Genomic DNA, 111,792 nt, shown 5'->3' with positions numbered 1-111,792 from the left:
TGCATGGCGATTTCGCTGGGAATGCCGAACAGACTGCATGCCAGCGGAATCAATAGCAACGAACCACCTGCCACACCCGAAGCGCCGCAAGCGCAAATCGCCGCGACCACGCTGAGCAGCACTGCTGTCGGAATGTCCACGGCAATCCCGAGCGTGTGCACGGCCGCCAGAGTCAGCACGGTGATGGTGATTGCCGCGCCGGCCATGTTGATGGTGGCACCCAGCGGAATCGATACGGAGTAGGTGTCTTCGTGCAGGCCCAGACGCTTGCTCAACTCCAGATTGACAGGAATGTTCGCCGCCGAACTACGGGTGAAGAACGCGGTAATGCCGCTTTCACGCAGGCAGGTGAAGACCAGTGGATAAGGGTTGCGACGCAGCTTCCAGAACACAATGACCGGGTTGACCGCCAAGGCTACGAACAGCATGCAACCGATCAGCACGGCCAGCAGGTGCATATAGCCAAGCAGGGCACCGAAACCGGAAGTGGCAAGGGTTGACGCGACCAGACCAAAAATTCCCAGAGGTGCGAAGCGGATCACCATGCGCACAATCAGCGTCACGCCATTGGAGAGATCGTCGAGCACCGTGCGGGTGGTTTCACCGGCATGGCGAATAGCAATACCCATGCCGATCGCCCACGCCAGAATGCCGATGAAATTGGCATTCATCAGGGCGCTGACCGGATTGTCGACCACGCTGAGCAGAAGACTTTGCAGCACTTCACTGATCCCGCCGGGTGCGCTCACGGCCACATCCTGAGTGGCCAATACCAGGCTGGACGGGAATAGCATGCTCGCAACTACCGCGACGGCGGCGGCGGCAAAAGTCCCGAGTAGGTACAAAAACAGAATGGGCCGAATATGAGTTTCCTGGCCATGTTTATGGCTTGCGATAGAGGCCATGACCAGAATGAACACCAGAATCGGCGCGACGGCTTTCAGTGCCGAGACAAAGACCTTGCCGATGACCGCCACGGATCGCGCTACGTCGGGCAGCAGCCACGCCAGCAAAATACCGGCGAGCAAACCGATGATGATTTGCGTGACCAGGTGGGTTCCGAGAAGTTTTTGCATAAGAGAAGGGGGAGAAGCGGTCATTGCGGTATCTCTGATTATTTTGTGTGCGGTTCGATACGCTCTGGCAGCAACAAACGGGCAGGCTGGACGAACGGAACCAAGGATCTATCGCGACATCAGTACCAGCACGTCGCCGTGCATGACCGATTTGGGCAGGGCGCGGACTTTATCACACGTAGGACGATTCCTTCGGACCTGTGACGATCTGCCACCCGGGTGTTAGTCAGGTTCGCGTAACTGCTGCCAGACGCACTCTGTTAACATCCGCCATCCTCTTTTTTCATATCCAGTGAGCCCTTGGGCTATCGCTGGCGTTGTCGTTTCTGGAGTTATGCATGTTGTTGCCCATCCTTCTGTTGTCCGCCGCCGGTTTTACCGTGCTGACCACGGAATTCATCATCGTCGGCCTGTTGCCCTCTATCGCCCGCGACCTGGATGTCAGCGTCTCCCAGGCCGGTTTGCTGGTGACCTTGTTCGCCTTTACCGTGGCTGCCTTCGGGCCGTTCCTGACCGCATATTTCGCGCGCTTCGAGCGCAGACGGCTGTTTATCAGCGTGCTGATCATGTTTGGGCTGGCCAATACCCTGGCGGCCATGGCGCCGAATATAGGCGTAATGGCGCTGGCGCGATTGATTCCGGCGCTGGGTTTGCCGGTGTTCTGGGCCCTGGCCAGCGAGACGGCTGTAGACATCGTCGGGCCGGACTACGCGGGACGCGCGATTGCGAAAATCGGTTTCGGGATTGTCTGCGCAACTGTGTTCGGGATTCCCGTGGGGACGCTGATTTCCGATGCCTTCGGCTGGCGCAGTGCCTTCGGCATTCTGGCACTGATCGCTTTTGCCAAAGCGTTGCTGCTGTTCATCTATTTACCGAAAACCAACTTGCACAAACAGCAGGTGAGCTTACGTTCGCAGTTCAAGATCCTGCGCAGTCCGTTGATGCAGGGCCATGTGCTGTTGTCGATCCTGGTCTTCAGCGGCATGTTCACCGCATACACCTACCTGGCCGACATTCTGGAGCGGCTTGCCGGTTTCAACGGCACCGTGGTCGGTTGGTGTTTGATGGGGTTCGGTGCGGTGGGGCTGATCGGTAACTCGTTGGGTGGCCGTATGGTCGATCGCCATCCACTGATTGCCTCGATGGTGTTCTGCGTCTTCATGATCGGCGGCATGGTGACGCTGGTGCCGAGCATTCATTCGCCACTGGGGCTGGCGGCTGCCATGGGCCTATGGGGTGTCACCCAGGCGGCGTTGTTTCTGGTCAGCCATGTGCGCTTGATGAAGGTCGCACCGCAGGCACCGGCGTTTGCCGCGTCGCTGAATATTGCCGGGGCCAACCTGGGCATCGGACTGGGAGCGATGGTTGGCGGCCGAGTGATCGATACGTTGGGGCTGGGCAGTCTTGGCTTCGCGGCGGCGGGCTTCATTGTGCTGTCGATCTTGCTGGCGCTGCTGTTGATGACCGCCAAATCCCGGACGGTCTGCGCCTGAGTCCTCACCTGTTGATCGCGGTAAACAGCTCGCGTCGGGCACCTTCGGTAATGGCAACAATGCCGGGGTGCTTGACCTTGCGCTCCACCGAAATGGCGTAGAACGACTCAGTCACCGCATCGGTCTGGCCAATCAACTCCACGCCATACTGGCGTTTCACTTCGTCGGCAATCACGCTCGGGCCAATGAATATCCCGCTGCCGGATTGGCCGAAGGCCTGCATCAAGGCACTGTCATCAAACTCACCGACAATGCGCGGCTGAATCTGCTGTTCGGCGAGCCAGCGCAGCAATCGACTGCGCACTACGGTTTCCTGTCCGGGAATCAATAGCGGGGCACCCTGCAGGCTGTGGGGAAAATCCCTCCCGTAACTTTCGGCTAGCGCGCGGGTGGCAAAAAAGCTGATGCCGCATTCACCGAGCTTCTGGCTGTAGCCCTTGATGTCCAGATGCGACGGCATCGGGCTGTCGGAGATCACCAGGTCCAGGCGCTGGATGGCCAGGTCGGCCAGCAGCCGCTCGAGTTTGTCCTCGCGGCAGGTGATGCGCAGTGGTTCGCTCAGCTCCATGGTGGGGGCGATGAGGCGATAGACGATCGACTTGGGGACCACGTCGGCGACTCCGACCCGGAACAGAATCTGTTGCTCATTGGGTTGCGCCCGTAGCATCGCCTCCAGTTCACCACCGAGCTGGAACATCTGTTCCGCGTACGGCAAGGTCTGGCGCCCGGCTTCAGTCAGTTCAAGCTGTCGCCCGACCCGGCGAAACAGCTCGATCCCGTAGGTCTGTTCGAGCAGGCTGATTTGCCCGCTGATGGTCTGCGGCGTCAGGTTCAGCTGCTCGCAAGCCCGAACGATGCTGCCAGTCTTGGCCACAACCCAGAAGTAATGCAGTTGCCGATAATTGAGCATAAGTGCTTACAGTTCGTAAAAACCGAAGTATAACTGCTAAAAATACGAATTTTCCTGAAGTGCTTGCCTCCTTAGAATGCAACGCTATTGACGGGCCATCACGTAGAGGCCGTACGTTCTATCGAGGGAAGCATGATGAAACTCAAATCCATAGGCGCCGCTTCGCTGCTGGCGTTCTCAGTGTTTGCACTCAGTGGCTGCGATCAGGTCGAAAAAAGCGCCCAGCAATTGATGGGCAAAGCGGCCGAAACAGCCAAGCAGGCGATAGACGACACTCATAAAGCGGCGGAGCAGGCATTGGACGACGCGACTCAGGGCTTGATCAGTAACAAGGACAAGACCGCGGACGACAGTGAGCAACCCGAAAAGTCGTCACAGGCCATCTAACCCGTCTTACACCGAGTCAGGACTGACCCATGGATTACCTTTTACAACTCACCGCCAGCCCCACCGCCTGGGTGGCTTTGGCCACCTTGATCGTCATGGAAATCGTGCTTGGCATCGACAACCTGATTTTCATCTCGATCCTGACCAACAAACTGCCTGTGCAGCACCGTGCCAAGGCGCGACGTATCGGCATCAGCATGGCGTTGATTCTGCGTCTGGGTCTGCTCAGCACCATTGCGTTCATCGTGCAGTTGACTGCGCCGGTCATCGATGTGTTTGGCCAGGTGTTCTCCTGGAAAGACATGATCCTGATTGCCGGTGGTCTGTTCCTGCTCTGGAAAGCCACTACGGAAATCCATCACAGCATGGACCCTGAGCCGCAGGAGACGGCATCCGCGACCTCGGGCGTGTCGATTGGCTTTGCCGCGGCGATCGGTCAGATCCTGATGCTGGACATGGTCTTCTCGATCGATAGCATCATTACCGCCGTTGGCATGACCGAGCACTTGCCAATCATGATCATCGCGGTGGTGGTCTCGGTACTGGTGATGTTGCTGGCGGCCGAGCCTCTGGCGAAGTTCATCAACGACAACCCGACTGTGGTGATGCTGGCCCTGGGCTTCCTGATCATGATCGGCATGACCCTGATCGCCGAAGGCTTTGGCGCCCACGTACCGAAAGGCTACGTCTACGCAGCCATGACGTTCTCGGCGACGATTGAAGGCTTGAACATGCTGTCGCGTCGCGCTCGGCAGAAGCGGGAGGTTGTTGAAGCTTAAGCTGTTGAAACAAAAGTAGCGGACACACCGAACGCTCGCCTGTACTCGAAAGAGTTCAGGCGAGCGTTTTTTTTCTTTATGTAAAAAGAGCTGTAAAAAGGGCTGAAAAAAGGGCCCGTCAGTGCGCGTTCGCGGTGCGGCCGGCAGGTTTTTCGGTTTTCGCTGGGGTTGTTGGCTGGATGCGTGGGTGATGGTGTCTGCGAGTAATACGCAGCAAGCCCCAAAGCATCGCGGCGGCAACGGCCAGCCAGCCACAGACCAGCATGATGATTGTCGTTGTCAGGCTCATAAGTGCCTCCTCTTTGCCCTGCCTGGGGTACACACTCCTGTAATGGACAGTCTAGTCGCTGATGTGTTTCAGGCTGTTGACCAAAGGTCGAGAGCCTCCAAATAGTTCGATCTATCGGGTGCAACTAACTGCCGTTCAAGGCTATACCGTCGCTCAAGACGGCCCTATGATCGAGGGCCAAGCCGGCAGTGTGTTTGCCTGCGTCTGAACAAGAGAGTGATGATGTTGCGGGTATTTCCTCGATTTCGATCTGCGCTGCTCGCCGGCGCTTGTGTTCTGAGCCTGGCCGGTTGCGCCGGCAACGTACAGCCGGAGATCCAGCGCTTGCCGGAGCGCGTCGAGCTCAACGGTGTGCCGTTTTTCCGCAGCGAGCTCTATCAGAGCGGGCCCAGCGCCCTGGCAAGTATGCTGTCCCAGCAAGGCATCGTGATTACCCCGGGTTTACTGGATAAGCCGCTGCATTTGCCGGGCGCCGAAGACCGGTTGCAGCAGAATATGCAGACCCTGGCGCGTGAGTACGGCATGGTGGTCTATCCACTCGACAATAATCTTCCCGCGTTGTTGACCCAGGTGGCGGCAGGTTATCCGGTGCTGGTGCGTTTCACCGAGGGCTCGGCGTTCTGGTCCGGACCGAGGTACGCCGTGCTTGCGGGCTACAACCGTCATAAACAGACCGTCTTGCTCCGTGCAGGGATGGATCGCCGTTTGCTGATGAGCTTCAAGTCGTTTGAATCTTCCTGGGAAAACGCTGGCAGTTGGGCTGTCCTGATCCAGGGTCCGACGCAAATACCCGCCAGGGTTGACCAGCAGCGCTGGTTGAAAGCCGCCAATGAGCTGGCTCAGGCCGGCCAGGAACGGGCCGCGGCGAGAGCGACCAAAGCACTTGGCGTACGTTGATTCAGCGGATAAAAAAAACGGCGCTTTTGAGCGCCGTTATTGTGAATGCCCTGACATGACGTTCAGGGTTTTTTTTGCGTTTCAGTCGCCTGAGCTACGCCATTTGGACGATTTTTGAGGTTCTTGTCGGCCTTGTAGCGCAGCGCGACATTGGGTGCCGAACCGCTGGTCCCGGTTTCGACCCACTTGCGGATACGGCTGGCGTCGGCGAAATGGGTGTATTTGCCAAAGGCATCGAGAATCACCAGGGCGACCGGGCGATTGCCCATGCTGGTCACCAGGACCAGGCAGTGACCCGCCTCATCAGTGAAGCCGGTCTTGGTCACCGAGATGTCCCAGCTGGCCTTGTGGATCAAGTGATTGGTGTTGCGAAAGCCCAAGGCGTACTTCGGCTTGCGGAAAACCACGGTCTTTGCCTTGGTGGTACTCAGCTCGCTCAGCATCGGGTATTTGCGCGCGGCCTGCAGCAGCTTGGTCAAGTCGCGGGCGGTGGAGACGTTGTGGATGGACAGGCCGGTAGGCTCGACGAAACGGGTGCTGGTCATGCCCAGTGCTTTGGCTTTGGCATTCATTGCCGCGATAAACGCGACGTAACCCCCTGGATAGTGATGAGCCAGGCTGGCGGCTGCACGGTTTTCCGAAGACATCAGTGCGATCAGCAGCATGTCCTTGCGGCTCAGTTCGCTCTTGAGTTTGACGCGGGAGAACACGCCTTTCATTTCCGGTGTGTCGCTGATCGACACGGAAATGATCTCGTCCATCGATTGCCTGGCTTCCAGTACGATCAGGCCGGTCATCAGTTTGGTGACCGAAGCGATCGGCCTGATGACGTCTGGATTGCTCGAATAGATGACTTTGTCGGTTTGCAGGTCGAGCAGCATCGCGCTACTGGAAGCGACTTTTAGCCTGGAAGTGTCTCGGGGCGCCGCGATGGTCTCGCCAGCATTGACGCTCTGCGTGGTGAAAGTGCCTGCCAGTGCAAAAAACAGACTGAGGATGGAGATACGGATTTTCACGCGGGCGGACTCGCTCAAAGATGGATATGCCGTTGTGCAACGGGCTTTTTCGACAAAACGTAACATTTTATGAGTATGTGCCAGGAAAGCGCTACACGCCCTCTGCGCCGGGGCTTTAAATGAAATATTTTTAATGCGGTACCCATTTTGAATCAGCTGAACGGAGCTTTGCGGCGCTAAACAAAGAACCCCGCCAATGGCGGGGTTCCTTGTTCAAGTCGTTACGCTCAGCTGTGCAGCGTTTCTGCCGCGTACAGGGTGTTTTCCAGCAGGCAGGCACGCGTCATCGGGCCAACGCCGCCAGGAACTGGAGTGATCCAGCCAGCACGGGGCAGGGCGGTTTCATAAACCACATCGCCCACCAGCTTGCCGTCTTCCTGGCGGTTGATGCCGACGTCGATGACGATCGCACCTTCCTTGATCCACTCACCTTTGACCAGCCCCGGCTTGCCGGCGGCCACCACCACCAGATCGGCGCGGCCAACGTGCCCGGCCAGATCCTTGGTGAAGCGGTGGGTGACGGTGACGGTGCAGCCAGCCAATAGCAATTCCATCGCCATCGGACGCCCGACGATATTGGACGCGCCAACCACAACTGCATCCATCCCATAAAGGTCGGCGCCAGTGCTTTCCAGCAAGGTAATGATGCCTTTCGGGGTGCAAGGGCGAAGCAGCGGGATGCGTTGCGCCAGGCGGCCGACGTTATAAGGATGGAAACCATCCACGTCTTTGTCCGGGCGGATGCGTTCCAGCAGTCTGGAGGCATCCAGCTGTTCAGGAAGCGGTAGCTGAAGCAGGACGCCGTCGATGTTCGGGTCATCGTTCAGACGATCGATCAGATCGGTCAGTGCTTCCTGAGTGGTGTCGGAAGGCAAGTCATAGGCTTGCGAAAGGAAGCCGACCTCTTCGCAGTCTTTACGCTTGTGCGAGACATAAACTTGAGAGGCGGGGTCGCTGCCGACCAGGATCACCGCGAGGCCGGGAGTGCGCAGACCTTGCTGGCGACGCTCGGCGACACGTTTGGCGATCTGCTGGCGCAGGCTAGCGGCGATCGCTTTGCCGTCGATTAGTTGTGCAGTCATGACGCGTGATTAACCATCGAGAGGGGAAAAAAAGAGAACGCATTCTCGCATGTCGTGACGTGAGGGCAAAGGCGCTTGGTCTGCAAATTCCCCTAACCCCTTTAATTAAATGAATTTTTTTTAAAAAAGAGTTGACGACCCAGGCGCTCGCCTATAACATTCGTCGCACTTGTCGGGCACAGCCTAGCACTGGTTAAGAAGGTTGAGCAGAGTTGATGTTTGATTCGGCGAGACTGAAAGCACTTAGTTTGTAATCGTCCAAGAATACAGATTAACAAGGCGCCCGTAGCTCAGCTGGATAGAGCATCCGCCTTCTAAGCGGATGGTCGCAGGTTCGAGTCCTGCCGGGTGCGCCATTAGGCAGCTTTGGCACAAGTAACGCAACAAGGCAATATGGTGGGCGTAGCTCAGTTGGTAGAGCACGGGATTGTGACTCCCGTTGTCGAGGGTTCGATCCCCTTCGTCCACCCCATATTTAGAAAGGCGCCAGATTAATAATCTGGCGCCTTTGCTTTAAAAGCTTGATACGCGGACGTGGTGGAATTGGTAGACACACTGGATTTAGGTTCCAGCGCCGCAAGGTGTAAGAGTTCGAGTCTCTTCGTCCGCACCAATTAAGTAGCTATTTAATAGCAGATATCGGCGCAGCACCTGAAAAGGGCTGCGCCGTTTTGGTTTCAGAAGCATGGGTTTCAGAAGCATGCGTTTTCAGTGCGGCCGCAGGCATTGGGCTGAAAGGGTGGCGAGTCGTCGCTATTTTGTTACTGGATGGTGCTGTGTTTTTCTGCCGGTCTGCTCGCAGGTCCGGCTGTCAGGGCCACGGCTGCCAGCTCCTTCTATATATAGAAGGGTTGGTGTAGAGGCTCTGGCTCGATTTGCTGTATTTGCTCTCAGGGTGAGGCACAACCGTTTGTCCCCGCCTTTAAATTGCCTGCTGTTTTTTTACCCGTTTTCAGTAGGGTGACTTCTTGAGTTTGACCCACTAGAATGCATGCCCTTGATTCTGGGGTCGGAAACGGCCGGCTAACGTCTGTGCAACGAGGAATATCCATGCAAGTTTCTGTTGAAAATACTTCTGCTCTTGAGCGCCGCATGAGCATCACCGTGCCAGCTGAGCGCATCGAGACCCAAGTCAACAAGCGTCTGCAGCAGACTGCCCAAAAGGCCAAGATTGCAGGCTTCCGTCCTGGCAAAGTGCCAATGAGCGAAATCAAGCGCCGTTTCGGTGCTGATGCGCGTCAGGAAGCTGTAGGCGATGTGATCCAGTCTTCTTTCTACGAAGCTGTTGTTGAGCAGAAGCTGAACCCGGCTGGTGCTCCTTCGATCGAGCCTAAATCGATCGAAGCCGGCAAGGATCTGGAATACGTCGCAGTTTTCGAAGTGTTCCCTGAGTTCACCGTTGCCGGTTTCGAAGGTATCACCGTAGAGCGCCTGAGCGCTGACGTGGCGGACGCCGATCTGGACAAAATGCTGGAAGTCCTGCGCAAGCAGAACATCCGTTTTGAGCTGGCCGAGCGTGCCGCCCAGAACGAAGACCAGCTGAACATCGATTTCGTTGGCAAGGTCGACGGTGAAGTGTTCGCGGGCGGCTCTGCCAAAGGTACTCAGCTGGTTCTGGGTTCCGGCCGCATGATCCCGGGCTTCGAAGATGGTCTGGTCGGCGCGAAAGCTGGCGAAGAGCGTGTTCTGAACCTGACCTTCCCTGAGGACTATCAGAACCTCGACCTGGCAGGCAAAACCGCTGAGTTCACCGTGACCGTGAACACCGTTTCCGAGCCTAAGCTGCCAGAGCTGAACGAAGAATTCTTCGCTCAGTTCGGTATCAAGGAAACCGGTATCGAAGGTTTCCGCGCCGAAGTTCGCAAGAACATGGAGCGTGAGCTGCGTCAGGCGATCAAATCCAAGGTCAAGAATCAGGTAATGGACGGTCTGCTGACCACCAACCCGATCGAAGTGCCAAAGGCCCTGCTGTCCAACGAAGTCGACCGTCTGCGCGTGCAGGCTGTTCAGCAGTTCGGTGGCAACATCAAGCCTGATCAACTGCCGGTCGAGCTGTTCGAAGAGCAAGCCAAGCGCCGCGTTGTACTGGGTCTGATCGTTGCTGAAGTGGTCAAGCAGTTCGACCTCAAGCCTGACGAAGCTCGCGTTCGCGAAATGATTCAGGAAATGGCTTCGGCTTACCAAGAGCCTGAGCAGGTCGTGTCCTGGTACTACAAGAACGACCAGCAACTGAACGAAGTTCGTTCGGTTGTGCTGGAAGAACAAGTTGTGGATACTGTTCTGCAGAAAGCTAGCGTGACCGACAAATCGGTCTCTTACGAAGAAGCGGTCAAGGCGGTAGAAGCTCCACAAGCCGACTGATTTTTCTTTGTTTGAAAAATACACACATAAGCCAGCCTTCGCGCTGGCTTATGCGTATTCAAGACATAACTATTTGGGAGTGACTGCCGGACATGTCCCGCAATTCTTATTATCAGCAGAGCTCTGACATCCAGGCCGCAGGCGGCCTGGTCCCGATGGTTATCGAGCAGTCCGCCCGTGGCGAGCGTGCCTACGACATCTACTCGCGCCTCCTCAAGGAGCGAGTGATCTTCCTGATTGGCCCGGTAGAAGACTACATGGCCAACCTGGTCGCGGCGCAACTGCTGTTCCTTGAAGCGGAAAATCCGGACAAGGACATCCATCTTTACATCAACTCACCAGGCGGTTCGGTGACTGCGGGTATGTCGATCTACGACACCATGCAATTCATCAAACCTGACGTTTCGACCATCTGCATCGGCCAGGCCTGCAGCATGGGGGCTTTCCTGCTCGCCGGTGGCGCTGCGGGCAAGCGTCACTGCCTGCCTAACTCGCGCATGATGATTCACCAGCCGTTGGGTGGCTTCCAGGGGCAGGCGTCGGATATCGACATTCATGCCAAGGAAATTCTCGCCATTCGTCATCGCCTGAACTCGTTGCTGGCCCATCACACCGGGCAAAGCCTCGAAACCGTCGAGCGTGATACCGAGCGTGATAACTTCATGAGCGCAGAGCGTGCGGCCGAATATGGCCTGATCGACACTGTGATCACGAAGCGTCAAATGCCTGCCTAAGCAGCCCAAATGTAGGTGGTTGGTTTAACTGGCCACCTGCGGGCTTGAAAAAGCCCGCAATTGCCTTCATCTTGTGTTGCAAGCCTATCGGATTTGGATCGATCGAATGACTGACACCCGCAACGGCGAGGACAACGGCAAATTGCTCTATTGCTCCTTCTGTGGCAAAAGCCAGCATGAAGTACGCAAATTGATTGCCGGCCCCTCGGTCTTTATCTGCGACGAGTGCGTCGACCTGTGCAATGACATCATCCGTGAGGAGGTGCAGGAAGCCCAGGCCGAAAGCAGCGCGCATAAATTGCCTTCGCCTAAAGAAATCAGCGGCATCCTTGATCAGTACGTGATTGGTCAGGAACGTGCGAAAAAGGTTCTGGCCGTAGCGGTATACAACCACTACAAACGCCTGAACCAGCGCGACAAAAAGAATGACGATGTCGAGCTCGGCAAAAGCAACATCTTGCTGATCGGCCCTACAGGCTCGGGTAAAACCCTGCTTGCAGAAACACTGGCTCGTTTGCTGAATGTGCCTTTCACCATCGCTGACGCGACCACCCTCACCGAGGCGGGTTATGTTGGTGAAGATGTTGAGAACATCATTCAGAAACTGCTGCAGAAGTGCGATTACGACGTAGAGAAAGCCCAGATGGGCATTGTCTATATCGATGAGATCGACAAGATCTCGCGTAAATCTGATAACCCTTCGATTACCCGGGACGTTTCCGGCGAAGGCGTGCAGCAAGCGTTGCTTAAACTGATCGAAGGCACTGTCGCTTCCGTTCCGCCTCAAGGTGGTCGCAAGCATCCGCAGCAAGAGTTCCTTCAGGTCGATACGCGTAACATCCTGTTCATTTGCGGTGGTGCGTTCTCCGGGCTGGAAAAGGTCATTCAAAGCCGTTCTACCCGTGGTGGCATCGGCTTCAACGCTGAAGTCCGTAGCAAGGAAGAGGGCAAGAAGGTGGGTGAATCCCTGCGTGAAGTCGAGCCTGACGATCTGGTCAAGTTCGGTCTGATCCCGGAATTCGTTGGTCGTCTGCCGGTTCTCGCTACCCTGGACGAGCTCGACGAGGCTGCTTTGATGCAGATTCTCACCGAGCCGAAAAATGCCCTGACCAAACAGTACGCCAAGTTGTTCGAGATGGAAGGCGTCGATCTGGAGTTCCGTACCGACGCTCTCAAGTCGGTGGCCAAGCGTGCGCTTGAGCGCAAGACCGGTGCTCGTGGATTGCGTTCGATCCTCGAAGGTGTATTGCTCGACACTATGTACGAGATCCCCTCGCAGTCCGAGGTGAGTAAAGTAGTGATCGATGAAAGCGTTATAGAAGGCAAGTCCAAGCCACTGTATATCTACGAAAACAGTGAGCCGACAGCCAAGGCAGTGCCAGACGCATAAGCGTCGCGCAGCTGGATTAAAGAGGGGGCCTTCGGGCCCCTTTGCTTTTATATTCTTTAAGTCATGTCTTTGAGCTTGAAGTGCCGTCTTTGAGCTTGTTTTTTTTCAAGACAGCCCCCATCTTGGTTTCAGGCTTACTCCCATCTGTTTACGGCCTTATGGCCGCCGAAGAGGCGAAATCATGAAGACAACCATCGAATTGCCTCTCCTGCCATTGCGTGATGTTGTGGTTTATCCGCACATGGTTATCCCGCTGTTCGTGGGGCGTGAGAAATCTATCGAAGCCCTCGAGGCCGCGATGACGGGCGACAAGCAGATTCTTCTGCTGGCTCAGAGAAACCCTGCTGACGACGATCCCGGTGAAGATGCACTTTATCGCGTAGGTACTATCGCGACGGTCCTGCAGCTGCTCAAACTGCCTGACGGCACAGTCAAAGTGCTGGTCGAGGGTGAGCAGCGCGGCGCGATCGAGCGTTTCATCGAAGTGGACGGCCATTGCCGCGCTGAAGTCTCGCTGATTGACGAAAGTGACGCGCCTGAGCGCGAGTCGGAAGTATTTGTTCGCAGCTTGCTCGCTCAGTTCGAGCAATATGTGCAATTGGGCAAAAAGGTACCTGCCGAGGTGCTGTCGTCGCTCAACAGCATCGATGAGCCAGGTCGTCTGGTCGATACCATGGCGGCGCACATGGCGCTGAAGATCGAGCAGAAGCAGGAAATACTCGAAATCATCGATTTGTCGGCCCGGGTCGAGCACGTTCTGGCGTTGCTGGATGCCGAGATCGACCTGCTGCAAGTTGAAAAACGCATTCGTGGTCGCGTCAAAAAGCAAATGGAGCGCAGCCAGCGCGAGTACTACCTGAATGAGCAGATGAAGGCCATTCAGAAAGAGCTGGGTGATAGCGACGAAGGCCATAACGAAGTCGAAGAGCTGAAAAAGCGCATCGATGCCGCCGGTTTGCCGAAAGATGCCCTGACCAAGGCTCAAGCCGAGCTGAACAAACTCAAACAAATGTCGCCAATGTCTGCGGAAGCGACGGTGGTGCGTTCTTACCTCGACTGGCTGGTTCAGGTGCCGTGGAAGGCCCAGAGCAAGGTGCGTCTGGATCTGGTGCGGGCTGAAGATATTCTCGATGCCGACCATTACGGTCTGGAAGAAGTCAAAGAACGGATCCTCGAATACCTCGCCGTGCAAAAACGCGTGAAGAAAATTCGTGGTCCGGTGCTGTGCCTGGTCGGTCCTCCTGGGGTGGGTAAAACCTCGCTGGCTGAATCGATTGCCCATGCAACCAACCGCAAATTCGTGCGCATGGCGCTCGGCGGCGTGCGTGACGAAGCGGAAATTCGTGGTCATCGGCGGACTTACATCGGTTCGATGCCAGGAAGATTGATTCAAAAGATGACAAAAGTTGGCGTGCGCAACCCGCTGTTCCTGCTCGATGAAATCGACAAGATGGGTAGCGACATGCGCGGCGATCCGGCTTCGGCGTTGCTCGAGGTGCTCGATCCCGAGCAGAATCACAATTTCAACGACCATTACCTGGAAGTCGATTACGACCTTTCCGATGTAATGTTCCTCTGCACCGCCAACTCGATGAATATCCCGGCGGCGCTGCTCGATCGGATGGAAGTGATTCGTCTCCCGGGTTACACCGAAGACGAGAAGATCAACATCGCCGTCAAATACCTTTCGCCCAAACAGATTCAGGCTAACGGCTTGAAGAAAGGCGAGCTGGAATTCGACGCCGAAGCGATCCGCGACATCATTCGCTATTACACCCGCGAAGCCGGTGTGCGTGGGCTTGAGCGTCAGATTGCCAAGGTGTGCCGCAAGGCGGTCAAAGAGCACTCTCTGGAAAAACGCTTCTCGGTAAAAGTGACGGCCGAGTTGTTGGAGCACTTTCTGGGCGTGCGTAAATTCCGCTACGGTCTGGCTGAACAGCAGGATCAGATCGGCCAGGTGACAGGTCTGGCCTGGACTCAGGTGGGTGGTGAGTTGCTGACCATCGAAGCAGCCGTGGTTCCTGGTAAGGGTCAACTGATCAAGACCGGTTCCCTGGGTGACGTGATGGTCGAATCGATCACCGCGGCGCTGACGGTTGTTCGCAGCCGTGCGAAAAGCCTGGGGATCCCTCTGGACTTCCACGAGAAGCGTGACACCCATATCCACATGCCGGAAGGGGCGACGCCTAAAGACGGCCCTAGCGCTGGTGTAGGCATGTGCACGGCCTTGGTATCGGCCCTGACCGGGATTCCGGTGCGTGCAGATGTCGCCATGACCGGCGAAATTACGTTGCGTGGCCAGGTTCTGGCGATTGGTGGCCTCAAGGAAAAACTCTTGGCGGCACACCGTGGCGGGATCAAAACCGTGATCATTCCTGAAGAGAATGTCCGCGATTTGAAGGAAATTCCCGACAATATCAAGCAAGATCTTCAGATTAAACCAGTTAAATGGATTGACGAGGTCCTGCAAATTGCGCTGCAATACGCGCCGGAGCCCTTGCCGGATGTGGCTCCCGAGATAGTTGCAAAGGATGAAAAACGCGAGTCTGACTCTAAGGAAAGAATTAGCACGCATTAGAACGCATTTGCCTGGGGGGCTTCCTTGACAGCTTTTTAGAGCCCTTGTTATAAAGCGGCTCTTAAAGTGTCTGTAGGCCATTCAGCACTCGTTTTTGCTTTCACCAAAAAACTTAGAATCATACTCAAATAGATATAAGGGGACTTAGAGTGAACAAGTCGGAACTGATTGATGCTATCGCTGCATCCGCTGATATCCCGAAAGCTGCTGCTGGCCGTGCGCTGGACGCTGTAATCGAATCCGTCACTGGCGCTCTCAAGGCTGGCGACTCCGTTGTACTGGTTGGTTTCGGCACCTTCTCCGTTACCGATCGTCCAGCTCGCATTGGCCGTAACCCACAGACCGGTAAGACGCTGGAAATCGCCGCAGCCAAAAAACCAGGTTTCAAAGCCGGTAAAGCACTGAAAGAAGCTGTTAACTAAGTCTCTTTCAAGTCTTTACCCATCCGGGTCGGGGTCATTCCTGACTTGGCAGCGGAGCGGTAGTTCAGTCGGTTAGAATACCGGCCTGTCACGCCGGGGGTCGCGGGTTCGAGTCCCGTCCGCTCCGCCAGTTACGAGAAGGCGCATCCTCGGATGCGCCTTTCTTCTATCCGGATTCTACCCACGCTCCACGGTTGCCTAATTTGAAGTACAACCGTTTCTGGGGGACGCATGCTGCAGAATATCAGGGACAATTCACAAGGCTGGATTGCCAAGACCATTATCGGAATCATCGTTGTATTGATGGCTTTCACCGGTATCGAGGCCATTTTCCAGGCCACGACCAACAGCCAGGACGCGGCCAAGGTCAATGGTGAAGAAATCAGTCAGAACGAGCTGAGTCAGGCGGTCGATATGCAACGCCGTCAGCTCATGCAACAGCTGGGCAAGGATTTCGATGCTTCCTTGCTCGACGAAAAAATGCTGCGTGAAGCCGCTCTGAAAGGGCTGATCGATCGCAAGCTGTTGCTGCAAGGCGCAGAAGATTCGAAATTTGCCTTCTCCGAAGCTGCATTGGATCAAGTGCTCCTGCAAACGCCCGAGTTTTTGGTCGACGGCAAGTTCAGTCCTGAGCGTTTCGATCAGGTGATCCGTCAAATGGGCTACAGCCGTCTGCAATTCCGTCAGCTGCTGGCACAGGAGATGCTGATTGGTCAGCTGCGTGCCGGTCTGGCAGGTAGCGGTTTCGTGACCGATGCACAGGTTCTGGCGTTTGCCCGTCTGGAAAAACAGACCCGCGATTTCGCCTCTCTGAACATCAAGCTCGATCCGGCTGCGGTCAAACTGACCGATGATGAGGTCAAGGCCTACTACGACGAGCACGCCAAGGAGTTCATGACTCCTGATCAGGTGGTGATCGATTACCTCGAGTTGAAGAAAGCTTCTTTCTTCGATCAGGTCAGCGTCAAGGACGAAGACCTGCAGGCGGCGTATCAGAAAGAAACGGCGAACCTCTCCGAGCAACGCCGGGCTGCGCACATTCTGATCGAAGTGAACGACAAGGTGAACGAGGCGCAAGCCAAGGCCAAAATCGACGAAGTTCAGCAACGTCTGGCCAAGGGTGAAAGCTTCGAAGCGCTGGCCAGGGAGTTCTCGCAGGACCCGGGTTCTGCGGCTAACGGTGGTGACCTCGGTTACGCCGGTCCAGGTGTCTACGACCCAACCTTTGAAAAGGCCTTGTACGCCTTGAACAAGGATCAGGTGTCGGCACCGGTTCGCACTGATTTCGGTTTGCACCTGATCAAGCTGTTGGGTGTCGAGGCACCTGAAGTGCCGAGCTTTGCCAGCCTGAAAGACAAGTTGACCAAAGAGCTGAAAGCCCAGCAGGTCGAGCAGCGTTTTGTCGAGGCGACCAAGCAATTGGAAGACTCCTCGTTCGAAGCTTCCGATCTGGCTCAGCCGGCTCAAGAGTTGAAACTGACCGTTCACACTTCCGCACCATTCGGTCGTGAGGGTGGCGAGGGTGTTGCTGCCAACCGTGGCGTTGTGCAAGCTGCGTTCAGTCCTGAAGTGCTGGATGAGGGTGGCAACAGCACCGCCATCGAGCTGGACCCGGAAACGGTTGTGGTGCTGCGCGCCAAAGAGCATCGCAAGCCGCAACAGCTGCCGCTGGAAAGCGTCGCCGCGAGCATCCGTACGCAATTGACCAAGGAGCATGCAAGTGCTGACGCCAAGACCAAGGCTGAGGCATTGATCGCAAGCTTGCGTGATGGCAAGGCGCCGCTGGACAAAGCAGTAGACGGTCAGAACTGGACAGTCAGCAAAGCAGCGACCCGTGGCCAGGAAGGGGTTGACCCTGCCGTGCTGCAAGCGCTGTTCCGCATGCCCAAGCCTGCGGCCAAGGACAAGCCGACCTTCAACAGCGTGACCCTGGCCGATGGTAGCCTGGTGATCGTGCGTCTGGACGGTGTGAACGAAGCGGCTGCCCCTTCCGAAGAAGAGAAAGCCCAGTATCGTCGCTTCCTTGCTTCGCGCATTGGCCAGCAAGATTTTGCGGCTTATCGCAAGCAACTGGAAAGTCAGGCGGACATCGAGCGTTTCTGATGCCTGATTGAGTCAACGAGCTGTAAACAAAGACCCCGGCCGAAAGGCTGGGGTCTTTGTTTATGGCGGGTTTTTATCATCGCCGGATAAGTACCTGCACACCCGTAGCAGCAGCCTCGCAGGCTCGACAGCTGCTACGGGCATAGTCTTTCACCGTGCAGCTTTTTCCTGAAAAGATCACTCAGTAAGGTTGTAAGTCTTTTAAGACACTAAACGGTACGCCCTTGGGCGTCGATCTGTTGCACAATACGTCCCGAACCGTTTTGCTCAGGATTTTCAATGTTTAATTCATTCCACTTGCGTGCCACTGTTCTGGCGCTTGTGATGGCTGGCGCGGCAGGTTGCTCGTCGGATAAAGCCGCCATTTATGAGCATGAAAATTTCTCTGATTCCGGGACCTTTTCGCGAAGCTACCCGGTCACTGATGTCGCGTCCTGCGAGGCTGCGCGTCGTGCCTTGCTTAGCCAGGGCTATATCATCACCAGCGCCGACCCCAAGCTGATCAGCGGGAAAAAAAGCTTTCAGCAGACCGGTGAAACGCATCTGGAGATCAGCTTCAACGTCGTCTGTGCTGAAGATGGCAGTGCCAGTCACCATGCCACGATGTTCGCCAATGCCTTGCAGGATCGCTATGCGCTGAAGAAGACCAATAACTCCGCCAGCCTTGGGGTCGGTGTGCTGGGTTCGGTGTCGATGCCAATCGGCTCCTCCGATGATTCGATGGTCAAGGTCGCCAGCGAAACAGTGTCTTCGGCCAAGTTCTATGAACGTTTCTTTGCGCTGGTTGAGCTGTACCTGCCGACTGAGGCCAAGAAAGCCGCGCATATCATCGAGAAGCCGAAGACCGATCTGGGTGTGCCTGAACCCACGGCTGCACCTGCCTCCCTGGCGCCGACACCGACGCCTGCTGCGCCCGAGCCTGCCATCGCACCCGCCGCAGAAGCTGCGCCCGCCGAAAGCTCGCCGGCCGCCTCAGAGCCGATGGCGCCACCCGCTGAAAACACACCCATTACCCCAGACGACGCCACGGCGCCGGACTCGTCGACTGAAACCGTAACACCCCCCGCGAATTCGAGTTCGCTGCCGCCGCCGACAGAGCCGATTTCCGCTCTGCCAGCTTCGAACTCCTGAGACCGTCTCAGACTGCTGCAGGATTGGCGTTGCCAACATCAATCCTGCAGCGGCTGATCGCTTGAGTGACTTCAGGTAGTCGGCCGGTCATTTCCTGGCGCCTTCAGCGCGGCCAGTACCATCAATGCCAAGACAATCGTTGCTTAACGGATTGCGGTAAATCGTAGGGATCTGCTACGTTTTATTTTTATGAGCCTTGATGTCATGAAGAAGTACTTTTTCTGTCATGAAGGCACTTTATGCTGAGAGCGAAGGTCATTTAAGCAATCGGTTTTTCACCGCAACCAAAAGGATTTTGCAATGGACGATTATCAAGAAGAGCTTCTCGAGTATCAGGCGTTTGAACTGGATCCGCTGGAACCTGCTGAAGACGCTACCGAGCTGTGATGGCGCTAGCGTGCTTCAGGCGGATTGGCGATGACTGCGGCGAAACTCGCCAGGGGTCTGGCCGTTCCAGCGTTTGAAGGCGCGTTGAAAGGCTTCGGCTGAAGCAAAGCCCAGTAAGTAAGCGATCTCCCCGAACGCCAGTTCGGTGTCGCGAATATAGGTCATGGCCAGATCACGACGGGTGTCGTTGAGAATGGCGCGAAATTGCGTACCTTCTTCGGCGAGCTTGCGGCGCAAGGTCCAGGTTGGCAGCTTCAGGCGTGCCGCCACTTCTTCCAGGTCGGGCTCCCGACCACCATTGAGCAATGGTCCCAGCAACTGAATGATGCGTTCACGCAGGCTGCGGGTTCGGGTCAGTTGTTCCAGTTCCCTTTCACACAACTTGATCAGAAGACGCCAGGTGCTGGGGCAATGTTCGCGATTGCGCAGCGCCAGACTGGCCAGGCTCAGACGCAGCTGATTGTGCTCGGCGCCAAAATGGATCGGACAATCACCCAGTACCCCATAACGTTCGCGGTAATCCGGTTCGGCGAACTCGATGTCGATGCGCTCGGCGTGCAGCGGTTCCGGGCTCAGGCTGGATAGTTGCTGTAGCCAGCTGGCAATGATCGAGTCCACTACAAAACGGTTGTAAGCGTTGTAGGGGTTGATGGAATAGAACCGCAGCCAGGCGCCCTGGGCGTCTTCATGGAAACTCGATTGGCCGCGATAGTTGGAGCCGTACAAGGCTTCGAAGCGGATCAGGCAGCGCGCAGCTTCTCTTACCGTCGGTGCCTGAGCGGCCGTGACCCCGGCCAGGCCGACCTGGCTGAGGCGACTGAGCTGGCCCATGCGCAAGCCCAATGCCGGGTCGCCGGTTAGTTGAATGGCGGCATGGCCCAGGCGCATGTAACGCGGAATCGACAACCTGGCGCCGGCTTCGGCCAGACGTGCCGGGTCGAGGCCGTATTGATCGAGCAAGTCCTGCGGGTCCAGGCCATGGCTGCGCACTGCGTCGGCAAGGCTATGGACAAAACCTACCGACAGATCCCCGAGGCGCATCGGCTGCGGTTTCATCGGTTACAACCAGATATTCAGCAAGCGGGCGCCGCGGGCATTGCCGCCGGCGATGGTTTGGCCGTCGCTGCTGATGAATCTCTGGCCGTCGCTGCCTTGATCCCAGAACTGGCCGCGCAAGAACACGCTTATACCGGTCAAGGCCTGGCTGTCCGGAAGCTGGCGGGTCAATGTCAGGCGATGCCAGGCGTCGCCTTCACTGAGTTCTCCAGGCTTGAGGCCGATTTCGCCGGGCGTCGACAGGCTTTTGTATCCGCGCCAGGGTTTGTCCCACGCGCCGCGGCCGACGACGAAGGCCGGAACCGCGACTAGTTGCGCACCCTGAGCCTTGAGTTTGCGGTAGTTGTCGGGGTACCAGCTGTCGCTGCCGATCAGCACGCCAAGGCGTCCGGCCGGGGTATCGATGACGTTGACCGTCTGATCGAGACTGGGCTGGACATAACCACGCTGATCCAGGGTTGGCGACAGCTGGCGTTGGGGTTGGCCGATTGGCAAGCCATCACTGCCGAACACCAGCGTGCTGTTGTATAACGCACCGCGACTGATTTTCAGCTGACCGTCGCTGACGGTTGGCTCAGGCAGCACGATGGAGCCGGCCACCAGTGTCACGCCAAATTCCCTGGCCAGTCCGCCGAACAGCGCCTGGTAATCCCGGGCCATGGTTTTGGCTTTCATGCGCAGGTGCGCATCGTCCAGACGACTCTCGCCTGTGGCGCTGATCAGGGCACGGGCGAACTTCAGCGGGTTGCTGACGGCCAGCCAGTTCATGGCTTCTTCAAGGCTGGTGGCCTGGTACAACTCATCCTTTTCGCCGCTGAGCATCAGCCAGGTGCCGACATGCTCGGGCAACACGACGATGGTCTTGTCGTTCAACAAGCCTTGATCCCGGGCGTGCTGCAAATACGCCGCGAGCTTGCGATGCAAGCGCTGGGGGCTTTGATAATCGGTGGGGAACAACTCTGGCTGGATGCCCAGAAGATTGCCGCGATCGGCGCGAATGCCTTGATCCACGGCGAGCTTGATTCGCAGGTCCGACAAGTAATGGCCGACAGGGCGGTCGACGGTCCACATCACATAGGTAGTGATGGTGGCGATCAAGGCCATGGAAAAGGCGAAGCGGAGAAGTTTGCGCATGGGAAAACAATCAGCGGCCGTGTGCAGGCCACTAGAGTAGGGCCCATGCAGGTGATTGCCAAGGGGGCGCTGTGCATTTGGATCAATAAGTTGTCAGTTACGGTCATTGAGCGGTGAGTGGAGTGCTCTTAGTCTGTCGAACATGACTGATGGGAGCCAAAGAGCTCCTACACTTTTTCGTGATTGCTCGTTGTGGAGTTACCGATGGCCGCCGCTCATTACCCGCACCTGTTAGCCCCTCTGGATCTGGGTTTTACCACGCTGCGCAACCGTACCCTGATGGGCTCGATGCACACCGGCCTGGAAGAAAAGCCCGGCGGTTTCGAGCGCATGGCGGCTTACTTCGCCGAGCGCGCCCGTGGCGGTGTTGGCCTGATGGTCACCGGTGGCATTGGTCCGAACGACGAAGGTGGGGTGTACTCGGGCGCGGCCAAGCTGACCACTGAAGAAGAGGCATTGCAGCACCGGATCGTGACCCGCGCGGTACATGAAGCGGGCGGCAAGATCTGCATGCAGATCCTCCACGCCGGGCGTTATGCCTACAGCCCGAAACAGGTAGCGCCAAGCGCCATCCAGGCGCCGATCAACCCGTTCAAGCCCAAAGAGCTGGACGAGGAAGGCATCGAGAAGCAAATCAGCGACTTCGTCACCTGCTCGACGCTCGCGCAAAAAGCCGAGTACGACGGCGTCGAAATCATGGGCTCGGAAGGTTACTTCATCAACCAGTTCCTGGCAGCGCACACCAACCATCGCACCGACCGCTGGGGTGGCAGCTATGAAAACCGCATGCGCCTGCCGGTAGAAATCGTCCGCCGTGTGCGCGAAGCCACAGGGCCGAACTTCATCATTATTTTTCGCCTGTCGATGCTCGATCTGGTGGAAGGCGGCAGCGTCTGGGAAGAAATCGTCCAGTTGGCCAAGGCCATCGAGCAGGCCGGTGCGACCATCATCAACACCGGGATCGGCTGGCACGAAGCGCGGATTCCGACCATCGCCACCAAGGTCCCGCGCGCTGCGTTCAGCAAGGTCACTGCCAAGTTGCGCGGTGAAGTAGCGATCCCGCTGATCACCACCAATCGCATCAACACCCCGGAAGTCGCCGAGCAGATCCTCGCCGAAGGCGACGCCGACATGGTCTCGATGGCCCGGCCATTCCTCGCCGACCCGGACTTCGTCAACAAGGCCGCTGCCGGGCGTGGCGATGAAATCAACACCTGTATCGGTTGCAACCAGGCCTGCCTGGATCACACCTTCGGCGGCAAGTTGACCAGTTGCCTGGTGAACCCGCGGGCCTGCCATGAAACCGAACTCAATTACCTGCCGGTGCAGCAGCTCAAGAAAATTGCCGTGGTGGGCGCCGGGCCCGCGGGTTTGTCGGCAGCCACTGTCGCGGCCGAGCGTGGGCATCAGGTTACGCTGTTCGATTCCGCCAGCGAGATCGGTGGCCAATTCAACGTCGCCAAGCGTGTGCCGGGCAAGGAAGAGTTTTTTGAAACCCTGCGTTACTTCAATCGCAAGTTGCAGACCACCCATGTCGAGCTGTGCCTGAACACCCGGGTCGACGTCGCACAGCTGGTAGCGGGTGGTTTCGACGAGATTATTCTGGCCACCGGCATCGCGCCACGCTTGCCGGCGATTCCCGGCATCGAGAACGCCAAGGTACTGAGCTACCTGGATGTGATTCTTGAGCGCAAACCTGTTGGCAAAAACGTGGCGGTGATCGGTGCGGGCGGTATCGGTTTCGACGTGTCGGAATTTCTCGTCCATCAAGGCGTGTCCACCAGCCAGGACCGCGAGGCGTTCTGGAAGGAGTGGGGCATCGATACCCACCTCGAGGCGCGTGGCGGTGTCGCCGGTATCAAGGCCGAGCCCCATGCACCGGCGCGTCAGGTATTCCTGCTGCAACGCAAGACGTCCAAGGTCGGCGACGGCCTGGGCAAGACCACCGGCTGGATTCATCGCACGGGCCTGAAGAACAAGCAGGTGCAGATGCTTAACAGCGTCGAATACCTGAAAATCGACGATGCCGGTTTGCACATTCGCCTGGGTGAAGCGGGGGAGCCACAGGTATTGGCGGTGGACAACATCGTGATCTGCGCAGGGCAAGACCCGTTGCGCGAATTGCAGGAAGGCCTGGTTGCGGCCGGACAGAACGTGCACCTGATCGGCGGCGCGGACGTGGCTGCTGAACTGGACGCCAAACGGGCGATCAATCAGGGTTCGCGGTTGGCTGCTGAGCTGTAGTTTTTCTGCAGGTTCAGCGTGCCAATGGCATTCGCGGGCAAGCCCGCTCCCACAGGAATCGAGTCGTTCACATAATGTGGGCCCAACTCAGATCAAATGTGGGAGCGGGCTTGCCCGCGAAGGCGGCATGACAGCTGCTAGAATGTTGGCTCTTCCACCCAGAGTCAGGCGCTGATGCTCTTTTTCCATTCTCCTGACAAGGCTCAGCTATGGGCCTGACTCCTTTCGACTGGCAGCCCCACGCCCCCCTCGAACACCTTCACCTGGACTGGCTCACCCAAGCCAACATCCAGGTCGCCGTCCTGCGCCTGGACCTCATCGATCCACTGATCTCCGGCAACAAGTGGTTCAAGCTGATCGAACATCTGGCAATGGCCGATCAAGTCGGGGCCAAGGGCGTCATCAGTCTGGGCGGTGCTCACTCCAATCATTTGCACGCGCTGGCAGCGGCGGGCAAGCGCTTCGGTTTTGCTACCGTCGGCCTGTTGCGCGGTCATCCACAAGAAACCCCGACCGTACTGGATTTACAGGCCTATGGCATGCAGCTGCATTGGCTGGGGTATGGCGGTTATCGAGCGCGGCATGCGCCTGACTTCTGGCTGCCGTGGCAGGCGCAATACCCGCATTTGCAACCAGTGCCCGAAGGCGGCGGCGGTTTACGCGGCGCGCAAGGCTGCGCTGGATTACTGGCCATGGCGCGCGATCAACTGAGTGCAATTGGCTGGAGCGATTATGACGCCTGGTGGCTGGCTGCCGGCACCGGTACCACGCTGGCCGGGCTGGTGCTGGCCGAGGCAGGTGTGCATCCGGTCTATGGCGCGTTGGCGGTGCCTGATGATCACGGGGTCGCTCGACAGGTCGAGGCGATTGCTCTGGAAGCAGGACTGCGTGATCCGGCGTATGAGCTGTTCGATGCCAGTCGCGGCGGCTTCGCCAAGGTCGATCCGGCGTTGCTTGAATTCATCGAGTTCACCGAAAAGCGCAGCGGCATGCCGCTTGAACCGCTGTACACCGGCAAAGCACTGTTGGCGCTCAAGCAACAGGTCGAAGCGGGGCGCTTCGCCCGAGGTACGCGATTGATCTTTGTGCACACCGGCGGCTTGCAGGGTCGTCGGGGTTTTGCGATGACGGGCGGCAACTAGCCGTCATCCGACACAAAAAAAGCGGCAGCCCCGATCAAGGGCTGCCGCTTTTTTTGTGTCGCATGTCGGGGATCAGTTGGCTTGAGGCATCTCACCGTTGGCCAGACGTTTGTTGATATCGGCAATCACCTGCGGCAAGTCGGTGATGGTGTCGATCATGTAGTGCGGGCGGGAACCCTCGAACATCCCGTGAATGCGCTTGCGTTCGCTGGCCAGTTCTTCGCTGCCCAGGGCGCGGTAGCCCTCGTAGGTCAGACCCAGCGCATTGCCCGAGCAGATCAACGCCACGGTCCACATGCCGGCGCGGCGGCCTTCGAGAATCCCGGGGACGGTGTCGTCGATCTTGACGCAGGCGCCGACGTCGTCGATGCCCAATGCGATCACGTTGGCCAGTGCCTGAGCCGGCCATGGGCGACCGTTCGGGACTTCATCGGTAGCGACCACATGGTCGGCGATGTAGCCATTGGTGGCTGCCAGCTCGACGACCTTGTCCATGACCTGCTTGGGATAACCGGAGCAGGAGCCGATCTTGATACCTTGCTGGCGCAGGTTGGCGATAGTGTCCAGGGCGCCGGGGATCAGTGCCGAGTGCTCGGCGATCTTCTCGATCTGCAGCGGCATGAAGCGCTGGTAGATGGCGGTGACATCGTCGTCGGTCGGTGCGCGACCGAACACCTTGCGATAACGCTCGGCGACTTGCGGCTGGTCGCACAGGGTGCGGATGTGGTCCCACTTGCCCATGCCCATTGGGCCACGGGCCTCTTCGATGGAGACCTGAACGTCAAACTCGGCGAAGGCTTCGACAAAAATCTGGGTAGGCGCGAAGGAGCCGAAGTCGACGACAGTGCCGGCCCAGTCGAGGATGGCGGCTTGAAGCTTGGTTGGGTTGGTGTAGTTCATGGTGATCAAGTCCTGTGAGGAGAGCAGCTTTTGTGGGAGCGAGCTTGCTCGCGATGAGGCCCTGTCAGCCGACGTCGATGTTGAATGACAGTCCGCTATCGTCGGAACGCCGCCCGGAGCAAGCTCGCTCCCACAGGGGTCAGTGGTGTAATCAGATTTCTTGCACTTCCATTTCCCGCAACACTTCAGCCACGGCTGCCACGGCCGCGTGCATCTGGGCTTCATTGACGTGGCCGATGCAGCCGACACGGAAGGTTTCGACCTGGGTCAGCTTGCCGGGGTACAGAATGAAACCCTTGGCCTTGACCCGTTCGTAGAACTCCTTGAACTGGTAGCGCGGATCTTTTGGTGCGTGAAAGGTGATGATGATCGGCGCCTGGATCGCCGCCGGCAGGAAGCTGCGCAAGCCCAGCCTGGCCATTTCGTCGAGCAGGACTTTGCAGTTATTGGCGTAACGCTGATGCCGCACCGGCAGACCGCCTTCTTCGTTGTATTGCCGCAGGGCTTCGTGCAGCGCCGCGACCACGTGGGTCGGCGGAGTGAAGCGCCACTGGCCGGTCTTGGCCATATAGGTGTGTTGATCAAACAGGTCCATCGCCAGCGAGTGGGAATTACCTGCTGATGCCGCCAGTGCTTCCTTTTGGGCAAAGACGAAGCCCATCCCCGGCACGCCTTCCAGGCATTTACCGGACGCGGCGATCAGCGCATCGAACGGCACTTGCCGGGCATCGATCGGCAGCGCGCCGAAGGAGCTCATGGCGTCGATGATCAGCCGTTTGCCATGGCGGGCGATCACTTGAGCGATTTCCGGCAGCGGATTGAGGATCCCGGTACTGGTTTCGCAGTGGATCAGCGCGACGTGGGTAATGCTGGCGTCGGCCAGTAGCAGGCGGTCGACATCGGCGGCGGTGGTCGGTTCGTCTTCGGCAGTTTCGAAGGTGCTACACGCGCGGCCGAGCACTTCGCAGATCTTCGCCAGACGTTTGCCATAGGCGCCGTTGATCAGCACCAGCACGTTGCCGTCGCGGGGCACCAGGGTGCCGATGGCCGCTTCTACCGAGAAGGTGCCGCTGCCCTGCAACGGCACGCAGTGGTGGCTGTCGGCGCCGTTGATGATCGCCAGCAGTTGCTCGCACAGGCTGGCGGTCAGTTGATTGAAACGGTCATCCCATGAACCCCAGTCGACCATCATCGCCTGACGGGTGCGGGCCGACGTGGTCAATGGGCCAGGGGTGAGCAGGATTGGCTCGGCAGTACTCATGCGGATGTCCTCGCGAATTGCTTGGGGATGAAGGTACGGGACATAAATTGCGGTTTGGCTTGTCATCAATCAAATTGTTTGTTGTTATGCCAGCCATCAGTGAGGCCGATAGATATGAACCTGTTCCAGCTCAGAGCGTTTGATGCGGTGGCCCGTGAAGGCAGCTTCACCCGGGCGGCTGCGCGGTTGTTCATCAGCCAGCCGGCGGTCACCGGGCATATCAAGGCGCTGGAGGAGCACTACCAGATCACCTTGTTGCGGCGCACCGCGCGACGGGTGGAGCTGACGGCGGAGGGGACCAAACTGGCGGCAATCACCCGTGCCATGTTTGGCCTGGCCGAAGAAGCCCAGGCGATGCTTGAAGCCAACCGGCAGTTGCTCACCGGGCGTCTGGAAGTGGCGGCGGACGGCCCGCACATGGTCATGCCGATGCTTGCCAGCCTGCGGGCGAGGTACCCGGGGATCACCGTGAATTTACGTCTGGGCAATGCCCAGGAAACCCTCGCAGCGTTGCTCTCCGAACATGCGGATGTGGCAGTGCTGACGGAAGTGGAGCCGCGCAAGGGACTGCATTTACAACGAATGAGCGAGTCGAGGATTTGCGCGCTGGTGCCGGCCAATCACCGGTGGCTGGCGACGCCTGCGGGGATCGGCATCGAACAGCTGGATCAGGTGATCATGGTGCTGCGTGAGCCGAGTTCGATTACCCGTCGCACCTTTGACGACGCCTGTGGCTTGGCCAGCGTCAATCCACGGGTGCTGCTGGAGCTGGACAGTCGCGAGGCGGTGACCGAGGCCGTGGCCGCCGAATTGGGTGTGGGCATCGTCTCTTCGGTGGAGGTCAGCCATGATCCGCGGGTGGCTGCGGTGCCGATCATTGGCGAAGGGCTGGTCAATCGACACATGATCGGCTGTATGGAGCGGCGTCGGGATTTGCGCTTGATTCAGGCGTTTTTCGAGTTGGCGCCGGGGGGCGAGTCCGTCAGATAGACCGAGGTGCGGCCATCGCGAGCAGGTCGGATCGCCGCACCGTCGCTCCCACATTGGATTTTCGCCAGCAGCATGATTTGTGGAGATCTATTGTGGGAGCAGCCGGTCGACGCTCGATTGCTCGCGATGAGGTCAGTGTGACCTGCACAAGACTCTCGCGAACCCTCTCCGGAAAGGTCGCCACTAGCCGCTGTGAACTTTGTTTGCGCAGTGTTTCAGCGTCAGGTGTCTGGTCTGCTCACCAGCCAGTCGAACAGCAGGTTTGACCCGTTTGGCTCGGGCTGAGCCATGGTTGCCTCGCCGGTGCCCATGAACGCCAGCCGTTGCTCGGTGCTCCAGTGTTGCTGGAAGTACTCGGCCAGCGCCACGCATTGCCCGAGGTAAAGCAGGCAGAGTTGATCCGGGGTACGGACAAACTCCAGGGCCAATTGACGCTTTTCTTCCGGGCTCAGGTCCAGGCTACCCGAAGGCTGGCTTTTGCCCTCCATGAGGATATTGTCCCGACTGAGGCTGGCCAGCTCCTGTAGCCCCGGCCGCGGCATGCGCACGATGTACCAGTGGGTCTGCGGCAAACGATGAGTCGGGATGGGGGGATGCTCGAACAGGCAGATGTCGCCGTTCCAGAGTTCGGGGAGAGAGTCGCCGGTCGCAACTAGCTGGTTTTCATGTGCCGGGCTTTGCGCCACTTCAGGGGTTGATCCGAGCATCACTCCCGACAGCGTCAGGCGGTCTGGGCTGAGGTGGATTCGGTTGCCGTTGGCGGTCAATGTCAGCGCCTGGTTTTCCTGTACCAACAGCGTTTGCCCTGGTTCGACATGTAACCGGCGGGTGTTTTCTGCAAGTCTCTGTCCATTGAGGTAAAGACCGGTCGCTGAGTGCGGGGAGGACGGCAGGTTGGCAATCTTGCCTGCGGCTGACCACACGACTGGGCGGTCCGGGTCGCTGTCGATAAAACTGACCAGCAGTTCGCTGCCTGCCAATGGCCGTGTATTGCGATCGATACGGCCATCGATCTCAGGGTGAACGATCGGCAACCAGACACCGGTGTGCTCATTGTGGGCATCTTGCCGATCCCATGCCAGACGAACCTTGATCCGCCCCTGCTCATCCTGCGTTGCCGATTGCCCGTTGGGCCCGGCCGCGTAGGCGATCTGGTAACCGGAAACGCTGGGTCTGGGGTGCTTGAGCGCCGGCCGGAATGCCATGGCCCAGGGAATGGCCTTGAATTGATTGCGATAGCCTTGGCGCAGCGACGCAGTCATTGCGTTGGTACCGCTGTCTTCTCTCAGCTGCTCGACTACTTCCCACCAATGTTGCCGTGAGGAGGAGGGCTTGAGTGCGTGTTGCCACTGGTGTTGAACCTCGGTGAGCAGCCATTGATCGTTGAGCCGTGACAGCGGATGGCTCAGCACCTGCAGGATCTGGCCGCTGTGCAGCCGGGGTTGATCGCTATGGCCGACGATATGCCGTTGCAGGCTGCGCAGGCGCTCCAGAGCGCGACGACTCAGCTGGTTCTGGTAGGCCTGAGGGGATCCGGGTCGGCTATCGGAACTGATGTAAGTCGGGCCGTGGGCCTGATTGGCTGCGTCTTCGTCCGTGCACGGTGTGTGGATCGGGTCATGAGCGCGCATCGGTTGTGCAAAATGTGCAAGGTGGCATTCGGACAGATCGCTGATCGTGGGTGAGCCACATTCCTGTTCCGCCGGTTGACGGTAGGGCGTGATGACCGGCAACAGTCCAAACCCCTCGCTGTCATCGGCGAACACCATGACATGCCGGTCGGGTTGGTGTTCGAAGTGGTAATGGATACCTTCCTCCTCGCACAGACGTTGCAGGAAATACAGATCGCTTTCGTCGTACTGAATGCACAACGATCGCAGCGGATATTGGCCAATGAGCAGTTCGAAGCGATAGCTGTCGACCTCAATCCCATGCTCTTCGAGCAGCTGGCGCAGAATGCCCGGCACGCTCAGGTCATGGAACACCCGGCGACAGGTGCGCTGCTCCAGCGCTTGCAGATGCGGCACGAGGCTGAGGCGGTAACCGCTCTGGAACGGGCTTTCATAGTGTTCGCTGATGCAGTGAATGATGCCGTGGATGCCGCTGTCGTCCCCCAGATGCAGGAACGCCGGCTGTTGCAGCAGCATGCCGGGGTTGGTTGCACGGTTGCAGTGGCTCAGGTCGATGTCGAAACGATAAGGCTCGTTGAGTGCTTCGCGACCTGTGAATCGGTTCACCGGCAGGCTCGCGGAGTCTTCGGTGAGTGTCAGGGTAAAGGGGTTTTGCCGATCCTTGTGCATTTCATACGCTCTTGTCTTCGTTTAGGGGCAGAGGTTACGAAACCACAGCGATGAATGGGCGGCGTAAACGGCTTTTAGGAAAACCCCTACGACACGTTGTGGAGAAGTCGATCAGTCACTCCACTTTTTGGTCGATTGGTAACTTTATGCCGTATAAACTTGCGCAAAGCGTCGGCCAATAGATGTTTCGGCGCCACAGATCGAGAGAGTGAGTAATGGGCGCACAGTGGAAGGTTAAACACAAAGAAGCGGCATCCAATGCCAAGGGCAAGATCTTCGGCAAACTGGTGAAAGAAATCACCATTGCCGCGCGCAACGGCGCGGATACCGCCACTAACGCGCATTTGCGGCTGGTGGTAGAGCAGGCGAAAAAAGCCTCGATGCCACGCGAAACCCTGGAGCGCGCGATCAAGAAAGGCTCGGGCCAGCTGGGCGAAACCGTTCAGTATCATCGCGTCACGTATGAAGGCTTCGCGCCTCATCAGGTCCCGCTCATCGTTGAGTGTGTTACCGACAATATCAACCGCACCGTCGCTGAAATTCGTGTGGCGTTCCGCAAGGGTCAGTTGGGTGCTTCGGGTTCGGTTGCCTGGGATTTCAACCATGTCGGCATGATTGAAGCGTCCCCTGACAGCCCGGACGCTGATCCGGAGCTGGCGGCTATCGAGGCCGGTGCTCAGGACTTCGAGCCAGGTGAAGAAGAGGGTACGACGCTGTTCCTGACCGAACCTGCCGATCTGGACGCGGTACAAAAAGCATTGCCTGAGCAGGGCTTTACCGTGTTGTCGGCGAAATTGGGCTACCAGCCTAAAAACCCGGTTAGCGGTTTGAGCGATGCGCAAATGGAAGAAGTCGAAGCCTTCCTCGAAGGGCTCGACAACCATGATGACGTGCAAGACATGTTTGTCGGTTTGGCGGGTTAAAGGGTTCGGTCTTTGACGGCCGTGTTGTCAGACCTGTGGGAGCGAGCTTGCTCGCGATGGACGTTAACGATAACGCGTGTTTTCTGAATAAACGCGCCGCCCTTGAGTCCATCGCGAGCAAGCTCGCTCCCACAGGGGCGCAGCGTTCGCTTAACTGACGGGCTACAACTCCATCCCCTGCAACTCCCGCCCGATTTCGGCAAACCCCGGCCGCGCCAGCACCTCTGGCTGACAGCAGCGGCTCTGCAAGTCCTGCAGCATCTCACGGCTCTCGGCGCTCAACCTCGAGTCGATCCGCTCCAGCAATTCCCCCAACAAAATCCCGAACGCCCGGACTTCTATGCGTTGCAGTGCGCGCGTCTCGAAACTGTCTGACGTAGCGTGAAACGACGCCGCGCCGAAATCGCCCAACAGGCAGTCGCCTTGTGCGTTCCACAAAATATTGTGGCCGTAGAGGTCGCCATGGGTGATGCCCTGCCGGTGCAAGTGCGCGGCAGCCGAAGCGATGCCGCTGGCGATCCGCAGCGCGACCTTGGCGCTGAACCTTGTGCTGTCATCGTAGACATCCCGAGTGCAGGAAGCGAGGCTCGGCAGTCCGGCCAGATTGCGGTAGCTGGGAGCGATCAAGTGCATCACCAGCCCGGCTTGCGCCTGCGGGTGGTCGACGATTCTGCCTTCGACCTTGATCAGGTTGGCGTGTTGGCCCGCGGTGATGCAGGCATTCATCTCGTGCAGCGGTGAACCGTCACTGGTCATGCTGCCCTTGTAGAGCTTCACCGCAACGTTTCGCGCAACCTGCGAGGGTTGTTCCCACAGCGCCTGATGAATCACCCCGGAAGCGCCTTCGCCCAGTTGCTGTTGCAGACGCAGCTGCGGCCATGGAATGTTCGGGGTGGCGTCCAGCGCGCAAGCATCGGCCTCGGATTCCAGCGGATTGCCCGCGTAAGCCAGCCAGCTCAGGCGTGGCAGCGATAACAGCCACTGCGGCAGCTCGGTCAGGCGGTTGGCGGCGATCCGGATCAACTCCAGCCGATGACATTGGCTCAGGCTCACCGGTAGCTGTTGCAAGCGATTACCGGCCAGCATCAGCTTTTGCAAATGCGGTCTTTCGCCAAGCTGCGCAGGTAGCTCGCTGATGCAGTTGTCGGTCAGGATCAGCCAGCGCAACAAGGGTGGCAGCGCGGCACCGGGGACGTGTTCAATGCGATTGGCCTTGAAGCCGATCATGCTCAGGCGAGCGCATTGGCCGAGGCACGCCGGGAGTTCGGTGAATGCATTGTCCGAACAGAACAGCACCCGTAACTGCGTCAGCCGATGCAGGTCGTCTGGCAGCTGGCTCAAGGCATTGCCACTCAGGTTCAGCACCTCGAGGGAGTCCGCCAGATCGAAGATCTCCCGGGGAAACTCGCTCAGCCCGCAGGACAGATCCAGACGTTTGATACCCGCTAAATGGCCGGCCCGCAGATGTGCAAGAGTATCCATGAACAGATTCAACACTCGAAAAGAGAGGGGCGCAGAGCCCCGGAAATGGGCGCCATGATAGTGGCAAAGGGCGGTGAAGTCTGTGGCCCGATCTCAATCAGCCGCCAATCGACTGCGAGTTCGCGCAAGGCACCGCAACGACTGTCAGGACCGTTGCATAAGGAACCATTGGCGTGCCGCAATCCATACACCATGGCTTACGAATGGATCGGTGACGAGGAACTCAGTTGACCGCGTTGAAGTTCCGGTTAAATACCACCACGTCGGCGTGGGAAGGATTCTTGGCGAAGAGCTCAGGTAAACGAGCATTAAACTCCTCTCGTTTCTGCGCTGCGGCTCCCTTGACTGCGGCGGCCAGCGCCGGACGCATTTGATCAGCGGTGTAATCGCAGCAGTACGCTGGGGTGCATGGCTGTTGCCGCCACGAATCCTCGAGGCTTGCGCTGTCGACCGGATCGAAGCCAACGTCATCGACGAGCTTCATCACGAGAGTTTTCTGACTGACATCGTCGCCAGCGACGGCGACGCCTAGACGGCCTTCCGCCCCTTTCGGCTGACCCAGATTTTCCAGCGAGTAAGCCAGGAGATTGTTGAATGCCTTGATAACCGGTCGGCCGAGCTGCTCGCTGACCCAGACGCTCTCCGTTTGACCAGATTCCAATGCGGGGATCTGCGCGTCTCTCAGGCCTGGGTAGTAGTTGCTGGTGTCGACCACCGGAACCGAGGAGGGTAGTTCGGCCAGTAGGCCTTCTGGAAGCGTTGCCATTGCTGGCAGTGGGATGGCAAGTATCACAGCATCGGCGCCGTCTATCGCATCTTTGAGGTCGGCAGGGGTGACGCCGGCCTCTTTAGCAAAGCTACTCACAGCCGCTTTTCCGCGGGAATTGGCCACGCGGACCTCATGGCCAGCAGCGGCGAGTCGATGGGCAAGGTTCCCGCCGATAGATCCGATTTCAACGATAGCGATTTTCATAGTCCCTCCAAGGATTCAAAGTCCGGATACGGTATTATCGATGCTGCAAAATTCGCAAGAACCGACGTTTTTGTCTGTAACGCACCAAAAGGTAAGTATTGATGGGTCGTGAGTGGGAATGTGAGAACCCATTACGGCGTCAGGCCTGGTCTGCCGCCATCAACGCCACACTTCGCGTACTGGAGGGGAAGTGGAAGATCGTCATCATCAATGAGCTGATGGCCGCCAAAGGCCGGCCGCTTCGATTCTCTGAGCTGGAGAAGCTCATTCCCGATGTCACGCAGAAGATGCTTATCCAGCAGTTGAAGGGGCTCCAACAAGACGACATCGTCCACCGAACCGTTTACCCAGAGGTGCCTCCGCGGGTGGAGTACGCCCTGACAGAGCTTGGTCATGCACTTGCCCCTACCATGACAGCGCTTATCGACTGGGCCGAACTCCGTCACCAGCACGATGCAAAGCGCGTCGAGACCACTTAGCGACGATGAGTCTTCGGGCTGAGAGGAGACACTCGCCGATAAAACCCAAAAAAACGGCCGGTTAAGGCCGTAAAGAGGGATGAAACAGGTGTGTAACGTTCTAAGGTCTTACAGTGCCTTTGAGACAACACGAGCATTTGAGTCGTCTCGCTGCCAGCCGCCTCCCAATGCTTTGAATGTGGCCACTGCAGCGCGAGCCGATTCAGTTTGTGCCTGGGCTCTACCATCAGATGCCGCTAAAAGTTGTTCATCTGCATCCAGTACTTCGATCAGGCTGACTACGCCTTTTTCATACGCGGCAAATGACATAGCTCGGGCTTTCGTATAAGCAGACTCACCTTGGCCTAGCTTTATCGATTGCTGCTCGCGGTTGATCAGCGCCGAAAAAGCGCTTTCGACATCTTCGCAGGCCCGAAGAACTGACTGGCGGTAAGCGGCTAAGGCTTCAGCTTCTTGGCCTTTCGCCAAGTCAATCTGGGCGTTGATGCGGCCAAAATCGAACAGCCTCCAGCGTAATCCCAGCACCGCCGAAGCCTGACTGGCGCCGTTGCTGAACAGGTTTGCGCTGGATACCGATGTAGCGCTGCCGAGCAGCGCACCCACAGAAAGTTTGGGGTAGTACTCGGAAATGGCTTCGCCGATGCGCGCGCTGGATGCCGCAAGGCGGCGCTCAGCTACGATCAAGTCTGGACGCCGACGCAGCAGGTCGGCCGGAGAGCCCATGTCGGCGAGGCTTGGCACCTCAGGGATGCGCGCCGGCTTAGTCAACTGCGCGTTATAAGTGCCCGGCGCTTTGCCCAGCAATACATCCAGGGCGTTCATCGCCGCGTCAAGGCCGGCTTGCAGTACCGGCACGGTTGCCTGAGCTTGACTCAACGATCCTTGGGTCTGGTTCAATTGCAGTTCAGCCGCCAGTCCTTTTGCATAGAGGTGTTCGATGGTGATGAGCAGCTGTTGTCGCGTATCTATTTGCTGTCGGGCAATTTCTAAGCGCGCTTGCAGGCCGCGGATGCTGATGTAAAGGTCTGCCGCCTGCGCGACCACCGCTAGACGTGTGGCAATTGCTCCGGCTTGCGAGGCCTGATAGTCGGCGAAGGCGGCCTCTTTACCTCGGCGCAGCCCGCCAAACACATCCAGCTCCCAGCCGGCATTCAAATTCGCCTCATAGGCACTGCCGTAGCGATTATAGGAAGGGTCTGAATTCAGCACTTGGCCCAACGGAGTTTCCAATGACTGTCGGGCTCGGGCCGCTTGACCGTTGACGGTAGCCGACGGCAGGAGAGCTGCGTTAGCTGCGCCCAAACCGGCGCGAGCCTGCTCGATCCTTGCTCTTGCCTGGGCTAAATCGAGACTCTGTTCAAGTGCTCGATTTATCAGCTGACTGAGTACTGGATCATTGAATGCGTCCCACCAAGCGGCGAGATCGGTAGTTGCGGCGCCAACTTGTTGTGCTTTAGACGTTTTCGCCGAGAAATGCTCGGGCAATTCCACACTGGGTTTTGAGTAGTCGGGGCCCACTGCGCAACCTGCAACCATACCCAAACACAGTAAGACGGCGAAACGAGGAGGAGGGTGCATGCGATACCTGCGAAAGGGTCGGTTTGTGACGATATTACAATTTGGTCACAAGTTGTCAACCACCTTTGGGATGAGTAAGCTGCTCGCATGAATCAGCCATCCGTTTCTTCGCCCAGCGCCCGTGGCCCAGCCGATCACGACATCCGAGACCAGATTGTCGCGGCGGCCAACGAGCATTTCAGTCAGTACGGTTACGGCAAAACAACGGTTTCTGACCTAGCCAAGGCCATCGGTTTTTCCAAGGCTTACATCTACAAGTTCTTTGAATCCAAGCAGGCGATTGGTAACGCTATCTGTACCAATTGCCTGACGGAAATCGTTGCAGCTGTGGAGCAGGCCATCAATGCAGACGGCATCTCGCCGACTGAGCGTTTTCGGCGATTGGTCAAAACCCTAATCGCTACGGGTGTGAGCCTGTTCTTTAACGACCGTAAACTCTATGACATCGCGGCGTTCTCCGCGTCGGAGCGCTGGTCGAGCTCGCAAGTCTATGACGCTCAGATCAAGAACTTCGTGTTGCAAATCGTGCGTGAGGGGCGAGAACTCGGCGAGTTTGAACGCAAGACACCGTTGGACGAGACAGTAGAAGCGATTCATCTTGCTCTGCGGCCCTTCATCAATCCTTTGCTCTTGCAGCACAACCTCGATTTTGTTGAAGAAGCCCCTTCGCTCATCTCCAATCTTGTTCTGCGCAGCCTAATGCCTTAAGCCGCAGCTGACGGATGCGCTGCCATCCGTATCAACGTGCGCGCCTGAAAAACTGGATCTCTAACCTTTCTGCGTTGCTCTGATCAACAGGGCGACGTTCATTTACTTAGATTGTGACTATTGACAGAAATGGTCACTTGAATAAGCATGGGGCATCCGCTACTGAGAGGTCTCTATGATCCAGCGCCCCCACCTGTCATTCATTTTCATTGGCTTGTTGCCGTTTTCCCTGACGGCCTGCAACGAGGCCACGCCTGCAGATCCTCGTCTCCAGATGCCCTTGGTGCGCATTGGTGTGGTTCAACCCTCAGCACCTGCGGCACGGGTATTCACCGGTATCGTCGCGGCTCGAGTTCAGAGCGATCTCGGTTTTCGGGTACCTGGGAAAGTCTTGGAGCGCTTGGTGGACTCTGGGCAGAGTGTCAAGCGCGGGCAGCCCCTCATGCGCATCGATGCCAACGACCTGACGCTGACCGCTAGGGCGCAGCAGGAAGCGGTACTGGCTGCCATGGCCCGAGCCCGGCAGGCCTCCGATGACGAGCTTCGCTACCGTGATCTGGTGTCCGTCGGAGCGGTATCTGCTTCAGCTTACGCAGGGTTCAAAGCGGCTGCCGACTCGGCGAAAGCCCAACTCAACGCTGCCCAAGCCCAGGCTGATGTGGCGAAAAACGCGACCGGTTATTCGACGTTACTGGCTGATGCTGATGGGGTTGTGGTGGACACCTTGGCTGAGCCGGGGCAGGTGATTGGCGCAGGTCAGGTGGTGGTGCGTGTTGCCCACTCAGGGCAGCGCGAGGCGGTGATCCAGTTGCCCGAGACGTTACGCCCTGCTTTGGGATCTTCGGGGACGGTTGAGCTATACGGCCAGCACCAGACTGCAGGTAAAGCGCGTTTACGCCAGTTGTCCGACTCTGCCGACCGACAGACCCGAACGTTTGAAGCGCGTTATGTGCTGGAGGGGGCGCTCTCCAACGCCACCCTGGGTTCGACGATCTCAGTGGTTATCGCTGACACGGAGGTTGCTGATGCCAAGGAATTACAGGTGCCCATGGGGGCCCTCTACGACGCGGGTAAAGGCCCGGGTGTTTGGGTGGTTGGGGGAGAACCGGAGCATGTGGTATGGCGCCCGATCAAGGTTCGCAGCTTGAATAACGAGGCCAGCGTGCGCGTGACGGGTGATCTCCAGGTGGGTGATCGTGTCGTCGCATTGGGTGCGCACCTATTGAATGAGGGAGAGAAAGTCAGGACTGAACTTGCCGGTGTCACGCAAAAAACGGTGGTTGAGGTGAGTCGATGAGCGGCTTCAATCTTTCGACGCTGGCAGTTCGCGAGCGCTCAATCACCCTGTTTTTGATCCTGCTGATTTCTGTGGGTGGGTTGTACGCCTTCTTCAAACTGGGGCGTGCGGAAGACCCCGCATTCACCATTAAACAAATGACGGTGGTCACCGCCTGGCCTGGGGCGACGGCCCAGGAGATGCAAGACCAGGTGGTAGAAAAGCTGGAAAAACGCATGCAGGAACTGCGTTGGTACGATCGGACCGAGACCTTTACCCGGCCCGGCTTAGCATTCACTACGGTGTACCTGCTCGACAGCACGCCGCCTTCAGCCGTCCAGGAGGAGTTTTACCAGGCGCGCAAGAAAATTCTGGATGAGCAGAAGGGGTTACCGCCTGGGGTGATCGGCCCGATGGTCAATGATGAGTATTCCGATGTCACCTTCGCGCTCTATGCGCTCAAGGCCAAGGGCGAGCCGCAACGTCTGTTGGTGCGCGAAGCCGAGAGCTTGCGCCAGCGTCTGCTGCATGTGGCGGGTGTGAAGAAGGTCAACATCATCGGTGAACAGGCCGAGCGCATTTTTGTCGAGCTGTCCTACGAGCGTCTGGCGACACTGGGCATTTCCGCACGAGACATCTTCAGTGCGTTGAACACGCAGAACATGATAACGCCGGCCGGCTCAGTTGAAGCGAAGGGCCCACAGGTTTTCATCCGCCTGGATGGCGCGTTTGATGACCTGCAGAAGATTCGTAATACCCCACTGACGGTGCAGGGCAGAACCCTCAAGTTGTCCGATGTGGCTGAGGTCAAGCGCGGTTATGAGGACCCCGCGACGTTCCTGGTACGCAACAACGGCGAGCCGGCACTGTTGCTCGGCGTGGTCATGCGCGACGGCTGGAACGGCCTGGATTTGGGGAAGTCGCTGGACGCTGAGGCCACAGCGATCAACGAGCAGATGCCTTTGGGCATGAGCCTGACCAAGGTCACGGATCAGGCGGTGAATATTGGCGCCTCCGTCAACGAGTTCATGGTGAAATTTTTTGCTGCCTTGGGCGTGGTGCTGCTGGTGTGTTTTCTCAGCATGGGCTGGCGTGTCGGCGTTGTGGTTGCCGCGGCGGTGCCGCTGACCCTGGCGGCCGTGTTCATTGTCATGGCGGCCACGGGCAAGGACTTCGATCGAATTACCCTGGGCTCGTTGATTCTGGCGCTGGGGCTGCTGGTGGACGATGCAATCATTGCCATTGAAATGATGGTGGTGAAGATGGAGGAGGGCTACGACCGAATCAAGGCCTCCGCTTATGCCTGGAGCCACACGGCCGCGCCGATGTTGTCGGGGACGTTGGTGACGGCGATCGGCTTTATGCCCAACGGTTTTGCCAAGTCGACCGCTGGTGAGTACACCGCGAACATGTTCTGGATCGTTGGCATTGCGCTGATCACTTCCTGGGTGGTGGCCGTGGTGTTTACCCCTTACCTGGGTGTCAAACTGCTGCCGCAGATCAAGGTGCCTGAAGGCGGGCATACGGCGATTTACGGTACACCGAACTACCAGCGTTTCAGGCGCCTGCTGGGCAGTGTGATCCGCCGCAAAGGCCTGGTGGCGACATCCGTCGTGGGCTTGTTTGTTGTTGCGATTCTGGGCATGGGCGTGGTCAAGAAGCAGTTCTTTCCAACATCCGACCGACCTGAGGTGCTGGTTGAGGTGCAGATGCCTTACGGCACCTCTATCGAACAGACTGATGTGGCGGCGGCCAAGGTCGAGGCGTGGTTGGCTCAGCAGCCGGAAGCCAAGATCGTCACCGCTTACATTGGCCAGGGCGCGCCGCGCTTCTATTTGGCGATGGCCCCTGAGCTACCCGATCCATCCTTCGCAAAAATCGTCGTCCTGACGGCGAATCAACAAGAGCGTGAGGCGCTCAAGATTCGGCTCAGGCAAGCCACGGCCGATGGTTTGGCGCCTGAAGCCCGCGTGCGGGTGACGCAGTTGGTATTTGGTCCTTACTCACCGTATCCGGTGGCCTTTCGGGTGATGGGCGCCGACCCCGCAGTGTTGCGGGATATCGCCGCTCAGGTGCGTGAGGTCATGACCGCCAGCCCCATGATGAGGACCGTCAACACCGACTTGGGCGAGCGCACACCGGCGCTTCATCTCACGCTGGATCAGGATCGCCTGCAAGCATTCGGCTTGACCTCGACCGATGTCGCGCAACAGTTGCAATTCCTGCTCACGGGGGTGCCTGTCACCGAGGTGCGCGAGGACATTCGTTCGGTTCAGGTGGTCGCTCGCTCGGCGGGAGAGACGCGTCTGGATCCGTCGAAAATTGCCGCCTTCACGCTGACCGGCGCCCAAGGGCAGCGCGTTTCGCTGTCCCAGGTAGGGGCGGTGGATGTGCGCATGGAGGAGCCCATTCTGCGACGTCGTGATCGTACGCCGACGATAACCGTGCGCGGTGACGTGGCTGAAGGTCTTCAGCCTCCCGATGTCTCCAACGCCTTGATAACGCAGTTGCAGCCCATCATCGAAAAACTGCCGGCTGGCTACCGGATTGAGTTTGCCGGCTCGATCGAGGAGTCGGGTAAAGCGAACAAGGCATTGCTACCGTTGTTCCCGATCATGATTGCGCTGATGTTGCTGACCATCATCATTCAGGTGCGCTCGATGTCGGCAATGATGATGGTGTTCGCCACCGCGCCTTTGGGCCTGATTGGTGTGGTGCCAATTCTGCTGCTGTTCCAGCAGCCGTTCGGGATCAACGCCTTGGTGGGATTGATTGCCTTGTCAGGGATTCTGATGCGCAACACGCTGATCCTCATTGGCCAGATTCACTCCAATGAGCAAGCCGGCCTGTCGCCTTACAACGCCGTGGTCGAAGCTACTGTGCAGCGCGCGAGGCCCGTGATTCTCACGGCGCTGGCGGCAATGCTGGCGTTCATTCCGCTGACTCATTCGGTGTTCTGGGGAACGCTGGCCTACACCCTGATTGGCGGTACGTTTGCCGGCACCGTGCTGACCCTGGTGTTCCTGCCAGCGATGTACGCCCTCTGGTTCAAGATCAAGCCTGAGCCCGCGCATGAGCTTGCAGCGAACACTCATGTTGCTTGATACCGGAAAAGGGTACGCCTTCCAACGCTGGTCGCGTGTCGGGTATTTCCCAGACGCCACGTTTGAGGTCGAACTCGCTCCAGCGGGCGAAGCGCAGCTCGCTGGAGCGTACAAACACGTGCAGCGACAGCAAGACTGTCAGCCGGGTAAGTGCGCGGCCTTTATAGGTGTCGATCCGTTCCTGCAATTAAGGCAAGCGCGATAAGGATAACGCGGGGCGGTAGACGACTCGCGAGGCTTTGATCGAGCCTTCGAGGTCGTAAGCAGGGTTTACGGTGATAAACCGGAGGCGCTTTGCCTCGCGCATGATGCTCTGCAGATAGTTTTGTACCCTTAAAGCAACGTCTATCGTTCCGCGCTTCCACCGGAATCCGACGGAACGCCAAAACGAAAAAACCCGCCATAAGGCGGGTTTTTCGGGGGGTTCAGAGATTTTTGAAGCCTTCTCTGGAACCTTGTCTGGCTCCACGACCTGGACTCGAACCAGGGACCCAGTGATTAACAGTCACTTGCTCTACCAACTGAGCTATCGCGGAATGCGGCGTATGTTACTGATTGAAAAGGAGAAGTCAAGCAGCAAATAGATTTTTGCGAACACTATCAGCATAGTCCGCTAGCGCAGCATGGGCAATGCGTGGTTTATCGATGACTGCCGGTTACCAGAACCTCGGTACAGGTCTACCATGCCCCCCCGGAAGTGGTTTCACGCGCTGCCGGCCTTCAGCCGCAAAGGTAGGTGCCATGACCCTGTATTCAGCCGTACAACCCCTCGCCACTCCACGACAGTTTGAGGTGGCCCCATGAGCATCGATCAGATCAGTCTGCCCAAAGGCGTTGGCCCTCAAGCCGCAAAGCTGTGGGACGCGATTACCCAGGCGGGTACAGCCGATGACCTGAACCGCGCAGGCGGTAAGGCTGAAGGTTTTGTTTTGGGGCTGGAGAGCGCTAAAGCAATCAAGAGCCAGGTCGCGGAATCGCTTTATGTAGCCTTTGACGACGCTGCCAGCCAGCGTTCGAGCGAACTGGCAGGCTAGCCGAACGTCAGCGTGCCGAGCATGAGCTTCGCCGCTAACGCAGTGGCGGCAAGTTGCACCAGCCACAGCGCCATGCCGCCCAGGAACACCCCCGTGGCTATTTGCCAGACCAGTCCGCTGCTGCGTTTGGCCTGTTTGCGGGGGATGAAACTGTCCAGTTCGTCGCGGTCAGCGCGCAAGTTATCGTTTTTCATGTGATCTCTAGTCAGGGAAGAGGCGCTTGGCGCTCCGAATTCACAGGCGGGCATAAATCCCGTAGCTGCCAAAGGCTGCGATCTTTTCGGGAACTCCATGCTTGACTGACTGGCATTGGAGTCGCCCCGCACAGGGTGGCATAGTGCACATCCCCTGAGAAGTACCTGCTTACAGGGTGATTGAGTATTTGGAGGGGTGGGGTTTGCGTAAGTGGCCAATGCAGGTTCTCGGTCTTTTGCTGGTGGTCGGCGCACTGTCAGGCTGCGGCAATGGTGACTCGCTGGAAACTTTCGGTGGTCCGACCATGGGTAGCACCTATTCAATCAAGTACGTGCGCCACAACGGCATTCCCGGGCCGGCCGAGGTCCGGCAGCAGGTCGAGAAGATCCTCGCCGAGGTCGATCAACAGATGTCGACCTACCGCAGCGACTCGGACATCGAGCGCTTCAACGATTTACCGGCGAACAGTTGCCAGCCAATGCCCGCGTCGATCCTGCAGTTGGTGCGTGTCGGCGAACAACTGTCGATCGACAGCGACGGTTCGTTCGATCTGACCGTGGAACCGCTGCTGAACCTGTGGGGTTTCGGTCCGCAGGCCCGCAATGAGAAAGTCCCGAGCACCGAGGCGCTGGCGCAGGTCCGGCAACGGGTAGGTCATGGGCATTTGCGAATCGAGGGTGACCGGCTGTGCAAGGATGCGCCGGTCGGAGTCGACTTCAATAGCGTCGCTGCTGGTTACGCCGTGGACCGAATCGCTGCGCAGCTGACCGCCATGGGCATCGACAGCTACCTTGCTGAAGTCACCGGCGAACTCAAGGCTGCCGGTAAAAAACTCGATGGCTCGCCCTGGCGGGTCGCTCTGGAAGAGCCCAGGGACGATCAGCAGGTGGCCGAGCGGGTGATCGCGGTGGACGGTTACGGTGTTTCCACGTCTGGCGACTATCGTAATTATTTCGAGCAGGATGGACGGCGTTATTCCCACACCTTCGATGCCCGCACCGGTGCACCGGTCGAACATGCTCTGGCGTCAGTGACAGTGATTCATCCTTCGGCACTGATGGCCGATGGCTTATCGACGCTGCTGCTGATCCTTGGCCCGCAACGGGGTTGGGATTACGCAGAAAAACATAATGTCGGTGCATTTTTTGTGATTCGTGCCGACACAGGTTTCGTCACACGCACCAGCCAGGCTTTTGATCGTCTGGTCGCCGAAACAACCGAGTAATGACGCGAGTGTCGGTGTTTCACGATAACGATGTAGTGCAGGCAGAAGTAGCCTACGACGCGGCCAAGGGGTAATGTGCGCGGCGTTGAAGCTTCTATAGACTGTGTCCCGATTCGTGACTGACCCAAATTGTTCCTTCATGCCGCCGGCCGCGGCATGATTTAGCCGGAGACGCCAGAGTGGTGTCTCGGCCTGTTCTGAGGAGTACGCATGGCTGTCTACAACTACGACGTGGTGGTGCTGGGTTCCGGCCCCGCAGGAGAAGGTGCGGCAATGAACGCCGCCAAAGCGGGGCGCAAGGTGGCGATGGTCGATAGCCGTCGTCAGGTCGGCGGCAACTGCACCCACCTGGGGACCATCCCGTCCAAGGCCTTGCGTCACTCGGTACGGCAGATCATGCAATTCAACACCAACCCGATGTTCCGGGCCATTGGTGAGCCGCGTTGGTTCTCTTTCCCTGACGTACTCAAGAGTGCGGAAAAGGTCATCTCCAAGCAGGTCGCCTCGCGCACCGGTTATTACGCGCGCAACCGGGTTGACTTGTTCTTCGGCACCGGCAGCTTCGCCGACGAGCAGACTGTCGAAGTGGTGTGCGCCAACGGCGTGGTCGAGAAGCTGGTAGCCAAGCAGATCATCATTGCCACCGGTTCGCGCCCGTATCGCCCGGCCGACATCGATTTCCACCACCCGCGTATCTACGATAGCGACACCATCCTGAGCCTGGGCCACACGCCACGTAAACTCATCGTTTACGGCGCCGGGGTCATCGGTTGCGAATACGCCTCGATCTTCAGTGGTCTGGGCGTGCTGGTGGAGCTGGTGGATAACCGCGGCCAGTTGCTGAGCTTCCTCGACTCCGAGATTTCCCAGGCGCTGAGCTACCACTTCAGCAACAACAACATCACGGTGCGCCACAACGAAGATTACGACCGGGTCGAAGGCGTGGACAACGGTGTGATCCTGCACCTCAAGTCCGGCAAGAAGATCAAGGCCGATGCCTTGCTCTGGTGCAACGGTCGCACCGGCAACACCGATCAGCTAGGCCTGGAAAACATCGGGGTCAAGGTCAACAGCCGTGGCCAGATCGAAGTGGACGAGGCCTATCGCACTTGTGTGCCGAACATCTACGCGGCTGGCGACGTGATCGGCTGGCCGAGCCTGGCCAGTGCCGCCCATGACCAGGGTCGTTCGGCAGCCGGCAGCATCATCGACAATGGCAGCTGGCGCTTCGTCAACGACGTGCCGACCGGCATCTACACGATTCCGGAGATCAGCTCGATCGGCAAGAACGAGCAAGAGTTGACTCAGGCCAAGGTGCCTTACGAAGTCGGCAAGGCGTTCTTCAAGGGCATGGCGCGCGCGCAAATTGCCGGCGAACCCCAGGGCATGCTGAAGATCCTGTTCCATCGTGAAACCCTGGAAGTCCTGGGCGTTCACTGCTTCGGCTACCAGGCGTCGGAGATCGTGCACATCGGTCAGGCGATCATGAACCAGCCGGGCGAGCACAATACCCTGAAGTACTTCGTCAACACCACGTTCAACTACCCGACCATGGCCGAAGCCTATCGGGTCGCGGCTTACGACGGCCTCAACCGGCTTTTTTGAGCGGCTCCGGCCGGTGGCCTGAGCCGGCCGGGGAGACCGATTTCAGCAATTCTCGAGAGTGGCGCTGGCCAAACCGGGAAAGTCTGTAATCAGGCTATCTACGCCGAAGTCGGCGAGCCTGCGCATCAGCGCGGGTTCGTTGACTGTCCATACCGACACATGCAGGCCCTGGCGCTGGGCTTTTTCCAGGCGCTCGGGAGTGCACAGCGTCCAGTTCAGCGCCAGAATCTCACAGCCATAACTCTGCGCGACCTTCAACGGGTCGAGCCAGGCGTATTCGGCGACCAGCCCACGCGACACGTCCGGTGTCAGTTCCAGCGCGGCTTTCAGCACTTCCCTTGAACTCGATGTGATGGTGATCTTGTCCCGCAGTCCGAAGCGCTGGGCCATTTCCCGAATCGCCAGCACCGTTGTCACGGCGCGAGTGCGCGAAGCACTCTTGACCTCCAGCTGCCAGTGCTCGAAATCGCATTTTTCGAACAGCTCTTCCAGACGGGGGATCGGGCACGGTTTGATCCAGCCCGGGCCCCCCGTACGCGCATCGTAGGTCACCAGTTCCGCGGCGGAACGCTCGACCACCTTGCCGCGCCGGTCAGTGGTGCGCTTGAGCGTCGGGTCGTGAATCACCATCAACTCGCCGTCCATGGACAAATGCAGGTCCAGCTCGCAGCGACGTACCCCGTGTTTGAGGCATTGCTGAAAGCTGGTCAGGGTGTTTTCCGGTGCTTCGCCTTTGGCGCCGCGGTGGCCGTAGATAAGGGTCACGGTTCTTCCTTAATTAATTGCCTGGCGATTCGTTCTGTTCGCGTGCAAGGCGTCGCTCTTGCGCCTGTTTCTGCAAGATATGGCGGGCCAGCAACTGGCGTTGCGCATCGGTCAGGGACTCGAACTCGGTGCCGAGCTTGAACGTGCCGAAGCCCTCCGGTTCACAGTGAGTGACCTTGGCTCGCAACAGCAAGCCCAATGCTTGCGGCATCAGCAATAGCTTGATCGCCAGATGGCTGTCGGGCGGGTAGGCGAGGTGATGCTCGAACTCCATGCCGCCTTCCGACAGCACCACATGCTGTGGCTCGTCGAACTTGTCGAGCACGGTTTGCGCCACCACCTGGCCAAGCAGGTCGATACGCTTGTTCAGCACCTTCAGGTAAGCGGCCATGGCTCGATCGCGCTCGCTGATCTGCCTGAGCAGGTGCTGTGACTCGAATTCGCTCAGGTGCAGTTCGCTGAGCAGATTGAACAGCGGTGACTCATCCTGCAACACTTCCTGGTCTGCGGCTTCGTGGGCAGACAGGGGCCTAATTTCCAGTGCGATCGTGTCCTCGATACGGTAGTATTCGCGGCGATCTTCTTCATCTAATGTCGACATGGCGAACCCATGGTAGCGGCGGTGGTCTGAGTGTAAAGCTGGTTGTCGACCCCCGCCACAAGGACGTTCCTTTTCCCTCCGAACAAGCCCCGACATGTTCAGACCTCTCTTCGTATTTATTGGCACGCGTTATACCCGTGCAAAGCGTCGCAATCATTTTGTGTCATTCATTTCCCTGACCTCGATGATCGGGCTCGCTCTCGGCGTCGTCGTGATGATCGTCGTGTTATCGGTGATGAACGGCTTCGATCATGAGATGCGCACCCGCGTGTTGGGCATGGTGCCCCACGCGACCATCGAGTCCGGTGAAGCCATCGATGACTGGCAAAGCCTGGCCGCCAGGGTCAAGCAAAACCCGCAGGTGGTGGCCGTTGCGCCGTTCACCCAGATGCAGGGTTTGCTGACCAACAACGGCAAGGTTTCCAAGGTGCTGCTCAATGCCATCGATCCTGCGCAAGAGCGCCAGGTTTCGATCATCGATAACTTCATGCAGCAGGGCAAACTGGACGACCTGTCGCCCGGCAGCTTTGGCATTGTTATCGGCGATAAGGCAGCGGCCAAGCTCGGCGCAGGCATTGGCGACAAACTGACCTTCGTTGCCCCGGAAGTGACTGTCACCCCGGCCGGGATGTTCCCGCGCATGAAACGCTTTACCGTGGTCGGCATCTTCCATGTCGGCGCCGGAGAGATCGACGGTTACCTGGGCGTCACCAACCTGCAGGATCTGGCGCGATTGCATCGCTGGAAACCGGATCAGGTCCAGGGCCTGCGGCTGAAGTTCGACGACCTGTTCCAGGCGCCACGCACGGCGTGGAACATCGCTCAGCAGTTCGGTGAAGATCGTTACTACGCCCGCGACTGGACCCGCACCCACGGCAACCTGTATCAGGCCATCCGCATGGAAAAAGCCATGATCGGCCTGCTGTTGCTGCTGATCGTTGCCGTGGCTGCCTTCAACATCATCTCCACGCTGGTGATGGTGGTGAATGACAAGAAAGGCGACATCGCGATTCTGCGCACCCTCGGCTCTACGCCGGGGCAGATCATGGCGATCTTCATGGTCCAGGGCACGGTGATCGGTGTGGTGGGTACGTTGATCGGCGCGGTGGTGGGGATCTTTGCCGCGCTGAATGTCAGTGCGGCGATCTCCGGTCTGGAAGGCTTGATCGGACACAAATTCCTGAACGCCGACGTTTACTTCATCGACTACTTGCCGTCGCAACTGATGGCCGAAGATGTGTTGATGGTCTGCGCCGCCGCGTTGGTCCTGAGTTTCCTCGCCACCCTGTATCCAGCCTGGCGTGCTGCGCGCACCCAGCCTGCGGAGGCGCTACGTTATGAGTGAGTCGGGCATGAGTGATAAAGCAATCTTGAGCTGCCGCAACCTGGGCAAATCCTACGAGGAAGGCCCGGAATCGGTAGAGGTTCTGGCCGGTCTGCAACTGGAACTGCATCCGGGTGAGCGCGTGGCGATTGTCGGTACCTCGGGTTCGGGCAAAAGTACCTTGCTCAACCTGCTGGGCGGCCTCGATACGCCCACCAAGGGCAGTGTCTGGCTGGCCGGTGAAGAGCTGTCGGCGCTGAATGAAAAGGCTCGCGGTCTGCTGCGCAATCGGTCGCTGGGTTTCGTTTACCAGTTCCACCACTTGCTGCCTGAGTTCACCGCGCTGGAAAACGTCTGCATGCCGCTGCTGATCGGTCGCACGGCAATCCCGCAGGCCCGTCAACGCGCGACGGCCTTGCTGGAGCGGGTAGGGCTGGGTCATCGCCTGGAGCACAAACCGGCGGAGCTGTCCGGTGGCGAGCGCCAGCGTGTGGCCATCGCCCGTGCATTGGTCAACAATCCAGGCCTGGTGATGCTCGACGAGCCGACCGGCAACCTCGATTCGCACACCGCCCAGGGCATTCAGGATTTGATGCTGGAGCTCAGCACCTCGATGCGCACTGCGTTCCTGGTGGTGACTCACGACATGAACCTGGCTCGCCAGATGGATCGCGTCCTGCATTTGCAGGAAGGTTGCCTGACGCCCATCTGATTGGCCGAAACCCGGCGTGGCGGAAAAGCGCGTCGGGTCTTTTATTTTCATACGGTGCCCCAGCGAATGTTCAGACCGTTATCGATTTTTATCGGCACGCGCTATACCCGCGCCAAGCGCCGCAATCGCTTTGTTTCCTTCATCTCGATGACCTCGATGATCGGTCTCGCCCTCGGCGTGCTGGCGATGATCGTGGTGCTGTCGGTGATGAACGGCTTTCAGCGCGAAATGAGCTCGCGCATCCTCGGCATGGTGCCCCACGCGACCATCGTCGGCGTCAATCCGATCGATGATTGGCAACCGGTGGCGGCGGCCGCCATGAAGAATCCCGAAGTGACGGCTGCGGTGCCGTTCACCGAGATGGAGGGCATGCTGTCCTACAAGGGCTCGATGCAGCCGATCCAGATCAGCGGCATCGACCCGGCTCAGGAGGGCAAAGTCTCCATCGTCACCCAGCACATTGTGCAGGGCCGTCTGGATGCCCTTAAGCCGGGCGAGTTTGGCGTGGTGCTCGGCGAAATCACCGCGCGCCGCTTCCGGTTGAATGTCGGCGACAAACTGACCCTGATTGTCCCGGAAATCAGCTCCGCGCCGGGGGGCATCACCCCGCGCATGCAGCGTCTGAATGTGGTCGGGGTGTTCAAGGTCGGTGCCGAGCTGGATGGCTCCATGGCGTTGATTCACGTCGCCGATGCCGCGCAAATGCAGCATTGGCAGCCGAATCAGGTACAAAGCGTTCGTCTGGCGGTGAAGGATCTCTATGCCGCGCCACAGGTGTCGACGGCTATCGCCAATGGCTTGGGTGCCGATTTCAAGGCCGATGACTGGACTCACACGCAAGGCAGCCTGTTCAGTGCGATGAAGATGGAAAAGACCATGATCGGTCTGCTGTTGCTGATGATCGTCGCCGTGGCTGCGTTCAACATCATCGCGACCTTGATCATGGTGGTGAACGACAAGGGCGCGGATATTGCGATCCTGCGGACCATCGGCGCCACACCGCGGCAGATCATGGCGATCTTCATGGTTCAGGGCACCGTGATCGGGATCGTCGGCACCTTGATCGGCGGTATTCTCGGCGTGATCGCGGCGCTGAACGTGAGCGAGCTGGTGGGGTGGCTGGAGCGGGTCAGCGGGCAGCACATCTTCAGTTCCGACGTGTACTTCGTCAGCAACCTGCCGTCTGAACTGCAAGGCGTGGATGTGGCGCTGATCTGCGGTGCGGGTTTTGTGCTGAGCTTCCTGGCCACGGTTTACCCGGCCTGGCGCGCGTCGAAGATTCAGCCGGCGGATGCGTTGAGATATTCGTAAGCCGTAACGCCGCTTTCGCGGGCAAGCCCGCTCCCACAAGGGCTATATACATCCTGTGGGAGCGGGCTTGCCCGCGAAGAGGCCAGACCTGCTGACATCAATCCACCTTTGGCAACTCAATCACAAACCGCGTCCACCCCTTATCCGACTCACAACGAATCTGCCCGCCATGGGCGCGGATGATCGACTGGGTGATCGCCAATCCCAATCCCGCATGTTCACTGCTGCCTTCGCGGCGCGCCGGGTCCGCCCGGTAAAAACGATCGAACAAACGCGGCAATAACGCTTGGTCAATCGCGTTTGCGCTGTTCTCGATACTCAGGCTCAGGCCTTTGGCGATATCGACAATCCGCACCCTCACTTCACCCGCTGGCGGGGTAAACCGCAGCGCATTGTCCAGCAGATTGGAGAGCGCGCGACGCAGCATGCTGCGGTCCCCGGCAAAACGCGCGTGGCCTTCACGGGTCAGGCTGATCTGTGTTTCCTCCGCCAGCGGTGCGAAAAACTCCAGCAACAGGTCCACCTCGTCCCCGAGCTCCAAAGGTTCGCGCTTGGGGATGAGCAACCCGTGATCGGCTTTGGCCAGGTACAGCATGTCGTTGACCAGTTGCGCCATCCATTGCAGCTCTTCGAGGTTGCTGTGCAGCGCCTCGCGATAATCTTCCAGCGGACGTGGGCGGGTGAGGGTGACCTGGGTGTGGGTCAGCAGGTTCGACAGCGGTGTGCGCAGTTCATGGGCGATGTCGGCGGAAAACGCCGACAGCCGCTGGAACGAATCGTCGAGACGCTCGAGCATGGCGTTGAAGGTGTGGGCCAGTTCGGCGAGTTCGGCCGGCATCTGATCGTGGGGCAGGCGTTTGGTCAGCGAACTGGCGGATACGCTGGCAGCGACCTCACTCATGCGTCGCAGTGGACGCAAACCGCTGCGTGCCGCCCAGGCACCCAGTAACGCGGTGACGAGCGCTGAGAGGCCAACCGTCAGCCAGATCAAGTGCTGCATGCGTTGCAGGAAGTGCTGGTGGTGCGTGATGTCGAGCAGCAGGGTCAGTTGCGGGGAGTCCGGCTTGTCCGGCGCAAGCGCAGCGCTGTAGACCCGGTAAGTGCTGTCGGCGCTTTGCCGGCTGTGCAAGCCGGGCTCGGACGGCAAGTCAGCGGGCAGGGCGCTTGAGCTGGTGAACCAGACGCTGCCATCTGCGGCACTGACCCGCAGCGACAGGTCCGGTTGATGGTTGAGTTCATCCTGCAGCCGGGCTTTGCGTTCGGCAAAGCGCGCCGGATCATCGGCGCCCTGCAAGGCGCTGCGCAGGGCGATCAGTTTGCCGTCGAGCAGTTGCTGGTCGAGTTCGATGAAGTGCCCTTCGCTGGCGCGGCTGAAAAGCACGCCGGCCAACAACGAAACCACCGCAGTGCAGGCGGCAAACAACAACGCCAGGCGGCTGCTCAGGGAAAGCCGGCGCATCAGGCCGGGCGCTCTTCAAGGACGTAACCCATGCCACGCACGGTATGAATCAATTTGTTCGGGTAGTCATCGTCGATTTTCAGGCGCAAGCGTCGAATAGCGACCTCAATGACATTGGTGTCGCTGTCGAAATTCATGTCCCAGACCTGCGAGGCGATCAAGGATTTGGGCAGCACTTCGCCCTGACGCCGCAACAGCATCTCCAGCAAGGCGAACTCCTTGGCGGTGAGGTCGATGCGCTGACCATTGCGTTCGACCCGCCGACGAATCAGGTCCAGGCGCAAATCGGCCAGTTGCAGGCTGGTTTCTTGAGGTGTGGCGCTGCCTCGGCGCAACAGACTTCGCACGCGGGCGAGGAGTTCGGAGAACGCGAAGGGCTTGACCAGATAGTCATCGGCGCCCAGTTCGAGGCCATGCACGCGGTCCTCCACGGCGTCGCGGGCGGTCAGAAACAGCACCGGCATGTCCAGGCCTGCGCTGCGCACCGCTTGCAGAATCTGCCAGCCGTCGCGACCGGGTAGCATCACATCCAGGATCAACAGCGCGTAATCGCCGCTCAGCGCCAGGTGCTGGCCGGTGGTGCCATCGGCCACCAGTTCGGCGTTGAAGCCGGCTTCACTCAGTCCCTGGCGCAGGTATTGCCCGGTTTTCGGTTGGTCTTCGACGATCAGCAGTTTCATGGGCGACTCATGGCAAACGGACAGGAGCTTTATACCGTGGGCGGCTGCGATGTGGCGCAACCTGACAAAGTTGTAATCCAGCAGTCAGTTGGCTGGCCGCGGCGCGCTATTAGAGTATCCCAAAGCTTACCGTCAGCCAGTAAGCGCTTCGCACTCAAAGACGGGAGCAAAGGCTGATAGACTTGTCGGGTTTATTTAGTCAGGTTTCCGCCATGCATCCCGCAGCCGAACACTCGCCGCTGGGCAAGTCCAGTGAATACATCTCCACGTACACCCCGTCTTTGCTGTTCCCGATCCCGCGCGCGGCGAAATGGGCCGAGCTCGGCTTGAGCGCCGACACCCTGCCTTATAAGGGTGTGGACTTCTGGAACTGCTTCGAGCTGTCCTGGTTGCTGCCGTCCGGCAAGCCGGTGGTGGCCATCGGCGAATTCAGCATTCCGGCCGATTCGCCGAACATCATCGAGTCGAAGTCCTTCAAGCTGTACCTCAATTCGCTGAACCAGACGCCGTTCGCTGATCGCCAAAGCCTTGAAGCAACCTTGCAGGCAGATTTGTCGGCTGCGGCCGGCAAGCCGGTGGGCGTGCGGATTCGCAGCCTGGGTGAAGTCCAGGCCGAAGGTGTGGCCGGGTTGCCGGGTGTCTGTATCGACGAGCTGGATGTCAGCGTCAGCGACTACGAGCAGCCGCGTCCGCAATTGCTGCGTTGCGATGATTCGCGGGTGATCGAGGAGAGCGTGCACAGCCATCTGCTCAAATCCAATTGCCCGGTGACTGGCCAGCCGGATTGGGGCAGCGTTGCGGTGGAATATCGTGGCGCAGCGCTGGATCACGCCAGCCTGTTGGCCTATCTGGTGAGCTTCCGTCAGCACGCGGACTTCCACGAGCAATGCGTGGAGCGGATCTTCCTCGACCTGCAACGCCTGCTCAAGCCGGAGAAACTCACGGTCTATGCGCGTTACGTGCGCCGTGGCGGTCTGGATATCAATCCGTACCGCAGCACTGAAGTGGTGGAGTTGCCGAACCTCAGATTGGTCCGCCAATGAAGATCTAATGTGGGAGCGAGCTTGCTCGCGATGAACGATGACGCGGTTTTCCTGATGAACCGCGGTGTCCGCATAGCGAGCAAGTCGGATCGCCGCACCGCCGCTCCCACATTGGGTTGGCGGTGATCGCCAGGTTGCGTTCAATACCGCAAAAACGAAAAAGCCCCGCTTTAACGAGCGGGGCTTTTGTATGGGGGGTGTTTTAGATTCCCATATTACCGAGCGCTAGCACGATATTGCGCAAGGTGCCGGCAATCGCGGGATGATCAACTTCGAAGCGTTCTACGGCGAGATTGACGCCATCGGCCAGGCTGGTGTCCTGGGTTTTTCTCTCAAGTTCGATCTCGAGTTCGATCTGTTGCATCAGCAATTGCAGATCGGCGCGTTCTGCTTCCGAAAGCGGTGGGTTCTGCTCCAATTGCTCGCGCAGGGTCTCGAGCTGTTTTTGCAGGTCGCGGGCAGGCATGGCGTTCTCCCTTTATTGATAGGCACAGGGATGGACCGCTACAGCAGACTAAAGGTCCATACCCTGACCTTAGAGTAATCCACTCCATCGCAGCGTGCATGATCTCGATCAACATCAGCCGATCAGGGCTTTTCACCCTTGAGTCGCCGCAGGCCGATATCTGCCAGGCAGGTGCCGAGTTCGCCCAAATGGTCGATCACCGAGTGCACGCCGAGGCCGAACAGTTGCAGCGTCGCCTTGCCGCGTTTGTGCTCGCGCTCTTGCTGGCTCAACGCTTGCCATTCGCTGGGCGCTAACCCGCACAGCGAGCCGCATGAGGCCAGGCCAATGGTCCAGAGCCCGGCGTTAAGGCCCGACTGCAGCAAGCGCGGTTCACCGCTGACCAGCACGCAGCCGTCCAGGCGACTGACATTCAGTGCCATCAACGCCTGCCAGCAGGCGTTCGGAGCAGGCCATTGACTGGCGATTGCGGCGCTATCGGTGGGTTTGATCCAGTCCGGCAGCGATGCCGAGAGCGAGTGACTGACCGCCTGCGGCAGCTCATCGAGCCAGGCGCAGGGGATGCCCTGGCGTTGCAAGCTATGCAGGATGTCCAGCGCGCCAGGGGTGGCCCTGGCTGGGTCGTGGGGAGGCTGATCGGCGCTGTGCTGGCGGGTCCGGGCACCAAAATCGACCAGGCAGCCACTGAGGCCAAAGAGCACAGCGGTCAGGGCAGGTGCGGCTACGGGTAAGGCTTGAGCGTGCGGCATATCGACGTCCCTGAAATAGCCTCTCAGGCTAGTCGTTGCCGATGACAGTTGAGTGACATCTGTATGAATGGGGCAGAGCGAAGCCGAGTCTGCCGTAAGGCATCTCTCGGGATGCTGCGTAATAGAGCTGATCCGTCTTATACTAGCGCGCTTATTGCCAGGGCAAAGTCCCCGGGACAGAAATATCCAAGGAGTTTTTGCTATGCGCTGGAGCAATCGTCTAGCTCGACTATGTGTGTGTGCCAGCGTCATGCTGGTGCCGTTTATTGCTCAGGCAGCAACGGAAGAAGATCCTTGGGAGAGCATCAATCGGCCGATTTTCCGGTTCAACGACCTGCTTGATACCTATGCACTGAAACCCCTGGCGCAGGGCTATCAGGCGGTCACGCCGCAGTTCCTTGAAGACGGCATCCACAACATGTACCGCAACATCGGTGACGTCGGCAACCTGGCCAACGATGTGTTGCAGGTCAAGCCCCAGGCTGCGGGTGTCGACACCGCGCGACTGATGTTCAACACCACGTTCGGTGTGCTCGGCTTCTTCGACGTCGGGACCAAAATGGGTCTGCAACGCAACGACGAAGACTTCGGTCAGACCCTTGGTTACTGGGGTGTGGGCAGCGGTCCGTATGTGATGCTGCCGTTCTTTGGCCCGAGTACTCTGCGTGACGCTCCCTCCAAATACGTGGACGGCTACACCGAACCCTACCGTTACATGAATGACATTCCGGCGCGCAATATGGCAATCGGCATGGATGTGATCGATACCCGCGCCAGTCTGTTGTCGACCGAGAAGCTGATCAGCGGCGACAAATACGTGTTCATCCGCAACGCCTATCTGCAGAACCGCGAATTCAAAGTCAAAGACGGCCAGGTCGAAGACGACTTTTAAGCCTGACCCTGCAAGCAACGAAGGCGGCCAGTTGGCCGCCTTCTGCGTTTCGTGCGGTTTGTCTTCTCGCCGACAACGAAAAGGGGAAGCCGACAGGCTTCCCCTTTTGTGTTGTCGCGTGTGACTTAGATCACCTGAACGATGGCCTTGGTCACCACGTCGATGTTGCTCTGGTTCAGCGCGGCGACGCAGATGCGGCCGGTGTCCAGGGCGTAGATGCCGAACTCGGTGCGCAGGCGGGTGACTTGCTCAACGGTCAGGCCGGAGTAGGAAAACATCCCACGCTGACGACCGACGAAGCTGAAGTCACGGCCAGGCGCTTTTTCCGCCAGCAGGTCGACCATTTGCGTGCGCATGCCACGAATGCGCAGGCGCATTTCGGCCAGTTCCTGCTCCCACTGGGCGCGCAGTACCGGGCTGTTCAGCACGGCGGCAACGATGGTTGCACCATGGGTTGGCGGGTTGGAGTAGTTGGTGCGGATCACGCGTTTGACTTGCGACAGTACGCGCGCGCTTTCGTCTTTCGATTCGCTGACGATCGACAGCGCGCCAACGCGCTCGCCGTACAGCGAGAAGGATTTGGAGAACGAGCTGGAGACGAAGAAGGTCAGACCCGATTCGGCGAACAGACGCACAGCTGCAGCGTCCTCATCAATGCCGTCGCCAAAGCCCTGATAGGCCATGTCGAGGAACGGCACGTGGTTTTTCGCCTTGACCACATCCAGAACATTTTTCCAGTCGGCCGGGCTCAAGTCGACGCCAGTCGGGTTGTGGCAGCAAGCGTGCAGCACAACGATCGAGCGCTCAGGCAGAGCGTTGAGGTCTTCCAGCAGGCCGGCGCGGTTCACGTCGTGAGTCGCGGCGTCGTAGTAGCGGTAGTTCTGCACCGGGAAACCGGCGGTTTCGAACAGTGCGCGGTGGTTTTCCCAGCTTGGGTCGCTGATGGCGACGACGGCGTCAGGCAGCAGTTTCTTGAGGAAGTCGGCACCGGTTTTCAGTGCGCCGGTACCGCCAACGGCTTGGGTGGTGATGACCCGGCCGGCGGCGATCAGCGGTGAATCAGCGCCGAACAGCAGCTTTTGCACCGCCTGATCGTAGGCGGCAATACCGTCGATCGGCAGGTAGCCGCGGGAAGCGTGTTGAGCTACGCGAATCGTCTCGGCTTCGTCAACGGCACGCATGAGTGGGATTTTTCCCTCTTCGTTGCAGTAAACACCGACCCCCAGGTTGACCTTGTTGGTACGGGTATCGGCATTGAATGCTTCGTTGAGGCCCAGGATTGGATCGCGTGGTGCCATTTCGACAGCGGAGAACAGGCTCATTATTGCGTGGCTCTGAATGGAGAGTGGAGGGAGGTGTAGCGCTCCAGCCGAATGCACTAGAGCGGTGCACAAACGGGGAGCTAGTATAGAGGCCATCACCGATCGCTGCGACAGGCGATTGGGCTTTTCGGGCAAGTTTTTCGGATTTTTTCTCGGCCGTTTGTCATGTTACAACGTCAAAGGGCTTAGGGGGATGTAGGACGTTTAGCTTGAAACCCGTGGCATTTGGCTCCACATCTAGCACAATCCAGTTTTTTCCCGGCGACATCTGTCGTTTGCGGTCTTTCTCGTTGCTGTTCGGTTTTACCGTGCAGGCCTTCACCAGAGGTACATTATGTCTGACTTCCAGCTAGTCACCCGCTTCGAGCCCGCTGGCGATCAGCCGGAAGCCATCCGCTTGATGGTCGAGGGCATCGAGGCCGGACTGGCGCACCAGACGTTGCTCGGTGTGACCGGCTCGGGCAAGACCTTCAGCATCGCCAACGTGATCGCGCAGATCAACCGCCCGACGCTGGTGCTGGCGCCGAACAAGACTCTGGCGGCGCAGTTGTACGGGGAGTTCAAGGGGTTCTTCCCGAATAACGCGGTGGAGTACTTCGTTTCCTACTACGACTACTACCAGCCTGAAGCGTACGTGCCGTCCTCCGACACCTTTATCGAGAAAGATGCGTCGATCAACGACCATATCGAACAGATGCGGTTGTCCGCGACCAAGGCCTTGCTGGAGCGCAAGGACGCGATCATCGTCACCACGGTCTCGTGCATCTACGGCCTGGGCAGCCCGGAAACCTATCTGAAGATGGTGCTGCACGTGGATCGCGGCGACAAGCTCGATCAGCGCGCCTTGCTGCGCCGGCTCGCCGACCTGCAATACACCCGCAATGACATGGACTTCGCCCGTGCGACCTTTCGTGTGCGCGGCGATGTGATCGATATCCATCCGGCGGAATCCGATTTTGAAGCGATCCGCATTGAACTCTTCGATGATGAAGTGGAGAAGATTTCCGCCTTCGATCCGCTGACCGGCGAAGTGATCCGCCAGCTGCCGCGTTTCACTTTCTATCCGAAAAGCCACTACGTGACGCCGCGAGAAACCCTGCTGGGGGCCATCGAAGGGATCAAGGTCGAGCTTCAGGAGCGTCTGGAGTATCTGCGTTCCAATAACAAGCTGGTGGAAGCGCAACGTCTGGAGCAGCGCACCCGTTTTGACCTGGAGATGATTCTCGAGCTGGGTTACTGCAACGGCATCGAAAACTACTCGCGCTACCTGTCGGGCCGCGAGTCCGGTCAGGCGCCACCGACCTTGTTTGACTACTTGCCCGCCGATGCCTTGCTGGTGATCGACGAGTCCCACGTCAGCGTGCCGCAGGTCGGCGCCATGTACAAAGGCGACCGTTCGCGCAAGGAAACCCTGGTGGAATACGGTTTCCGCCTGCCGTCGGCGCTGGACAACCGGCCGATGCGTTTCGACGAGTTTGAAAGCATCAGCCCGCAGACCATTTTCGTTTCGGCAACGCCTGGTAACTATGAGGCCGAGCATGCCGGTCGAGTGGTCGAGCAACTGGTGCGGCCGACCGGTCTGGTGGACCCGCAGATCGAGATCCGTCCGGCGCTGACTCAGGTCGATGATTTGCTCTCGGAAATCAGCAAGCGCGTGGCACTGGAAGAGCGGGTGCTGGTGACTACGCTGACCAAGCGTATGTCCGAAGACCTCACCGATTACCTGGCTGATCATGGCGTGCGGGTACGCTATCTGCACTCGGACATCGACACGGTGGAGCGGGTGGAGATCATTCGTGATCTGCGCCTTGGCACTTTCGACGTGCTGGTGGGGATCAACCTGCTGCGTGAAGGTCTGGACATGCCCGAGGTGTCGCTGGTGGCGATTCTCGACGCGGACAAGGAAGGCTTCCTGCGGTCCGAGCGTTCACTGATTCAGACCATTGGCCGTGCGGCGCGTAACCTCAATGGCCGGGCGATTCTCTACGCTGACCGGATCACCGGGTCGATGGAGCGGGCGATTGGCGAGACCGATCGTCGCCGCGAGAAGCAGATCGCCTTCAACCTGGCCAACGGCATTACCCCTAAAGGTGTGTTCAAGGACGTTGCCGACATTATGGAGGGCGCTGTCGTACCGGGTTCGCGCAGTAAAAAGCGCAAAGGCATGGCCAAGGCCGCCGAGGAAAGCGCCCGCTACGAAAACGAACTGCGCTCGCCGAGCGAGATCTCCAAGCGTATTCGTCAGCTCGAAGAGAAAATGTACCAGTTGGCGCGGGATCTGGAGTTCGAGGCCGCCGCGCAGATGCGCGACGAGATCGGCAAGCTGCGGGAGCGGTTGATGGTGGTTTGATCTGTTTGGAGGTCAGTCAATATTGATGTGACCTCCCGATTATTCGCGGGCAAGCCCGCTCCCACAGGTTCTGCGCGATCCTTGTGGGAGCGGGCTTGCCCGCGAAGGCGTCCTGGAGGGCAGCGCAGAAGCCTTCATTGAGCGGTGTTAGAGCGGTTTGCAGTCTCAACCCCGGCTTAAATACCCTGCTCACTGGAGCCGGGTCGGTCCCGCCTGTTACCATTCGCCCCCTGTTTCATCTCCGCTTTTCATATTCTTTTCGAGACATGCCATGACCACCGTCCGCACTCGCATCGCGCCATCGCCTACCGGCGATCCCCACGTCGGCACCGCTTACATCGCTTTGTTCAACTATTGCTTTGCCAAGCAGCATGGCGGTGAGTTCATCCTGCGGATCGAAGACACCGATCAATTGCGCTCGACTCGCGAGTCCGAACAGCAGATTTTCGATGCCTTGCGCTGGTTGGGCATCACCTGGAGCGAAGGTCCGGATGTCGGCGGCCCGAATGGCCCGTACCGCCAGAGCGAGCGCGGCGATATCTATCAGCAGTATTGCCAGCAGCTTGTAGAGCTTGGCCATGCCTTCCCGTGCTTCTGCACTGCGGAAGAACTGGACCAGATGCGCGCCGAGCAAATGGCCCGCGGCGAAACCCCGCGTTACGACGGCCGTGCGCTGTTGCTCTCCAACGAAGAAGTCGCGCGCCGCCTGGCCGCTGGCGAGCCGCACGTGATCCGCATGAAAGTGCCGACCGAAGGCACCTGCGTGGTACCGGACATGCTCCGTGGCGACGTCGAGATCCCGTGGGATCGCATGGACATGCAAGTGCTGATGAAGACCGACGGCTTGCCGACGTACTTCCTCGCCAACGTGGTCGACGATCACCTGATGGGCATTACCCACGTTCTGCGTGGCGAAGAGTGGCTGCCATCGGCGCCGAAACTGATCCTGCTCTATGAATACTTCGGCTGGGAACAACCGCAGCTGTGCTACATGCCGCTGCTGCGTAACCCGGACAAGAGCAAGCTGTCCAAGCGCAAGAACCCGACCTCGGTGACCTTCTACGAGCGTATGGGCTTCATGCCGGAAGCGATGCTCAACTACCTGGGTCGCATGGGCTGGTCGATGCCCGACGAGCGCGAGAAGTTCTCGCTGCAGGAAATGGTCGACAATTTCGATCTGTCGCGGGTTTCCCTGGGCGGGCCGATTTTCGATGTCGAGAAGCTCTCCTGGCTCAACGGCCAGTGGCTGCGTGACCTGCCGGTGGAAGAGTTCGCTGCTCGCGTGCAGAAGTGGGCACTGAACCCTGAATACATGATGAAGATCGCCCCGCACGTGCAGGGCCGGGTTGAAACCTTCAGCCAGGTCGCACCGCTGGCCGGTTTCTTCTTCGCCGGTGGTGTGAACCCGGACGCCAAGCTGTTCGAGTCCAAGAAGCTCTCGGGTGATCAGGTGCGTCAGTTGATGCAGTTGATCCTGTGGAAGCTGGAAAGCCTGCGTCAGTGGGAGAAAGACAGCATCACCGCGACCATTCAGGCGGTGGTCGAATCCCTCGAGCTGAAGCTGCGGGACGCCATGCCGCTGATGTTTGCCGCAATTACCGGTCAGGCCAGCTCGGTGTCGGTGCTCGATGCGATGGAAATCCTCGGCCCGGACCTGACGCGTTTCCGTCTGCGCCAGGCCATCGACTTGCTCGGTGGCGTGTCGAAGAAGGAAAACAAGGAGTGGGAAAAACTCCTGGGCGCTATTGCCTGAGAGGCTGCGTAAGGGATTGATGGCCATTGCGTCCGGGCGCGTAGTGGCCATTGTGCCCCCGGAATTCCGGGGGTTGGACGGTAAGTGATTGTTATGCCGACGAAAAATTTTGAAATTTGTTGAAAATTTATTTGACAGGTTCCCGTCTCGCGCTTAACATGCGCCCCGTCCACAACGTGGGGCTATAGCTCAGCTGGGAGAGCGCTTGCATGGCATGCAAGAGGTCAACGGTTCGATCCCGTTTAGCTCCACCAAATTGTACAGTTCAAGGTCTGGCCACACCGGCCTTGAATCGATCAGGCTCAGTCTGATCAGTTGTATAGAAGGGTTACGTCCCCTTCGTCTAGTGGCCTAGGACACCGCCCTTTCACGGCGGTAACAGGGGTTCGAGTCCCCTAGGGGACGCCAGTTTTACAGAAGCAGTATTGAAAGATGCTGCTCCGCCGCGAGGCGAAAAATCCGGGGCTATAGCTCAGCTGGGAGAGCGCTTGCATGGCATGCAAGAGGTCGACGGTTCGATCCCGTCTAGCTCCACCAATTTTACAGTTCAAGGTCTGGCCACACCGGCCTTGAATCGATCAGTTCTCAGCACTGATCAGTTGTATAGAAGGTTTTGCGTCCCCTTCGTCTAGTGGCCTAGGACACCGCCCTTTCACGGCGGTAACAGGGGTTCGAGTCCCCTAGGGGACGCCACGATTACCCGCTTTGCGGGATTTATAGGGGTCATTCAATTATTGAATGGCCCTTTTGTTTGTCTGGCGTTCGCCAATTCTTCTTTTCTTCAGCTCTGATCTCAACTCTCTGTTCTCAGCTTTTTTTTAAATGAAGTGACTCTTCTGACCAACGGGCACATCAAAGGCTTGCGAAAATTTATTATGAGAATAATATTTCAATCGTAATATTCGGAGGCAACGATGAACGACAAGAAAGCACAAACCCGCGAACGAATCCTCAAGGCCGCAAGTTCTGCGCTGATCCAGCGTGGTCCGGCCGAACCGAGCGTGGGAGAAGTGATGGGCGCCGCCGGGCTTACGGTGGGCGGCTTCTATGCGCACTTCGAAAGCAAGGATGCGCTGATGCTGGAGGCGTTCAAGCAACTGCTCGCTCAGCGCCGCGACTTGATAGCGCAAATGGATTCCGAGTTGACCGGCGAAGAGCGTCGCGCCTTGGTCGCCGCGTTCTACCTGTCGCGCAAGCACCGTGATTCAACGGACCATGCCTGCCCGATCCCGGCTTCGATCGGGGAGCTGGGCCGGCTGCCGGACGACTTTCGTCAGGCGTTGAATGAGCACATGGAGCTGATGGTCGCGCAACTGGCGGCCAGCCCGGAAGACATCGATAAAGTCCTGGCCGACATCGCCTTGATGGTGGGTGGTCTGGCGCTGGCGCGTGCTCTGGGTGCCGGAGAGTTATCCGATCGACTGTTACGTGCCGCCAAGTCGGCGGTGCTTTGACCTGAAGCGTTAGCCTGAGGAGATGAGCGATGAGCACTTTAAGCTGGGTTCGTGGCATTAATGGCACCTTGGGCTGGTTTGCACCGCGATTGGTAGCGCGCAAGATGCGTCTGGCATTCATGACGCCGCGCGAGCTGCCGCCACGGGATTGGGAATTGCCGCTGCTGGCGAAGTCCGAGCGGATCACTTTGCGGTTCGGGCTTTCGGCGTTGCGCTGGGGTCAAGGTCCGACCGTTTTGTTGATGCACGGTTGGGAAGGGCGGCCGACGCAGTTTGCCAGCCTGATCACCGCGCTGGTCGACGCCGGTTACACCGTGGTCGCGCTGGATGGCCCGGCCCATGGTCGATCTCCTGGTCATGAGGCGAATGTGGTGTTGTTTGCCCGCGCCATGCTCGAGGCCGCAGCGGAATTACCACCGCTGCAAGCCGTCATCGGTCACTCCATGGGTGGCGCCAGCGCGATGCTGGCGGTCCAGTTGGGCTTGCGCACCGAAACCCTGGTCAGCATCGCCGCGCCGGCCCGCATATTGGCTGTGCTGCGTGGATTTGCCCGCTATGTACGCTTGCCGCCGAAAGCGCGTTCGGCGTTTATCCGGCAAGTTGAGCAGGAGGTCGGCATGCAGGCGTCCCGGCTCGATGTGGCCCACTATCAATTGGATATGCCAGGGCTGATCGTGCATGCCGAGGATGACTGCTTTGTCCCGGTCAAGGAATCGCAGTTGATTCATGAGGCCTGGTTTGACAGCCGTTTGCTGCGTCTGGAAGCGGGGGGGCATCAGCGTGTACTGGCTGACCCGCGTCTGATCGACGGTGTGCTGGCTTTGCTGGCCGGGCGCAGTCTGCAATCGCGCCAAACCGCTTGAGCATCCGTTACACTGCCCCGGTCGAATTTATCTGACCGGGGAGTGGGGCATGGGCTGGGATCTGGCAACGCCATTTATCATTGATCTGCAGGTGGATGCCGAGGACATCGACGGGCTCGGGCATGCCAACAACGCGGTGTATGTCACCTGGCTCGAACGCTGCGCCTGGCGTCATTCACAGCGTCTGGGGCTGGACCTGACCGAGTATCGGCGACTGGACCGGGCGATGGCTGTGGTGCGCCACGAGATCGATTACCTGGTTGCCGCCTACGAAGGCGATGAATTGCAGCTGGCGACCTGGATCGTCGATTGGGATCAGCGTTTGAAAATGACCCGACGCTTTCAGTTGGTCCGCCCAAGCGATAACACCACCGTGCTCCGCGCCCAGACCACGTTCGTCTGCATCGAACTGTCCAGCGGCAAGCCCAAGCGTATGCCGGCGGAGTTTATCGAGGGTTATGGCCCTGCGTTGCAAGTCACGGCTTAGCACCGACCCCTGTGGCGAGGGAGCTTGCTCCCGCTCGGCTGCGCAGCAGTCGCAAAACCAGCGCCTGCGTTCTTTCAGAAGAAACTCGGCGTCTGATTTTAGGGCCGCTGCGCGCCCCAGCGGGAGCAAGCTCCCTCGCCACAAATGCGAGGCATACCTCTTTCACCTGTAAACCCAGTAAACTGCCGCACGTTTTTCGTTGAGTGTTATCCATGCAAATTGCTTTGGCGCCCATGGAGGGGTTGGTCGACAACATCCTGCGGGACGTGTTGACCCAGGTTGGCGGTATTGATTGGTGTGTGACCGAATTCATCCGCGTCAACGATCGTCTGCTGACCCCGGCTTACTTCCACAAGCTGGCTCCTGAATTGCTCCACGGTGCGAAGACCGCTGCCGGTGTGCCGCTGCGCGTGCAATTGCTCGGCTCTGACCCGGTATGTCTGGCCGAAAACGCCGCACTGGCCTGCGAGCTGGGCTCGCAAGTCATCGACCTGAACTTCGGCTGCCCGGCCAAGACCGTCAACAAGTCTCGCGGTGGCGCGGTGTTGCTCAAAGAGCCGGAACTGCTGAATGCGATCGTCGCCGAAGTCCGCCGCGCGGTGCCGGCGCATATCCCGGTGACGGCCAAGATGCGCCTGGGCTTCGATAGCCCGGACGGCGCGTTGGTGTGTGCCACGGCCCTGGCCGAGGGCGGCGCCGCGCACATCGTCGTGCATGCCCGGACCAAGACCGACGGTTACAAGCCGCCTGCCCATTGGGAGTGGATTCCGCGAGTCCAGGAAGTGGTCAAGGTGCCGGTGTTCGCCAATGGCGATATCTGGAGCGTCGAAGACTGGCGCCGCTGCCGCGAGATCAGCGGTGTCGAAGACATCATGCTCGGTCGAGGTCTGGTGTCGCGTCCGGATCTGGCGCGGCAGATTGCAGCGGCGCGGGCCGGCGAAGAGGTTGTCGAGATGTCCTGGGCCGATCTGCAACCGATGCTTCAGGAGTTCTGGGCGCAAGCCGTCGCACAACTGACGCCACGTTCGGCGCCGGGCCGTTTGAAGCAATGGCTGGCAATGCTGACTCGTAATTATCCTGAGGCGGTTGAGCTGTTCACGGCAATGCGCCGGGAAACCGATCTGGATCAGGTCGGGCGTTTACTGGGCGTTCGGCGCACCGAAGCGGCCTGAAATTTCATAAAAAGGTCTCTTGAAAACGGTGGGTCAATCCTTATCTCTTTTGTACGCGATGCCGAATCCGGGTCGCGGAGATAACCACTTGCTGAATTTTCAGGAGATTGATCATGAATACTGCATTTTCCTGGGCTCCACTGTTCCGTTCGTCGGTTGGCTTCGATCGTTTCAACGATCTGTTCGAGTCGGCGCTACGCAATGAGCCAGGTAGCACCTATCCACCCTACAACGTCGAAAAACACGCGGAAGATCACTACCGCATCGTGATTGCCGCGGCCGGTTTTCAGGAAGAAGACCTGGAGCTGCAAGTCGAAAAAGGTGTATTGACCATCAGTGGCGGCAAGCGTGATGCCAACGAAGACGTCACTTACCTGTATCAAGGTATCGCTCAGCGGGCCTTCAAACTGTCCTTCCGCCTGGCTGACCATATCGAGGTCAAGGCTGCGGGCCTGAGCAATGGGCTGTTGAGTATCGACCTGTTGCGTGTCGTGCCGGAAGAGGAAAAAGCCCGGGTCATCCCGATCAGCGGGACGGATAAACCGGCGCTGGAGCATTGATTTTTTGTGGCGAGGGGGCTTGCCCCCTCGCCACAAGTTTTGCGTTCGGCACCCGTTATTTAAGCAACTTCCTGAACTCCTTCAGCGGCAACGGCCGGCTATGCAGGTAGCCTTGATACAAATGACAGCCCAGGCCTTGCAGGAATTCAAGCTGCTCAGGGGTTTCCACCCCTTCGGCAATCACCGCCAGCCCAAGGCTGAGGGCCATGGCGACGATGGCGCGGATGATTTCCGCGTCGTTCGGGTCGCTGGTGGCGTCGCGGACGAAGGACTTGTCGATTTTCAGTGCGTCCACTGGCAGGCGCTTGAGATAAGTCAGTGAGGAATAACCAGTACCGAAATCGTCCATGGCAAAGCTCACGCCGAGTTTCTTCAAACGACGCATTTTGGTGACGGTGTCATCGAGGTTCTGGATCACGATACCTTCGGTGATCTCCAGCCTCAGTAGCGAGCAGGGCAGTTGATGGTTGCTCAGGCTGCGTTCGACTCGTTCGACAAAGTCGTTCTGGCGAAACTGCCGTGGGCTGATATTGACGCAGAGGCTGAAGTTGAGCGGGTCGATCCGGCCTTTGTCGATCAGTTGGCGGAAGGCCTGGCAGGCCTCATCGAGTATCCAGGTGCCGACCTCCAGGATCAGCCCGCTGTCTTCCAGTACCTTGATGAACTCTGTGGGTGATTGCGCGCCCAGTTCGGGGTGTTGCCAGCGAACCAGTGCTTCGGCGCCCACTATGCGGTTGTCGCGGGCGTCGACTTGTGGCTGGAAGTGCAGGCTGAACTCGCCTCGCGTGAGGGCCAGGCGCAGGTCGGTTTCCATGCGCAATCGCTCGCTGGCGGCTTTTTGCATGCTGCCATGGAACATTTGCGTGGTATTGCGCCCTGAATCTTTGGCGCGGTAGAGCGCGATGTCCGCGCGCTTGAGCAGGTCGGCCGGGGTCGAGCCGTGATCGGGAATCAAGGCGATGCCGATGCTCGGTGTGACTTGCAGTCGTTGACCGTCGAGGAACATCGGTTCGGACAGCAGTTCGCGCAAGGTGTCGGCCAGCGCCCGTACTTGATCGCTGACTTCGCTGCGCGTGCCTTCCAGGCCGCTGAGCAGTACCACGAACTCGTCGCCGCCCAGACGCGCGACGGTGTCCTCCATGCGCACGCTGGCTTCGAGCCGGGCGGTGATGATCTTCAACACCGTATCGCCCACCGGGTGGCCGAGGGAATCGTTGATGTGTTTGAAGTGATCGAGGTCGAGGAACAGCAGGGCGCCACGCAGGTTGTGGCGTTTGAGCAGCGCGATCTGCTGGCTCAGACGGTCCATCAGCAATGCACGGTTGGGCAGATTGGTCAGTGGGTCGTGGTAAGCCAGATGGCGGATCTGCGCCTCGGCATTCTTCAGCAGGCTGACATCCCGCGCCGTCAGCAGCAGGCAGGGGGTTTCATTCAGGGTGATGGGCTCGACCGAGACCTCGACCGTGAGAATGTCCCCGCGCTTGTTACGGCCGAGCATTTCCAGGTGATGAACCCGGCCTTTTATCCGCAATTCAGCGAGCAGGGCCGAGCGCTGTTGCTCTTCGGCCCAGATACCAACCTGATACACCGTGCGTCCAAGCACTTCGTCCGCGCGGTAGCCGGTCAACCGGCAGAAACCGTCATTGACCTCCAGGTAGCGCCCGGTGTCGCGTTCGGTGATGGTAATGGCGTCGGGGCTTGAGTGGAATGCCTTGGCGAACTTCTCTTCGCTGGCCTTGAGTGCGGCCTCGGAGCGTTGCTGTTGGGTGATGTCGCGCAGCGTGGTGACGATGCAAGGCTGGTCGCCGACGCTGATCTGGCGACTCGAGATCACACAGGTCAAGGCGTGCCCGTCTTTGTGATGAACAATCACCGCGACATTGTTCAGTGCCTGCTCGCGGATGACTTGCTCGATACGCTGCCGGCGCTTCGCCGAGTCGTCCCAAAGCCCGATCTCGTCGGCGCTGCGGTCCATGACGTCGGCGGCGGTCCAGCCAAATGTCTGGGTGAAACTGGAATTGATCTCGATGAATTGACCGGTGTCCTGACGCGTCACGCAAATCGGGTCCGGGCTGACCTGGAACAGGCTGGCGAACTTCTCTTCGGAGGTGATCAGGCGTTGCTCGCGCTCAACCTGGTCGGTGATGTCGAGCAAAGTGCCGGCCATGCGTAACGGATTTCCGTCTTCGTCGCGGTAGAGCCGGGCGCGGCTTTCCAGGTAGCGCGAGCTGCCGTCTTCCATCTGCACGCGATAGGTCAGCTGATAGTTGCCGGCCGGTCCCTCGCGCAGGCTGCGGTAGGCGTCGCGCATGCTATCGCGCTCCTCACCGGGGACGCCTTCGAAAAATGCATCGAAGGACTCGTGAAAAGGCTTGGGTTCCAGGCCATGCAGCTGAGCGGCGCGGGCCGAGCCATACAGCATGCCGCTGGGGATGTGCCAGTCCCAGGTGCCCAGTTGGGCGGAGTCCAGTGCCAGGTCGAGGCGCTCCTGGCTGTCCTTCAGGGCTTGCTCGGCGTTTTTGCGTTCGCTGGTGTCGAGGAAGGTGCTGAGCAGATAGGGCTGACCTTCCAGTTCGACTTTTTGGGCGCTGAGAATACCGTCGAGGATTTGCCCGTTGCTGGCACGGAACTGCACTTCCATGTTGATCAGTTCGCCTTTGGCCTTGGTGGCTTTGATCAGCTCGGCGCGCTGCTCCGGATGGACCCAGAGCCCCAGCTCCAGGGTCGTGCGGCCGATCGCGTCTTGCACCGGCCAGCCGAACAGGCTTTCAAAGTATTGATTGGCCTCGCTGATCAGGCCGTCTTCCTGACGGGTCAGCAGCACCATGTTCGGACACAGATGAAACAGCGTGGCGAAGCGTTTTTCCGAGCTGCTCAAGGCTTGTTCGCGCTGGCGTTGATGGGTGATTTCGCGGATCACGCCGATCATTCGCGGTTTGCCATTCTTGTCCGGCAGCAGACTGCCATTGATCTCCAGCCAATGCAGGCTGCCGTCCGGCCAGCGGATCCGGTGGTGCAGCGCCTGCTCCAGTGGCGCGCCGGCGACCACCGCCTTGAAGGCGCGCAAGGCTTTGGCCCGATCCTCGATGGGCAGCAGGTCGAGATATTCCAGGTCGGCCGGCAGCGGTTGCCGCGGATCGAAGCCAAACAACGCCTGAGTGCCGCGTGACCAACTGATTTGCCCGCGTTCTATGTCCCAATACCAGGCGCCCAGATGTGCACCGTTCAGCGCGGCGAGCAATTGCGGGGCGCTTTCCCAGCTCTGTTCCGAGGTTTTCGGGTCGAGCGCCTGAATACGCGGCATCGGGGGCGTGGGACGAGTGCGGTCAGCAGGTTTGTGCATTGGCAGCAGGCCTTGGGCTGAATAGAACGTTTAGCGCGAGGACTTCAGGTGATAAAGGATTAGCACAACTTAGCCTTGAGTCCCTGGCAAATCGATTTGTGCATCCAGTAAGGCCATGAAAGCCCGCGCAGCATTCGACAGTGTCCGTTCGGTGTGCAGGATATAGCCTAGCTGGCGAGTGAGTTGTATGCCCGGTAAAGGAATGCGCGCGACCTGCTCATCGAGCATGGTGCGCGGCAAAACGCTCCAGGCCAGGCCGATCGAGACCATCATCTTGATGGTTTCCAGATAGTTGGTGCTCATGGCGATATTCGGCGTCAACCCCTGAGCTTCGAACAGGCGCTGGACAATATGGTGGGTAAAGGTATTGCCGCCAGGGAATACCGCTGGATGCAGGGCAATGTCCGCCAGACTGACCGGGCCATTGCTGACCAGCGGATGTTCCGGTGCGGCGACGAAGTCCAGCGGGTCATCCCAGACCGGCGTCGCCCGCACCAGCGCATGGGGCTCCGGTGCAAGGGTGATCACCGCCAGTTCGGCGCGGCCATGGAGGATTTCTTCGTAGGCGACTTCCGAATCGAGGAACTGAATGTCCAGCGCCACCTCTGGATAGCGCCGGGTAAAGGCCCGCAACAGCGGCGGCAAGCGGTGCAGGCCGATATGGTGACTGGTCGCCAGGGTCAGACGGCCGGTGACCTTGCCGGTCAGATTGGTCAGCGCGCGACGGGTGTCATCCAGCACATTGAGGATCTGATAGGCCCGGGGCAGCAGGGCGCGTCCGGCTTCGGTCAGGCTGACTTCACGGCCGAGCCGGTCGAACAGGCGCACCTTGAGTTGCTGCTCCAGCCCGGCAATCCGTTTGCTGATGGCTGGCTGCGTCAGGTGCAGGCGTTCACCGGCACCGGAGAAACTGCCGGTCTCGGCGATCGCGATAAAGGCATTGAGGTTGGCCAGATCCATGGTTGTATTCCAGGTGGTTATCCAAAGCATGAAAAATATGAATTTGAGTTATTTAATGTAACGCCATAGGATCGACCTCACAAGCCAAGGGGTTATTGAGATGCATCAAAACCCACGGCATAGAAACAAGCTGATGAGGACCGTCTGATGGCCGGCAAAACGCTGTACGACAAGCTCTGGGATTCGCATTTGGTCAAACAGCGCGACGATGGCTCGGCGCTGATTTATATCGATCGTCACATCATTCATGAAGTGACCTCGCCGCAAGCCTTCGAAGGCCTGCGTCTGGCCGGGCGCAAGCCTTGGCGCATCGATACCAACATTGCGACCCCGGACCACAACGTACCGACCACCCCGGAGCGTAAAGGCGGCATCGAAGCCATCGTCGACCAGGTCTCGCGGTTGCAGGTTCAGACCCTCGACGACAACTGTGACGAGTACGGCATCGTCGAATTCAAGATGAACGACGTCCGTCAGGGCATCGTTCACGTCATTGGCCCGGAGCAGGGTGCAACCTTGCCGGGCATGACCGTGGTCTGCGGCGACTCCCACACCTCGACCCACGGCGCCTTTGGTGCCCTGGCTCACGGGATCGGCACTTCCGAGGTCGAGCATGTGCTCGCCACTCAGTGCCTGGTCGCGAAAAAAATGAAGAACATGCAGGTTGTAGTTGAAGGGCAATTGCCGTTCGGCGTGACCGCCAAGGACATCGTTCTCGCGGTGATCGGCAAGATCGGCACTGCCGGCGGCAACGGCCATGCCATCGAGTTCGCCGGTAGCGCGATTCGTGATTTGTCGGTCGAAGGCCGCATGACCATCTGCAACATGTCCATCGAAGCCGGTGCACGGGTGGGGCTGGTTGCGGCGGACGAAAAGACTGTCGCTTACGTCAAGGGCCGTCCGTTTGCTCCGAAAGGCGCGGAATGGGATTTGGCGGTCGAAGCCTGGAAAGATCTGGTGTCCGACGCGGATGCGAAGTTCGACACCATCGTTGAGCTCGACGCTACTCAGATCAAACCGCAAGTCAGCTGGGGCACATCTCCGGAAATGGTCCTCGCGGTCGACCAGAACGTGCCGGACCCGGCGCAAGAGCCTGATCTGGTGAAGCGCGATTCCATCGAGCGTGCCTTGAAGTACATGGGTTTGACCGCCAACCAGGCGATTACTGACATTCAACTGGACCGTGTGTTCATCGGTTCCTGCACCAACTCGCGGATCGAAGATTTGCGCGCTGCTGCGGTGATCGCCAAGGGCCGTAAAGTGGCCTCGACCATCAAGCAGGCGATCGTGGTCCCGGGCTCGGGTCTGGTGAAGGCGCAGGCTGAACTGGAAGGTCTGGACAAGATTTTCCTCGAAGCCGGTTTCGAGTGGCGTGAACCAGGTTGCTCGATGTGCCTGGCGATGAACCCGGACCGCCTGGAGTCTGGCGAGCATTGCGCGTCGACTTCCAACCGTAACTTCGAAGGCCGTCAGGGTGCCGGTGGTCGTACGCACCTGGTCAGCCCGGCCATGGCCGCCGCCGCCGCCGTCAACGGTCGTTTCATCGACGTCCGCGAATTGATCCAGGGAGCGCAGTAATCATGAGAGCATTTACCCAGCACACTGGTCTTGTCGCGCCTCTGGATCGTGCCAACGTCGATACCGACCAGATCATTCCCAAGCAGTTTCTCAAGTCGATCAAGCGCACCGGCTTCGGCCCGAACCTGTTCGATGAGTGGCGTTACCTGGATGTGGGGCAGCCCTATCAGGACAACTCCAAGCGCCCGTTGAACAAGGATTTCGTGCTCAACGCCGAGCGCTATCAAGGCGCCAGCGTATTGCTCGCCCGGGAGAACTTCGGTTGCGGCTCGAGCCGTGAGCACGCACCGTGGGCACTGGAAGAGTACGGCTTTCGCAGCATCATCGCGCCGAGCTATGCCGACATCTTCTTCAACAACAGTTTCAAGAACGGCTTGCTGCCGATCATCTTGAGCGATGCTGAAGTCGACGAGCTGTTCCAGCAGGTTGAAGCGAATCCTGGCTATCAGTTGCAGGTCGATCTGCAAGCCCAGACGGTCACCCGTCCGGATGGCAAGGTGTTGAGCTTCGAGATCGATGCGTTCCGCAAACATTGCCTGCTCAACGGTCTGGACGATATCGGTCTGACCCTGCAGGACCATGAAGCGATTGCCACCTTCGAAGCCAAGCACCGTGCGAGCCAGCCTTGGTTGTTTCGCGACGTGTGATTGATCCGCAATTGATGTCGGCAGTGCTGGCCTCATCGCGAGCAAGCTCGCTCCCACACTGACCGCGTGAACACAGTAGATCAAATGTGGGAGCGAGCTTGCTCGCGAAGACGGCAGCCCAGACAACACAAATATCAGGACTTCACTATGACCGGCACCTCCAAGCACACACAGGTAGTACAAAAGCAATTCGGTGAACAGGCCGCGGCCTATCTGAGCAGCGCCGTGCACGCTCAAGGCACCGAGTTCGCGCTGCTACAGGCCGAGCTGGCTGACCGCTCCGATGCCAGGGTTCTGGATCTGGGGTGTGGCGCCGGTCATGTCAGCTTCCATGTCGCTTCGTTGGTGAACGAGGTCGTGGCTTACGACCTGTCCCAGCAGATGCTCGACGTGGTGGCGGACGCGGCGGTCGATCGTGGCCTGAGTAATGTCAGCACAGTGCTGGGCGCTGCCGAGCGTTTACCGTTCGCCGATGGCGAGTTCGATTTCGTCTTCAGCCGTTATTCGGCGCACCATTGGAGCGATCTCGGTCTGGCCCTGCGTGAAGTGCGGCGGGTGCTCAAGCCGGGTGGGGTAGCGGCCTTTATCGATGTGATGTCGCCGGGTAGTCCATTGTTCGACACTTACCTGCAAAGTGTCGAAGTGCTGCGCGACACCAGCCACGTGCGCGATTATTCTGCCGGTGAGTGGTTGCGTCAGGTCAGCGAAGCGGGTTTGCATACCCGTAGCACCACACGCCAGCGTCTGCGTCTGGAGTACACCTCCTGGGTCGAGCGTATGCGTACGCCTGAAGCGCTGCGGGTGGCGATCCGTGAATTGCAGCAGGCCATGGGCAACGAAGTGCGCGAGTATTTCGAGATTGAGGCCGATGGTTCGTTTAGTACCGATGTGCTGGTGCTGATGGCTGAACGATAAGCGCCGAACGATAGAATTTTTTCCGGGTATGCCCGCGGGCACGCCGACAGATGACATGAGGAAAGCATGAGCAAGCAGATTCTGATTCTCCCAGGTGACGGTATTGGCCCGGAAATCATGGCCGAAGCAGTCAAAGTGCTGGAGCTGGCGAACGAAAAGTACAGCCTGGGCTTCGAACTGAGTCATGACGTGATCGGTGGCGCGGCCATCGACAAGCACGGCGTGCCTTTGGCGGATGAAACCCTGGAGCGCGCTCGCGCTGCCGATGCGGTGCTGCTCGGCGCTGTGGGCGGTCCGAAGTGGGACAAGATCGAACGTGACATCCGTCCTGAGCGCGGCTTGCTGAAGATTCGTGCGCAACTGGGACTGTTCGGCAATCTGCGCCCGGCGATCCTTTACCCGCAACTGGCTGATGCATCGAGCCTGAAACCGGAAATCGTCGCTGGTCTGGACATCCTGATCGTCCGTGAACTGACCGGCGGTATCTATTTCGGCGCGCCGCGTGGCGTGCGCGAGCTGGAAAATGGCGAGCGTCAGGCCTACGACACGCTGCCTTACAGCGAAAGCGAAATCCGTCGCATCGCCCGTGTCGGTTTCGACATGGCCATGGTGCGCGGCAAGAAGCTCTGCTCGGTCGACAAAGCCAACGTACTAGCCTCCAGCCAGCTGTGGCGTGAAATCGTCGAGGAAGTGGCCAAGGATTACCCTGAAGTCGAACTGAGCCACATGTACGTCGACAACGCCGCGATGCAGCTGGTGCGCGCACCGAAGCAGTTCGACGTGATCGTCACCGACAACCTGTTCGGCGACATCCTTTCCGACGAAGCGTCGATGCTCACCGGTTCCATCGGCATGCTGCCGTCGGCGTCGCTGGATGCCAACAACAAGGGCATGTACGAGCCGTGCCACGGTTCGGCGCCGGACATCGCCGGGCAAGGCATTGCCAACCCGTTGGCGACCATTTTGTCGGTCTCGATGATGCTGCGTTACAGCTTCAATCTGCTGGATGCCGCTGATGCCATCGAGAAAGCCGTGAGCCTGGTGCTGGATCAAGGTTTACGTACTGGCGACATCTGGTCGGTGGGTTGTGCCAAAGTCGGTACGCAGGAAATGGGCGATGCAGTAGTCGCCGCGCTGCGGAATCTGTAATCTCTTGGGCCCGCTGCAACTTTCAACCTTGAAAGCAGCGGCCCACTTTTTCAAGAAGGTGTAGTTGCGATGAAACGTGTAGGTCTGATCGGTTGGCGCGGTATGGTCGGTTCCGTGCTCATGCAGCGGATGCTGGAAGAGCAGGATTTCGATCTAATCGAGCCGGTGTTTTTCACCACTTCCAATGTCGGTGGCCAAGGCCCGTCCGTGGGCAAGGACATTGCTCCGCTCAAGGACGCTTACAGCATTGAAGAGCTGAAAACCCTCGACGTGATTCTGACCTGCCAGGGTGGCGACTACACCAGCGAAGTCTTCCCGAAGCTGCGCGAAGCCGGCTGGCAGGGTTACTGGATCGACGCCGCTTCCAGCCTGCGCATGCAGGATGATGCGGTGATCGTGCTGGATCCGGTGAACCGCAAGGTCATCGACCAGCAGCTCGACGCGGGCACCAAGAACTACATCGGTGGCAACTGCACCGTCAGCCTGATGCTGATGGGCCTGGGCGGCCTGTTCGAAGCCGGTCTGGTGGAGTGGATGAGTGCCATGACTTATCAGGCGGCCTCCGGTGCCGGCGCGCAGAACATGCGTGAACTGATCAAGCAAATGGGCGCGACCCACGCCGCTGTCGCCGATCAACTGGCCGATCCGGCCAGCGCCATCCTCGACATCGACCGTAGAGTCGCCGAAGCCATGCGCAGCGACGCGTACCCGACCGAAAACTTTGGCGTACCGCTGGCCGGCAGCCTGATCCCGTGGATCGACAAGGAACTGCCGAACGGTCAGAGCCGTGAAGAGTGGAAGGCTCAGGCCGAGACCAACAAGATCCTCGGTCGCTTCAAGAGCCCGATCCCGGTCGACGGTATCTGCGTGCGGATCGGCGCCATGCGCTGCCACAGCCAGGCGCTGACCATCAAGTTGAACAAAGACGTGCCGATCGCCGATATCGAAGGGCTGATCAGCCAGCACAACCCTTGGGTCAAACTGGTGCCGAACCAGCGTGAGATCAGCATGCAGGAGCTGAGCCCGACCAAGGTCACCGGCACCCTGAATGTCCCGGTGGGCCGTCTGCGCAAGCTGAACATGGGTTCGCAGTTCGTCGGCGCCTTCACCGTCGGCGACCAACTGCTGTGGGGCGCGGCCGAACCGCTGCGTCGCATGTTGCGGATTCTGCTTGAGCGTTGATTGATTGATGTAATGAAGAACCCGCGCCTTGAAGGAGGCGCGGGTTTTTTTATGTTGTCAGTCTGAGGGGGCGTTGGTGCCTGTCAGGCCGTCATCGCGAGCAAGCTCGCTCCCACAGGGACCGTGTGAACACTGGAGATCCAATGTGGGAGCGAGCTTGCTCGCGATAGGGCCGGCACAGGCGCCACAAAACCCCCGGTGAATTGCCTGCATGCCAACCACCCGGTAAAGTGCCGCTCCCCCGTTTCGCCTGAGGTAGCAACATGAGCCAGTCCTTTGATATCGCCGTGATCGGCGCCACCGGTACTGTCGGCGAAACCCTCGTCCAGATTCTCGAAGAACGTGATTTCCCGGTTGCCGATTTGCACTTGCTGGCCAGCAGCGAGTCGGCCGGGCATTCAGTGCCGTACCGCGGCAAGAACGTGCGGGTGCGTGAAGTCGATGAATTCGACTTCAGCAAGGTTCAACTGGTGTTCTTCGCGGCAGGCCCTGCGGTGACGCTGAGTTTTGCGCCGCGCGCTACCGCTGCCGGTTGTGCGGTGATCGATTTGTCCGGAGCATTGCCTGCCGCGCAAGCCCCACAAGTCGTTCCTGAAGCCAATGGCCAGGTACTGGCGGGGTTGAAAAAGCCCGTACAACTGAGCAGCCCCAGCGCATCGGCCACGGCGCTGGCAGTAGTGCTGGCACCGTTGCGTGGTTTGCTCGATATCCAGCGGGTTAGTCTGACCGCCTGCCTGGCAGTCTCCTCCCAGGGTCGCGAAGCCGTTAAAGAGCTGGCGCGACAAACCGCTGAACTGCTCAACGTTCGCCCGTTGGAGCCGCGATTCTTTGATCGGCAGATGGCCTTTAACCTGTTGGCTCAAGTCGGTAAGCCTGATGCTCAGGGCCATACCGCGCTGGAAAAACGCCTGGTCACAGAGCTGCGCGAGGTTCTGGCAGCGCCTTTGTTGAAGATTTCTGTCACTTGCGTTCAAGCCCCGGTGTTTTTTGGCGATAGCTTTACCGTGACCTTGCAATCAGCGACCGCTATCGACCTGGCAAAGGTCAACGCGGCACTGGACGCAGCTCCAGGCGTCGAGCTGGTCGAAGCGGGTGATTACCCGACGGCAGTGGGGGATGCGGTGGGGCAGGATGTGGTTTATGTCGGACGGGTTCGGAGCGGTGTCGACGACCCGGCGGAACTTAATCTGTGGCTGACGTCAGATAACGTACGCAAAGGCGCCGCGCTGAACGCGGTGCAGTTGGCTGAGTTGTTGATAAAAGACCTTCTGTAAAAGATACTTGGCAACAATTTGCAGACTGATTCTGGCCGGGCGTAATGCCTGGCTGGCTGTTGTTGGAGGCGAGCCATTGTTTGGGGCCTCCAGGGGCATGATTGAAATAATCGCGTGCAGGTGACGTTCAACACTGTGCGCAATGCCTTATGGCAGCGGCTACTACACCTTCTCGCAGGCCGGGGAGTGTTTAAACAAAGGATAAGGCTATGGTTCAAGTTCGCAAACTGGTGTTGGCAATTGCGGCCGCCTCGGCGCTGTCCTCCGGTGTGGCGCAGGCTCTTGGACTCGGGGAATTGACCCTGAAGTCAACTGCGAACCAGCCGCTGGTGGCGGAAATCGAACTGCTTGATGTCAAGGATCTCAGCGCTGGCGAAGTGGTGCCGAGCCTCGCGTCGCCGCAAGAGTTCGCCAAGGCGGGTGTCGATCGTCAGGCGTTCCTCAACGACCTGACCTTCACCACGGTGCTCAATGCCAGTGGCAAAAGTGTTTTGCGCGTGACGTCGAGCAAGCCGCTTTCCGAACCGATGGTCAAATTCCTGGTGCAGGTGATGTGGCCTAATGGCCGTCTGCTGCGCGACTACAGTGTGTTGCTTGATCCCTCGAAGTTCTCTCCACAAACCGCCAAAGCCGCCGCTCAGCCTGCGTCGGGTCAATCCGCTGCGGTCACGGCTCCCGTCACCGGGGCAAGCAAGCCTGCGCAATACACCACTACGCGGCGCGACACCCTGTGGGAGATCGCCGCGAAAAACCGTAACGGCGCTTCGGTCCAGCAGACCATGCTGGCGATTCAGGCGTTGAACCCGGATGCCTTTATCGACGGCAACATCAATCGGCTGAAAACCGGTCAGGTGCTGCGTTTGCCGGACGCGGTGCAAAGCACCAGCCTGGAGCAACCTCAGGCCATTGCCGAAGTGGCTGCGCAGAACACTGCCTGGCGCCAGGGCCGTCGTTCGGTCGCACGACCCGCGCAACTGGATGCCACCAAACGCGCGCGTGGCGATGCCGCGCCGTCGCAAACGCCAGCCAAGGATAAATTGAGTCTGGTTTCCGCCGAGTCCAGCAACGCCCGTGGCAAAGGTGCGGCTGGCGACAGCACGGCGCTGAGCAACAAGCTCGCCGTCACCCAGGAAAGCCTCGATTCGACCCGGCGTGACAATGCCGAGTTGCAAAGCCGCATGACGGATCTGCAAAGCCAGCTGGACAAGCTCCAGCGCTTGATCGAATTGAAGAACAATCAGTTGGCCAAACTGCAAGCCGAAGGCGCGGGCGCTGCTCAGCCTTCAGCGCCGATGTCGGCCGAGTTGGCCGCTGATCCTCAGGCTGCCCAACCTGCCGTGACGCCACCGGGAGCAGCGCTGGCACCTGATGCTGCCACACCTGCTGCCGTACCTGCTGCCGTGCCTGGCGAGCCGCCGATTGAAGCGGCGACCCCAGCTGTCGATGAGCCGAAATACAACGATCTGCTGACCAATCCAGTCCTGATGGGATTGGTCGGTGGTGGTGCGGTAGCGGTGCTGCTGTTGCTGCTGTTGTTGGTGCGTCGTCGCAAAGCCCGGCAAGAGGCCGAGAAGCACCTGCGCATGGCGCGAGCCTTGTCGGAGGAACCGGAGTTTTCCATCGATCTGGATCTGCCGGAAAGCAGCTTCGAAGGCCTTGAAGTTCCTCCGCCGAGCTTGAAACTCGCTCCAGCTCCAGCTCCAGCTCCAGCTCCAGCTCCAGCTCCAGCTCCTGTCGTCGAACCTGTTGTGGTTGTAGCGCCCATCGCCGCACCGCTGGTTGCGCCTGCGGCCGAGCGTTCGGATGACGTTCTGCTGCAAGCGCAATCGCATATCGAGCGCGGCGCTCTGAATCAGGCCGCCGACATTCTGGAAGCAGCCATCAAGCAGGAGCCGCAACGCAGCGAGCTGCGCTTGAAGCTGATGGAAGTCTATGGCGGGCAGGGCGATCGTGACGCATTTGTCGCTCAAGAGCGCCAGTTGGTTGCCAATGGCAAGAATTACGCTGAAGTCGAACGACTGAAAAGCCGTTTCCCGGCGATGGTCGTCGTAGCGGCCGCAGCAGGTCTCGGCGCGGCGGCGGTGGCGGCCGAGCTGGACGCTCAATATGTCAAGGATCTGCTGCTCGATGAGCCTGAGGCGCCAGCCCCGGCTCCGGTTGCAGCGGATGATGAATTCGATACGGATTTTGATCTGAGCCTGGATGATCTGGAAACGGCTGCTCCCGCTCCAGTTCCCGCTCCAGCGCCTGCGGTGGTCACCCCTGCGCCGGAGCTTGACGACTTTCCACTGGATGACGACTTGAGCTTCGAATCGGTTTTGCAGCAGCAGACTGAAGCGAAGGAGAGCCTGGACGATCTGGAGGATTTCGACCTTGATCTCGGTGGCGATGTGCCGGCCCAAACGCTGGCTGACGACGAGTTTCTGCTGAGTCTTGACGATGATCTCAAAGATCTGCCGGCAACCGAGGCGCCAGTGGTTGCCGAGGCATTGCTCGATGATCTGGACCTGCCAGCTGATTTCGACCTGTCTCTGGCTGATGAATTTGATGTGCAGGCCGAGCCGGATGCGTTCACTTGCGAGCTGGATGACGTCAACGCCGAGCTCGATCGTCTGGCGCAAAGCCTGGAACAACCGCCTATCGCAGAACCGTTCGCCGAGCCACGCTTCGCGGCCGAGGATGCAGCAACGGACATTGACGAGCTCGAGTTCGACTTCCTCTCGGGTACCGACGAGGTCGCGACCAAGCTGGACCTGGCTCAGGCTTACATCGACATGGGCGACAGCGATGGTGCACGGGATATCCTCGGTGAAGTGATCACTGAGGGCGATGAAGGCCAGAAGAGCGAAGCCAAGGAAATGCTGACGCGTTTGGTCGGATAGAGCACCCGGTATAACGATAACGGCAGCCATCGAGGCTGCCGTTGTTGTTTAAAATCCGGGGGCATTGTTGCCTGGGATGCCGTCTTCGCGAGCAAGCTCGCTCCCACAGGTTTGCACACGCCTGATAATAGATGGCGTCTCGGTCTCGTGGCCTTATAATGGCCGCCTTTGCGTAAATCAGCAGGCTGTACGTCCTTGGCAAATATAGATAGCGCGGCCGCCGAAATGGCGGCCGCAGGTTTTTCCAGAATCGCTCTGGGTGTTGAATACAAGGGTTCGCGTTATTGCGGCTGGCAGCGTCAGGCTTCCGGCGTTTTGACGGTGCAGGAAACCCTTGAAAATGCCTTGTCCAAAGTCGCCGACTCTCCGGTATCGCTGATGTGTGCCGGGCGCACCGACGCCGGTGTGCATGCCTGCGGGCAAGTGGTGCATTTCGATACTCAGGCCGAGCGCTCGATGAAGGCCTGGGTCATGGGCGCCAATATCAATCTGCCCCACGACATCAGCGTGAGCTGGGCCAAGGTCATGCCGGCGGATTTTCATGCGCGCTTCAAGGCGATCGCCCGGCGTTACCGTTACGTGATTTACAACGATCAGATTCGTCCGGCGCATTTGAATCAGGAAATCACCTGGAACCATCGCCCGCTGGACGTACAGCGTATGGCGCAAGCCGCCGAGTATCTGGTCGGGACTCACGATTTCAGCGCGTTTCGTGCGGGTCAGTGCCAGGCCAAGTCGCCGGTCAAGAAGCTCCACCATCTGCGGGTGACTCAACACGGCAAGATGATTGTGCTGGATATCCGCGCCGGTTCATTTCTGCATCATATGGTGCGCAACATCGCCGGGGTGCTGATGACCATCGGTGCGGGCGAGCGGCCGGTGGAGTGGGCCAGGGAAGTGCTCGAAAGCCGTATCCGCCGAACCGGCGGTGTGACAGCCCATCCGTACGGGCTGTATCTGGTACAGGTCGAGTACCACGACGAGTTCGAATTGCCCGAGCGTTTCATCGGTCCACATTTCCTGACCGGTTTCTCGGAACTTGACGGCTGACGCCCGGAAAAGCATTTGCTACCATCCGGGACTTTCCCGGATAAGTCCTGAGGTTCCAACGATATGTCGGCCGTTCGCAGCAAAATTTGTGGGATTACCCGCATAGAAGATGCGTTGGCGGCGGTTGATGCCGGGGCGGATGCGATTGGTCTGGTGTTCTATGCCAAAAGCCCGCGGGCGGTGAATGTGCAGCAGGCGCGGGCGATCATCGCCGCGTTGCCGCCGTTCGTGACCACCGTTGGCCTGTTCGTCAACGCCAGCCGTTGCGAGCTCGGTGAGATTCTCGATGCGGTGCCGCTGGACCTGTTGCAGTTTCACGGCGATGAAACCCCGGCCGATTGCGAAGGCTATCACCGGCCCTGGATCAAGGCGCTGCGGGTCAAGGCCGGCGATGACATCGCCGCCAGTTGCAAGGCTTATGCGGGCGCCAGCGGTATTTTGCTCGATACCTATGTCGAAGGCGTTCCTGGTGGTACCGGTGAAGCCTTCGACTGGTCATTGGTGCCCAAGGACCTGGGCAAGCCGATCATCCTCGCGGGTGGTCTGTCGGCGACGAACGTGGCGCAGGCCATTGCGCAGGTCCATCCGTATGCGGTGGACGTCAGTGGCGGGGTGGAGCAGAGCAAGGGCATCAAGGATCACGCGAAGATTCGGGCGTTCATACAGGCTGTACGTAACAGCAAGTAGTCGATGTGACGGCTGGCAGTCTGCCGCCGTCCATAACACCACTGTACAAAACAGGCTGGCACCGTCGCTGGACGGGCCGAAACCGAAGTGGCAACCGCTCTGCAGCGGTGGCCGGGATGGCTGAGGATTCGTTGGGTTGCATGCAGGTCAAGCCTCGCGCTGACCGCGGTAACCAACGGGTCATCGCCGCACACATGAATTTAGCTCAAGGGCATACTCGGGGCTTCGAACGTCAGGCGTTCGGGCCGCCGGTACTGGAGAAAGAAAGCATGAGCAACTGGTTAGTAGACAAACTGATCCCTTCGATCATGCGTTCCGAGGTGAAGAAAAGCTCGGTGCCTGAAGGCCTATGGCACAAATGCCCTTCCTGCGACGCCGTGCTCTATCGTCCGGAGCTGGAAAAGACCCTGGACGTTTGCCCCAAGTGCAATCACCACATGCGTATCGGCGCACGTGCGCGAATCGACATCTTCCTCGACGCTGAAGGCCGTGCCGAACTGGGCGCTGACCTGGAGCCAGTGGATCGCCTGAAGTTCCGCGACGGCAAAAAGTACAAAGACCGTCTGACCGCTGCCCAGAAGCAGACCGGTGAGAAGGACGCGTTGATCTCCATGAGCGGTACCCTGTTGGGTATGCCGGTGGTGGTCTCGGCGTTCGAGTTCTCCTTCATGGGTGGCTCGATGGGCGCCATCGTTGGCGAGCGTTTTGTTCGCGCTGCCAACTACGCGCTGGAAAACCGCTGCCCGATGATCTGCTTCGCTGCCTCCGGCGGTGCGCGGATGCAGGAAGCGCTGATCTCTCTGATGCAAATGGCCAAGACCTCGGCGGTTCTGGCGCGTCTGCGTGAAGAAGGCCTTCCGTTCATCTCCGTGCTGACCGACCCGGTTTACGGCGGTGTTTCTGCCAGTCTGGCGATGCTCGGCGATGTGATCGTCGCTGAGCCTAAAGCGCTGATCGGCTTCGCCGGCCCGCGCGTGATCGAGCAGACCGTGCGTGAAAAACTGCCGGAAGGCTTCCAGCGCAGCGAATTCCTGCTGGAGCACGGCGCCATCGACATGATCATCGCCCGTCAGGAACTGCGCCCGCGTCTGGGTAACCTGCTGGCGCAAATGATGGGCCTGCCGACGCCGGAATTCGTCGCTGCTCCTATCGTGCCAATCGTGATTCCTCCGGTGCCTGCAAACCTATGACCGAACGTACCCTTGGCGACTGGCTCGCCTACCTTGAGCAGTTGCATCCGTCGGCCATCGACATGGGGCTGGAGCGCTCGCGAGAGGTAGCGTCCCGGATGGGGCTGGGCAAGCCGGCGCCTCGGGTGATCACGGTCACGGGTACCAACGGCAAAGGCTCGACCTGTGCGTTCGTGGCGTCCTTGTTGCGCGCGCAGGGGCTCAAGGTCGGTGTCTACAACTCGCCGCATCTGCTGCGTTACAACGAGCGGGTGCAGGTCAATGGTCTCCAGGCTACTGACGCTGAGTTGTGCGAGGCTTTCGTAGCGGTCGAGGCCGGTCGCGGCGAAACTTCCCTGACGTATTTCGAGATGGGCACCCTGGCGGCATTCTGGCTGTTCCAGCGTGCCGGTCTCGATGCAGTGGTGCTGGAAGTCGGTCTGGGCGGGCGCCTCGATGCGGTCAACCTGATCGATGCCGACCTGGCGCTGGTCACCAGTATTGGCGTCGATCACTCCGACTGGCTGGGTGATACCCGTGAGTCGGTGGCTTTCGAAAAGGCCGGCATCTTCCGTCAGGGCGTGCCTGCACTCTGCGGCGATCTCAATCCTCCTCAACCCTTGCTGGACAAGGCGCGCGAGCTCAACTGCGGGTTTTTCCTGCGCGGTCGCGATTTCGATCTGGGTCTCACCGAGCACAACTGGCAATGGCGCGGCCTTGACGCGCAAGGCCATGCGGTTGAACTGCATGATTTGCCGCTGCTCGATCTGCCGATGGAAAACGCTGCGCTGGCGTTGCAGGCTTACCTGTTGCTCGGGTTGCCCTGGCAGGCGGAGCAGATTGTCGAGGCATTGAAAAACACCCGGGTAGTCGGACGCCTCGATCGGCGTCAGTTCGACTGGCACGGCAAGCGTCTGAATCTGCTGCTGGATGTGGGGCATAACCCGCACGCGGCGGAATATCTGGCGCATCTCCTGGCTCTGCGCCCATTGGCTGGCAAGCGTCTGGCGGTGTTTGGTCTGCTGGCGGACAAGGATCTTGATGGAGTTCTCGCCGAGTTGAATGGTAGTGTCCAGCAGTGGGCTGTTGCCCCGCTGGATTCTGCACGCAGTCGCCCGGTGGCGGATCTGCAAACAGCCTTGCAGAACCTTGGCGCGTCAGTGACGTCCTATGAAAGTGTCGCTGCCGCGTTGGAAGGGCAGTGTGACCAGGCGACGGCCGAGGATGAAATTCTGCTGTTCGGATCATTTTATTGTGTTGCCGAGGCTCTCGAATGGTTAGCCCGGCACTCCACGGAGGAGAGTGCAAATGGCTTTGCTGGATAACGCTTACAAGCAGCGTATGGTCGGGGCGCTGGTTCTGGTGGCCTTGGCGGTGATTTTCTTGCCGATGCTGTTTTCCCGTCAGGATGAGCAGCGCCAGGTCAGCGTTGAAGCCCCGGCCGCACCTCAAGCGCCTGCCGTGCCGCAGGTGCAGGTTGAGCCGGTGGCCGTGCCTGAGCCGCAAAGCCTGCCGCAGGAACCGGTTCCGAGCGATGAAGAAATTGCTCAGCAGCAAACGCCGTCGATGCCCATTGCGCCGAGCGTGCCGGCCACCCCGGCAGCGCCGCCGGTCGTCGCCAGCAAGCCTGTGACAGCGCCTGTGGCACCCAAGCCGGCCACTGCACCACCGGCCGCGCCCGCAACGGCCAGGCCCGATGTCAGCCAAAGCCGTGTCGATGCCAATGGCCTGTCAGTCAGTTGGTCGGTTCAGCTGGCCAGTCTGACCAGCCGTCAAAGCGCCGAGAGTTTGCAGAAATCCCTGCGCAGTCAGGGCTATAACGCATACATCCGTACCGCTGAGGGCAAAAATCGGGTGTTCGTCGGGCCGCTGATCGAGCGCGCTGAAGCCGATCGCCTGCGGGACTTGCTGAGTCGTCAGCAGAATCTCAAGGGTTTTGTGGTGCGTTTCCAGCCGGAACGCGGCTAAAGGATTGGAGTGCGCCACGTTACTCGTAGCAGCTGGCGCAGCCTTCGGCAGCTCGCAGATTGTGTTATCGTCTAATGCTATCGCATTGATTTGAAATGCGCTGACAATCGCCGCTTACCGACAGGCATGCGCTTCTGCTAAAATGCGCCGCCTTATCCGTCTGTAGGCTGCACTGTGCCATTTACCTGGGTTGACTGGGCGATCGTTGCAATAATCGCCATCTCCGCTTTGATCAGTTTGAGTCGCGGCTTCGTCAAAGAAGCACTGTCGCTGCTCACCTGGATCATCGCAGGAGCCGTAGCCTGGATGTTCGGTGGCTCATTGTCCCAGTACCTCGCCGGATACATCGAAACACCTTCGGCTCGCGTGATCGCGGGTTGTGCCATCATGTTTGTCGCCACCTTATTGGTAGGCGCGATGATCAATTATCTTATCGGCGAACTGGTTCGCGTCACCGGCCTGTCCGGGACCGACCGGTTTCTCGGCACAGCCTTCGGCGCAGCGCGTGGCGCGTTGCTGGTGGTCGTGGCGGTCGGGCTGTTGAGCCTGGGGCCGGTACAGCAGGACGGGTGGTGGCAACAGTCACAACTCGTGCCAAAATTTCTATTGGTTGCAGACTGGTCCAAAAACCTGATTCTTGGGTGGAGCAGTCAGTGGCTTGCCAGCGGTATCAGCGTACCCGCTGAAATACCGTTCAAGGAGCACCTCTTGCCGACGGCCAAAACGCCTCAGTGAGTTGTGTTCAGTTCAGATTCATTAAGTAGGGGTTGCGTCGCATGTGTGGCATCGTCGGTATCGTCGGTAAGTCGAACGTCAATCAGGCGCTGTATGACGCGCTAACCGTCCTCCAGCACCGCGGCCAGGACGCTGCCGGTATCGTGACCAGCCATGATGGCCGGTTATTCCTGCGCAAGGACAACGGCCTGGTCCGTGATGTATTTCATCAACGGCATATGCAGCGCCTGGTCGGGCACATGGGCATTGGCCATGTGCGTTACCCGACCGCGGGCAGCTCGACTTCGGCCGAAGCTCAACCGTTTTACGTCAACTCGCCTTATGGCATCACCTTGGCGCATAACGGCAACCTGACCAACGTTGAACAGCTGGCCAAGGAGATTTACGAATCTGACCTGCGCCACGTCAACACCAACTCCGATTCGGAAGTGCTGCTCAACGTGTTCGCGCACGAGCTGGCCCAGCGCGGCAAGTTGCAGCCAACCGAAGAAGACGTATTTGCTGCCGTGACTGACGTGCACAACCGTTGCGTCGGTGGTTACGCCGTCGTGGCGATGATCACCGGTTATGGCATCGTCGGTTTCCGCGACCCGCACGGTATCCGCCCGATCGTCTTCGGCCAGCGTCACACCGACGAAGGCGTCGAGTACATGATCGCCTCCGAAAGCGTTTCCCTGGACGTGCTCGGTTTCACCCTGATTCGCGACCTGGCACCGGGCGAAGCGGTCTACATCACTGAAGACGGCAAGCTGCACACCCGTCAGTGCGCTACCAACCCGTCCCTGACTCCGTGCATCTTCGAACACGTCTACCTGGCGCGTCCGGACTCGATCATCGACGGCGTGTCGGTCTACAAGGCTCGCCTGCGCATGGGCGAGAAACTCGCCGAGAAGATCCTGCGCGAGCGTCCAGAGCACGACATCGACGTGGTCATCCCGATTCCGGACACCAGCCGCACCGCGGCCCTGGAGCTGGCGAACCACCTGGGCGTCAAGTTTCGCGAAGGCTTCGTGAAGAACCGCTACATCGGCCGGACCTTCATCATGCCGGGCCAGGCTGCACGGAAAAAATCCGTACGCCAGAAGCTCAACGCCATCGAGCTGGAATTCCGCGGCAAGAACGTGATGCTGGTGGACGACTCGATCGTTCGAGGCACCACTTGCAAGCAGATCATCCAGATGGCTCGCGAAGCCGGCGCCAAAAACGTCTACTTCTGCTCCGCGGCACCGGCCGTTCGCTACCCGAACGTCTACGGCATCGATATGCCGAGCGCTCACGAGTTGATCGCCCACAACCGTTCGACCCAGGACGTAGCCGACCTGATCGGCGCTGACTGGTTGATCTATCAGGACCTGCCTGACTTGATCGAAGCGGTCGGTGGCGGCAAGATCAAGATCGAGAAATTCGATTGTGCGGTGTTCGACGGCCAGTACGTGACCGGCGACGTTGACGAGGCTTACCTGAACAAGATCGAGCAGGCTCGTAACGATGCCTCCAAGGTCAAGACGCAGGCCGTCAGTGCGATCATCGATCTGTACAACAACTGAGTAACTACCGGCCCTGAGGGGCCGGTTTTGTATCTACTGATTAGAGCAAAGCAAGGAGTGACAGCATGAGTCAGGATTGGGATGCCGGTCGGCTGGACAGCGACCTCGAAGGCGTAGCGTTCGATACCCTGGCCGTTCGCGCCGGTCAGCACCGCACGCCGGAAGGCGAACACGGTGATCCGATGTTCTTCACCTCCAGCTACGTCTTCCGTACCGCTGCCGACGCGGCGGCACGCTTTGCCGGGGAAGTGCCGGGCAACGTTTACTCGCGCTACACCAACCCGACCGTGCGCGCGTTCGAAGAGCGCATTGCCGCGCTGGAAAGCGCCGAGCAAGCGGTGGCCACGGCGACCGGCATGGCCGCGATCATGGCCGTGGTAATGAGCCTGTGCAGCGCCGGCGATCACGTATTGGTATCGCGTAGCGTGTTTGGCTCGACCATCAGCCTGTTCGAAAAGTACTTCAAGCGCTTCGGTATCGAAGTCGATTACGTGCCTCTGGCGGACTTGTCCGGCTGGGATGCGGCGATCAAGGCCAACACCAAATTGCTGTTCGTCGAATCGCCGTCCAACCCGTTGGCCGAATTGGTGGACATCACCGCGCTGTCGGAAATTGCTCACGCCAAAGGCGCGATGCTGGTGGTCGACAACTGCTTCTGCACCCCTGCTTTGCAGCAGCCGCTGAAGATGGGCGCGGACATCGTCGTGCACTCGGCGACCAAGTTCATCGACGGCCAGGGCCGTTGCATGGGGGGTGTGGTGGCCGGTCGCAGCGAGCAGATGAAAGAAGTCGTCGGTTTCTTGCGTACCGCCGGGCCAACGCTGAGCCCGTTCAACGCCTGGATCTTCCTCAAGGGCCTGGAAACGCTGAGCCTGCGCATGAAGGCGCATTGCGCCAACGCGCAGCAACTGGCCGAATGGCTGGAGCAGCAGGACGGCATCGAGAAAGTCCATTACGCCGGCCTCAAGAGCCATCCGCAGCATGAGTTGGCCCAGCGTCAGCAGAAAGGCTTTGGCGCGGTCGTGAGTTTTGAGGTCAAGGGCGGAAAAGAGGGTGCCTGGCGCTTTATCGATGCGACCCGTCTGATTTCCATCACCGCCAATCTGGGCGACAGCAAGACCACCATCACCCATCCGAGCACCACTTCTCACGGCCGTCTGGCGCCGCAAGAGCGTGAAGCGGCGGGGATTCGTGACAGCCTGATCCGCATCGCAGTCGGTCTGGAAGATGTCGCTGACCTGCAGGCGGATCTGGCGCGTGGGCTGGCTGCCTTGTGATCGAGATGTCCATGGCGGCGGGCAGCACCCATGGTCGTGTCGCTCTGGTTACCGGCGCGGCGCGTGGCATTGGTCTGGGGATCGCGGCCTGGCTGATCAGCGAAGGCTGGCAGGTGGTGCTGACAGACCTCGATCGCGTGCGCGGTTCAAAGGTTGCCAAGGTCCTTGGTGACAGTGCCTGGTTCATCTCCATGGACGTCGCGGATGAGCAGCAGGTTGCCTTGGGCGTTGCCGAGGTGCTCGGTCAGTTCGGGCGCCTCGATGCGCTGGTCTGCAATGCGGCGGTGGCCGATCCGCGCAATATCACCCTGGAAAGTCTTGATCTGGCGTATTGGAATCGCGTTCTTGCGGTGAACCTCAGTGGGCCGATGCTGCTGGCCAAGCACTGCGCGCCTTATCTGCGTGCTCACGCCGGTGCCATCGTCAATCTGGCCTCGACCCGGGCCGGGCAGTCGGAGCCGGATACCGAGGCTTACGCGGCGAGCAAGGGTGGTCTGCTGGCGCTGACCCATGCGCTGGCAATCAGTCTTGGTCCGGAGATTCGGGTCAATGCGGTCAGTCCTGGCTGGATCGATGCCCGAGACCCGGCTGCGCGCCGTGCCGAGCCACTGACGGACGCCGATCATGCTCAGCACCCGGCGGGCAGGGTAGGGACCGTGGAGGACGTGGCGGCGATGGTGGCCTGGCTGCTGTCGAAGAATGCCGGTTTTGTCACGGGCCAGGAGTTTGTGGTCGACGGCGGCATGACCAAGAAAATGATTTACCGCGAGTAATCCTGACAGATGTAGCCAGCATTGATGTTGAATGTGCTGCCGTCTTCGCGAGCAAGCCCGTTCCCACAAGGGTTCTGCGGTGAACATCAGTTCTGTGCTCGACGAAAATCAACTGTGGGAGCGAGCTTGCTCGCGAAAGCGGTCTGACTGCGTATGACACGATTTTGTCTTTTTCAGAAAAACTTCAAGCAGGGTATTGACTTAGCTTCGGTATCTGCGTAAATTTCGCGGCCTCAACGAAGCAAAGGGTGATTAGCTCAGCTGGGAGAGCATCTGCCTTACAAGCAGAGGGTCGGCGGTTCGATCCCGTCATCACCCACCACTTCTTGAGAGTTTTGCGAAAGCAAGACGGAAGCTGTCAAAAGCCTCCACCGACGCGCAGCGGTAGTTCAGTCGGTTAGAATACCGGCCTGTCACGCCGGGGGTCGCGGGTTCGAGTCCCGTCCGCTGCGCCATATTTTCCAGATCGGGTTTACCCGGTTTGAGATTGAAAAGCCTCGAAGCTTTCCAGTCAGACGATTTCAAAGGTTCAAATGGACGCAAGTCCAAGCGATACGCAGCGGTAGTTCAGTCGGTTAGAATACCGGCCTGTCACGCCGGGGGTCGCGGGTTCGAGTCCCGTCCGCTGCGCCATATCTGCCTCAAGGCCCACTGAACGCCTTGAAGCTACGAAGAAAGCCACTGGCTTCTTCTGATTGATAGCAAAGACCCTGGTCGAAAGACCGGGGTTTTTTGTGTCTGGGATTTGAGCTCAAATCCGCGCCAGCGCCTGGGCCAGGTCGGCGCGCAGGTCTTCGACATCCTCGACACCCACTGACAAACGCACCAGCGCATCGCCGATGCCGAGCTGCGCGCGGGTGCCGGCGGGGATGCTGGCGTGGGTCATGATCGCCGGGTGCTCGATCAGGCTTTCCACCCCGCCCAGGCTCTCGGCCAAGGCGAAGATCCGCACACTCTCGAGGAAGCGCTTGGTGCCGGCCAGGTCGCTGTTCAGGTCGACGGAAATCATCCCGCCGAAACCGCGCATCTGCCGCAGCGCCAGTTCGTGCTGCGGGTGCGACGGCAGGCCCGGATAATAGACGCGCGCCACCTGCGGCTGATGCGCAAGCCATCGCGCCAGCTCCAGCGCGTTGCTGCAGTGGCGTTCCATGCGCAGCGCCAGGGTCTTCACGCCGCGCAGGGTGAGGAAAGCGTCGAACGGCCCGGCGATAGCCCCCACCGCGTTCTGCAAAAAGCCAAGGCGCTCGGCCAGATCGAAGTTTTGCCCGACCACCGCGATGCCGCCGATCACGTCGGAATGGCCATTCAGGTACTTGGTCGTCGAGTGCAGCACGATATCGAAGCCCAGTTCCAGCGGGCGCTGTATCCATGGACTGGCAAAGGTGTTGTCGGCCACACAGATGATGCCTCGCTCGCGACAGGTGCGCGCGACGGCGACGAGGTCAGTGAGGCTTAGCAAAGGATTGCTCGGCGTCTCGACCCAGACCATCCGCGTGTCGTCCTGCAGCGCCGCTTCGAAGGTCGCCAGATCAGTCAGATCGACGAAGCTGAAGCGATGCCCGGCGCTGCGCCGGCGCACCTTGTCGAACAGGCGGAAAGTACCGCCGTACAGGTCATTGCCGGAGACGATGTGCGCGCCAGCGTCGAGCAGTTCGAGGACGGTGGAGATCGCCGCCAGCCCGGAGGCGAAGGCGAAGGCCTGGGTACCGCCCTCGAGGTCCGCCACGCAACGCTCCAGGGCAAAACGCGTCGGGTTGTGCGAGCGCCCGTAGTCAAAGCCCTTATGCACGCCGGGGCTCTGTTGCAGATAGGTGGAGTTGGCGTAAATCGGCGGCATCAGCGCCCCGGTGGAAGGGTCCGGCACCTGGCCGGCATGGATCACGCGGGTGGCGAAGGCGCGTGGGGCGGCGGTTTCATCGTGCTGGCTCATGAGAGGGATCTGCGCAAGTGATTGAGCATGTCGACGCGGGTAATCAGGCCGTGGAAGCCCGAGGCGTCGGCGATGACCGCCACCAGCCCACGGTCGAGTTCCGCCTCCAGTTCAGCCAAGCTGGCGCCGGGAGGCAGGGTTTCCACTTTGTCGGTCATCGCGCTGGCCACGGTCATGCGGAAGTGCGAAGCGTCTTCGTGCACGCCAAGCAGAATGTCGGACTCGTCGATCACGCCGACCAGCCGCTTTCCGTCCACCAGCACCGGCAGTTGCGACACATCCGCCAGGCGCATGCGCTGGAAGGCGGTGAGCAGCGTGTCGTCCGGGCCCACGCTGATCACCCGGCCATCCTCGAAGCGCCGCGCGATCAGGTCGCGCAGATCGCCGTAGCGCTTGCGCGCAAGCAGTCCCTGATCGGTCATCCACTGGTCGTTGTAGATCTTCGACAGGTAGCGGGTGCCGGTGTCGCAGACGAAGCTGACCACCCGCTTCGGCTCGGTTTGCTCGCGACAGTAGCGCAGTGCCGCCGCCAGCAATGTGCCGGTCGAAGAGCCGCCGAGAATGCCTTCGGCGCGCAGCAGTTGGCGGGCATGATCGAAGCTTTCCTCGTCGCTGATCGAATAGGCCTGGCGCACGCTGGAAAGGTCGGCAATCGACGGAATGAAGTCTTCGCCGATGCCCTCCACCGCCCAGGAGCCTGGGGTGGGAAGGGTGCCGCTGCGGCTGTATTCGGCCATCACCGAGCCGACCGGATCGGCCAGCACCATTTCCAGGTTCGGCTGCACGCGGCGAAAGAAGCGGGTCAGCCCGGTCAGGGTGCCGGCCGAACCGACGCCGACGACGATGGCATCCAGATCATGCTGAGTCTGCGCCCAGATCTCCGGAGCGGTGCTGCACTCGTGGGCCAGTGGGTTGGCCGGGTTGTTGAACTGATCGGCGAAGAAGGCCTCGGGAATTTCCTGCGCCAGCCGCGCAGCGACGTCCTGGTAGTAGTCGGGATGGCCCTTGCCGACGTCGGAGCGGGTGATGTGCACCTCGGCGCCCATCGCCTTGAGGTGCAGGACCTTCTCGGTGGACATCTTGTCCGGCACCACCAACACCACCCGGTAACCCTTGGCGCGGCCGACCAGGGCCAGGCCCAGGCCGGTGTTGCCGGCGGTGGCCTCGACTATGGTGCCGCCGGGTCGCAGGCGGCCATCGCGCTCGGCGGTGTCGATCATCGCCAGGCCGATGCGATCCTTGATCGAACCGCCGGGGTTCTGCGATTCGAGCTTGAGGAATAGCGTGCACGGGCCGGTATCGAAGCGGCTGACACGCACTAGTGGCGTATTGCCAATCAGTTCGAGTACGGCGGGGCGGGAGTCGTTCGGCATTTTGTCACCTCGCTGCGGTAATCCGCACTGGATGGACAGCAGCCAGCGGCCAGTCAGCGCGCCAGTCGCAGACAAAGTCTCGCTTGGAACATAGACCGGGATTGCGCCACCCGCAAACGTCCGCAGCCAGCCGGTAGCGTCGTCGCCTGAACGACAAAGCCCGCCGGTCAGTTAAGGATTTTGAGATGAGCATCGCACCCTGTGGCGAGGGAGCTTGCTCCCGCTGGGGCGCGCAGCGGCCCTAAAACCTGCGATCGCATTTTGTCTGGTGCACCGAATCAACTGGCTTTACGACTGCTGCGCAGCCGAACGGGAGCAAGCTCCCTCGCCACAAATGCTCATCAGACCAAAGATTTACGTTAACTGCCTGGCATTGCCGATTGGCGGGGTTTTGTTGTGCTCGCTTGTTCAGAAGTCGAACTTGTCCCGCAGACCGTAATACCAGGCGCCCAATGCGGCGAAGGGTGTGCGTAGCACCTGTCCGCCAGGGAAAGGGTAGTGCGGCAGGTCGGCAAAGGCGTCAAAACGCTCCGCCTGGCCGCGCAGGGCCTCGGCCAGGACTTTGCCGGCCAGATGGGTGTACGTCACGCCATGACCGCTACAGCCTTGTGAGTAATAGATGTTGTCGCCCAGACGTCCGACTTGCGGAAGGCGCGACAGGGTCAGCAGGAAGTTGCCGGTCCATGCGTAGTCGATCTTCACATCCTTGAGCTGCGGGAAGGCCTTGAGCATCTTCGGTCGGATGATCGCTTCGATATTCGCTGGATCCCGTGCGCCATAGACCACGCCGCCGCCGAAGATCAGGCGCTTGTCGCCCGAGAGGCGGTAGTAGTCAAGCAGGTAGTTGCAGTCTTCGACACAGTAATCCTGCGGCAGCAGGCTTTTCGCCAACTCATCACCCAGGGGTTCGGTGGTAATGACCTGGGTGCCGCAGGGCATCGACTTGGCTGCCAGCTCCGGAACCAGATTGCCCAGGTAGGCATTGCCGGCAACGATGATGAATTTGGCCCTGACTTTACCTTGCGGTGTATGCACGACCGGATTGGGGCCGCGCTCGATGCGCACGGCCGGCGACTGTTCATAAATGCTGCCGCCCAGTGACTCCACTGCAGCGGCTTCGCCAAGGACAAGGTTGAGCGGGTGGATATGCCCGCCACTCATGTCGAGCATGCCGCCCACGTACTGATCGCAGGCCACCACTTCGCGTATGCGGCGTTGATCCAGCAACTCCAGCTGAGTATGGCCGTAGCGCTCCCAGAGGCGCTTCTGCGACTCCAGGTGGCCCATCTGCTTGCTGGTGATTGCCGCAAACACGCCGCCGTCCTTCAGGTCGCACTGGATCTGATACCTGGCCACGCGTTCACGGATGATCCTGGCGCCCTCGAACGCCATCTGGCCGAGCAGCTGTGCCTGTTTGGGGCCGACGCTGCGCTCGATCACATCAATATCACGGCTATAGCTGTTGACGATCTGGCCGCCATTACGGCCCGAGGCGCCGAAGCCGACCCTGGCCGCTTCCAGGACAGTCACCCGAAAACCGTTCTCCAGCAGAAACAGCGCACTGGACAGGCCGGTGTAGCCGGCACCGATCACACAGACATCAGTCTCTACGTCATCCTGCAACGATGGGCGCGGCGGAACCGCGTTGGCCGATGCTGCGTAATAGGAGTCCGGGTAGGGTGTGTTCGCCATCCTGCAACCTCTGTTTTATATTTTTTACGAGTGCATCGATCCTACCTGAGTTAAAAATAGGCTGCCAGCCAGCGAAAAATCTTCTTTGTGGCCCTGAAAATAAAAAATTCGCATATTCATAGGCTTAGCTGCAAAAAAGGTGTTGACACCCCTCCGGAATTCCGTAGAATGCCGCCTCACAGCAGGCACGTAGCTCAGTTGGTTAGAGCACCACCTTGACATGGTGGGGGTCGTTGGTTCGAGTCCAATCGCGCCTACCAAACAAAATCCGCTCTGCTGGGCGGTCTAGAAGGGCTCACCGAAAGGTGGGCCCTTTTTTGTGCTTTTGATTTTTTGCAGAACGTTCACAAAATATCGGGTTCGTTCACACTGGGCAATGTGAACGCCACGAGCGTCCTGTTAATCGCTGCGATTCTTCCTCTATACCTCGATCCTTTTCACCACCTGTCTTCTCTCGCTTGAGCGACCAGTTTTCCATTTGTGCTGTATGCGTGTACAGTATTTAGTAGTGTCAATGATGGAAGATGATTTGATCGACGACAGCGGGTTCGAGTGGGGCCAGCCTTCTCACCAAGACCTTCTTGAGCATGAGTGCCAGCGCTTGGAATGTGAACTTGAGTCAGTGCAGATGGCGCTACGGCGTAGCCTTGAGAACGTTGCCGGGTTGGTGATTGACAACCGCAAGCTCAATAACGAGCTATCGAAGCTGAAAGCTGAGCACCTGAGAATCACCCAGCGACTGAGCGAGTGTTACGCTGCTGACCGAGAGCGAGAAACAAGCCGAATGACATACGTCTACGGCGCCCACGGAGACAAGGTGAGACGCTGAGCCAGGTACAACGTGTGACGTGATGGCACGGTGGTAGCGTAGCGGCTAGGATGATCGCACCAACAAGGAGTAGCACCATGAGCGACGACGAAATTGAAAGGGCACGCCAGATGTATCAGCCCCCGAATGAACATGCTCTTATCAACGATCTCGCAATCAGGTGTTTCAGGGAAACCGGCGACGGTGATTACATAGCTGCACGACTCGCCATGAGAGCAGGTCTACCGGTGCAGTTCCTATGGTCTGCGCTGCAAGCGGTTGAGAAATACCTGAAGTGCATCTTGGTATTGAATAGGTGTAGTGCTAAGACGAGACATGACCTACAGAAGGCATTGGACGCCATCCACAGGGAACTCCCTTTCAGCATCAAGCTGTCTGCCGATGAGCAGGCGGTTTTTCAGCATATTGATGAGGCTGGAGAGAACCGGTACCTAATTAAGTCGCTTCACTTGTTCAACTACGAGCTTACTCATTTTGACTCGCTAGTGTGGAAGCTTCGCCAGTATTGCGTGCCACTGAACGTTGAGCACTACAACGACACGCCTGATCAAAACGTCCTTCTCCAGAATATTGCAAAAGTTGAAGTTGCACTGAACGGCCCACCAGAGCATGGCCACCTTGCGAACGGCTCACTTGAGAACATCCTCGCAGCCCCCCAGAGCCCCGCTCGGGAAGGGTTGATCTGGCGTAACGCGATGTTTGGGGGACAACGAGCTATGACCGCTAAGACCCACTGGGGTTTTAAAGCCATCAATGCACCGCTTTGGCTAAGCCCGGAACTTACCAAAATAGCCAAAGAATGGGTGATGATGAATCGCGATGAAATTGATGCATTCGAGGCGCTTGCCGTAGCCAAGTGGTCGAAGTAGCATCGATTTTCCAGATACCAAGCCCCCGTATTTTTTTCAGCCCTCTTTTATAGAAGGGGGCACTCCGGGGGTGGGGTATGTTGAATTGGCTTGGTTCTACTTGCGCTGCTTAGCGGTGTGCACAAGGGGTAAATAGAAAGCCAAGTGATTTTTAAATAAGTTGATGCCCCTCTATCAGAGGCTCTACAGCACTGGCTGAGACGATCAGCATTCTTACAGTCTCTGGGTTAAAGGAATGGCGGAACGTCACTGTGGTGGCCCTGTGGGGCGTCACGGATGAGTCATGTCCTTTGACTTGAGTCGTTGCGCCGCTGCTGTAGTGCTAGTGGCCTCCGGTCCCCAGCTACTTACCTTCGCTCGTTGGCCTTGTTCACTTTATTGGATAGCTCACGATAGACATGCTGCTATTCAGATGCGACCATCTGATTGCCTTGTAACTCGACCGCAGGGAAACTGGAGAAGTGGACGTTTCTAGATGAAAGGTCTACGAACAACGATTTGTCAGATAGGTCAAGCTTCACTGCACCTGCTGGGTATATGCCCTTGCCTTTTTCAGTGACGAGGAACGCAAGCGGAAAGAACGAGAGCAGGCTCATGCAACAGTTGTGGCCTGAATTCCACACGCTGAAGAGCTTAATGCTATGGAAGGTGATGCTTCGTTTTTCCTGTGGGTTAGTTCTTCATGGCTCGCTGCACTGTACTCAAGGCACAACCAACAGTTGTTGCGGTTTTGCGGAGGCTCATGCCGGATGCGAGGCAGTCCCTGATACGAGCATGTAGAGCCAGATCAACCTGTCGGCCCTTGTACACCTTTTCGGCCTTCGCTTTCTTAATGCCCTCCGCCTGACGGCGGCGACGGTCGTCATAGTCCTTTCGTGCTACCACAGCGAGCATGTCGAGCAACATTCCGTTCACGGCAGTGATCATGCCTTTGGTGAACTCATCCTGACCTTGGGCTGGCTTCAATGCAGCATGACTGGTAGCCAAGTCGAGAGACACCACCGTCACTTTCTTGGCTGCAATAATGGCTTTCAGGCTCGCCCAGTCATCGGGAGACAAGCGGGACAGTCTATCCACCTGCTCAATCAGCAGCACATCACCATCGTGGCTATCGTCCAGCAAGCGGAACAGTTCAGTACGGTCGAGCTTGGTTCCTGATTCGTTCTCAATGTAGAAGGCAGCGATCTTATGAGCGTTGTCAGCAGCGAACTGGATCAGAGCATTCTTGGCACGACTGGCATCTTGTGAGTCGGTCGAAGCTCTGAGGTAAGCACGGATGAACATGATGTTGAATGCCTTGTACCGTTTTGGGTGTATCGATTCTATCTGTACTCGTTAGGGTTGTCTATTCGAATATTCGGTACGACCACAAGCGATCATCAGGCTGTACTTGCTGATGTATACCCAAATCGGTCACTGCCAATCTAGGCTTGTGGCGCGGCATTGAATGCAGGAAGGCTTACGCTCGGTGGGGGTTACCGACTCAGCTTCTCAATCCCGGCTTTGATGGCGTCGGTATTCTGGTCGAGGGTTTCCAAGGCGGTGACGAAATTCTCGTGCGCGTCTACTGAGCCCCTTGTGAACCCCTTGCCTCGATCCAGAGGGCCACTTCTTCAAGTCCGGCAGCCATAGCGTTCTGGTTGATCAGCAGCAGTTCCAGTACATCGGCAATGGTGGCATCGTTGTCTGACATGGGTGGTCATCCTTTGGGGGTGGGATGATCGTAGCCCAAGACGGAGCTGGCTGTAGTTAACCAAGGGGGTGGGGGAGCACCGCGACGGGTTGCAGACCACTGCAAACAGTGCTGACAACGACATTCCCAACCCATCAGCAAGCACCTTGGCCCGCATCTGGGCTGGAATAAGTTGCTCCTGAAGGACTTACTTGCCCTGTATGAAGCTATCCCATGTATATGCGGTTTTACCGCTTTCCAGCACGATCAAGGCCCACTCGCCACCGGCAGCTGGGTCGAGGTATCCGACTTTGGTTGCCTTATGGATAGTTCGGCATTTGCCTGAGTTAACAAGTCGCATCATTGATTGAGCATCCTGATCCGTGCCAGCAGCAATCATTTGTTCCCAGTCGCCGCGCTTTTAGCAGATGACCGAATCCGCCAGCAGGGTTACTACCGTGCCAGAGGCAGACGCCATGAGAGGGGCGGAAAGGAGGGATACCAGTAAAAAGAGGCGGGAACACTTCATTGCAAAATCCTTAGCTCGCTGGGTTGAGTGGTCAGCTAGTTGTCACTCAGAAGTGAAATCCTAAGAATGTCTTAGCACAAGGTCAAGGTAAATCTAAGAATCTCTTAGCCTCCACTGCGAGGCAGATTATAGAGATGTCAACTTTTAGCAAGCGTCTGCGAGAGGCTAGGAAAATCTCAAAGATGTCGCAGGAGCTTTTAGGAATTGAGGCAGGTATCGATCCTGCCAGCGCCAGCGCCCGGATGAATCAGTACGAGAACGATAGGCACGAACCCAACATAAACATTGTGAGGCAGATTGCGGGCGTGCTGAATTTACCAACGGCCTACTTCTACGCACAGGAGGACGACACCGCCAGATTACTGGTGCTTTTCCATAGGCTGCCAGAAGAAAAGCGATCATTACTTCTAAATTATGTCGAGTCAGTGGCAGGTGAGGCTGAGGGCTTTGATAAGTCCGCTCGCACCCAAGGCGACTAGCTTTGACCTGGATGGATACCCTACCTAGTTCCGCTGGTTGATCGCACCGAAAGTCGGGCTTTCAAGCTGACATCCTACCTACGGAAAAACACCACTGACCTATCGGTCGGACGTAGCACCAATAAAATATCTACACAAATCCAGCTCTTGATCTTGATTGTTGGTGCAAGGTGGTTAGCGACAGCTAACGATGGTATCCCGTTCAAGCTCCGCTTGGCTGGTTGCACATCAAGGCGGTAAGCCTAGGGGTAAGGGGATGATATATAATATCATTCATCCCCAATCATGTAAGTTGAGTCAGCCTGTAAGCGGCGCTTACATTGATCATCCCCATGCTCCGCATACCGAGAAAATCAAGATCAAAAGCGACGAGCTTTGATGTGTGTTGACTTCATTTTATTGGATGGTGTACTGATCCAGAATCGGGACGATGCGACTTACCAGTCTCTTATATATCTGTCGTTAATTAAAGTTACTGACCCCTGACAGTTTTCTCGTCATGGGGGTGAGCAGGCTTGGCTCAGGCGGCCAGCAGTTCTAATTGCCATTTCTTGACAGTGGTCTTGGAAACGCCAGTTTGTCGTGCAATCGTCTTTACTGCTTCGCCTTGCTCCAGTAGGCGTAATACCTCCTGTCGCTTCGGGTGTTCCTTTCGCCCTTGCTGCTTTTTGTCAGATGTGTAGCTTGTCCAAAACGAACTGAAATCAATTTCAACACCGAGCCGGAGGAGTGTCTCCGGATGACGCTCCAAGTACAGTGCGATCCCCTTCAGTGCCACTCTCGCGGCTTCGACGACACGCTGAATCTGTCTCACGCTCATGGGGTTACGGTCGTGGTTCAGTAACCATCTTGACGCGCTGTCTACTGAAATCTCCGGTAGCCTGAGTAATTTAGTGACGTCAGCAGGAGATACGCTGTACTTGCCGTTAATCACTCCTGGCCCCGTATTGATAGCCCCTCGGACATAGTCGTCCAACCACGGTGTTGGAATCTCTTCAACTTTTGCGGCCCAGATTGCCGTATGCACCGGATTCTTAATCACCGGCTCTTTTCGACCTTTTCCACTCTTTACCACGGCGAGCTGTCGAACACTCGGAGTGGGTAGGATGGAGACTGTTGCTATGCGCTCGTTATTCGCCACCGAAGTGAGAAGCGGGATTGGGCTGCCATCATTGTCAAAAATGTAGTTGGCTTCTGCATGATTGGCCGCCGCTGGATAATCAATCGGCTCGGGGGCGTACTCCGAGATGGTGTAGCAGCCCAGCAATTCGCCTGTCCTCTTGTCGAAGACAAAGCTTTCGAAGGTAGCTGTGTGGTGTTTGATGAGTGTGGAGCGAATATCGGTTGCCGATACAGTGGTGTGAATCACTTTGTTGGGGGCGATACTGGTCATCTTCATTTCTCCTGTTCAGTTCATTGCGATAGGCGCTACCTTGGGCATTGCCGGTTAGTTGGTAAATTGCAGACAACACTTTACCGATCATCTGGCACTACATGAGTGCGGGACGTGTTCGGTATGTTTGGTTGAGGTGCGAACTCTACACGGAACACTAATTTCTGTCAACTACCTAGTTGACGTGGCGTGAACTTGCTGATCTAGAAAGTGGCTCTTGCACCATTTGGCTCAGTCAATCCCTCGCCCATAGCGGTGCGAATCTTTACGAAACCGATTTTCGGTGCGGAATACGCCCTTTGCTTGGTTCGGAAGTCCATTTGATCTAACAAGCACGGGGCGAAACGGAAGTGACAGCTCGATGTGTAGCGAAAGTGGTGGAGGTTTTACTGTGGTTTACGATAGGTTTCGGGGGAGTTTCCGAGGCAGCCAATACCATAAATTCCTCATGGCTGCCCGTCCGATTTAATCAGTCGATTAGGTGCAACACGTCCCTGACGTTCAAATGAGAGTATCGCGCTACGGATCGAGTATCTCTGTGCCCCGATACAATCATGATCTGGGCGTTATTGAATCCCTTCTTTGCCACATTGGTGATTCTGGTATGTCTGAGTTGGTGCAGTCTGACGCTGCTATCCAATCCCGCCTTTTTACGCGCCAGTCGCACTGCCTGCGAGACAGCATGTGGAGTGACCGTGAAAAGCAGACCATTTGAATGGCGTTCTACGGTGGCCCACAGTTGAGCGAGCTGAAGAATCTCAACGGCGCGGTGGGTGAGGGGAACTGATCGCGTGCCGTTCTTCCCGTCGATCACATCAGCAATACGGTCTTTGAGGTGCAGGCAGTCTTTCGTCAGTTTCAGGATTTCAGAGCGCCGCATCGCAGTTTCATAGGCAAGTTCAACAATGAGCTTCATGGTTGGGGACAGTTTCGCCAGCAGCAGCTCAAGCTCACTCGCACGGATCACTTTGTCGGAAGACCGATCAGGCTTAGGGAGTGCGATATCGCTTACGGGGTTGTGAATGTCGATTAGCAAGCCGCGTTTGGCGAATCGGTAGAACCGAGACATGAATGCGAGTTGCGTCCTGCATGTGGATGACTTCACCGTCTTCAATCGCATGATCTTGAAGTCGTTGATCATCTGCGGGGTGATGTCGTGAATGGACTGAGTGAAGTGCCTGCCCAGATGCTCCACGATTTTTTGTGCGTGGTCGTAGCTACCTTTCCCTTTGAGCATCGTTTCGCAGTAGGTCATGCCCAACGTATAGATGGTGTGGTGCTTGCGCTCCATCGTTACGGCTTCAAGCTGATTCGCCCATGACTCGGCTTCAGCTTTGGTGCTGAAGGTTTTCGATTGGGGAGATTTACCCTTTACCCGTACCTGAGCATTCCAGTTGCCGGACGGAAGTAAGCGGAGATTGGCCATTTTTGACGCCTCATACTGTGAATGGGCGTTCTGTGAAAACCAAGAGCAGCAAGGCTTGTAGCTTGCTCAAGCAGACCTTGACATGGTGGGGGTCGTTGGTTCGAGTCCAATCGCGCCTACCAAACAAAATCCGCTCTGCTGGGCGGTCTAGAATGGCTCACCGAAAGGTGGGCCATTTTTGTTGCTTGCGATTTGCAAAACTTTTGCAAACCCCACTCAAAACGCCAGCTCGGCGTTCTTGTTTCAGTGTTTCCCGAGATTCCGTGAAGAACCAAATAAAAAGCCCCGCAATCGCGGGGCTCTAAATTTGAGTTGTTTCACGCGACTTCAAGCCGAGTGATGTGTGGGTGCTCACGGTGTTCTGCTTGCCAAAGATCGTAAGCAGACTGCATCGCCAGCCACTGGCGGCCGCTACTCAAACCGGCCATTTCCAGGCGCAACGCCAGCTCGGCACTGATCGCTGTATGTCCATGGAGGATCGTAGAGAAGTGCGTGCGCGAGTAACCCAGGTGTGCGGCCAGATCACCAACGGTCATTTTCAGTGCGGGAAGAACATCTTCTCGCAGGATTTCCCCAGGGTGGGGCGGATTGTGCATAGGCATAGTCATTACCCTCCTGTCAGTGGTAGTCACAATAATCCAATAGCTCCACATCGGAGCCATTGAAACGGAAGATCACTCGCCAGTTGCCTGACACTGTGACCGACCAGAAACCTGTCAGCTTCCCTTTGAGCTGATGCAAGCGAAACCCTGGAAAGTCCATGTCACTTGGCTTGATAGCAACGTCTAGAGCACCGAGGATGCGCTTGAGGCGAGCTGCGTGTTCTGCCTGGATGCCCCGGGTCGACTCTGTTTCGAAAAAGTCCCGGAGGCCTTTGTGCTGGAAGGTCGTTATCATGAGGGGAGTGTAGGGCTACGCCATACACCCCGCAAGTCGACATCCATTGATTCTTGCTATGGGATAGGGGGCGGCAGGACGTCTGGAGGAGGGGGAATCTCATACCACTTTTCATGCCACATGCAATTCCTTACAGGGGATTTCAGGGCGTTATCCCGTCCTAAAGCAAACCCGTGTCGCGCCGGGATTGGCGCAACCCCAATCCTTGGGCCAGGCAAAGGACTGGAGGTTATGCGTGGGCCTCTTCGCGCTCAGGGATAAGGCGAACCTCTACGCGCTGACCAAGTGCGCGGGCAGCGCTGGCCAAGGTTGCCAAGGTCATGCCCGCATCATTCTGGTCGAGTGCTCGATCCACGGCTGTACGGCTGGTGTGCATACGATCAGCGAGCGCTTTCTTTGTGACGTGCTGTGCCTTCATCACCTCAGCGATCTGCCAGGCGATAACGCGCTTGAGAGCTGCGGCGGAAACTTCTTCTGCGAGACCTTGCTCGGCGAGGAAGTCGTCAAAGTCAGACCCGATATGCTTGTTCATGTGCTGTACCTCATAGTCTTGCTTTGCGCTGCTTGGCGGTTGCCATGTCAGACGCTGGTGTTTTTGGCTTTTCTTGATGAAACCGTGGAGCAGAATCATGTCGGCGCCCACCACCGTAAATAGAACGCGGGCGATGGTGTCGCCCAGATCGATCCTGACCTCCCAGAGCCCCGTGTCTAGCTTGCGAACCACCGGCATTCCGATTGGCCAGCCAAGCTGAACGGTTTTGATGTCTGTACCGATCAGTCGTCTGTGCTCTCTCGGAAGATCGGTCAGCCATTCACGCACAGGCTCATTGCCGGCATCCGTGCAGAAAAAACGTACGTTGAGAACGGGTGCGATATCGATCATGAACGTAGTGTACCTAAATAGGTGCACTGCGCAACTTTCTGCTAACCCATTCGACTAGCGGTGTGTAACAGCTCCGCGCTGGCCTTTGTCGTTTTCTGGTCCAGCCCAATACTGCAGTCGTTCCCCTGGTTTTCGCCTTATAAGCAAACCGGTGTTTTATGGGCTACTACTGTCTGGCCGATATTTTTTTCTTCATGGGTTGGAGATCAAGTTGATGCTTGCACACTGGTTTCTCGCGGCTATTCATCTCCTGGCATTTGCCATGGGTTTCGCGGCGGTGCTCGCGCGCGGGGTGGCTTTGCGTCGCGTCGCGATGAATGCAGCAGATCCGCGGAATGTATTGCTTGCAGATAATTGGTGGGGGATTTCGGCGCTGATTCTTTTGCTCACCGGTGGGCTTCGCGCCTTTGGTGGCTATGAGAAGGGCACGGACTATTACCTGCACCAGCCACTGTTTCATCTCAAGATGACACTCTTCGTCATTATCCTGCTGCTTGAGATCGCCCCGATGGCCACCTTGATCAAATGGCGGATCGCCTTGAGTCGAGGGCGCTCGATCGACAGTCGGCGCGCGACGCTGTTTGCCCGGATCAGCCACATTGAAGCGTTGCTGATTGTAGTCATTGTGGTGGCTGCGACGGGGATGGCTCGTGGGGTCGTGTTTGGGTAGCGGGTTCTACGCATCTCTAAAGGCTAGAACACCCGTAGCCGAGTCGAGCATGAAAAAGGTGTGGATGCCGTCGGGGTGCTGCGCAGATCTGGCGGCGGGTGGCTGTGGCGGCCTGAAGAGGAGGAGGGAGGGCTGAAAAAAAAGAAATGACGAATCGAAAACACGCTCACGTTTTTTGCCAGCCATTGCTGTGAGAGAAAGGGCTGGCTTGCTGACGAGGCTCAGGGCGTTTCGCGTTTGTCCGGAGCAGTCAAACCTGCCTGGATACGCTGATAAATTTCCTCGCGATGTACGGCGACGTCTTTCGGAGCGTTGATACCGATCCTGACCTGTTGGCCGCTAACGCCCAGAATGGTGATCGTAATATCGTCACCGATGTTTATGCTTTCACCGACTTTGCGAGTGAGTATCAGCATGATCTTCTCCTTGATTGCTTTGTGAGGCACCTGATTCAAAATGATGCAGATGTCGGAAGTATGTATAGATTACAGCGAAGTGCCACTGTGGGTGCCTCTTTCAGACGCGTAGCCGCTGTATTAATTCCCGGGCGCACTATACAGAGGCTACAAGCATCATTCTCGTTGTTTCGAGGCTGTTTTGTAGCGACCGCGAGCCCGTCGTGGGTGGTAAAATCGCCGACTTGAATTTTCGAGGGGAAGGGTGTGCGTAAACTGGCGATGGTAATGACGGTGTTGGTGCTGGCGGGATGTGGTGAAGGAACCAGCGTCGAGCACAAGGCAACACCTTCGGCTGCTCCGGCTGTGCAACCTGCGGCGACTGCGGCAGTTGCGCAGTGGGATGTCGAGGTCAAGGGCGAGGGCGGCATCCCGCTGGCGGTGAGCGATCTGACCGGCTGGTTGATCGAACATGGTTTTGTATCTTATGTGAGCAAGGATGGCGCTGCGCAGCGGATCCTGGTCGGCCCATTCAACTCCAGGGCCGAGGCTGAAGCCAGGCAGGTCCAGCTGACCGAGAGCCTGACCCGGGCGAAAAAACGCAACATCGTGTCAGCGGTAGTTGAGCGTAACGCGGCTCAGTGAGCGGTCACCCAAGATGGAAACAAAAGGCCTCGAGACATTTTGTCCGGGGCCTTTGCGTTGTATCTGGTGCGCAAGGGTTAGCCAAGGTCGAGTCTTATTTCATCAGATGTGATGATGTGCTTATGACGTTCAAGGGGAAGGCAATGCCTACCCGCTGCTGGCTTCGGCGTTTTTCCGTACCGGCTACGTGGAGTCCTGGGGCCGGGGCATCGAGAAAATTCTCAGCGAGTGCCGTAAGCACGACATCCCACCACCGCTATTCGACAGCAGCCTGTCGGGGTTAATGCTTACCTTCCGAGCCAATTCTATGCAGCTGACCGAGGTTCTGGGAGACACCGCGCGCTTGTTGTTGGGGGAAACGCCGCCGACCACCCAAGAAACTGCCCAAGAAACTGCCCAAGAAACCGCCCAAAAAATCAGCCCGGGCTTTTGCCAGCGAGCACCTGCCAGAAACACTTATCACACCGCTAAAAAGGCCTCAGGCCTTCATCGCCGCTATCAAGGCATCTCTGCCCAACAGCCGTAACACGCGTTTGAAGTTGTAGGCGAGTACATGCAGGCTCATCTCGGTGCTCACCCGGTGACCGTTTTTTGGCCGTTTTCTACCTGGTGCAACAGGCTGCTATAGGTCGTTAGGTCGTTTCTACGCGCCACTGTGAAGTGTATGCTTGAAAACAACGGAGACAAGAATGACAACGAAAAGCAGCGCAGCGATGGCTGAAGCCCAAATCCGCCAGCGAATAGAAGGCTGGACAAAGGCACTACGCGCCAAGGACCTTGATGGGCTCATGTCCTATTACGCAGAGGACATCGTAGTGTTCGACGTCCCGCCCCCGCTGCGGTATGACGGAGCCGTCGCGTATCGCAAGAACTGGGCGGATTGGTTCGCCTCGTTCCAGGGCCCGGTTGTTGGTTACGAGATTCGCGACCTGAGCATCACGACGGGCGATGACGTGGCCTTCTGCCGCAGTCTCAATCGAATTAATGGAGCGAGGACAAGCGGAGAAAACACCGATGTCTGGGTGCGCGCGACCGTCTGCTTCCGCAAGATCGGCGGCACGTGGATGGTTACCCATGAGCATCTTTCGGTGCCCATCAACATGGAAACCTACCAAGCGGCGCTCGACCTGAAACCATAGCGTTTCACGGCAAATCGGTGCTAACGAAGCTGCGAGCCCCAAGGCAGCACAGAAACGCCTAACAACGGCATGCAGCGGACGGCGCTGTGCGCCGCCGCTGATGCCGAGCGTTAGACAGTGTCCGCAACGGGTCCAGGCTGTGTGAAAACGTTCTAGAGCAAGTTTGACTGTCAGAATCAGAGCGAAAATCGCGCTCCTACGCAAATTTCAGGTCTGCTGACTAGCCAAGCGCTGGCAGATTTTACGTAGCAACGCAGACTTCCAAACGGTGCCTGCGTTTTCACACAGCCTGGGTCGATAGCTGTTGGTCAAGAGCGGTGTCATAGCCTTTGCGCGATCGACAGTACCAAAGCGTGTACCGCAGGGCATCCGGGTTCCGTGTTCAAGAGCGACTTGAACAGATAGAACAAAACAAGGGTAAAAAAACGATGTGATTTACCACCACTGGGCATTCCCCGCTGAATCCAGCCTTCCCCCTCTGTCCTGTCCAACAGGTTTATTACGAGCGGCCACGACCTCCGCTGCCGATCATCCAGTCGCCCCCAGGGCGACACCCTACGCGACTAATCTGAAGAAACAGGGGAAAGGTCCCGGCGAGGTCTCATCATGGTGGACAAGAGCAAGATCGTGCTTGCCCTAGGCGAGGAGGACATCGCCCTGCCGGCCTTGGTGAACAGGGCGCTCGCCGCCAATGATCGGCTGAAATACCGGTTTGCCCTGTTGCAGGCGGCTCGCTCCCATGCGCGACGACCAGACTTGCCATTTTCCTCACTGCACGTTGAGCGTTTGGCCTGCGGTGTGGATAGCGTAGAGCTGGATACAGTGGTCGGCAGTGCCTTGCAGGAGAATGGCCGCTATCGCATCCCTTATGCAGAGGGACTGGTCTGCGGCATCGTCGAGGACATGCAGGAAATGCTGGTGCCGCTCGGCCTGCTGGCAAGCGGCGAAGAGGCGGAATTCACTACGCGACTGGCGCGTCTGTCAGAACGGGTCCAGCGCCCCGCCGACGACCTGCTCGACGACCAGGCCCTGGGCCTGCTGACCTCCGGCGACCGCGAAGCTGGTGACAGCTGGCATCTGCTGGTGATAGATACGCACAAGGCGCTCAACCAGGTGCAAAGCCGGCTCGCCGCGGAGCATCTAGAAGGGGCGGCGGTCTACAACATCGACGAGGCGGATCGGGATGCGGTACGCGCGTTCATGGCCGGCCTCCACCAGACGGCGCCGCTCAAGTTCAACCATCCCGGCCTGGGCACCACGGCGACCCGTTCGGGCGACACCCTGATCATCCAGAACGACATCGGCACCACCGACGCACATGTTCTGGTGGTGCATGTGAGCGCCGACGAGGTGACTGTCACCTACACCGATGTCCACCACCAGCGCCTGCAGTTCTTCCAAGGCTTGTTCGAAGGCGTCGAAGTCGACTGGGAAGGCGCCCGTTCGCGCAAGGACCCGACCATGGCGGATGGACTCTATCATCTGTGCATCGGTCGCTTCCGCTCCGCCCAGCGCGACAAGCTGCTGCAGTTCCTCGACCTGCTGGGCTCGCGGCTGGTATTCCTGATCGACTGGAACAAGGCGCGCAAGCAGCTCAAGGCGTTCCTGCCGAACGAGGAGACGATCGCGCTGCTGTCCTGGGCGGCGAAGAACGGCTATGGACACATGGCCTTCCTGCTCTGCGGTGGCCAGCAGTTGCTGTACGACACGCTCGAGTCGGCCGGCCGCGGCAGCCTGCGCTATGGCGAGCAGCTCCAGCAGATCATCGGCCTGCCGCAGGCGCGCCAGCTGCTGCAGTTCGTGCTTGCAGCCTGCAGTAATGCCCTGCTCGCCGGGCGCTCCCAGGCGTTGGTGCGCGACGAGCTGCAAGCCGAGTTCTTCAGCTACTTCCGCAGTGCTGAACAGGACCTGTTCGACGCCATGGTCGAACACGCGGCCTACACCGTCGAGATCGCCGAAAGCCTGCGCGACGCCTGGCTGCAACTGGGCATCGCCGACTTCAATCTGTGCCTGGCGGCCCGCGCCCTGCGCGCCAAGGACTGGGAGCGGCGCGCCGACGACCTGGTGCTGCGCGTGCGCGAGACGAGCCCGCGCGTCGAATGCGGTGAATTCATGCTCCGGCTCGCCAGCTGTGCCGACGACGTCACCGACGAGCTGGAAGAGGCCGCCTTTCACTGCTCGCTGCTGCCGCGCAGCCCGTTGGCACACCCGGCCGCTTCTCCGTTGGCGGCACTGTTCGCGCTCGCCCTGTCGGCGACTCAGGAATACCTTAAGGCACTGGTCGCGGCGCAGGCGTTGGGGCGGGGAACGGCGCGCGAGGACATGCAGGAGTTCCTCCAGGCGGCGCACCGGGTAGTCGATCTGGAGAAGATGGCCGACGACACCCTGCGCCAAGTCCGCCATGCCTTGCTTGCCGAGGAGATCGAGGCGCGCGAACTCTATGTGCTCGACGCCATCGCCGGCAATCTGGAGCGCGCGACCGATGCCCTGAGGCACACCGTGCAGATGCTGCGGGATCAGACGCTGGCCCGCGCGGCCCTATGAGGAGTGCCCATGAACGACCTGCCCCTCACCCAGCAGATCTTCCATATCGGTGCCGGCGAGGCGGCACCGGCGGCTGGCGCCGATCGGCTCGGGGTCAAGGCCTGGAACCTCGCGGGCATGGCCGCGGCCGGCCTGCGGGTGCCGCCAGCCTTCGTTCTCACCACCGACTGGTACCAGGCCTGGCATCAGGCGGGAGGCGCGCTGCCGACACTCGGCGGTGCGCTGGTGGATCACATGCGCTGGCTGGAACAGCGCAGCGGCAGCAGCTTCGGCGGCCGCCGCCGGCCGCTGCTGGTGTCGGTGCGTTCCGGCGCGCCGGTGTCCATGCCGGGCATGCTGGAGACCCTGCTTAATATCGGACTGTGCGACGCAACTACCGCAGGGGTGCTGCGCACCACTGGCAACCCGCGCCTGGTGTGGGACTCCTACCGGCGCCTGGTGAGGAGCTACGCGGAAGTGGTGCATGCCGCGCCGGCGGGCCGCTTCGATGATCTGACCGCCCAGCATCTCGCCGCCGCGGGGGTCGCCGCCCCGGCGGAGCTCGACTTCCACGCGCTGCGCGCGCTCACCCGGGAGAGCCTCGAGTTGTTCCGCGCGGTAACCGGCCAAGAGTTCCCGCAGAATCCGCAGGACCAGCTGCAGGGCGCGGTACTGGCGATCCTCAGATCCTGGGACTCGGGCAAGGCGGCGACCTTCCGCCGGCTCAACGACATCCCGGAAGGCCTCGGCACTGCGGTCGCGGTGCAGGCGATGGTGTTCGGCAACAGCGGCGGCACCTCGGGCTCGGGGGTCGCCTTCAGCCGCGACCCCGCGACCGGCGAGAAGCGCCTGTACGTCGACTTCCAGTTCAACAGCCAGGGCGAGGACCTCGTCTCCGGCCGCCACGCGCTGGGCGACCTGGACCTGTTCGAGCGCTGCATGCCGACGCTGGCGGCCGAGGTGCAGGAGGCCGCCACGGTGCTCGAGGCCGCATTCGGGGACATGCAGGAATTCGAATTCACCATCGAGGAAGGCGTGCTCTACCTGCTGCAGACCCGCTCGGGCAAGCGCACGCCCTGGGCGGCGGTTGTGGTCGCGGTCGAGCAGGTGCGCGAGGGCCGGATCGACCCGGCGCGCGCCCTGGAACGGCTCGCGGGTCTGGACCTGGAGGCTGTCGGCCGCCGCCACCTGGCGCTGCGCCCCGGCGACATGCCGCTGGCGCGTGCCCTGACCGCCAGCCCTGGGGTCGCCAGCGGCTGCATCGCCCTTAGCCTGGCCGCGGCGCAAGCGCTGCACCAAGCCGGTCGGTCGGTAATCCTGGTGAGGACGGAGATGGCGACCCAGGACCTCGCCGGCATCGCCTTGGCCAACGGCGTGCTCAGCGTGCGCGGCGGGCGCACCGCCCACGCGGTGGTGGTGGCACGGCAGATGGACAAGGTCTGCCTGGTCGGCTGCAACAGCCTGCACGTCGAGGCCAAGCGCGGCTACCTGCAGTTCGCCAGCGGCGAGGTGCTGGCCGAGGGCGAGCTGATCACCCTGGACGGCGACAGCGGCGAAGTCTGGCGCGGCGAGTACGAGACGCTGATCGAGCGACCGGAGGCCTGGCTGGCCGACCTGCGGCGCTGGCGCGACGGCCCGAGTTAGTGCGGCGCGGGGGGTCTAGAGACAGGGGTGAGCTGTGGCGCTGGGTTGCGAGGGGGCCATTCAGGTTCTTACAGTCCTGTCGCCCATGGCCTGCCTGAGGAGGCTCGCGATTGCCCCTGGCGACAATCGTCTATCGGACACCAGCCGCGACTGACAACTCATGGCCGGTTTTTTCCGGTCGCCACCGGCAGCTATGGGTCCAAGCTGTGTAAAAACGCATGCACCGTTTCGACCGAGACGGTGCACCTGATCAACTGCGGTTCAGCCGCAGGTCTTCATATCCACCGGCCCGACGAACTCGTTGCCGCGACCCATCACGCACGCCACGCTTTGATTGCGCTGGCGTTCCCAGCTCTGCACCGGGTAGGTTTTATTCCAGGCTTCGTAGAGTTGCCGGTCCTGTTTCGACAGGCGCAAGTTGTACTGCTTGCTCATGTAGAAATAGGTGCGCGCGATCATGCCGCGGATAGAGGGGCGGGGCATGACTTTTTTGGCTTTGAAATCGACCTGAGTCAGGCATGAACCGTATTGCCCGGGTTGCTCCGGTAGCCAGCCAAAACTGAAGTTGCTCCGATCACCATTCACCTCACCGATGCTGGGAACCAGGTTATGCAGGTCGGCTTCGGCGCGTTGGTAGGTCGGGTCGTTGCGGGTGCAGTTTTTACGGCCACCTTGCTGCCAGCATTGACGCTGATGACCGATATGCCAGGCCGGGACAATATGTTCCCACTCGATGCGCGCGGCACGGTTGGCGTTTTTTCGCGGTACATAGCCACAGTCCGCAAGGTTCACGCGGTTGCCGGTGTATTTGCAGCCACAGTAAAACTCTGTGGACTGTGGGGCGTACAGCTTCCAGGCGACTTTTTTCGCTTCCTTGAAGGTGCGCGGTGCGTCGGCCTGGGCGCTTATTGCGATGAAGAGACAGAGCAATGCAAGCAAACGAACAATCATTGACTCAGTCTTCCTTCGGCACAACCCAGAAAATTTGCACGCCGCCATCGTCGCGATAGGCGAGGGTGACGTTGTCGTTCTCGGCAATCTCTTCGAGCAGGCGCTCCCATTCATCCACGGGTTCGTCCGGGAGGCGGAAGATCAGTGCCGCTTTGGCTTTCTGTGCGTTGGGGGAGTTGATGATTTTCTGGACACGCAATCCCAGGCGTTCGTAGGAGCCTGGAGGTGTAGTTGCTGCTGCGGAGGTATTGGCCACGGAACAATCCTTATTAAGCTGTACGTGCATACAGTATTTAACTGTAGGCATTTTCGCAACTGCTTAAAATTCAAGAAAATCCTCTGACAGCGATTTGTTCCGTTTGGTATGGGGCGGTTGATTTTTTTTTAGATAGTCAGCGCGAGCGAGGGGGGCGTTTCGAACCACTCACCAGAGCAGGTGAGTGGTTGCAGCAGATGCCCGACCTGATCAGGTCGGGCAAGGTGAATCAGTATTCCCAGAACATCCGTTGCAGCTCTTTGCTGTCCTGAGTCTCGGTCAGAGCGACCATCGCCAGGATGCGGGCTTTTTGCGGATTCAGGTCATGGGCAACGACCCAGTCGTATTTGTCGTCAGGCTGTTCTGCGTTACGCAGTACGAAGCCGCCGGCATTGACGTGGGAAGAGCGAATGATCTGTACACCATCCTTGCGCAGTGCCTGCAAGGATGGGACGACGCGCGAAGCGACCGAGCCATTGCCGGTGCCGACATGGATGATGGCTTTGGCGCCAGATTGAGCCAGGGCCTTGTAAGCAGTGTCGTTGACATTGCCATAGGAGTAAGCGATGCCGACGTCAGGCAGGCTCTTGATGGTTTTGATGTCGAACTCGGAACTCATGGTGTGACGCTTGGCAGGTTGGCGGAACCAATAGGATTTGCCTTCGACCACCATGCCCAGCGGGCCCCAGGCACTTTTGAAGGCCTCGGTCTTGATGTTGATCGTCTTGCTGACATCGCGACCCGACTGGATCTCATCGTTCATGGTGACCAACACGCCTTTGCCGCGCGCATCTTTGCTGCCGGCAACCGCGACAGCGTTATACAGGTTGAGCATGCCATCAGCAGACATCGCGGTACCAGGACGCATCGAGCCAACGACGATGATCGGCTTGTCGGTTTTTTCCACCAGATTGAGGAAGTAAGCGGTCTCTTCCAGGGTGTCGGTGCCGTGAGTGATGACGATGCCATCGACGTCTTTGCTGTCGGCCAGTTCGGCAACGCGGCGACCCAGTTGCAGCAGGTTTTCGTTGGTGATGCTTTCCGAAGCGATTTGCATGACCTGCTCGCCACGCACATTGGCCACTTGACTCAGCTCGGGGACACCGGCAATCAGCTGCTCGATACCCACTTTGGCCGCTTGATAAGTGGCGCTGTTGGCAGCGCTGGCACCCGCCCCGGCGATAGTCCCGCCAGTGGCCAGGATCACCACGTTAGCCAGCTTCTGTCTGGTTTCGAGTTCTTTTGCTTGCAGTGCGGTAGGGAGTAGCAGCAGGAGGGCCAAGGAGCCCGGAACAAAGGTCTTGAAAGCAGATTTCATTATTTTTCTCTCTAGTTGTTATGACGGTGCTGATGCAGGTTCATCTAGAAACGCCCCCGGCAGATCTGAATGCCGTGGGGTCCCTGGAGAAGAGCAGGATCTGTACCAGGCGCACCTTGCCTGAATAATTAATGTAACTAATTGATGTATATGATTTTTTTATGATTCATTGGTTTTCGGATGCAGGCCGGTGTCCGGTTTTCCGACGATGTGGAGGTTTGACGTTCGGTTGTCCGAAAATTCCTACGATAAAAACTGAATGGTCTCACTCTGGTGAGATGAGACGGTTTCAGGCGTTTGCTTGCCGTTGACAAAAGCCGGCAGGATTCGCATAGTTCTATCTACGCAAACGTTTGCGCAAGCTTTCAGAATGATCTTGTCGATCGGGCTGGCGGCTGTCGAAGCGTACTCCAGTGCAAGCGTTGCTCAGAATAATCATAAGAACGGAGTGAACCCATGAAGCTGCCATTCGCTGGACGTCTTCTCGCTGTCGCTATGCTTGCAGCCGCATCCGCCGCGCTGCCTCTTTCTTCGGC

97 protein-coding genes, 13 tRNA genes and 4 pseudogenes (2 of these 114 only partly in view) are annotated in these 111,792 nt (G+C 58.8%); 73 read left to right on the top strand and 41 right to left on the bottom strand.

The genetic code is table 11. The features are described 5' to 3' along the window. A protein-coding gene (gene sstT, locus AC3I0A_RS18845) for a serine/threonine transporter SstT (protein ID WP_489373746.1) crosses the window boundary here: on the bottom strand, window positions 1-1,100 show its 5' portion. The gene continues 142 nt to the left of window position 1, outside the view; the window shows 1,100 of its 1,242 coding nt (coding positions 1-1,100); it begins with the start codon at window positions 1,098-1,100; its stop codon lies beyond the left edge, outside the window. Between the two features lie 314 nt (window positions 1,101-1,414). Between sstT and AC3I0A_RS18840 the strand changes: the two genes are divergently transcribed. Next, window positions 1,415-2,569, top strand: a complete 1,155-nt coding sequence (locus AC3I0A_RS18840; protein WP_489373744.1) for an MFS transporter — start codon at window positions 1,415-1,417, stop codon at window positions 2,567-2,569. A 4-nt stretch (window positions 2,570-2,573) separates the two neighbouring features. On the opposite strand, the gene nhaR is transcribed toward AC3I0A_RS18840, so the two are convergent. Further along, window positions 2,574-3,479 carry a transcriptional activator NhaR gene (nhaR, locus tag AC3I0A_RS18835; protein ID WP_489373742.1) on the bottom strand — a complete coding sequence of 302 codons (906 nt, stop codon included), beginning with the start codon at window positions 3,477-3,479 and terminating at the stop codon, window positions 2,574-2,576. A gap of 135 nt (window positions 3,480-3,614) precedes the next feature. On the opposite strand from nhaR, the gene AC3I0A_RS18830 reads away from it, so the two are divergent. Both AC3I0A_RS18830 and AC3I0A_RS18825 read left to right on the top strand, forming a co-directional pair. Then, window positions 3,615-3,866, top strand: a complete 252-nt coding sequence (locus tag AC3I0A_RS18830) for a hypothetical protein (RefSeq protein WP_489373741.1) — start codon at window positions 3,615-3,617, stop codon at window positions 3,864-3,866. A gap of 29 nt (window positions 3,867-3,895) precedes the next feature. Beyond that, window positions 3,896-4,645 carry a TerC family protein gene (locus AC3I0A_RS18825; protein WP_489373740.1) on the top strand — a complete coding sequence of 250 codons (750 nt, stop codon included), beginning with the start codon at window positions 3,896-3,898 and terminating at the stop codon, window positions 4,643-4,645. Between the two features lie 118 nt (window positions 4,646-4,763). Here the strand turns inward: AC3I0A_RS18825 and AC3I0A_RS18820 are convergent, their stop codons facing one another. Further along, window positions 4,764-4,934 (bottom strand): hypothetical protein, encoded by a 171-nt coding sequence (locus AC3I0A_RS18820; RefSeq protein WP_489373739.1) that lies wholly within the window; start codon window positions 4,932-4,934, stop codon window positions 4,764-4,766. A gap of 222 nt (window positions 4,935-5,156) precedes the next feature. Here AC3I0A_RS18820 and AC3I0A_RS18815 point away from each other — a divergent pair, with 222 nt between their 5' ends. Then, window positions 5,157-5,831 carry a PA2778 family cysteine peptidase gene (locus tag AC3I0A_RS18815; protein ID WP_489373738.1) on the top strand — a complete coding sequence of 225 codons (675 nt, stop codon included), beginning with the start codon at window positions 5,157-5,159 and terminating at the stop codon, window positions 5,829-5,831. A gap of 62 nt (window positions 5,832-5,893) precedes the next feature. Here the strand turns inward: AC3I0A_RS18815 and pbpG are convergent, their stop codons facing one another. Both pbpG and folD read right to left on the bottom strand, forming a co-directional pair. Next, a complete protein-coding gene (gene pbpG, locus AC3I0A_RS18810; RefSeq protein ID WP_489373737.1) occupies window positions 5,894-6,847 on the bottom strand; it encodes a D-alanyl-D-alanine endopeptidase in 954 nt (317 codons plus the stop codon). A gap of 227 nt (window positions 6,848-7,074) precedes the next feature. Next, window positions 7,075-7,929: a bifunctional methylenetetrahydrofolate dehydrogenase/methenyltetrahydrofolate cyclohydrolase FolD gene (gene folD / locus AC3I0A_RS18805; protein ID WP_489373735.1), complete on the bottom strand. Its 855-nt coding sequence runs from the start codon at window positions 7,927-7,929 to the stop codon at window positions 7,075-7,077. 279 nt (window positions 7,930-8,208) lie between these two features. On the opposite strand from folD, the gene AC3I0A_RS18800 reads away from it, so the two are divergent. The 11 genes from AC3I0A_RS18800 (at window position 8,209) to AC3I0A_RS18750 (ending at window position 18,648) form a co-directional block, all read left to right on the top strand. Further along, a tRNA-Arg gene (locus AC3I0A_RS18800) sits at window positions 8,209-8,285 on the top strand. A 40-nt stretch (window positions 8,286-8,325) separates the two neighbouring features. Then, window positions 8,326-8,401 (top strand) — tRNA-His (locus AC3I0A_RS18795). A 56-nt stretch (window positions 8,402-8,457) separates the two neighbouring features. Beyond that, a tRNA-Leu gene (locus AC3I0A_RS18790) sits at window positions 8,458-8,542 on the top strand. 437 nt (window positions 8,543-8,979) lie between these two features. Further along, window positions 8,980-10,290: a trigger factor gene (gene tig, locus AC3I0A_RS18785; protein WP_489373734.1), complete on the top strand. Its 1,311-nt coding sequence runs from the start codon at window positions 8,980-8,982 to the stop codon at window positions 10,288-10,290. A gap of 92 nt (window positions 10,291-10,382) precedes the next feature. Beyond that, window positions 10,383-11,024 carry an ATP-dependent Clp endopeptidase proteolytic subunit ClpP gene (gene clpP / locus AC3I0A_RS18780; RefSeq protein WP_419117269.1) on the top strand — a complete coding sequence of 214 codons (642 nt, stop codon included), beginning with the start codon at window positions 10,383-10,385 and terminating at the stop codon, window positions 11,022-11,024. Window positions 11,025-11,130: 106 nt separating this feature from the next. Continuing rightward, window positions 11,131-12,414 carry an ATP-dependent Clp protease ATP-binding subunit ClpX gene (gene clpX / locus AC3I0A_RS18775; protein ID WP_489373732.1) on the top strand — a complete coding sequence of 428 codons (1,284 nt, stop codon included), beginning with the start codon at window positions 11,131-11,133 and terminating at the stop codon, window positions 12,412-12,414. Between the two features lie 181 nt (window positions 12,415-12,595). Further along, window positions 12,596-14,992, top strand: coding sequence for an endopeptidase La (lon, locus tag AC3I0A_RS18770; protein ID WP_489373730.1), 2,397 nt, complete (start codon window positions 12,596-12,598; stop codon window positions 14,990-14,992). A 149-nt stretch (window positions 14,993-15,141) separates the two neighbouring features. Beyond that, window positions 15,142-15,414, top strand: a complete 273-nt coding sequence (locus AC3I0A_RS18765; RefSeq protein WP_002552737.1) for an HU family DNA-binding protein — start codon at window positions 15,142-15,144, stop codon at window positions 15,412-15,414. 53 nt (window positions 15,415-15,467) lie between these two features. Beyond that, window positions 15,468-15,544 (top strand) — tRNA-Asp (locus tag AC3I0A_RS18760). A gap of 101 nt (window positions 15,545-15,645) precedes the next feature. After that, entirely contained in the window at window positions 15,646-17,517 is a 1,872-nt protein-coding gene (locus tag AC3I0A_RS18755; RefSeq protein ID WP_489373728.1) for a SurA N-terminal domain-containing protein, read from the top strand. A 279-nt stretch (window positions 17,518-17,796) separates the two neighbouring features. Next, on the top strand, window positions 17,797-18,648 hold the full coding sequence (locus AC3I0A_RS18750) for a DUF2242 domain-containing protein (RefSeq protein ID WP_489373726.1): 852 nt from the start codon (window positions 17,797-17,799) through the stop codon (window positions 18,646-18,648). Between the two features lie 402 nt (window positions 18,649-19,050). On the opposite strand, the gene AC3I0A_RS18745 is transcribed toward AC3I0A_RS18750, so the two are convergent. Then, window positions 19,051-20,091 (bottom strand): AraC family transcriptional regulator, encoded by a 1,041-nt coding sequence (locus AC3I0A_RS18745; protein WP_489373725.1) that lies wholly within the window; start codon window positions 20,089-20,091, stop codon window positions 19,051-19,053. 3 nt (window positions 20,092-20,094) lie between these two features. Then, on the bottom strand, window positions 20,095-21,225 hold the full coding sequence (locus AC3I0A_RS18740; protein ID WP_489373723.1) for a carbon-nitrogen hydrolase family protein: 1,131 nt from the start codon (window positions 21,223-21,225) through the stop codon (window positions 20,095-20,097). Between the two features lie 204 nt (window positions 21,226-21,429). Here AC3I0A_RS18740 and AC3I0A_RS18735 point away from each other — a divergent pair, with 204 nt between their 5' ends. After that, window positions 21,430-23,469 (top strand): oxidoreductase, encoded by a 2,040-nt coding sequence (locus tag AC3I0A_RS18735; protein WP_489373721.1) that lies wholly within the window; start codon window positions 21,430-21,432, stop codon window positions 23,467-23,469. A gap of 209 nt (window positions 23,470-23,678) precedes the next feature. Further along, entirely contained in the window at window positions 23,679-24,611 is a 933-nt protein-coding gene (locus tag AC3I0A_RS18730) for a 1-aminocyclopropane-1-carboxylate deaminase/D-cysteine desulfhydrase (RefSeq protein ID WP_489373719.1), read from the top strand. Between the two features lie 72 nt (window positions 24,612-24,683). Here AC3I0A_RS18730 and phnX read toward each other — a convergent pair whose 3' ends face one another. Both phnX and AC3I0A_RS18720 read right to left on the bottom strand, forming a co-directional pair. Further along, window positions 24,684-25,511: a phosphonoacetaldehyde hydrolase gene (phnX, locus tag AC3I0A_RS18725; protein WP_489373717.1), complete on the bottom strand. Its 828-nt coding sequence runs from the start codon at window positions 25,509-25,511 to the stop codon at window positions 24,684-24,686. Window positions 25,512-25,662: 151 nt separating this feature from the next. Beyond that, a complete protein-coding gene (locus tag AC3I0A_RS18720; protein WP_489373715.1) occupies window positions 25,663-26,772 on the bottom strand; it encodes a 2-aminoethylphosphonate--pyruvate transaminase in 1,110 nt (369 codons plus the stop codon). 114 nt (window positions 26,773-26,886) lie between these two features. Here AC3I0A_RS18720 and AC3I0A_RS18715 point away from each other — a divergent pair, with 114 nt between their 5' ends. Then, window positions 26,887-27,762, top strand: coding sequence for a LysR substrate-binding domain-containing protein (locus tag AC3I0A_RS18715; RefSeq protein WP_489373714.1), 876 nt, complete (start codon window positions 26,887-26,889; stop codon window positions 27,760-27,762). A 221-nt stretch (window positions 27,763-27,983) separates the two neighbouring features. On the opposite strand, the gene AC3I0A_RS18710 is transcribed toward AC3I0A_RS18715, so the two are convergent. Beyond that, window positions 27,984-30,062, bottom strand: coding sequence for a type VI secretion system Vgr family protein (locus tag AC3I0A_RS18710; RefSeq protein ID WP_489373713.1), 2,079 nt, complete (start codon window positions 30,060-30,062; stop codon window positions 27,984-27,986). Window positions 30,063-30,277: 215 nt separating this feature from the next. Between AC3I0A_RS18710 and AC3I0A_RS18705 the strand changes: the two genes are divergently transcribed. Next, a complete protein-coding gene (locus AC3I0A_RS18705) occupies window positions 30,278-30,985 on the top strand; it encodes a YebC/PmpR family DNA-binding transcriptional regulator (RefSeq protein ID WP_489373712.1) in 708 nt (235 codons plus the stop codon). A 162-nt stretch (window positions 30,986-31,147) separates the two neighbouring features. On the opposite strand, the gene AC3I0A_RS18700 is transcribed toward AC3I0A_RS18705, so the two are convergent. After that, on the bottom strand, window positions 31,148-32,467 hold the full coding sequence (locus AC3I0A_RS18700) for a leucine-rich repeat-containing protein kinase family protein (RefSeq protein WP_489373711.1): 1,320 nt from the start codon (window positions 32,465-32,467) through the stop codon (window positions 31,148-31,150). Between the two features lie 54 nt (window positions 32,468-32,521). On the opposite strand from AC3I0A_RS18700, the gene AC3I0A_RS18695 reads away from it, so the two are divergent. Then, window positions 32,522-32,698, top strand: coding sequence for a hypothetical protein (locus AC3I0A_RS18695; RefSeq protein ID WP_489373710.1), 177 nt, complete (start codon window positions 32,522-32,524; stop codon window positions 32,696-32,698). Here the strand turns inward: AC3I0A_RS18695 and AC3I0A_RS18690 are convergent. Further along, window positions 32,691-33,440, bottom strand: coding sequence for an NADPH-dependent F420 reductase (locus AC3I0A_RS18690; RefSeq protein WP_489373709.1), 750 nt, complete (start codon window positions 33,438-33,440; stop codon window positions 32,691-32,693). The two genes, AC3I0A_RS18695 and AC3I0A_RS18690, sit on opposite strands and share 8 nt — an antisense overlap. A gap of 101 nt (window positions 33,441-33,541) precedes the next feature. Here AC3I0A_RS18690 and AC3I0A_RS18685 point away from each other — a divergent pair, with 101 nt between their 5' ends. Next, window positions 33,542-33,919 (top strand): winged helix-turn-helix transcriptional regulator, encoded by a 378-nt coding sequence (locus AC3I0A_RS18685; RefSeq protein ID WP_489373707.1) that lies wholly within the window; start codon window positions 33,542-33,544, stop codon window positions 33,917-33,919. Window positions 33,920-34,027: 108 nt separating this feature from the next. Here AC3I0A_RS18685 and AC3I0A_RS18680 read toward each other — a convergent pair whose 3' ends face one another. Continuing rightward, complete coding sequence (locus AC3I0A_RS18680; RefSeq protein ID WP_489373705.1) at window positions 34,028-35,497, bottom strand: efflux transporter outer membrane subunit; 1,470 nt, start codon at window positions 35,495-35,497, stop codon at window positions 34,028-34,030. 87 nt (window positions 35,498-35,584) lie between these two features. On the opposite strand from AC3I0A_RS18680, the gene AC3I0A_RS18675 reads away from it, so the two are divergent. The 3 genes from AC3I0A_RS18675 to AC3I0A_RS18665 all read left to right on the top strand — a co-directional run bounded on the left by AC3I0A_RS18675 (window position 35,585) and on the right by AC3I0A_RS18665 (window position 40,585). After that, entirely contained in the window at window positions 35,585-36,205 is a 621-nt protein-coding gene (locus AC3I0A_RS18675; RefSeq protein ID WP_489373703.1) for a TetR/AcrR family transcriptional regulator, read from the top strand. A gap of 175 nt (window positions 36,206-36,380) precedes the next feature. Next, the gene (locus AC3I0A_RS18670) at window positions 36,381-37,502 is read left to right on the top strand and encodes an efflux RND transporter periplasmic adaptor subunit (RefSeq protein ID WP_489373701.1); all 1,122 of its coding nucleotides are present in this window, start codon (window positions 36,381-36,383) and stop codon (window positions 37,500-37,502) included. Beyond that, a complete protein-coding gene (locus tag AC3I0A_RS18665; protein ID WP_489373700.1) occupies window positions 37,499-40,585 on the top strand; it encodes an efflux RND transporter permease subunit in 3,087 nt (1,028 codons plus the stop codon). Before AC3I0A_RS18670 ends, AC3I0A_RS18665 begins: the two co-directional genes overlap by 4 nt. 4 nt (window positions 40,586-40,589) lie before the next feature. On the opposite strand, the pseudogene AC3I0A_RS18660 reads toward AC3I0A_RS18665, so the two are convergent. Continuing rightward, window positions 40,590-40,946 (bottom strand): annotated as a pseudogene (locus AC3I0A_RS18660) (tyrosine-type recombinase/integrase); the annotation flags it as partial. Between the two features lie 99 nt (window positions 40,947-41,045). After that, window positions 41,046-41,121 (bottom strand) — tRNA-Asn (locus tag AC3I0A_RS18655). A gap of 264 nt (window positions 41,122-41,385) precedes the next feature. Between AC3I0A_RS18655 and AC3I0A_RS18650 the strand changes: the two genes are divergently transcribed. Continuing rightward, window positions 41,386-41,619 carry a hypothetical protein gene (locus tag AC3I0A_RS18650; RefSeq protein WP_489373698.1) on the top strand — a complete coding sequence of 78 codons (234 nt, stop codon included), beginning with the start codon at window positions 41,386-41,388 and terminating at the stop codon, window positions 41,617-41,619. Here AC3I0A_RS18650 and AC3I0A_RS18645 read toward each other — a convergent pair. Further along, entirely contained in the window at window positions 41,616-41,813 is a 198-nt protein-coding gene (locus AC3I0A_RS18645) for a hypothetical protein (protein WP_489373696.1), read from the bottom strand. The two genes, AC3I0A_RS18650 and AC3I0A_RS18645, sit on opposite strands and share 4 nt — an antisense overlap. Before the next feature lie 218 nt (window positions 41,814-42,031). Here AC3I0A_RS18645 and AC3I0A_RS18640 point away from each other — a divergent pair, with 218 nt between their 5' ends. Both AC3I0A_RS18640 and sthA read left to right on the top strand, forming a co-directional pair. After that, window positions 42,032-43,039: an FAD:protein FMN transferase gene (locus tag AC3I0A_RS18640; protein ID WP_489378544.1), complete on the top strand. Its 1,008-nt coding sequence runs from the start codon at window positions 42,032-42,034 to the stop codon at window positions 43,037-43,039. A 210-nt stretch (window positions 43,040-43,249) separates the two neighbouring features. Next, complete coding sequence (sthA, locus tag AC3I0A_RS18635) at window positions 43,250-44,644, top strand: Si-specific NAD(P)(+) transhydrogenase (protein WP_489373694.1); 1,395 nt, start codon at window positions 43,250-43,252, stop codon at window positions 44,642-44,644. Between the two features lie 42 nt (window positions 44,645-44,686). Here the strand turns inward: sthA and AC3I0A_RS18630 are convergent, their stop codons facing one another. Beyond that, window positions 44,687-45,409 (bottom strand): glycerophosphodiester phosphodiesterase, encoded by a 723-nt coding sequence (locus AC3I0A_RS18630; protein ID WP_489373692.1) that lies wholly within the window; start codon window positions 45,407-45,409, stop codon window positions 44,687-44,689. A 13-nt stretch (window positions 45,410-45,422) separates the two neighbouring features. Next, the gene (locus AC3I0A_RS18625; protein WP_489373690.1) at window positions 45,423-46,010 is read right to left on the bottom strand and encodes a PilZ domain-containing protein; all 588 of its coding nucleotides are present in this window, start codon (window positions 46,008-46,010) and stop codon (window positions 45,423-45,425) included. A gap of 94 nt (window positions 46,011-46,104) precedes the next feature. Between AC3I0A_RS18625 and AC3I0A_RS18620 the strand changes: the two genes are divergently transcribed. The 3 genes from AC3I0A_RS18620 (at window position 46,105) to AC3I0A_RS18610 (ending at window position 49,357) form a co-directional block, all read left to right on the top strand. Beyond that, window positions 46,105-47,355 carry a lipoprotein-releasing ABC transporter permease subunit gene (locus tag AC3I0A_RS18620; RefSeq protein ID WP_489373688.1) on the top strand — a complete coding sequence of 417 codons (1,251 nt, stop codon included), beginning with the start codon at window positions 46,105-46,107 and terminating at the stop codon, window positions 47,353-47,355. Window positions 47,356-47,362: 7 nt separating this feature from the next. Next, window positions 47,363-48,046: a lipoprotein-releasing ABC transporter ATP-binding protein LolD gene (gene lolD / locus AC3I0A_RS18615; protein ID WP_489373686.1), complete on the top strand. Its 684-nt coding sequence runs from the start codon at window positions 47,363-47,365 to the stop codon at window positions 48,044-48,046. 66 nt (window positions 48,047-48,112) lie between these two features. Then, window positions 48,113-49,357, top strand: coding sequence for a lipoprotein-releasing ABC transporter permease subunit (locus AC3I0A_RS18610; RefSeq protein ID WP_489373685.1), 1,245 nt, complete (start codon window positions 48,113-48,115; stop codon window positions 49,355-49,357). A 97-nt stretch (window positions 49,358-49,454) separates the two neighbouring features. On the opposite strand, the gene AC3I0A_RS18605 is transcribed toward AC3I0A_RS18610, so the two are convergent. Beyond that, window positions 49,455-50,816: a heavy metal sensor histidine kinase gene (locus tag AC3I0A_RS18605; RefSeq protein WP_489373684.1), complete on the bottom strand. Its 1,362-nt coding sequence runs from the start codon at window positions 50,814-50,816 to the stop codon at window positions 49,455-49,457. Next, window positions 50,816-51,496 (bottom strand): heavy metal response regulator transcription factor, encoded by a 681-nt coding sequence (locus tag AC3I0A_RS18600; RefSeq protein ID WP_489373683.1) that lies wholly within the window; start codon window positions 51,494-51,496, stop codon window positions 50,816-50,818. The genes AC3I0A_RS18605 and AC3I0A_RS18600 overlap by 1 nt, the downstream gene beginning before the upstream one ends. A 212-nt stretch (window positions 51,497-51,708) precedes the next feature. On the opposite strand from AC3I0A_RS18600, the gene queF reads away from it, so the two are divergent. Further along, window positions 51,709-52,539 carry an NADPH-dependent 7-cyano-7-deazaguanine reductase QueF gene (gene queF, locus AC3I0A_RS18595; RefSeq protein ID WP_489373682.1) on the top strand — a complete coding sequence of 277 codons (831 nt, stop codon included), beginning with the start codon at window positions 51,709-51,711 and terminating at the stop codon, window positions 52,537-52,539. Between the two features lie 202 nt (window positions 52,540-52,741). Here queF and AC3I0A_RS18590 read toward each other — a convergent pair whose 3' ends face one another. Continuing rightward, window positions 52,742-53,005 (bottom strand): DUF4404 family protein, encoded by a 264-nt coding sequence (locus AC3I0A_RS18590; RefSeq protein WP_489373681.1) that lies wholly within the window; start codon window positions 53,003-53,005, stop codon window positions 52,742-52,744. Window positions 53,006-53,127: 122 nt separating this feature from the next. Continuing rightward, complete coding sequence (gene pcrP, locus AC3I0A_RS18585) at window positions 53,128-53,754, bottom strand: HAD superfamily inactivated hydrolase PcrP (protein WP_489373680.1); 627 nt, start codon at window positions 53,752-53,754, stop codon at window positions 53,128-53,130. 202 nt (window positions 53,755-53,956) lie between these two features. Here pcrP and AC3I0A_RS18580 point away from each other — a divergent pair, with 202 nt between their 5' ends. Next, window positions 53,957-54,646 (top strand): MlaA family lipoprotein, encoded by a 690-nt coding sequence (locus tag AC3I0A_RS18580; RefSeq protein ID WP_489373678.1) that lies wholly within the window; start codon window positions 53,957-53,959, stop codon window positions 54,644-54,646. A 125-nt stretch (window positions 54,647-54,771) separates the two neighbouring features. Here the strand turns inward: AC3I0A_RS18580 and AC3I0A_RS18575 are convergent, their stop codons facing one another. Further along, window positions 54,772-55,968, bottom strand: a complete 1,197-nt coding sequence (locus AC3I0A_RS18575; RefSeq protein WP_489373677.1) for an amino acid aminotransferase — start codon at window positions 55,966-55,968, stop codon at window positions 54,772-54,774. Window positions 55,969-56,302: 334 nt separating this feature from the next. Between AC3I0A_RS18575 and uvrB the strand changes: the two genes are divergently transcribed. From uvrB to AC3I0A_RS18520, 11 genes are all read left to right on the top strand, one after another. Then, a complete protein-coding gene (gene uvrB, locus AC3I0A_RS18570) occupies window positions 56,303-58,318 on the top strand; it encodes an excinuclease ABC subunit UvrB (protein WP_489373675.1) in 2,016 nt (671 codons plus the stop codon). Between the two features lie 271 nt (window positions 58,319-58,589). Next, window positions 58,590-60,071 (top strand): glutamate--tRNA ligase, encoded by a 1,482-nt coding sequence (gene gltX, locus AC3I0A_RS18565; protein WP_489373673.1) that lies wholly within the window; start codon window positions 58,590-58,592, stop codon window positions 60,069-60,071. A gap of 178 nt (window positions 60,072-60,249) precedes the next feature. Continuing rightward, a tRNA-Ala gene (locus AC3I0A_RS18560) sits at window positions 60,250-60,325 on the top strand. 78 nt (window positions 60,326-60,403) lie between these two features. Then, a tRNA-Glu gene (locus AC3I0A_RS18555) sits at window positions 60,404-60,479 on the top strand. 53 nt (window positions 60,480-60,532) lie between these two features. Continuing rightward, window positions 60,533-60,608 (top strand) — tRNA-Ala (locus tag AC3I0A_RS18550). A gap of 80 nt (window positions 60,609-60,688) precedes the next feature. Next, window positions 60,689-60,764 (top strand) — tRNA-Glu (locus tag AC3I0A_RS18545). A 221-nt stretch (window positions 60,765-60,985) separates the two neighbouring features. Then, window positions 60,986-61,525 (top strand): TetR/AcrR family transcriptional regulator, encoded by a 540-nt coding sequence (locus AC3I0A_RS18540; protein ID WP_489373672.1) that lies wholly within the window; start codon window positions 60,986-60,988, stop codon window positions 61,523-61,525. Between the two features lie 29 nt (window positions 61,526-61,554). Further along, a complete protein-coding gene (locus tag AC3I0A_RS18535) occupies window positions 61,555-62,388 on the top strand; it encodes an alpha/beta fold hydrolase (RefSeq protein ID WP_489373671.1) in 834 nt (277 codons plus the stop codon). Window positions 62,389-62,437: 49 nt separating this feature from the next. Then, on the top strand, window positions 62,438-62,875 hold the full coding sequence (locus AC3I0A_RS18530; protein WP_489373670.1) for an acyl-CoA thioesterase: 438 nt from the start codon (window positions 62,438-62,440) through the stop codon (window positions 62,873-62,875). A 212-nt stretch (window positions 62,876-63,087) separates the two neighbouring features. Then, complete coding sequence (locus AC3I0A_RS18525; RefSeq protein WP_489373669.1) at window positions 63,088-64,047, top strand: tRNA dihydrouridine synthase; 960 nt, start codon at window positions 63,088-63,090, stop codon at window positions 64,045-64,047. Window positions 64,048-64,160: 113 nt separating this feature from the next. After that, the gene (locus AC3I0A_RS18520; protein WP_489373668.1) at window positions 64,161-64,607 is read left to right on the top strand and encodes an Hsp20 family protein; all 447 of its coding nucleotides are present in this window, start codon (window positions 64,161-64,163) and stop codon (window positions 64,605-64,607) included. Between the two features lie 55 nt (window positions 64,608-64,662). Here the strand turns inward: AC3I0A_RS18520 and AC3I0A_RS18515 are convergent, their stop codons facing one another. Together AC3I0A_RS18515 and AC3I0A_RS18510 are read right to left on the bottom strand one after the other, a co-directional pair. Continuing rightward, window positions 64,663-67,950: a PAS domain S-box protein gene (locus AC3I0A_RS18515; RefSeq protein ID WP_489373667.1), complete on the bottom strand. Its 3,288-nt coding sequence runs from the start codon at window positions 67,948-67,950 to the stop codon at window positions 64,663-64,665. Between the two features lie 69 nt (window positions 67,951-68,019). Further along, the gene (locus AC3I0A_RS18510) at window positions 68,020-68,910 is read right to left on the bottom strand and encodes a LysR family transcriptional regulator (protein WP_489373666.1); all 891 of its coding nucleotides are present in this window, start codon (window positions 68,908-68,910) and stop codon (window positions 68,020-68,022) included. Window positions 68,911-69,057: 147 nt separating this feature from the next. Here AC3I0A_RS18510 and leuC point away from each other — a divergent pair, with 147 nt between their 5' ends. From leuC to AC3I0A_RS18415, 19 genes are all read left to right on the top strand, one after another. Then, complete coding sequence (leuC, locus tag AC3I0A_RS18505; protein WP_489373664.1) at window positions 69,058-70,488, top strand: 3-isopropylmalate dehydratase large subunit; 1,431 nt, start codon at window positions 69,058-69,060, stop codon at window positions 70,486-70,488. A 2-nt stretch (window positions 70,489-70,490) separates the two neighbouring features. Next, window positions 70,491-71,135, top strand: coding sequence for a 3-isopropylmalate dehydratase small subunit (leuD, locus tag AC3I0A_RS18500; protein WP_489373663.1), 645 nt, complete (start codon window positions 70,491-70,493; stop codon window positions 71,133-71,135). Window positions 71,136-71,282: 147 nt separating this feature from the next. Further along, window positions 71,283-72,050: a class I SAM-dependent methyltransferase gene (locus AC3I0A_RS18495; RefSeq protein ID WP_489373661.1), complete on the top strand. Its 768-nt coding sequence runs from the start codon at window positions 71,283-71,285 to the stop codon at window positions 72,048-72,050. A gap of 66 nt (window positions 72,051-72,116) precedes the next feature. Further along, complete coding sequence (leuB, locus tag AC3I0A_RS18490; RefSeq protein WP_489373660.1) at window positions 72,117-73,199, top strand: 3-isopropylmalate dehydrogenase; 1,083 nt, start codon at window positions 72,117-72,119, stop codon at window positions 73,197-73,199. 69 nt (window positions 73,200-73,268) lie between these two features. Beyond that, complete coding sequence (gene asd, locus AC3I0A_RS18485) at window positions 73,269-74,381, top strand: aspartate-semialdehyde dehydrogenase (RefSeq protein ID WP_123425727.1); 1,113 nt, start codon at window positions 73,269-73,271, stop codon at window positions 74,379-74,381. 263 nt (window positions 74,382-74,644) lie between these two features. Continuing rightward, window positions 74,645-75,655: an aspartate-semialdehyde dehydrogenase gene (locus AC3I0A_RS18480; RefSeq protein WP_489373658.1), complete on the top strand. Its 1,011-nt coding sequence runs from the start codon at window positions 74,645-74,647 to the stop codon at window positions 75,653-75,655. 209 nt (window positions 75,656-75,864) lie between these two features. Further along, window positions 75,865-78,537 (top strand): FimV/HubP family polar landmark protein, encoded by a 2,673-nt coding sequence (locus tag AC3I0A_RS18475; RefSeq protein WP_489373656.1) that lies wholly within the window; start codon window positions 75,865-75,867, stop codon window positions 78,535-78,537. A 225-nt stretch (window positions 78,538-78,762) separates the two neighbouring features. Beyond that, entirely contained in the window at window positions 78,763-79,587 is an 825-nt protein-coding gene (truA, locus tag AC3I0A_RS18470) for a tRNA pseudouridine(38-40) synthase TruA (protein WP_489378542.1), read from the top strand. Between the two features lie 63 nt (window positions 79,588-79,650). Beyond that, window positions 79,651-80,274 carry a phosphoribosylanthranilate isomerase gene (locus AC3I0A_RS18465; protein ID WP_489373654.1) on the top strand — a complete coding sequence of 208 codons (624 nt, stop codon included), beginning with the start codon at window positions 79,651-79,653 and terminating at the stop codon, window positions 80,272-80,274. A 269-nt stretch (window positions 80,275-80,543) separates the two neighbouring features. Beyond that, window positions 80,544-81,464, top strand: a complete 921-nt coding sequence (gene accD / locus AC3I0A_RS18460; protein WP_489378541.1) for an acetyl-CoA carboxylase, carboxyltransferase subunit beta — start codon at window positions 80,544-80,546, stop codon at window positions 81,462-81,464. Next, the gene (gene folC, locus AC3I0A_RS18455) at window positions 81,461-82,768 is read left to right on the top strand and encodes a bifunctional tetrahydrofolate synthase/dihydrofolate synthase (RefSeq protein ID WP_489373653.1); all 1,308 of its coding nucleotides are present in this window, start codon (window positions 81,461-81,463) and stop codon (window positions 82,766-82,768) included. Before accD ends, folC begins: the two co-directional genes overlap by 4 nt. After that, a complete protein-coding gene (locus AC3I0A_RS18450) occupies window positions 82,752-83,411 on the top strand; it encodes an SPOR domain-containing protein (protein WP_489373651.1) in 660 nt (219 codons plus the stop codon). The genes folC and AC3I0A_RS18450 overlap by 17 nt, the downstream gene beginning before the upstream one ends. A gap of 174 nt (window positions 83,412-83,585) precedes the next feature. Next, complete coding sequence (locus tag AC3I0A_RS18445) at window positions 83,586-84,146, top strand: CvpA family protein (RefSeq protein ID WP_489373649.1); 561 nt, start codon at window positions 83,586-83,588, stop codon at window positions 84,144-84,146. Between the two features lie 41 nt (window positions 84,147-84,187). After that, a complete protein-coding gene (purF, locus tag AC3I0A_RS18440) occupies window positions 84,188-85,693 on the top strand; it encodes an amidophosphoribosyltransferase (protein WP_131059546.1) in 1,506 nt (501 codons plus the stop codon). 65 nt (window positions 85,694-85,758) lie between these two features. Further along, on the top strand, window positions 85,759-86,970 hold the full coding sequence (locus tag AC3I0A_RS18435) for an O-succinylhomoserine sulfhydrylase (protein ID WP_489373647.1): 1,212 nt from the start codon (window positions 85,759-85,761) through the stop codon (window positions 86,968-86,970). A 5-nt stretch (window positions 86,971-86,975) separates the two neighbouring features. Beyond that, a complete protein-coding gene (locus AC3I0A_RS18430; RefSeq protein ID WP_489378540.1) occupies window positions 86,976-87,743 on the top strand; it encodes an SDR family oxidoreductase in 768 nt (255 codons plus the stop codon). A gap of 246 nt (window positions 87,744-87,989) precedes the next feature. After that, a tRNA-Val gene (locus AC3I0A_RS18425) sits at window positions 87,990-88,065 on the top strand. A gap of 56 nt (window positions 88,066-88,121) precedes the next feature. Next, window positions 88,122-88,198 (top strand) — tRNA-Asp (locus AC3I0A_RS18420). A gap of 101 nt (window positions 88,199-88,299) precedes the next feature. After that, window positions 88,300-88,376, top strand: a tRNA-Asp gene (locus tag AC3I0A_RS18415). A 118-nt stretch (window positions 88,377-88,494) separates the two neighbouring features. On the opposite strand, the gene AC3I0A_RS18410 is transcribed toward AC3I0A_RS18415, so the two are convergent. The 3 genes from AC3I0A_RS18410 to AC3I0A_RS18400 all read right to left on the bottom strand — a co-directional run bounded on the left by AC3I0A_RS18410 (window position 88,495) and on the right by AC3I0A_RS18400 (window position 92,738). Beyond that, window positions 88,495-89,673, bottom strand: a complete 1,179-nt coding sequence (locus tag AC3I0A_RS18410) for a cystathionine gamma-synthase (RefSeq protein ID WP_489373646.1) — start codon at window positions 89,671-89,673, stop codon at window positions 88,495-88,497. Next, a complete protein-coding gene (locus tag AC3I0A_RS18405; protein ID WP_489373645.1) occupies window positions 89,670-91,046 on the bottom strand; it encodes a pyridoxal-phosphate dependent enzyme in 1,377 nt (458 codons plus the stop codon). The genes AC3I0A_RS18410 and AC3I0A_RS18405 overlap by 4 nt, the downstream gene beginning before the upstream one ends. 408 nt (window positions 91,047-91,454) lie before the next feature. Continuing rightward, entirely contained in the window at window positions 91,455-92,738 is a 1,284-nt protein-coding gene (locus AC3I0A_RS18400; protein ID WP_489373643.1) for an NAD(P)/FAD-dependent oxidoreductase, read from the bottom strand. Window positions 92,739-92,921: 183 nt separating this feature from the next. Between AC3I0A_RS18400 and AC3I0A_RS18395 the strand changes: the two genes are divergently transcribed. Continuing rightward, window positions 92,922-92,998: transfer RNA gene (locus tag AC3I0A_RS18395), tRNA-Val, on the top strand. Window positions 92,999-93,644: 646 nt separating this feature from the next. After that, the gene (locus AC3I0A_RS18390) at window positions 93,645-94,436 is read left to right on the top strand and encodes a HEPN domain-containing protein (RefSeq protein WP_489373642.1); all 792 of its coding nucleotides are present in this window, start codon (window positions 93,645-93,647) and stop codon (window positions 94,434-94,436) included. A gap of 672 nt (window positions 94,437-95,108) precedes the next feature. On the opposite strand, the gene AC3I0A_RS18385 is transcribed toward AC3I0A_RS18390, so the two are convergent. Continuing rightward, a complete protein-coding gene (locus AC3I0A_RS18385) occupies window positions 95,109-95,720 on the bottom strand; it encodes a recombinase family protein (protein ID WP_489373640.1) in 612 nt (203 codons plus the stop codon). A 280-nt stretch (window positions 95,721-96,000) separates the two neighbouring features. After that, window positions 96,001-96,129: a hypothetical protein gene (locus AC3I0A_RS18380; RefSeq protein ID WP_489373638.1), complete on the bottom strand. Its 129-nt coding sequence runs from the start codon at window positions 96,127-96,129 to the stop codon at window positions 96,001-96,003. Between the two features lie 690 nt (window positions 96,130-96,819). Here AC3I0A_RS18380 and AC3I0A_RS18375 point away from each other — a divergent pair. Beyond that, a complete protein-coding gene (locus tag AC3I0A_RS18375; RefSeq protein ID WP_489373637.1) occupies window positions 96,820-97,116 on the top strand; it encodes a helix-turn-helix domain-containing protein in 297 nt (98 codons plus the stop codon). 520 nt (window positions 97,117-97,636) lie between these two features. Here the strand turns inward: AC3I0A_RS18375 and AC3I0A_RS18370 are convergent. The 6 genes and pseudogenes from AC3I0A_RS18370 to AC3I0A_RS18345 all read right to left on the bottom strand — a co-directional run bounded on the left by AC3I0A_RS18370 (window position 97,637) and on the right by AC3I0A_RS18345 (window position 101,715). After that, a complete protein-coding gene (locus AC3I0A_RS18370) occupies window positions 97,637-98,509 on the bottom strand; it encodes a helix-turn-helix domain-containing protein (protein WP_489373636.1) in 873 nt (290 codons plus the stop codon). 469 nt (window positions 98,510-98,978) lie between these two features. Beyond that, window positions 98,979-99,935, bottom strand: coding sequence for a tyrosine-type recombinase/integrase (locus AC3I0A_RS18365; protein ID WP_489373634.1), 957 nt, complete (start codon window positions 99,933-99,935; stop codon window positions 98,979-98,981). 317 nt (window positions 99,936-100,252) lie between these two features. Next, a complete protein-coding gene (locus tag AC3I0A_RS18360) occupies window positions 100,253-100,537 on the bottom strand; it encodes a HigA family addiction module antitoxin (protein WP_489378538.1) in 285 nt (94 codons plus the stop codon). Between the two features lie 16 nt (window positions 100,538-100,553). Further along, window positions 100,554-100,832, bottom strand: coding sequence for a type II toxin-antitoxin system RelE/ParE family toxin (locus AC3I0A_RS18355; protein WP_489373632.1), 279 nt, complete (start codon window positions 100,830-100,832; stop codon window positions 100,554-100,556). Window positions 100,833-101,061: 229 nt separating this feature from the next. Next, window positions 101,062-101,364 carry a Fis family transcriptional regulator gene (locus AC3I0A_RS18350; protein ID WP_489373630.1) on the bottom strand — a complete coding sequence of 101 codons (303 nt, stop codon included), beginning with the start codon at window positions 101,362-101,364 and terminating at the stop codon, window positions 101,062-101,064. 10 nt (window positions 101,365-101,374) lie between these two features. Then, window positions 101,375-101,715 (bottom strand): annotated as a pseudogene (locus AC3I0A_RS18345) (type II toxin-antitoxin system RelE/ParE family toxin). Window positions 101,716-101,929: 214 nt separating this feature from the next. Between AC3I0A_RS18345 and AC3I0A_RS18340 the strand changes: the two are divergent. Continuing rightward, a complete protein-coding gene (locus tag AC3I0A_RS18340; protein WP_489373629.1) occupies window positions 101,930-102,385 on the top strand; it encodes a DUF2214 family protein in 456 nt (151 codons plus the stop codon). A 221-nt stretch (window positions 102,386-102,606) separates the two neighbouring features. On the opposite strand, the gene csrA is transcribed toward AC3I0A_RS18340, so the two are convergent. Then, window positions 102,607-102,801 carry a carbon storage regulator CsrA gene (csrA, locus tag AC3I0A_RS18335; protein ID WP_007920550.1) on the bottom strand — a complete coding sequence of 65 codons (195 nt, stop codon included), beginning with the start codon at window positions 102,799-102,801 and terminating at the stop codon, window positions 102,607-102,609. 246 nt (window positions 102,802-103,047) lie between these two features. Here csrA and AC3I0A_RS18330 point away from each other — a divergent pair, with 246 nt between their 5' ends. The 3 genes and pseudogenes from AC3I0A_RS18330 (at window position 103,048) to AC3I0A_RS18320 (ending at window position 103,951) form a co-directional block, all read left to right on the top strand. Beyond that, window positions 103,048-103,425 carry an SPOR domain-containing protein gene (locus tag AC3I0A_RS18330; protein ID WP_489373628.1) on the top strand — a complete coding sequence of 126 codons (378 nt, stop codon included), beginning with the start codon at window positions 103,048-103,050 and terminating at the stop codon, window positions 103,423-103,425. 187 nt (window positions 103,426-103,612) lie between these two features. After that, window positions 103,613-103,660: pseudogene (locus AC3I0A_RS18325) on the top strand (hypothetical protein); the annotation flags it as partial. Between the two features lie 72 nt (window positions 103,661-103,732). Continuing rightward, window positions 103,733-103,951, top strand: a complete 219-nt coding sequence (locus AC3I0A_RS18320) for a hypothetical protein (protein WP_489378616.1) — start codon at window positions 103,733-103,735, stop codon at window positions 103,949-103,951. Here AC3I0A_RS18320 and AC3I0A_RS18315 read toward each other — a convergent pair. Further along, a pseudogene (locus AC3I0A_RS18315) lies at window positions 103,904-104,005 on the bottom strand (hypothetical protein); the annotation flags it as partial. The gene AC3I0A_RS18320 and the pseudogene AC3I0A_RS18315 overlap by 48 nt on opposite strands. A 109-nt stretch (window positions 104,006-104,114) precedes the next feature. On the opposite strand from AC3I0A_RS18315, the gene AC3I0A_RS18310 reads away from it, so the two are divergent. The 3 genes from AC3I0A_RS18310 to AC3I0A_RS18300 all read left to right on the top strand — a co-directional run bounded on the left by AC3I0A_RS18310 (window position 104,115) and on the right by AC3I0A_RS18300 (window position 108,731). Next, window positions 104,115-104,564 carry a YybH family protein gene (locus tag AC3I0A_RS18310; protein WP_489373627.1) on the top strand — a complete coding sequence of 150 codons (450 nt, stop codon included), beginning with the start codon at window positions 104,115-104,117 and terminating at the stop codon, window positions 104,562-104,564. A 606-nt stretch (window positions 104,565-105,170) separates the two neighbouring features. Next, entirely contained in the window at window positions 105,171-107,108 is a 1,938-nt protein-coding gene (locus tag AC3I0A_RS18305) for a DUF47 domain-containing protein (RefSeq protein WP_489373626.1), read from the top strand. Between the two features lie 9 nt (window positions 107,109-107,117). Then, a complete protein-coding gene (locus tag AC3I0A_RS18300) occupies window positions 107,118-108,731 on the top strand; it encodes a PEP/pyruvate-binding domain-containing protein (RefSeq protein WP_489373624.1) in 1,614 nt (537 codons plus the stop codon). Between the two features lie 261 nt (window positions 108,732-108,992). Here the strand turns inward: AC3I0A_RS18300 and AC3I0A_RS18295 are convergent, their stop codons facing one another. From AC3I0A_RS18295 to AC3I0A_RS18285, 3 genes are all read right to left on the bottom strand, one after another. Further along, the gene (locus AC3I0A_RS18295) at window positions 108,993-109,682 is read right to left on the bottom strand and encodes an endonuclease (RefSeq protein ID WP_489373623.1); all 690 of its coding nucleotides are present in this window, start codon (window positions 109,680-109,682) and stop codon (window positions 108,993-108,995) included. Between the two features lie 4 nt (window positions 109,683-109,686). Further along, window positions 109,687-109,938: a DUF1654 domain-containing protein gene (locus tag AC3I0A_RS18290; protein WP_489373622.1), complete on the bottom strand. Its 252-nt coding sequence runs from the start codon at window positions 109,936-109,938 to the stop codon at window positions 109,687-109,689. 229 nt (window positions 109,939-110,167) lie between these two features. Further along, on the bottom strand, window positions 110,168-111,256 hold the full coding sequence (locus AC3I0A_RS18285; protein ID WP_489373621.1) for an asparaginase: 1,089 nt from the start codon (window positions 111,254-111,256) through the stop codon (window positions 110,168-110,170). A gap of 456 nt (window positions 111,257-111,712) precedes the next feature. Here AC3I0A_RS18285 and AC3I0A_RS18280 point away from each other — a divergent pair, with 456 nt between their 5' ends. Further along, window positions 111,713-111,792, top strand: partial view of a sugar ABC transporter substrate-binding protein gene (locus tag AC3I0A_RS18280; protein WP_489373620.1) — the 5' portion only. 877 nt of this gene lie beyond the right edge of the window; 80 of the gene's 957 nt are visible here — the first part of the coding sequence; the start codon lies at window positions 111,713-111,715; the stop codon falls past the right edge of the window.

It is taken from the genome of Pseudomonas sp. KH_024_B2, assembly GCF_057839965.1.
The sequence above is the reverse complement of the archived record's forward strand: the minus strand, read 5'-3'. Positions and strand labels throughout refer to the sequence as shown.

Coding starts and splice junctions, on each gene's coding strand:
- AC3I0A_RS18840 (WP_489373744.1), top strand. CDS start 1,415: ATGTTGTTGCCCATCCTTCTGTTGTCCGCCGCCGGTTTTACCGTGCTG.
- nhaR (WP_489373742.1), bottom strand. CDS start 3,479: ATGCTCAATTATCGGCAACTGCATTACTTCTGGGTTGTGGCCAAGACT.
- AC3I0A_RS18830 (WP_489373741.1), top strand. CDS start 3,615: ATGAAACTCAAATCCATAGGCGCCGCTTCGCTGCTGGCGTTCTCAGTG.
- AC3I0A_RS18825 (WP_489373740.1), top strand. CDS start 3,896: ATGGATTACCTTTTACAACTCACCGCCAGCCCCACCGCCTGGGTGGCT.
- AC3I0A_RS18820 (WP_489373739.1), bottom strand. CDS start 4,934: ATGAGCCTGACAACGACAATCATCATGCTGGTCTGTGGCTGGCTGGCC.
- AC3I0A_RS18815 (WP_489373738.1), top strand. CDS start 5,157: ATGTTGCGGGTATTTCCTCGATTTCGATCTGCGCTGCTCGCCGGCGCT.
- folD (WP_489373735.1), bottom strand. CDS start 7,929: ATGACTGCACAACTAATCGACGGCAAAGCGATCGCCGCTAGCCTGCGC.
- tig (WP_489373734.1), top strand. CDS start 8,980: ATGCAAGTTTCTGTTGAAAATACTTCTGCTCTTGAGCGCCGCATGAGC.
- clpP (WP_419117269.1), top strand. CDS start 10,383: ATGTCCCGCAATTCTTATTATCAGCAGAGCTCTGACATCCAGGCCGCA.
- clpX (WP_489373732.1), top strand. CDS start 11,131: ATGACTGACACCCGCAACGGCGAGGACAACGGCAAATTGCTCTATTGC.
- lon (WP_489373730.1), top strand. CDS start 12,596: ATGAAGACAACCATCGAATTGCCTCTCCTGCCATTGCGTGATGTTGTG.
- AC3I0A_RS18755 (WP_489373728.1), top strand. CDS start 15,646: ATGCTGCAGAATATCAGGGACAATTCACAAGGCTGGATTGCCAAGACC.
- AC3I0A_RS18750 (WP_489373726.1), top strand. CDS start 17,797: ATGTTTAATTCATTCCACTTGCGTGCCACTGTTCTGGCGCTTGTGATG.
- AC3I0A_RS18745 (WP_489373725.1), bottom strand. CDS start 20,091: ATGAAACCGCAGCCGATGCGCCTCGGGGATCTGTCGGTAGGTTTTGTC.
- AC3I0A_RS18740 (WP_489373723.1), bottom strand. CDS start 21,225: ATGCGCAAACTTCTCCGCTTCGCCTTTTCCATGGCCTTGATCGCCACC.
- AC3I0A_RS18735 (WP_489373721.1), top strand. CDS start 21,430: ATGGCCGCCGCTCATTACCCGCACCTGTTAGCCCCTCTGGATCTGGGT.
- AC3I0A_RS18730 (WP_489373719.1), top strand. CDS start 23,679: ATGGGCCTGACTCCTTTCGACTGGCAGCCCCACGCCCCCCTCGAACAC.
- phnX (WP_489373717.1), bottom strand. CDS start 25,511: ATGAACTACACCAACCCAACCAAGCTTCAAGCCGCCATCCTCGACTGG.
- AC3I0A_RS18720 (WP_489373715.1), bottom strand. CDS start 26,772: ATGAGTACTGCCGAGCCAATCCTGCTCACCCCTGGCCCATTGACCACG.
- AC3I0A_RS18715 (WP_489373714.1), top strand. CDS start 26,887: ATGAACCTGTTCCAGCTCAGAGCGTTTGATGCGGTGGCCCGTGAAGGC.
- AC3I0A_RS18710 (WP_489373713.1), bottom strand. CDS start 30,062: ATGCACAAGGATCGGCAAAACCCCTTTACCCTGACACTCACCGAAGAC.
- AC3I0A_RS18705 (WP_489373712.1), top strand. CDS start 30,278: ATGGGCGCACAGTGGAAGGTTAAACACAAAGAAGCGGCATCCAATGCC.
- AC3I0A_RS18700 (WP_489373711.1), bottom strand. CDS start 32,467: ATGGATACTCTTGCACATCTGCGGGCCGGCCATTTAGCGGGTATCAAA.
- AC3I0A_RS18695 (WP_489373710.1), top strand. CDS start 32,522: ATGATAGTGGCAAAGGGCGGTGAAGTCTGTGGCCCGATCTCAATCAGC.
- AC3I0A_RS18690 (WP_489373709.1), bottom strand. CDS start 33,440: ATGAAAATCGCTATCGTTGAAATCGGATCTATCGGCGGGAACCTTGCC.
- AC3I0A_RS18685 (WP_489373707.1), top strand. CDS start 33,542: ATGGGTCGTGAGTGGGAATGTGAGAACCCATTACGGCGTCAGGCCTGG.
- AC3I0A_RS18680 (WP_489373705.1), bottom strand. CDS start 35,497: ATGCACCCTCCTCCTCGTTTCGCCGTCTTACTGTGTTTGGGTATGGTT.
- AC3I0A_RS18675 (WP_489373703.1), top strand. CDS start 35,585: ATGAATCAGCCATCCGTTTCTTCGCCCAGCGCCCGTGGCCCAGCCGAT.
- AC3I0A_RS18670 (WP_489373701.1), top strand. CDS start 36,381: ATGATCCAGCGCCCCCACCTGTCATTCATTTTCATTGGCTTGTTGCCG.
- AC3I0A_RS18665 (WP_489373700.1), top strand. CDS start 37,499: ATGAGCGGCTTCAATCTTTCGACGCTGGCAGTTCGCGAGCGCTCAATC.
- AC3I0A_RS18650 (WP_489373698.1), top strand. CDS start 41,386: ATGAGCATCGATCAGATCAGTCTGCCCAAAGGCGTTGGCCCTCAAGCC.
- AC3I0A_RS18645 (WP_489373696.1), bottom strand. CDS start 41,813: ATGAAAAACGATAACTTGCGCGCTGACCGCGACGAACTGGACAGTTTC.
- AC3I0A_RS18640 (WP_489378544.1), top strand. CDS start 42,032: ATGCAGGTTCTCGGTCTTTTGCTGGTGGTCGGCGCACTGTCAGGCTGC.
- sthA (WP_489373694.1), top strand. CDS start 43,250: ATGGCTGTCTACAACTACGACGTGGTGGTGCTGGGTTCCGGCCCCGCA.
- AC3I0A_RS18625 (WP_489373690.1), bottom strand. CDS start 46,010: ATGTCGACATTAGATGAAGAAGATCGCCGCGAATACTACCGTATCGAG.
- AC3I0A_RS18620 (WP_489373688.1), top strand. CDS start 46,105: ATGTTCAGACCTCTCTTCGTATTTATTGGCACGCGTTATACCCGTGCA.
- lolD (WP_489373686.1), top strand. CDS start 47,363: ATGAGTGATAAAGCAATCTTGAGCTGCCGCAACCTGGGCAAATCCTAC.
- AC3I0A_RS18610 (WP_489373685.1), top strand. CDS start 48,113: ATGTTCAGACCGTTATCGATTTTTATCGGCACGCGCTATACCCGCGCC.
- AC3I0A_RS18605 (WP_489373684.1), bottom strand. CDS start 50,816: ATGCGCCGGCTTTCCCTGAGCAGCCGCCTGGCGTTGTTGTTTGCCGCC.
- AC3I0A_RS18600 (WP_489373683.1), bottom strand. CDS start 51,496: ATGAAACTGCTGATCGTCGAAGACCAACCGAAAACCGGGCAATACCTG.
- queF (WP_489373682.1), top strand. CDS start 51,709: ATGCATCCCGCAGCCGAACACTCGCCGCTGGGCAAGTCCAGTGAATAC.
- AC3I0A_RS18590 (WP_489373681.1), bottom strand. CDS start 53,005: ATGCCTGCCCGCGACCTGCAAAAACAGCTCGAGACCCTGCGCGAGCAA.
- pcrP (WP_489373680.1), bottom strand. CDS start 53,754: ATGCCGCACGCTCAAGCCTTACCCGTAGCCGCACCTGCCCTGACCGCT.
- AC3I0A_RS18580 (WP_489373678.1), top strand. CDS start 53,957: ATGCGCTGGAGCAATCGTCTAGCTCGACTATGTGTGTGTGCCAGCGTC.
- AC3I0A_RS18575 (WP_489373677.1), bottom strand. CDS start 55,968: ATGAGCCTGTTCTCCGCTGTCGAAATGGCACCACGCGATCCAATCCTG.
- uvrB (WP_489373675.1), top strand. CDS start 56,303: ATGTCTGACTTCCAGCTAGTCACCCGCTTCGAGCCCGCTGGCGATCAG.
- gltX (WP_489373673.1), top strand. CDS start 58,590: ATGACCACCGTCCGCACTCGCATCGCGCCATCGCCTACCGGCGATCCC.
- AC3I0A_RS18540 (WP_489373672.1), top strand. CDS start 60,986: ATGAACGACAAGAAAGCACAAACCCGCGAACGAATCCTCAAGGCCGCA.
- AC3I0A_RS18535 (WP_489373671.1), top strand. CDS start 61,555: ATGAGCACTTTAAGCTGGGTTCGTGGCATTAATGGCACCTTGGGCTGG.
- AC3I0A_RS18530 (WP_489373670.1), top strand. CDS start 62,438: ATGGGCTGGGATCTGGCAACGCCATTTATCATTGATCTGCAGGTGGAT.
- AC3I0A_RS18525 (WP_489373669.1), top strand. CDS start 63,088: ATGCAAATTGCTTTGGCGCCCATGGAGGGGTTGGTCGACAACATCCTG.
- AC3I0A_RS18520 (WP_489373668.1), top strand. CDS start 64,161: ATGAATACTGCATTTTCCTGGGCTCCACTGTTCCGTTCGTCGGTTGGC.
- AC3I0A_RS18515 (WP_489373667.1), bottom strand. CDS start 67,950: ATGCACAAACCTGCTGACCGCACTCGTCCCACGCCCCCGATGCCGCGT.
- AC3I0A_RS18510 (WP_489373666.1), bottom strand. CDS start 68,910: ATGGATCTGGCCAACCTCAATGCCTTTATCGCGATCGCCGAGACCGGC.
- leuC (WP_489373664.1), top strand. CDS start 69,058: ATGGCCGGCAAAACGCTGTACGACAAGCTCTGGGATTCGCATTTGGTC.
- leuD (WP_489373663.1), top strand. CDS start 70,491: ATGAGAGCATTTACCCAGCACACTGGTCTTGTCGCGCCTCTGGATCGT.
- AC3I0A_RS18495 (WP_489373661.1), top strand. CDS start 71,283: ATGACCGGCACCTCCAAGCACACACAGGTAGTACAAAAGCAATTCGGT.
- leuB (WP_489373660.1), top strand. CDS start 72,117: ATGAGCAAGCAGATTCTGATTCTCCCAGGTGACGGTATTGGCCCGGAA.
- asd (WP_123425727.1), top strand. CDS start 73,269: ATGAAACGTGTAGGTCTGATCGGTTGGCGCGGTATGGTCGGTTCCGTG.
- AC3I0A_RS18480 (WP_489373658.1), top strand. CDS start 74,645: ATGAGCCAGTCCTTTGATATCGCCGTGATCGGCGCCACCGGTACTGTC.
- AC3I0A_RS18475 (WP_489373656.1), top strand. CDS start 75,865: ATGGTTCAAGTTCGCAAACTGGTGTTGGCAATTGCGGCCGCCTCGGCG.
- truA (WP_489378542.1), top strand. CDS start 78,763: ATGGCGGCCGCAGGTTTTTCCAGAATCGCTCTGGGTGTTGAATACAAG.
- AC3I0A_RS18465 (WP_489373654.1), top strand. CDS start 79,651: ATGTCGGCCGTTCGCAGCAAAATTTGTGGGATTACCCGCATAGAAGAT.
- accD (WP_489378541.1), top strand. CDS start 80,544: ATGAGCAACTGGTTAGTAGACAAACTGATCCCTTCGATCATGCGTTCC.
- folC (WP_489373653.1), top strand. CDS start 81,461: ATGACCGAACGTACCCTTGGCGACTGGCTCGCCTACCTTGAGCAGTTG.
- AC3I0A_RS18450 (WP_489373651.1), top strand. CDS start 82,752: ATGGCTTTGCTGGATAACGCTTACAAGCAGCGTATGGTCGGGGCGCTG.
- purF (WP_131059546.1), top strand. CDS start 84,188: ATGTGTGGCATCGTCGGTATCGTCGGTAAGTCGAACGTCAATCAGGCG.
- AC3I0A_RS18435 (WP_489373647.1), top strand. CDS start 85,759: ATGAGTCAGGATTGGGATGCCGGTCGGCTGGACAGCGACCTCGAAGGC.
- AC3I0A_RS18430 (WP_489378540.1), top strand. CDS start 86,976: ATGTCCATGGCGGCGGGCAGCACCCATGGTCGTGTCGCTCTGGTTACC.
- AC3I0A_RS18410 (WP_489373646.1), bottom strand. CDS start 89,673: ATGAGCCAGCACGATGAAACCGCCGCCCCACGCGCCTTCGCCACCCGC.
- AC3I0A_RS18405 (WP_489373645.1), bottom strand. CDS start 91,046: ATGCCGAACGACTCCCGCCCCGCCGTACTCGAACTGATTGGCAATACG.
- AC3I0A_RS18400 (WP_489373643.1), bottom strand. CDS start 92,738: ATGGCGAACACACCCTACCCGGACTCCTATTACGCAGCATCGGCCAAC.
- AC3I0A_RS18390 (WP_489373642.1), top strand. CDS start 93,645: ATGAGCGACGACGAAATTGAAAGGGCACGCCAGATGTATCAGCCCCCG.
- AC3I0A_RS18385 (WP_489373640.1), bottom strand. CDS start 95,720: ATGTTCATCCGTGCTTACCTCAGAGCTTCGACCGACTCACAAGATGCC.
- AC3I0A_RS18380 (WP_489373638.1), bottom strand. CDS start 96,129: ATGTCAGACAACGATGCCACCATTGCCGATGTACTGGAACTGCTGCTG.
- AC3I0A_RS18375 (WP_489373637.1), top strand. CDS start 96,820: ATGTCGCAGGAGCTTTTAGGAATTGAGGCAGGTATCGATCCTGCCAGC.
- AC3I0A_RS18370 (WP_489373636.1), bottom strand. CDS start 98,509: ATGACCAGTATCGCCCCCAACAAAGTGATTCACACCACTGTATCGGCA.
- AC3I0A_RS18365 (WP_489373634.1), bottom strand. CDS start 99,935: ATGGCCAATCTCCGCTTACTTCCGTCCGGCAACTGGAATGCTCAGGTA.
- AC3I0A_RS18360 (WP_489378538.1), bottom strand. CDS start 100,537: ATGCCTATGCACAATCCGCCCCACCCTGGGGAAATCCTGCGAGAAGAT.
- AC3I0A_RS18355 (WP_489373632.1), bottom strand. CDS start 100,832: ATGATAACGACCTTCCAGCACAAAGGCCTCCGGGACTTTTTCGAAACA.
- AC3I0A_RS18350 (WP_489373630.1), bottom strand. CDS start 101,364: ATGAACAAGCATATCGGGTCTGACTTTGACGACTTCCTCGCCGAGCAA.
- AC3I0A_RS18340 (WP_489373629.1), top strand. CDS start 101,930: ATGCTTGCACACTGGTTTCTCGCGGCTATTCATCTCCTGGCATTTGCC.
- csrA (WP_007920550.1), bottom strand. CDS start 102,801: ATGCTGATACTCACTCGCAAAGTCGGTGAAAGCATAAACATCGGTGAC.
- AC3I0A_RS18320 (WP_489378616.1), top strand. CDS start 103,733: ATGCAGCTGACCGAGGTTCTGGGAGACACCGCGCGCTTGTTGTTGGGG.
- AC3I0A_RS18310 (WP_489373627.1), top strand. CDS start 104,115: ATGACAACGAAAAGCAGCGCAGCGATGGCTGAAGCCCAAATCCGCCAG.
- AC3I0A_RS18305 (WP_489373626.1), top strand. CDS start 105,171: ATGGTGGACAAGAGCAAGATCGTGCTTGCCCTAGGCGAGGAGGACATC.
- AC3I0A_RS18300 (WP_489373624.1), top strand. CDS start 107,118: ATGAACGACCTGCCCCTCACCCAGCAGATCTTCCATATCGGTGCCGGC.
- AC3I0A_RS18295 (WP_489373623.1), bottom strand. CDS start 109,682: ATGATTGTTCGTTTGCTTGCATTGCTCTGTCTCTTCATCGCAATAAGC.
- AC3I0A_RS18285 (WP_489373621.1), bottom strand. CDS start 111,256: ATGAAATCTGCTTTCAAGACCTTTGTTCCGGGCTCCTTGGCCCTCCTG.